We start from the raw sequence: 115,343 nt of genomic DNA on the forward strand, positions 1-115,343 counted from the left end.
TACTTTATATACTAGCAAATTATGTTTAAACCTTTAGCCCTTTATATTGGCTTACGCTACACCCGAGCAAGGAAGAAAAACCATTTTGTTTCCTTTATTTCTTTAAGTTCAATGCTTGGTATTGGGATTGGGGTTATGGTTTTAATTACGGTTCTTTCAGTAATGAATGGTTTTGATGAACAGATCCATAATCGTTTTTTTGGTATGGCGCCAGAAATTACAATAACCAGCCCCAATAATAAGATAAGTAATTGGCAAGCATTAGAAACGCAATTAGCTAATTTCCCTTCTGTAAAAGCCATTGCACCTTTTATAGGGGTACAAGGCTTAGTAACGCATGATGGACAGGTTCTACCCATTGTACTAACCGGCGTGTTACCGGATAAAGAACAGCAAGTTTCCCATCTTAAAGATAAGTTATTAGCAGGTGATATCTCTAATTTACAGCACTTTGGCATTATTATTGGCCGGGGGCTTGCCGATAATTTAGGATTAATGATGGGTGATAAGGTCTCCATCATGATTCCCCAAGCAACAGTAACACCCGCAGGGATGATACCTCGATTTAAGCGTTTTACCGTCGTTGGCGTTTTTTCAGCCGGAAGCGGCTTTAATTTTGATACGTCTATTGGCTTTGTAAACATAAGTGATGCCCAAAAATTATTGCAAATGGGAAATGATGTTACTGGCTTAAAAATGAAAATTGACAATGTTTATCAAGCACCTGAAATGACTAAACAACTTAGTGATAAATTAGGCGAGCAATATCAAGTAGCTAATTGGACTAACCAGTTTGGCGCTTTTTTTGAAGCAGTAAAAATGGAAAAAACAATGATGTTCCTTATTTTGCTGTTAATCATAGCTGTAGCTGCTTTTAATCTTGTTTCTTCATTGGTTATGGTTGTTAATGATAAACAGTCTGAGATTGCTATTTTACGGACTGTGGGCGCAACGCCTAGTACCATTCTTTGGACATTTATTGTTCAAGGGATGGTTGTTGGAGCCGTCGGTACTTTGATTGGATTAGTAGGTGGATTGATTCTAGCAAGTAATGCAACAGCTATAGTGAATGGGTTGCAGTCTCTTTTTCATGTTCAAGTTCTATCTTCAAGTATTTATTTTGTCGATTATTTACCCTCAAAAATTATGATTAAAGATCTAGTTCAGGTATGTTTATTGGCTTTATTAATGAGTTTTATTGCCACTATCTATCCAGCATGGCGTGCCTCTAAAACTGTGATCGCGGAGGCATTACATTATGAATAAAGCCATTTTAAATTGTGTTAATCTAAGCAAAACTTACCATGATGGTGTAAATACCGTTGAGGTTTTAAAAGAGATTAATTTAACTATTAATCAAGGTGATAGATTAGCTATTATTGGCCCTTCAGGCTCGGGAAAAAGTACTCTTCTGCATTTGCTTGGTGGTCTTGATAATCCTAGTAGTGGCAAAGTTTTAATTCAAGATTCCACTTGGCAAGAATTAAGTGAAAAAGAGCGATGCAAACTGCGTAATAAACAGCTAGGTTTTATTTATCAATTTCATCATCTACTACCTGAATTTACTGCAATTGAAAATGTAGCTATGTCATTACTTTTAGGGGATGCCAGTATTGACAGTGCTCGAGAGCAGGCTATTACAATTTTAAATCAAGTAGGGCTTAGTCATCGACTAGATCATAAACCAGCACAATTATCAGGTGGAGAGCGACAACGGGTTGCAATAGCTCGTGCTTTGGTGCATAAGCCTTCTTGTGTTCTAGCCGATGAGCCTACCGGCAATTTAGATCAAACAACAGCGCATAAAGTGTTTGAATTGATGTTAAATTTGAATAAAAATTTAAACACTGCTTTAGTGATTGTAACGCATGATCAAGAATTAGCGTCGAAAATGGATAAGGTATTAACTATTAAAGAAGGTATTTTAACTTAAGTTACCAGTCTTTATCACCGAAGGGCTGCATTTGGCGCATCTTGCTCTTACATTCGAATGTTCACCCAGTTTCAGTATATTTCTCTAAACACCTATATTTAGAGAAATATTAAAAAATATAAAAGTTTTAGATAAATGATTTTCCGTAAAACAGAAAACCATTTATTAAGTATATTGATTAGCGCCTAAATTTAATAATCGGCATGACCTGGAGTTCGCGGAAATGGAATAGCATCTCGTACATTAGCGATCCCTGTTACATAAGTAATTAAGCGTTCAAAACCTAGGCCAAAACCTGCATGAGGAACAGAACCATAACGACGTAAATCCCGATACCATTGGTAAAGGTCTTTATCTATGTGGCATTCATCCATGCGTTGATCTAATATGGGAAGGCGCTCTTCACGTTGACTGCCGCCAATAATTTCTCCAATACCTGGCGCTAATACATCCATGGCAGCTACGGTACGTCCATCTTCATTTAGACGCATATAAAAGCTCTTAATATCTTTGGGGTAATTGGTAATGATGACCGGTTTTTTACATAACTCTTCAGCAAGATAACGCTCATGCTCTGATTGTAAATCCAATCCCCAACGCACCGGGTATTCAAAAGGTTTCTTTGCCTTTTCTAATTGAGTAATGGCATCGGTGTAGGTCATTACTTCAAATTCTGATTCAATTATATTTTCTAAGCGTTCAATACAGCCTGGGGCCACAAATTGATTAAAAAAGGCCATATCATCTTGGCGTTCTTCTAAGACAGTTTTACTTAAAAAGCGCAGCATCTCCTGGCTTAAATTACAGATTGTTTGTAAATCAGCAAAAGCAACCTCCGGCTCAATCATCCAAAATTCTGCTAAATGACGACTAGTATTTGAATTTTCAGCACGAAAAGTTGGTCCAAAAGTATACACTTTAGACATAGCTAGGCAATAAGCTTCCACGTTTAATTGACCTGAAACTGTTAAAAAGGTTTCTCGGCCAAAGAAATCTTTAGCAAAATCAATATTACCCTGTTCATTTTTAGGTAGGTTAACTAAATCTAAGGTACTGACCCGAAATAATTCACCGGCGCCTTCACAGTCGCTTGCTGTGATGATAGGTGTATGAATCCAAAAAAATCCACGTTCATGAAAGAAGCGGTGAATCGCTTGAGCAAGTGTATGTCTTATACGTGTTACTGCACTGATGGTATTGGTTCTTGGGCGTAAATGAGCTACTTCTCGTAGAAATTCTAGAGTGTGCTTTTTTGCTTGAATGGGGTAGTGTTCTGGATCATCAACCCAACCAATGACCTCAAGTGATTCTACTTGGATTTCAAAAGCTTGACCTTTACCATGGGAGGCAACTAATTTACCGGTTGCTTTCACTGAGCAGCCAGTAGTTATCTTTAACACGTCTTCTTGATAGTTTGGTAACTGTGCAGGAACAACCAATTGAATGGGTGAAAAACATGAGCCATCATGTAAGTTAATAAAAGATAATCCAGCCTTTGAATCACGTCTTGTTTTTACCCATCCTTGAACTGTTACTGTTTCATCAACGCTTATTTCCCCATCCAAACATTGTTTTACTGTATAGACATCTGTCATTATGTACTCCGAAATCAAATAGAGAGTAGTATAGCGCCTTGTCTAAATCTTAGTGGGCGACGCTATAGAATTACTGTGAGTTTATTTAAAACAGCACAACGGCTCTCAACGACAAAAAACTTTTACCTACCTCGTAATTTTAAACTGTAAAAAAGTGTTTTTGCCATGAAGTAGAAATAATACACTAAATAAAATCCAGAGGGGAACCTATATAGGCTTAGGTATTAAGGATTTTATAATATTTTGGGATTTAATTTGATTTGTAATGGCTTTCATTAATATTTTTATAGATTAATTAAGAAACGCTTTTAGTTAACTAATTTAGAAGTTGGCCTTCCTAATTATAAAAATCGTAAATTTTTGGTGGAAATTAAAATAAACTGGTGCTATAACTTTTAAATCTGTTCAAAAATTAAACAAATTTCTAGGATTTATAGGGTTATTCTATGTCTTCCAATCAGACCCTCATTGATATAGTAAATTTGAGTGTAGAAAAAGAGGCAAGTAAAGAGCAGTATATTTATCTTGATAACAATTTAAATATTACTAATGTAGCTACAAATCAAGCGCTCGTAGAAAATGTACAAGCAGTAGCCGCCTGTTTACAACAACATAATCTTAAAAAAGCAACCGGGCGTTACTTATTTATGAGCCTGGTTTGGATTTTATATACTCATTTTTAGGATGTCTTTATTTAGGTGTAATTGCCGTACCTTGCTATCCTCCTATGAATAAACGTTTAATTAATAAATTAAGCTCGGTTATTCAAAATTCAAGTCCTAAATGTATTCTTTCCTCTAGAACAATCGTTAAAAAAATCAATCAATTGAAATTTATTAAGTCTTGTAGCAATTTAACTTTTTTAAATTTTTTGTTAGAAAAGATAACTCCTCATACGCTTGAGTTATTGGCATGGGAATTTGAAAAATTTTCCTGGATTATTACTGATGAAATTAGTTCATCCATAGCTAAAGAATTTAAACCAGTCTTACTTAACGAAGATGATATTGCTTTTTTGCAGTATACCTCTGGCTCAACATCGCTGCCTAAAGGGGTGGTGGTAACGCATAAGAACTTATTAAGCAATATTAGCCTTATTTCTAAAAGCATAGGAATTAATAAAGATGACAAAGCTGTCTCTTGGCTCCCTCCTTATCATGACATGGGGTTAATTGGCTCTTTGTTAACATCCTTTGTAAATCAAATACCTTTATATATGTTATCGCCCATAGATTTTATTAAAAACCCTTATAATTGGTTAAAAGCTATCACTTTATTTAAAGGGACGATGAGTGCTGCGCCCAACTTTGCCTACTCCTTATGCAATCGTAAAATAACTGATGAACAAATCAGCAAGTTAGATCTTTCTTCATGGCGTGCCGCACTAAATGGTGCTGAGCCTATTAATATTGCTGTTTTAAATGAATTTGAAAAACGATTTACATTGTGTGGTTTTAATAAGGCGGTCTTTTTTCCTTGTTATGGTTTAGCGGAATCTACTTTATTTGTTACAGGGAGATATGGAATCGAAACACAAAATATCAAGTTACATGATGGAAAATTTAAGGCAACTGAGATAGTTAGTAGTGGTTATTTAAATCAAGATGTAGTTGTTAAAATTATGGATTATAACAGCAAAAAAGAAATGCCTAATGGTGAAATTGGCGAAATTTGTATTACTGGCGATTCGGTTACTAAGGGGTATTGGAATTCTGATTTAGTACATGATATCTGGGCAACTATTATAGATAGAGGAAAAGCGTCAAAATTTCTTAAAACTGGTGATTTAGGATTTATTTTAAATAATCAATTATTTATTACAGGTCGAATTAAAGATCTTATTATCATCAGAGGTGTTAATTACTATCCGCAGGATATTGAAAATTCCATCACTTCCACATTTAAAAAAATAAAATACGGTGCCTGTGTTGCATTTTCATTTGAATCGGCTCGTGAAGAAAGCCTTGGGATTATGTTTGAAGTTACCCAGATTGAAGGTCAAGAAACAATACAAATGTTGTTTGAAAAAATAAAACAGTTAGTAATGAATGAATATCAACTAAATGTAAAAGCGATTTATAACATTCAGCCGAAAGCAATTATGAAAACTACTAGTGGGAAAATAGAGCGAGTTGCTAATAAAAAAGCCCTTTTAGATAATAAGTTACCTGTAATTTATGATGCTAGGTACTAGCGAATAACGATTAAAGTTGTAATGGAAAGGAAGTAGGGAACGAAGCATATATGAATCATAATATAGATAAAGTAGAGGCATCAATTATTTCTGTTTTAAATAAAATCCCTGAGGTCTCTAATATTGAAATTAAGGGGGATACAAGTTTATTAGACTTAAATTTAGATTCATTAAATGCGATGTTATTTATTTCGGATTTAGAAAAAGAACTCCACATACCTTTATCTATAAATTTAGAGCCTAACACTATTTTAATGTATCCCACTGTTAAAGAATTAGCTACCTATATCCATCATGCTTGGAGTAATGTCCAATGATTAAAAAAGGCGATATTTTTAGCAAATGTTATGATGATAAATCAGGGTTCTTCTCTAATGTTAAAGCACTTTTATCCCAATATCAGCAATTACCGGAGTTAAGCGGCTCTATTGGCGCGCATATGCTTTGCAATGGAAAAGAGGTAATAAATTGGTCCTCTAATGATTATTTAGGGCTTACAAATCATCCCTCTAATAGAGCTATAGAGCGCCAAGTAATTAATGAAGGTCCTGCAAATTTACCTATGGGCTCTCGATTTTTAACTAACAATAGTGCTTTTAAAGAATTTGAGGCTAAATTTGCTTCATTTATACACTGTCAATCATCAATGGTTTTTTCTACAGGCTATTTAGCTGCTATAGGGGTCATACCGGCACTTTCGGGGCCAGGAGATATCATTTTAATTGATGCAGAAGCTCATTCATGTTTATTTGATGCGGTAAAATTAGCAATTTCTAATGGCGCGCTTTATAAAGTATTTAGACATAATGATATGGAAAGTCTAGAAGCATTTTTAAAGCTTGCGAGAGAGAAGGCAGAAGCAGGTATTATGATTATCTGCGATGGTGTGTACAGCATGAAAGGAGATTTAGCAAAATTAAAAGAAATTATAACGTTAAAGGAAAAATATGGCGCACGATTATTTTTAGATGATTCCCATGGTGGAGGAGTAATGGGATTACATGGCAGAGGAACAGCACATCATTTTAACGTAGCGAATGAGGTTGATTTAGTACTGCATACCTTTTCTAAGGCTTTTGGAGCTGTTGGCGGCTGTATTTCAGGAAACAAAGAGATTATTGATTATCTAAGAAGGAGTGCTAAAACTTATATTTTTTCGCATAGTATGCAGCTTATATTTATGAAAAAAATACTAAACTCTCTAGAATTGATATTAGCTAATTCTGACTTTTTAAGGTCGTTATGGAGAAATACTGAATTATTGCAATTTGGCCTTCAAAATGCAGGATTTAATATAGGCGACACACAATCTCCCATCACACCTGTTACTATGCAAGTAATAGAGCAAAAGACTTCCATGCGTTATTTATTTCATTTTGTTTCTATATTAAGAGAAGAGCATCAAATTTATGTTTCAGCTGTAACTTATCCAGCAGTACCAAGTAACAAGGCCTTAATTAGATTAATTCCTACAGCGGGGCATTCTATCCAAGATATAGAGAAGACTATTAAAGCTTTTGTAGAAGTAAGGCATAAATTAGGAAGCTATCCTCTGAGTTAATTATTATGTTTTTATCAATAGTCTGTTTTTGATCTTCTCATCTTCCTTGCATTCGACTAACCTGTTAAATTTTCAGCAATTCATTAAACAACGTATTATTGATAATTATATAAATTTACCATAAAAGAATAGAGGGCTCTATGCGAGTAAAGGTGACATTGTTTTTTATCTTATTTTTTATATCTCAAAGTTATGCAGATACCGAGATCAAATTGTATAGGCCCTTTGGGGATACTGTAGCGCAAGAGCCCTTAGTTGTAAAAGAAACATATTCAGGTGACTGCTGGCAGCAATCACAGCGAATAAAACGTGAAGATGCTTGGCGATGTAAAGTTCAAAATAAAATATATGATCCTTGTTTTGTCAACCAATTTAGCGCTCATAAGCAAGCTATTTGCCCTCAATCACCGTGGAATGGTGTAAGTGTACTTCTCAATTTATCCACAGCAGTTAATAATAGCCAGCATACGATTTTAGATGTATCTAAAGCTTATCCTTGGGCCATTGAATTAAATACAGGTGAGAAGTGTGAGGCTTTAGATAGGGAAGAAGTTTATGATAATATGCCAATACGTTACCATTGTAATAATCAAACGGCGCTTATAGGTCATCTCCAACGTTGTAAATCAACTTGGACTATATTACAACGTAATAAAAATAACCAAATTGAGAAGGCTGTTGTTACAAAAGCTTGGTTTTAGCACCTATTGATCTAACACTTTTCAGTGGAAATTAAATTAATTCAGTGCAGATTAGCGTTTATGGCGTTAAAATACCTTAATGCAAGATAGCATTGTTGCGTAGATATAAATGTCTTGCCCGCGCAGGCAGGAATCCATATAAAATTAACCTCTATGCTAAGTAGTGGATAGATCCCCGCCTGCGCGGGGATGACATAAGATTTGTGGGATAACATAAGATTTGTGGGATAACATAAGATCATTTTAGTTATGACGAACTCTCAAATTTATTCATGCAACATGACATAGAGGATTGACATGGGCAATAGTTAAGTGGCTTTTTGATTTCCATCTAGTCAATGACAATTATAATAGTAGCTAACTTACTAAATTATTTCACTGAAAGGAGCTCTTTTGGACCAGTTAATTGCAAATACTCATCCAGAGTGGCATAAGATTTTAAAGAAAGCCCTGGCGTGTATGGATCAAACTTATCTAGAGCAAATACAAGTCCAAACGGACTGGCTGCCTGGGTTAGATAAGTTATTTGCTGCATTTAAATGGCCTTTATCTAATATTCGCTATATTTTGTTAGGTGAGTCACCTTATCCACGTGCCCAATCTGCTAATGGATATGCTTTTTGGGATAATGCCGTTCAATCGCTTTGGAGCGCTAAAGGGTTAAGCAGAGAAGTTAATCGAGCAACTTCTTTACGTAACTTCATCAAAATGCTGCTTCTGGCGCGTGGTGATTTAAAAGAGGATGATTTATCACAAAGTGCTATTGCTAGGCTTAACAAATCATTTTATTGTCAAACTGCAGAGCAATTATTCTTAAATATGCTTAATAAAGGCTTTCTGTTATTAAATGCCACTTTAGTACTTAGCCAACCTGTACGACTACATGCAAAGCAATGGCGTCCTTTTATGGCGAGCATATTAGAGCAATTAGCTGCTTATAATCCTTCAATACAATTAATCTTATTCGGCTATTTTGCAGCACAAGTACCGGAAACAGCACTATTTAAAGGTCTTACCTCAGAACATCCCTATAATATAAGTTTTATTACCAATCCTGATGTAGTAGATTTTTTTCAACCTTTGGATTTATTAAGTTGCCATGAATAATCAAGATCAGTCTTCAATAAATGAACATGAAATAGCTAAGTTTGCAAAACTCTCCCTACAATGGTGGAACACCGAGGGTGATTTAAAAACACTACACGATATTAATCCTACTCGCTTAGCTTTTATTAAGGATTACACCAAGCTTGCTAAAAAAAATATCTTAGATCTTGGTTGTGGCGGAGGTATTTTAAGTGAAGCACTAGCGCGCGAAGGTGCATTAGTGACCGGCATTGACGCTGAATATCAAGCCATTGAAGTTGCGAAAGAACATGCAAGTATGAATCATTTAGATATTAATTATATCTGTATGCCTATTGAAGAGTATGAAGCAACCCCATTTGATGTAATTACATGCATGGAAATGCTTGAGCATGTTTCGGAGCCATACCAGGTTATTAAACATTGTGCCCGTTTATTAAAACCCGGAGGGCTGTTATTTTTATCTACCATTAATCGAACGTTTAAAGCCTATGCTACAGCGATTATTGCAGCAGAATACCTATTAGGTTTACTACCTAAGCAGACGCATGACTATGAAAAATTCATTAAACCAGCTGAATTAGCCGCTATGCTTAGATGCGAAGGGTTTGAAGTCGTCACGATAAAAGGTATGAATTATAATCCTCTAACCCGTAGCGCAAGCTTACAAAATTCAGTAAGTGTTAACTATTTAATGTATTGCAGAAAGCTTTAACATGTATAGGAATAATTTTTTTATAAAGTATATTTTTACTCTTTTACTTTAGCCTGGGCATTATTCTTTTCTACATAGCGCTGTTGATAACGTTGATGAGCATATTTAGCCTGTTCGCTTGTTACTATATCAACTTCATTACCATATAGGTCAACTCGAGCACTGTTTGCTTTTTGACAGTTTAAATAAGCAGGCGATGAGCTATAGTAACTTAATGCCTCTCTTAATGCTTTTTTACTAAAAGGTGGAGAATCTAACCTGTCGTAAAATTCAACAATTTCATCAAATATACCAATTTGGAGTGGTTTAACTTGTTGGCCTTTTTTAAAAAAAGCATTAGGAAAATGCTCGATAAGCCAGTTGATAATCAGTTGTTTATCTTTCTTTACGCCTTCATGTTGATTCATAACGTTACTCTAAGTAATAGTTAATAGTGATATTAGCTTCTAAGAGCTACCACGTTCATTAATGTAAAGCAGTATACAAGTTTATGTTAAATTATAAACTACCTTAATTAAAATGTTTCACAAATTTTTAATTAAAAGCCTTCTTTTAAATAGGCATTGATAACCGCTATCGGGAAGAGGCTATTTCTAAAAAGGCTAGTTTGTAAATAAAATTAACTTAGCTAAGAGGCCTTTTTCTACTTGATCTGCCATAAATGGAATTAGTAAAGTTCTTAAAGTAACCCAAGAAATATCTCAATAGAGTGTAAGATAGTTAATATAATTTGACTAAGATTATTTTTAATTTTATCTTAAGTATTTGATTAATAAATAATTTATTTAGACTATGGTTGTTAAACTTATCATTTGTTTAATTTTTTGAGCTTGCTGTATAGTGATTTGGCTGCTAATTTTAAAGCATGACTTCATAAGGAATTGAAGTCTACAGATGGATCTGGAATCATATGGATAATGATACTCAGGGATAGAGAACAGAACAGGATGTTCTGGTTGGAAGACTGCGAAAAGCCAGGGAAATCCCTGGCTTTGTTTTTTTAAACTAATACAAATCCTGAATGAGATAAATAATATTTATCTGGGTAATAAGCAAAAACAACTGAACCACCTTTAAGGGTATTAATAACTGGCTTAGCTAACGTTTTTGCGATAGATGGACAGCCCCAGCTGCGACCCGCTTGACCTGCTTTTTTGATAAAAGATGGTTCTACATACCAAGCTCCATGGATAACTACACGGCGATTATAAGCATTATCATTAATTCCCTTTTCTAATCCTTGTAGATTTAAAGATAACCCCTTGGAACCTATATAAGTATCGCGGGTAACATAAGTTCCTAAGCTTGTTTCTTTACTAGACATTTTATTAGAAAAATGATGGGGAACAGTGGCGCCTGAATTTTTACCATGTGCTACATAAGTATTATATAAAAGCTTAGCTTGCTGTAAGTCAAAAACCCACATTCTTTGTTTAGAAGAAGGTAAAGAATAATCAATCACGGTTAATACAGGTTTTTTTACATTGGCACTATTAGAAGCTTTTTGGTAAGCTGTTAAAGCTAATCTTAAAACTTTTTTGTTTAGTTCAGGTGCTTTTTGACTTAACTGTTGAACTTGCTGGTTAATATCTGTAATGTTTTTAACTGCTACTGCGGTTTGGATGATGGGTTTGCTGACTTCGGAGGGCGTTGTAGGAGGTAGACTTGTTGTTGAAACGCTCGAAGAAAAAAAAGCGGCAGACAGTAGGCTCAATATCGTATTCATAATTCCTCGTTTCTTTCTGATAAACCCAAAATCATGAGATGTAGCTCCTTAGTTATTTGTGATTAAAAATGACTCGCTGCGAGGCATGTTAGCATTGTTAATAGAACCATTTTTAACTCGGCTAACTTATAAGACAAACATCTGCAACTGCAGGGTTAAAAAGTTAAAACCAGAACCAAAAAAAGTGGTAAAACTTACCACCGAGAGTGGTGATTATATTGGCAATTGAATCAAATGTAAATTGATAAGGCATGTGATTAATCATTTATATAATTTTTTAATCAATTCAAGGACTTAAATTAAGATGATTTTAATGGGTGTTTTATTTTATAACAAGTTGATTTAAATTTAAACTAAATTGGCTTGTTTTTTTAAAATATTTAGGTTAAATTAAAATCTAATTGTACATATTTAGATCTAATTTTTTTCTTTTTTCTCAGAAAAATAGACCAGAATATAAATAGGCTATGGTATTTTTTTGATAAATTTGATTTCATTTAAATATTTTCTGAATTATCATCCCACCATATATTTTGGCCAATTTATTGGAGAAAACTATGTTGGAAAGGTCTAATGGACATCTTCCTCAAGGTATTCGTGCTCACATTAATAAAGCTTACCGAGCCGATGAGCAAGCTTTAGTTCGTGAACTAATTGATAAAGCAATTCTTTCACCAGAAACTGTAAAAGCAATTCAAAATGATGCCATAGATCTAGTAGAAAAAGTTAGATCTGAGCGGAAAAAAAGTACGGGTATTGATTCTTTTCTTACTGAATATGCTTTATCAAGTGAAGAAGGGATTGCGCTTATGTGTCTGGCTGAAGCATTATTGCGCGTACCTGATAATGCCACTATTGATAGCTTAATTAAAGATAAGTTGGCCACTGCTGATTGGAAATCACATCGAGGCCAGAGTGATTCGTTTTTTGTGAATGCTACGACTTGGGCATTGATGCTCACAGGTAAAGTATTAACCCCTGAACGAGCTGACTCCCTTTTAAGTAAAGCCTTACTAACTTTGCTTAATCGAAGCGGTGAAGGCGTCGTACGTAAAGCTGTAGAAAAAGCTATGCGTATTATGAGTAAGCAATTTGTTATGGGTAGAACTATTACAGAGGCCCTGTCTAGAGCTAAGAAAAAAGAGGCTGTGGGCTATCGTTATTCTTATGATATGTTAGGAGAAGCTGCACTTACGCGACATGATGCGGCTCGTTACTTTACCGCTTATAATAACGCCATTGAGGCTATTGGTAGTCGAGTTGATAGAAATTCTACTATTTATGAGCGCCCAGGTATTTCAATAAAATTATCAGCACTGCATCCGCGCTATAATGAAGCTCAACGTGAGAGAGTATTAGATGAGCTGTCACCTAAGCTTTTAACACTGGCTCAAGCTGCTTATAAATATGATATTGCATTGACTATTGATGCTGAAGAATCAGAAAGATTAGACTTATCACTTGATGTAATAGAAAGTGTATTTAGTAATCCCAGCCTGGATGGTTGGCAAGGTTTTGGTATCGCTGTACAGTCTTATCAAAAACGCGCTTTTTACTTATTAGATTGGATAGCAGAATTAGCTAGAAAAAATTACCGCCGGATTATGGTAAGGCTCATTAAGGGTGCTTATTGGGACAGTGAAATTAAAAAAACGCAAATGCAAGGTTTTACTGATTACCCAGTATTTACACGCAAAGTGTTTACTGATGTTTCGTTTCAGGCTTGTGCAAAAAAGATATTAACCATGACGGATGCTATTTATCCGCAATTTGCAACGCATAATGCTTACTCAGTAGCAATGATTTTAAAGATTGCTGGTGATTATCAAGATTTTGAATTTCAATGTTTGCACGGTATGGGAAAAGAGCTTTATGAACAAATTGTACCGGCTAATCAATTAGGAATTCCGTGCCGAATTTATGCGCCTGTAGGCAGTCACGAAGATTTATTGCCTTATCTTGTACGTCGTTTGTTAGAAAACGGGGCCAATTCTTCTTTTGTAAACCGGATTGTTGATGAAAAAGCGCCTATCGTTTCATTAGTTGAAGATCCAGTTGAAAGAGCTAATTTATTAATTAATAAACCTAATCCGAATATCCCTTCACCTAATAATTTATTCATGCCCGAGCGCCAAAATTCAGTAGGATTTGATTTCAGTGATAGAGAAGCTGTAAATCAATTAAAATTATTATATGAGCGAATGGACTTTAATCATTGGGAAGCCGGGCCGTTATTAGCTGATAAAATAGATAAGCAAGTTGAATATAGTGTGACCTCGCCTCAAAACCAAAAAAAACCTATAGGCCGAACGTCAGATGCTACTTTAAATGATATTCAAGCTGCCTTAAGCAGCGCTGAAAAAGCATTTAAACATTGGAACATAAAACCAGTACAAGAGCGTGCTGCTATTTTATTACGTATTGCTGATTTATTTGAAGAAAATAAGCCATTGCTGATGGCAATGCTTTGTAAAGAAGCAGGTAAAACTTGGAATGATAGTATAGCGGAAATTCGCGAAGCCATTGATTTTTGTCGATATTATGCAACAGAGGCTACTAAATTAATGGCTAAGCCTCAGCAATTACTAGGTTATACTGGCGAGTTAAATGAGCTTTCATTGCATGGCCGTGGAACAGCTTTATGTATAAGCCCTTGGAATTTTCCATTAGCAATTTTTACAGGGCAAATCGTTGCAGCTCTTGTAACAGGGAATACTGTTATTGCTAAACCTGCTGAGCAAACACCGCTTATTGCAGCTTACGCCATTAAACTCATGCATCAAGCAGGTATTCCTAATGATGTTTTACAATTATTACCAGGACCTGGCGAAGTAATAGGTTCTGCCTTAGTCAATGACTTGCGTATCAAAGCAATTTTGTTTACAGGTTCAAACCAAACAGCAGATATTATAAATAAAACCTTAGCTTCTCGTGGCGGTGAAATTATTCCTTTTATTGCAGAAACGGGTGGGCAAAATGCCATGATTGTGGATTCATCAGCCTTATTAGAGCAAGTTGTGGTTGATACAATTAATTCTGCCTTTGGTAGTGCTGGCCAACGTTGTTCGGCTTTACGTGTTTTGTATGTGCAAGATGAGATTTACCCGCGTTTGATTACTTTATTAAAAGGCGCAATGGCAGAACTCAAAATCGGTGATCCGCAATGGCTTGTTACAGATATTGGTCCAGTTATTGATCGAGAAGCGCTCTTAGCTTTAAAAAATCATGTGCACAGTATGAAACAACAATATGAAATTATTTATCAATGCATCTTGCCCGAAGAGTGCGCTGACGGCTATTTTATGCCACCAACGGCTATCGCTATTGATTCTATTAAAGCATTAAAAAAAGAAGTATTTGGACCAGTCTTGCATGTCGTGCGTTACAAGCGCAAAGAGTTGGATAACGTTATTCAAGACATTAACAATACGGGATTTGGATTAACCTTAGGCATTCATAGTCGTATAAATCAACAGGTTGAATATATTCGCAACCGTATTCGTGCAGGTAACTGTTATGTTAACCGCAATATGATAGGGGCTGTGGTTGGTTTACAACCTTTTGGTGGGGAAGGTTTATCAGGCACAGGGCCTAAAGCAGGGGGTCCATATTATTTATTGCGTTTATGTCATGAACGTACTTATACGGTAGATACCACGGCTGCTGGTGGTAATGCTAGCTTGATGTCTTTGCCGGAAAATTAATAAATTGAAGTTAGTTATAATAAAATTTAGCAAATATTAGAGCATATCTTAATTCTTAGTTAAAGTTAATTATGTGATGTTAAATCAATTTTAATGACATCACATACTACTTTTAACTAAGATGTACTCCATTATTTATACTTGTTAACTTAAGTATAAATTCTATTCTTACACCCTATATTGCTTATATTTCAGTTAATTAAACTAGCTATTTTATAGGTTATGTAACGATACATACTTTAATTTAATTTTATCTGCTATAAGGCTTTTTTGCCCACCACCATGGAATGGCAACAAACATAACAAGGCCAATAATTAAAAATGCTTCAAAGAAAGCCACGTTGCCAATGGGAATTTGTGTTGGTGGAACAAATCCAATTAGCATGGCTAAAATGCAACACAGTATGCCAGTTAAAGAAATTACCCACATCAATACATTACCACCTGGAACTTTATAAACGCGAGGTAAATCAGGTTGACTATAACGTAGCTTTATAGCAGCAGCGAACATAAAAATATAAACTAACAAAGCCATTTGGGCACATAAATCACTAAGTAGCCAATAGGCAGCATTAATTGAGTCAAATAAGATGAATACACTTGTTAATAAGGTAAAGATGATGCCTTGAATAATTAGAATAGGAGCAGGCGAGCCATATTTATTAACTCTAGCAAATACCGGTGGTAGTGAGCCATCACGCGCTGCAATTAAAAGCCCTTTAGTTGGACCAATAATCCAGGCAGAAACGCCACTTAAACCTCCAAGGATTATTAACAAGGCAATAATAAAGGTCATCCATGTCATATTATAATTACTAAAGAAGATAGCAAATGCGTCAATTAAACCAGACACGACGCTAAGTTTAGCATTAGGAACGACCACGACTATAGCAAGCGAGCTTAAAACAAGCGTTAAAAATATAATGCAAATCGAATAAAGAATGGCTCTTGGATAATCTCGTTGTGGGTTTTTAACTTCTTCTGCATGGACTGCAGACATTTCAACCCCAATTAAACCAAATAAAACAGCCGCAAAAAGAGATAAATTACCTAAATTGCTAAAGTCTGGTAACCATGAACTAGACCAATCAACTGCACTAGGGCGGCCTTGCGCTAACCAGATAATACCGAGCCCAATAATAAGGAGCATAGGTAATATGGTTCCAAAGATAGCGCCTATAGTACTTACCCAGCTGGATAAGCGCATGCCGAAACAATTTAAAAACGTAAATAACCAAAATAGGCTTATTGTCGTAGTTAAGAGATACATTTTGTTATTAGCAAGTTCAGGCGCAAAAAGATAAGAAAAGGTAGCAGCAATAAAGGCTAAAATAGTGGGATACCACACAACATTATAAATCCATTGCAGCCAAATCGTAATGAATCCAGCACGCTGGCCAAATGCCTCTCGTACCCATACATAAATCCCACCTGTTCTGGGGTAAGCAGTTGCTAACTCAGCGGCAACTAAAGCAATAGGAATAAAAAAGGTTATTGCAGCAACGATATAATAAGTAATTAAAGGTAAACCTAGTTTTGCACTCATCGGTAGTGTACGTAGGCTATCAACAGCAATAACGTTAATCATGACTAATGAAAAAACAGAGAGTACTTTTTTGGAAGCGTGCATGCAAAATCCTTGGGTACAACTAATATTAATCGGTCTTTACAAAAATAATTTACAAGCTTTCGTTCAAAAGCCTACTACAGCAATAATTTAAAGGCAGGGTAATATATGTTCCGCATATCTTTAATATGCAGTGGCTCTATATTTTCATGCTAATTGCAGTAGAGAATTTGAAGAACACCTATTATTTATTCACAGTTAATGGCTACAAGCCAAGGACTTGACTTGGCTTGTAGCTGCGCAGGCGCAACTTTAATACAGATTAAACAAACAGTACAGTAATTAACGTAAGTTCGATATAAAAGAGATAACGTCTCTTTTATATCGCTAAACAAACGTTATCCCGTAAAATGCAAAGCATTTATACGGGATTCGGATTTAATAAACTCGACATAAAAATATAATATTTCTTATGTCGGATTCACTTTAATTAACTTAAATTACGTAATACATATTGTAATATTCCACCATGGCGATAATACTCAAGCTCATTAGCCGTATCAATACGACATAACACTGGTACAGCGTCTTCTTGACCATTGTGTCGCTTAATTAACATTGTTAATTGTGCACCCGGTTGCAAGGTATCATCGACTTCAATACTAATCTGTTCTGCACCAGTTAATTCTAATGTTTTACGCGTAGTGCCGTCTAAAAATTGCAAGGGTAGAACGCCCATGCCAATAAGATTTGAACGATGAATACGCTCAAAACTCTCAGTAATCACTGCTTTAACCCCTAAAAGATTAGTTCCTTTTGCTGCCCAGTCGCGAGAAGAGCCTGTGCCATATTCTTTACCTGCAATAATCACTAATTGCTGATTTTTTGCTTGATACAACATAGCTGCATCATAAATAGATAAAGTACTGTCTGATGGGATATGACGAGTAAATCCACCTTCAACACCTGGGACCATTTCATTGCGGATGCGAATATTAGCAAACGTTCCACGCATCATAACTTCGTGATTACCTCGTCTTGAACCATAAGAATTAAAGTCAGCTTCTTCTACCCCTTTAGATTTTAAATATAAGCCAGCAGGCGAATTAGCTTTAATAGATCCTGCTGGAGAAATATGGTCAGTGGTAATAGAATCGCCTAATAAGGCTAGAATAAATGCATCTGCAATGGGTTTAATAGGTTCTGGCTTAGAGGAGAGGTTTTCAAAAAAAGGTGGGTGTTGAATATAAGTAGAATTTGCATCCCACTCATAGGTAATACCACTATTTACTTTAATGGCTTGCCACTGTTCATCACCCTCAAATACTTCAGCATATTCTTTTCTAAACATGGTACCGTTTAATTTAGCTACTTCATCAGCAACTTCTTGATTGGTAGGCCAAATATCTTTTAAGAAAATGTCTTTACCTGAACTATCTTGACCAATAGGTTCTTTACTTAAATCTTTGGTAGTTGTACCGCATAAAGCGTAAGCGACTACTAGTGGCGGAGAAGCTAGCCAGTTAGCTCGCACTTGCGGATGAACACGGCCTTCAAAATTACGATTACCGGAAAGAACAGCACTTACCACTAAATCATGACTATTAATAGTTTCTGCAATAGGTTCATCTAAGGGACCAGAATTGCCGATACATGTTGTACAACCATAGCCGACTAAGTTAAATCCCAATTCATCAAGGTAAGTTTGTAGATTAGCCTGTCTTAAATAATCGGTGACCACTTTAGAGCCTGGCGCTAAGGAAGATTTAACCCAAGACTTACGCTTTAAACCTTTTTCTACAGCTTTTTTAGCAACAAGCCCGGCGGCCATCATAACACTAGGATTAGATGTATTAGTACAACTGGTAATGGCAGCAATCACGACATGGCCATGTTGTAATGAATAATCAGTCTCTTTAACTGGAAACTCAACATCTTTTTCAATTTCTTTACCAGATTCTTGTAAAAAGTGATTAAATTCTTGTGGTAGTATGGCTAAATTAACTTTGTCTTGTGGCCGTTTTGGCCCAGCTAATGAAGGCTCAACTGTTGCTAAATCAAGTTCCAAGGTATCTGTAAAAACAGGATCTTCTGCTTGCTCGCTATACCACATGCCTTGTTCTTTACAGTAAGCTTCAACAAGCGCAATAGTATTTTCATCACGCCCACTTAACTTAAGATAGTTTAATGTTTCTTGATCTACTGGGAAAAACCCACAAGTTGCGCCATATTCTGGTGCCATATTCGAAATAGTTGCTCGATCGGCAAGGGGTAGCGCTGCTAAGCCTGAGCCATAAAACTCAACAAATTTGCCAACCACACCTTTTTTACGCAACATTTGGGTCACAGTTAACACCAAATCAGTTGCTGTAATTCCTTCTTTTAATTTACCAATTAATTTAAATCCGATGACCTCTGGAATTAACATAGAAACAGGTTGGCCTAACATGGCAGCTTCAGCCTCAATACCGCCTACACCCCAGCCAAGAACACCTAGGCCATTAATCATAGTTGTATGTGAATCGGTACCCACTAACGTATCAGGATAAGCGTATAGTCGTCCATTATCTTCACTACTCCAAACTGTTTTGCCTAAATACTCTAGGTTAACCTGATGGCAAATGCCGGTACCGGGTGGTACAACTTGAAAATTAGCAAAGGATTGTTGACCCCAGCGTAGGAATTCATAACGTTCTTTGTTGCGTTTGATTTCAATTTCTGTGTTAACTTTTAAGGCGTCTTTACTTGCATAGCGATCAACCATAACAGAGTGATCAATCACTAAATCAACAGGTGATAAAGGTGATATTTTTGTAGCATCGCCACCTATTTTTTGCAGTGCAGAACGCATTGCAGCTAAGTCAACCACCGCTGGTACACCGGTAAAATCTTGCATTAATACCCGAGCAGGTCGATAAGCAATTTCATGTTGAGAGGTTTTAGTATTAATCCAATGAGCAAGTGCTTTGATATCATCCTTAGTAACAGTGTTATTATCCTCAAAGCGTAATAAATTTTCTAATAAAACTTTAAGGGAGTAGGGTAGACGATTTATACCAGGAAAGTGGCTTGCTTCAGCTTTTTTCAAGCTAAAGTAATAGTAAGTTTTATCATTAACTTGTAACTGAGATTGTGTTGATAGGCTATCATGACCTACTTTCATAAATCTGCTCCTGAATTAAAAAAGCTAATAATAGCTGAAAACTAACAAATTTTCATGTATGAAATATGTCAGTTTTTAAGCTATAGCGCTGTTTACTAATTTTTACACAAGGCGCACGTGAGTAAGGCGTAGAAGCATTGTAGAAACGTTTACAATGCTGCAATAAAATAAAAGACGCAGGCTATACAAAAACTCTAATAGGCCATAATTGCATGCTCTTCTTTAATATCTGCTTTGATATCTGTTAACTCTGATTGCGATAAATCAGTATGGACTGCTGCTTTAAAGAGGTCTATCTCCGCCTTAAGAGCTTGATTTTTCTTAGGTAATTTTTCAGATATTAGATAAAATAAACTAGGCATAAGTACCGTAATTGCAACGCTTATACCAATAATACCAAGAACAGGAAAACCCACGCTTAAAGCTATACTGCTTAAAACAAGGGCGCTTAAACTAAAAATAGTGCCACCAAGGGCAAGATTATTTACTTGGTTATCTATATAGTTGTCATTTTGATTAGGAAAATGGTTATCTAAGGAAATTAAGCGATAATCAGACGAGGTATAATATTTAAATAAGTGTTTAGCAGCATTTTTATTGTCAACAAGGCATGCTTCTAGCGTCTTGGAAAAGTGCCAATAAGAACGAATTAATTTGTTTCGTTTATTAACGTCATTGGTTGTATCAATTTCTCTTAAAAAAGTATTTCTTTTTTGTTTAATTAATTGCATTAACATCAATGTATTTTCAGAGCTAGTAAGGTCTTCTATCTCACTTAAAATTGTTTGAATTTTATTATTGGGAAGTTCGACACTAATAAATTTTTTCTCATTCATTTCAGCAAAAAAATTAAGTATAGGCATAAAAATTCCTGTTCAATTAAAATTGACGAGAATTGCCAGTGAGGCAACTATCAGTTTATTTATAATGATTATTAATCAATCAAAATTTAATAGCTTGCTATAGCAAAAGATAACATAATAGATTGATTAATTTTGATTATAAGAAATAGCGCTATTGTCTTAATTTAATCACGCTAATTAGACTAGCATTAGCAATTTAAAATTAAATAGGTTTTACATTTAAGAAATAAATTTTAACTTCTAAATAAACGAAGGATTTAAATTTTGAAAAGAAAAGTTACTGATGTATTTTGCCTAATTTTTTATACTAAACATATTAGTAAAGAGTGACAATTCAGTAACTTTTCTAATTAGAGTTTAATTATTAAAGTTAACTTAGTAACATCGTGTAGCACATATTAACCGATTCCATCGGTTAACAAAGCAACGTTTTTGACAGCCAACATAATAAGGGCCTGTATTTATAAAGCGATAACCTGGTCTATACCAACCTGGTCCATAACCCCAACCTGGTCCATAACCCCAACCTGGTCCATAACCACCACCCCAGCCTATAGGAGCAAAACCAAATCCACCACGTCTCCAACCATGACCCCAGCCGTATCCACCCCACCCATGACCACCATACCAAGCAAGTTGAGTCCCTTTTGCTGGAACATTAACCGTTGTGGCATTCGCTTCATTACTTACTGTTGCAGTGAATAAGAAGGATGAGATAATAAGACTTGGCAACGCACTCATTTGTTTAATTACTGAAGTAGCCATATTGTCGACCCTCCAATGGTTTTTTCAGTATAAATTATAGACAATTTATTTTAAATTAGTACACAACTAGCTCTTTATTTAATGATAAAAAATAGATAATTTTTAAACTGACTATTTTAATTAAAAATATTATTAATTGCTTTCAATAAGTTACGCAAAACTATAGGTGTAGGTGAATGATAAATTTTAAAACATTAGCGGTAAGTGACTTTTTACGTTCTTATTGGCAGAAAAAACCTTTGGTTTTAGAAAATGCGCTACCTAATTTTAACCAACCATTATCAGCTGATGAATTAGCAGGTTTAGCTATGGACGATGAAATTGAAAGTCGCTTAGTCCGCGAAACACCAAAAAAGCCCCCTTATTGGTTACTAAAACGTGGTCCTTTTACCGAACATGATTTTACCAGATTACCCAAATCGCATTGGACCTTACTTGTGCAAGGTGTTGATCGATTTATCCCCGAGGTAGCTGCCTTACTTGATAATTTTAATTTTTTACCTCAATGGCGTGTAGATGATGTCATGATTAGTTATGCTGTAGAGCATGGTAGTGTGGGGCCCCATTATGATAACTATGATGTTTTTTTATATCAGGCTCAGGGCTCTAGGAAGTGGCTACTAACTACACAAAATTGTCATGCTGAGAATTATATAGCAGATCTTGAACTGCGAATAATGAAACAGTTCAATATTGAGCAAGAAATTATTTTACATGAAGGAGATATGCTTTATCTTCCGCCTCATATAGGTCATTATGGTATAGCATTGTCAAACGATTGCATGACTTATTCTTTTGGATATCGAAGTTATACATCTTCTGAGATGTGGGACAACTTAAGTGAATACTTATTAGAGCATAAAAAAAATGATTTGTTATATAATGATCCTTCCTGGTCTAATTTAAAGGCGCCTGGAGAAATTCCTAAGCAGGCTTTTCAGCAAGCTCAAAAATTATTAAAAACAGTGCTTACAGACGATGTTTTGTTAGGCCAGTGGTTTGGTAGGTTTATTACTATGTTAGATAGCCATGCAGAATCACTATTACCTCTCATTAATAAAAAAAGAACGTTAAACCAGTTTCTTAATAAATTAAAAAAAGCTAAACAAATCACTCGCAATCCATTGTGTCGTTTTGCCTATATTAATGATGAAAATAGCGGGTTGCCCATTTTATATATTAATGGTGAGTATTGGGAAACAACGAGTATTACTCCAGATCTAATAAGGAGAATTGCAAATCACCGCTGTTTGACATTAAAGGAATTAGCCCCATTCGTCGATAAAAATGAAAACCAGAAATTTCTTTATAAATTATGGCAATTGCAGTGGATAGAATTTACAACTGTTTGATCTATTGTTAAAACTTTAATTTATGATAATACTATGTAAGTAGTTGCGATTTTTAGATTAAATCAGAGAAATAATAGACTTACTGGACAGAAGTCTAATCACTAATAGGGAAATTGCAATGTGCAAAATAAAACTAACCTTTACATTTTGGTTAAGTCTTTTTCTTCATTCTATTTGTTTAGGGCAGACTAAAGAGATCGCGATTACTATTGATGATTTACCGTTTGTCGGCTCAACACATAGTAAACCTGCTAACCTACAAAGGGAACATGATCGATTTTTACAAATATTGGAAGCTTTAATTAATCACAAAGTTCCAGCAACGGGTTTTATTATTGCAGGCTCGATAGAAAAAGATCAATGGCAATTACTAGAGTTATTTCGTGAAAAAGGATTCATTTTAGGTAATCACACTTACTCTCATAAAAGTTTAAATAATTTGCCTGCAGAAAAATATATTTCTGATGTTGATAAAGCTGATAAAATTATTGAGCCCCTTTTTAATGGGCCTAGATACTTTCGTTATCCTTATTTAGCTGAAAGCACAGGTGATAAGCGACAAAAAGTTCATGATTATTTAGCTGAGCATCATTATATAATTGCGCCAATCACTATTGATAGTAAAGATTATCAATTTAATGCAAAATTATTTGCCATCCCCTATCGATTACGACCACAAAATTTACCTCGTATTAAGAAACAATATTTAGATTATATTTGGAATCAAACTTTAAGAGCAGAAGCTCGTGCCGAAAGACAACACCAAGAAAATGCTAAGCAGATTTTATTAATTCACGCTAATTTATTAAATAGTCATTTTTTAGGCGATATTTTAGATATGTATGAAAAAAATGGTTATAAATTTATTAGCCTTGAGGAAGCATTGAAAGCACCAGCACCTATTATTAATACACCTATTCAACAAAATAGTCCTACAAAGGATGCCCCGATAATAGATACACCTGATGAAGAAAATGATAGGGCTATAATTAGCCTCTTAGATTCTAATTTTCTGAAAACTGTTTTAGTATCAAATAAGGAGAGAAATCTCGAAAATCATTTAATAATTGGTAAATAAAAATTACATTTATTTTGTATTAAGCAATTGTTTTAGGTAAAAGATTTTCAACTGTATGTCGAGGTAATAATAACCAATAGCGACCTTTATTTTTCATATTTCCAGCAATAAAGGTTGCTTTATCACCAGCGCCCCAAAATACGTCACCACGTACTACCCCACGTATTGCGCCACCAGTATCTTGAGCAATCATTAGACGTTGGAATTTTTTATGTTCGACTGATTGGAGATTAGGCCTGGTGGTATCCAGCCATAAAGGTGCACCTAAGGGAATCCATTTTCTATCGACGGCAAGTGAATAACCTGGTGTTAACGTAACGCCTTGGGCACCCAAAGCAGCTGTATCTTTTAAAATCCTAAAGAAAACAAATGATTTATTAAGGTTAATAAGTGGTTCAATTTCATTCGGATGTGCTTCTAGGTAGGCACGAATACCTTGCATAGAGGCATTATCTTTGGTCAAGATGCCACGGTCTATTAAAAATTTAGCAATGGGTCTATAAGGAGCGCCATTTTCACCAGCATAACCTAAGTAAAGATGTTTGCCATTCGGGAGCTCAACGATACCTGATCCTTGAATTTCTAAAAATAATCTATCTATATGGCTATCAACCCATACAAGAACAGAAGCCTTATCTTTTAAAGCTCCTTTATTAATTGCTTCACGATCATAAAAAGGTAAAACCTTATTATTTTCAATGCGCGCTACAATACGTTTTGAAGCAAGGTCTGAACTAAAGGCGCCTAAGTCGATAGTAACTAAATTTGAAGGTAAGCTATAAATAGGAACATTATATCTAGTTGTTTTAACTAAGCTACCATGTAGCAACGGTAAATAATAACCGGTAAACAGACCATGAACTGTTTTTTTCTCATAAAATTCTACCGGTTTAAACCATTTTTGAAAAAAGCTACGTGCTGTATTTTCATTAGCATTATTAAGTAATAAGGCTTCTCTACAAGCAGGGTACCAATCTTTAACTTTTAGAGGAATCTTTTGACTGCCTACTGCTCGATTAGGATTCTGCCGTAAGAAGGTCTTACAAGAAAGTTGAAAAGCGGAAAGTGATTTTGTAACATGCGCCTCATTCCAACCAGGCAACTTAGCAAAAGAGGATTCTTTAAGCGTCAGTGGTGCTGGTTTATGCATGATCCATATAGTAAACCCTGCAATAACAGTGAAAACAAGGATGAAGAAATAAAATAATTGTCTTTTCATAGCTGGGCAAATATTACACGAAATGAAATAAAATTCAATAGTTTCGCTAAAAAAAATATTTAATAAACAGCAAAAGTTTATTTTATTTATTTTTAAATTAAAGGTTAACTGTATGTTTAATCAATGAATTTAGATAAATTAATTAGTGAGAAAACAGCGATTGATTTGAAATACACTTAGAAAGCATAAGCAGCCAAAGGCCACTTATGCTTCTTTCATTATCTAATTGATCTAGACATATCACTTAAAGAAGAATGCCTCATTGAAGGAGTTCCTAATGAAGGCGTTCTCATTGAAGATTTAGAAGCTTGTTGTTTTCTTTTTTGTGAACTTCCATTTGACCTAGATCTACTAGATGAACTAGCCTGTCTCTTGGAACTACCATTTGATTTCGATTTGCCAGCGGAGCTAGCTTGTCTTTTTTGCATACTAGAACCGGATTTAGCTTTGCTAGCTGAACTAGCTTGTTTTTTCTGCGTGCTAGAACCAGATTTAGCTTTGCTAGTATCTGAACTAGTTTTTCTTTTTTGAGTGCTAGAACCGGACTTAGCTTTACTAGCTGAACTAGCTTGTCTTTTTTGCGTGCTAGAACCGGACTTAGCTTTGCTAGCTGAACTAGCTTGCCTTTTTTGCGTGCTAGAACCGGACTTAGCTTTACTAGCTGAACTAGCTTGTCTTTTTTGCGTGCTAGAACCGGACTTAGCTTTGCTAGCTGAACTAGCTTGCCTTTTTTGCGTGCTAGAACCGGATTTAGCTTTGCTAGCTGAACTAGCTTGTCTTTTTTGCGTGCTAGAACCGGATTTAGCTTTGCTAGCTGAACTAGCTTGTCTTTTTTGCGTGCTAGAACCAGATTTAGTTTTGCTAGCTGAACTAGCTTGTTTTTTTTGCGTGCTAGAACCGGATTTAGCTTTGCTAGTTGAACTAGCTTGTCTTTTCTGCGTACTAGAACCAGATTTAGACTTAGTTGTTGAACTAGTTTTTTTAGGTCTAGATTGACCCGACCTACTAGAGCGGCTAGAAGTAGCTTTAGTTAGCTCTTCCATAGGAATAATAGGATTAAAGGCTTCCCTTGCAGCATTCATCATAGGATTAGACATAGGATCAAAAACTGTTTGAGCCATATCCATCATCATATTAGAAGGATTTGCTGAAGCCCTGCCAACGCCCATATTACCGCCAGGGTAAGTCATATCAGCCATAGAATCGGTTGTTTCACGTAACTTGTCATTTGATGCAAAAACAGCCTCTTCAAATATTTCAAACGTTTTTTGCATATAATCAAGTGTTTTATGACCGTTTTCGATAGCTAAATTAACTTGTTTTTCAAATAACTCTTCTGGCTTAATACGAACTAACTCATCAGGTTTAAGGTAGCTTAAATTTCGCATTGTTTTTATATTTAATTCTGTTATTGCTTGTAAAGGCCGCTGCACATTCCTAATTATCTGAGTTAACCGCTGAAAATATTCTTGATTCATAGTTCTCTCCCTAGATGTTGCGATGCACAACAAAAGCTTAGTCCCTAATATTAAATTACGCAAATTTAATAACTTAAATAAAATTACTTACCCTTTTAAAGATAAAAACTTAAGCTAATCTTTACTGTCCACCATTTCAATGAAAGTAAAATATTAATTAATGATTGTTCTTTCATCTAATAGTATAGAAATAAAAAATTAAATATTATTTAAAAGATAGAACTGCTATGTAGATAGCTTTAGAAGGGCTTAAAATTAGTGTATTAAAAGTTACATCCTATATTCTTCGCGACAGGATTGAAGCGATTAAATCATGTTACTCGCTTTTAGAACTCTTAAATTTGATGCTTTCTTTTTGATCAAAAACAATCAAATGATTTAACCGATAAATTTCACTAATGTATAGTCTTTTAACTTCTTTAATTGCAATCACCACAATACCCACGCAGTAAAATTTATTTCCTTCTATAATCTTATTATTATGAAGGAGCCTTTATGAAAATTGCGAACTATATAGAGCAGTGTCAAACGAGGGTAAATAATGCGTTAAAATTGTATTTACCAAGCCCCAAAGATGAACCTCAACCATTACATGAAGCAATGTGTTACGCAGTACTTAACGGTGGAAAGCGTCTTCGCGCAAGCTTTATCTACAGCTTAGGTGATACTTTAGATGCTGATCCATTCGTTCTAGATAAAATCGCTTGTTGCATTGAAATTATTCATGCATTCACTCTAGTTCATGATGATTTACCAGATTTAGATAACGATGATTTAAGGCGAGGTTGTCCAACGTGCCATAAAGTTTTTGGCTCAGCTACAGCCATTCTTGCTGGAGATGCCTTGCAAAGCCTTGCTTTTGAGCTGCTTGCTTTTCAAGATTACCAAAGCACTATTCCAACAGACAATAAACTAAAAATGATTCATATACTAGCCAAGTCTATAGGTTCTTATGGGTTAGCTGCTGGTGAAGAGTTGGATTTAAAAAGTATGAATAAAAAAGTTACATTAGATGATTTAAATAGAATGTATCAATTGAAAACCGGTTGTTTGTTTGCTGCATCAATGCAGCTTGCAGCACTGGCTGCAAATTATGATGATCCCTCCTTTCTAAATCAGCTCAATGAACTTGGTAATGTCCTAGGTATTGTATATCAAATTCATGATGATGTTATTGGGATAGAATCGGATTCAAAAATTTTAGGCAAAACAAATGCTATTGATTTAATGAATAATAAACCAATATATACCTCTCTTATGGAAATAAAAGAGGCGAAGGTATATGAAGCTCAATATCTTGATCGGGCAATGGAATATATTAATAATTTTGAATTTGATTCTGTGCGGTTAAAAGAACTAGTCACTTTTATTATTCGCCGTGATCATTAGTTAACCTTGATAAGAGTAAGTTCGAAACAATATGCCTCATTTAATAAGGTTGATGCGACTTAATCAATGGTTAAAAATACCCTTTTTAACTTAAAAAAAGTTAGAGATTTTTACTTAAATTTATTAGTTGCGCAAGTAAAATTATGGAGTAAGCTCATCTTAAATATTAAAAAAATGCGCATATTTAGACCAAAATTCAATAGAAAGGAGACGATGTAAATCATTAGCTTATATTGGTAAATAATTAAAGTGACATTTATCTTAATCACTTGTGGGTAGTCTATACTTTGGATACTTAAATATCACTTTATATTGATAAATTAGATGAGCAAAAATTCACGAAAAAATAACATCATTTTCTTTGATTTCGATGGAACAATAGCTGATACAATGAAGCAATATATTTACCTTTATAATGAATTTGCCAAAAAAAATAAAAAACCTGTAATTAGCGTATATGACTACCTTAAATTAAGAAATAGTTCATTCAATGAAGTAAGAAAAAAACTAGGTTATAATCTTCTAGAGACTTTTTACATAGCTAAAAAGCTAAAAAAACAACTATATGCAGCCCCTTTTTCAATAAAGATAGTACCAGGAATTATCGACATTATTAATGAAATGCATAAAAGAAATTTTTTAATCTATATTGTTTCTTCGAATACTAAAAAAAATATCCAAAAAATATTAGTAGCGCATGGAATAAATCATATCGAAGAAATTATTTCTACATTTAGAGGTTTTAATAAAACTTATTTTATAAAAAAATATTTAAAAAAACATAAAGACTACCTTCATGCTTTTCTTATTTCAGATGAGTATAAAGACATTAGAGCGGCTAATAAACTTGATATCATTTCGCTCGCTGTAACCTGGGGAGCCAATAATTTCAACCAAATTCACGACGTTACTCCCAATTTTATAATAAATCATCCCAGTCAAATACTGACAGCCATCGAGCAATTAACATGAATAATGTTTTTCGTTTTAACAATATATCTAATATGGTCTATAGTAGATATACTAGTTTAAAAATTGAACAAAAATAATTGGCAAGCAATATGGAGATTAATTATTGAAAAGGTCTGTATGTCTAGTAAAAATATAGGTATCACTGCTGTTGGTTTACATTTTCCTTCCTTAGCAATGGAAGTTAAAGAATTAGCTAAATTACGCCGAATTGATCCGGAAAAATTTACTCTTGGCTTAGGTTGTAGAGAATTTTCACTATGCTCACAATATGAAAATATTGCAGATTTAGCTGTAAAAGCAGCACAAAAGGCTCTAGCTCATTGGCCTAAGTCACCTTATGACATAGGAATGGTCGTTGTTGGTACAGAAAGTAGTTTAGATATGAGCCGCCCAGTTAGTGCTTGGGTTGCTGAGCAGCTGCATCTCAGTGGTATGATTCGTTCTTACGAAGTAAAACATGCTTGCTATGGTGGAACCTTAGCGATAAAACAAGCTGTAGAATGGAAACTTTCAGGAGCAGGCGGTAAAAAGGCTGCTTTAGTTATTGCTGCTGATATCTCCCTTTACGAACCTCAAAGTAATGCTGAACCAACCCAAGGGGCTGGTGCAGTAGCATTTATCATTGATGAAGATCCTCAAATCGCTGAGATTGATTTGCTTTCTTATCCTTGGAGTAGACCCGTTTTTGATTTCTGGCGGCCTATTAATGAAAAATATCCTCAAGTGAATGGAGAACTTAGTTTAGAGTGTTACAAAGAAGCTGTTCTTAATTGTTTTAATCTCCTGATTAAAGATATAGGTATAAATGCGTTAGAGTTTGAATTTGATGCCCACTGTTTTCATGTTCCTTTCCCTAAAATGGTTAAAAAAGCGGTTTTTCATTTATTACAACACCAAGGATGGAATAATGAAAAAATTGAGCTCTATTTTAAAGAAAAAATAGAGTCCACTATGGAATGGAACCAATTAAGTGGAAATTGTTATACCGCAAGCCTTTGGTTGGCCGTAACGAAAGCCCTTTCTCAATTAAAACCGAAGCAAAAATTATCAGCATTCTCCTATGGTTCTGGCTATGGCGCAGAGTTATTAACACTTACAGCAGGCCCGCAAGTTAATTCCCCATATTGGATTGCTGAAACAGAAAAAATATTCCATGAAAGAAAAAAAGTTAGCGCTACGGAATATCAACTGCTTAGACAAAATGATTAATTATTAATATTAGGTAAGGATGGAAAGTATGGCTTTATATGATTTAGGTGCTTTTCCGGTACAATTTTATAAATTATCAGATAGCGAACAACAAAATAGTTTAATAAATTTAGGTATTTTTACTCCCGAGGAGCTAAAACTCTTAAGAAAAGAAACATCTTTAGACCACCAGCTAGCTTCTTCCTTAATTGAAAATACTGTCGGTTGTTACCCCTTACCACTAGGTTTAGCATTCAATTTTATTGTTGACAATCAACCATACATCATACCGATGGTCATAGAAGAAAGTTCTGTCATTGCTACAGCTAGCAAAACTGCTAAATGGATTAATCAAAACGGTACCATTACGACTGAGCAAATAGGTTGTTGCGGTATAGGTCAAATTCAAATACCTAAAACAAAAAATTTCGATTTATTATTTAAGAGGATTGAAAAACATAAAAAAGAATTAATCCATAAGGTCAATACAAGTCTTCTACGCTCTTTAATTAATAGAGGAGGGGGACTCAAAGAAATTACCATTAGAAAACTAGAGCGGGCAGATGGGTATACTATGGCTATTATTCATCTGTACATAGATTGTCAAGATGCAATGGGTGCCAATATTATTAATCAGACCTGCGAATATCTAAAACCCGATATCGAACGATTAACAAACGAAAAAGTTGGTTTATGTATTTTATCAAATTTACCGGATACAAAAATTACTAAAGCCAAAGTTATCATCCACAATATCGATCGAGAATTGGGAGAAAAAATAGTAGAAGCATCCTTATTTGCGCAACTAGATCCCTATCGTGCAGTTACTAATAATAAAGGTGTAATGAATGGTATTGATTCTGTTTCAATTGCAACAGGTAATGATTGGCGTGCAGTTGAGTCAGGTATACATGCTTATGCAGCACGTCATGGGACTTATACTTCGATTACTCAATGGCAAATGCAAGGTGATGATCTGCATGGAATTATAGAAGCTCCGATTCAAGTTGGTATAGTTGGAGGAGTGACCAAATTACACCCTATTGCACGAATATGCTTAAAAATTATGAAAATACACTCTGCCGATGAATTAGCAAGAGTTATGGCGGCAGTGGGTATTGTACAAAACTTAGGGGCATTGAGGGCATTGGTTTCAGAAGGAATTATTAAAGGCCATATGCGTCTACATATTAATAATCTTGCTATTGCTGCAGGTGCGACTATAACAGAACTTCCCTCTATTCGACAGTTTTTGGAGCAACGTTTAAAGGGGCAAAAAGGAATTACTGAAAGTGATGCCAGAGAAGCTATTCAATTGACGCGCAAAAAAGTTAATAAGTTTAAATAGTAAAATAATAATTGGTACTTTAAGAAATAATGCTTCCTAAAGTCTATTCTATATATATGTCGTCAAAAAAAATGTTTAGATTAAGTGGTTCCCTTAATACAGTAAGTCTATTAAGAATGGCATTTATAGACTAATAACCGTTGCATTTATTTAAAGCAGGATAACTAGCTAGTTGAAGGAACCATAAATAAGTTTTTCAGGACTAGAAAGTAAAATATTATTAATCGAAGGGGGGCAAACCGTGCTCAACTCAAGACAACGTGATTGAAAAGGAAGCATCCTGATATGCTTATTGACTATCTAAATAGTACGATAAATCTAGTCCATCTTAAAGTGAGCGATTACTAACGGATGAAAGAGAAAGCTTTTGGGTAAATAATAACCAAAAAGGGCATACTGAAACCTTAAGTTCTGGGGGAGTTAATACAATGAAGTATCCTTCTCATTTAGCTATAATTATGGATGGAAATAGGCGCTGGGCTAAAAAGCGTTGTTTGCCCGCAATTACAGGTTATATTATGGGCGCTAAAGTAGCATGGAAAGTACTTTGTAATTGTTTGGATTTAAACATCCAATACCTTACTTTATTTGCTTTCAGTACAGAAAATTGGCAAAGAGCACAAAAAAAACAATCCTCCCATCTTGTTAAATTTATGACTTATTACTTAGCTCATCACGTGGAGCGTTTTCATCAGAAAGGTATTAAGATACAACTAATTGGCTCTAGGGCCAATTTAGATGAAAAAATGCTTAGGTTATTGGCTGAAGTTGAGCAAAAAACGGCAAAAAATAATCAATTAAATTTGTTGATTGCTTTAGATTACGGTGGAAAATGGGATATTGTCAATGCCGCTAGACAACTCGTTTTGCAAGTGGTTAATCATAAGATTGAAATTGATGATATTGATGAACCTACCTTCGCTAAATTTTTAACGACTCATCAATCACCAGATCCAGAGCTTGTCATTAGAACTGGCGGAGAGATTAGGCTAAGTAATTTTTTGTTATGGCAAATTGCCTATTCAGAAATTTATTTTACACCTGTTTTTTGGCCAGACTTTGATGAAAACGAATTAATGAAAGCCTTTGACTCATTTAATGAACGCCAACAGAGCTTTGGTAAATAAACTTGGATTGGGTTTGGTGCAGTGAGAAAAGCTTTACATTTGAATTACAGATAAAATCCTTTATGCTATTTGCCCTGACGACTATTGTTTTCAAAACTAAAGGTTAATTAACATCATCCTAATATCAAAAATTTTTAGATTTTTTAGCTTAAGAAATAATAAAGAGCTCTAAATGCTTAACATCATAAATCAAGCTTTACTAAATAAACTACTAGTAAAAATTGATGCTAGTTGATGTGGGCGAGTCCTCAATTCAAATTAAGCCAATTAAAAGAAGAAGCAATAAAAACCATAGCCAATATTACGGACTAACTTTTCAAACCAGCTAGCCATGCCACGAAACTGTTTAAGTTTTGCAAGTAAATTTTCAACTAAGAGTGCAATTTTACGTCTAGATGAGTTTTTTCTCATCAAATCTAGTTCCTCTGGCATATTCAAAGGATAGCGTAGAGTTGCTCTTATTATGGTTAGGGCCTTCACTCTAAGTCTTTGACGATGTACGCTTCTCGGTTTTTAGAAAAAAATTTTTCTGTATAAATAGTGTAACCGCTCGTCTTACTTGAATTAATTCTGTTGCAGAGGTTTCTGATTTTCAGGATTAAGGAAAATCAGAGCATCTTACGTTCTCCATATAAATCCAGAATATACAAAATAATTTAAAAGGGATGTAATAAATACGATTACTAATAAAAGTAAGTTTTCTTTCACCGGACCAGAACCGAAATATGTAACGCCTAATTGTAAAGTACTACTTTGAAATAAAATCATGAAAATGGAATAAATTAAAAAATGAAAGCCGTATTTTAGTTTTAATTGAAACGATAAGTTTTCAGAATTTGATGTTTTAAATGTATATTTTCCATGCAAAATGTAGTTGTGTATTAAAGCTGCTGTAACTGCTAACTGAGAGGCGTAAAAAGGACTAAGGTATAATTTAAAAATATTGAAAGCCACAAACTGGAGAATTAAGCCGAAAAATCCGACACTAATCATTTTGAAGTATTTCTCCATCTCTTTTAATCGCAATATTGTAATCACTCTTACAAAGTCGCGGATGCTATGAGGGGGCAGCTTGGACTTCCCTTTTTCTCGGTCAATAAAATCAATAGGTAACTCATAGATTTTCATTTTGTTTTGATGCAGCCGCCAAAATAACTCTAATTTGTAGGCATATTGATTTGATATAAATTTTTCCGGTAATGAATTCTCTAGAGCTTTAGATTTAGTTCCACGAAAGCCACTCGTAAAATCTCTGTATTTTCTTGTTAATATTATTCTAGCTATCCAGTTCGAGGATATTGACAGTAATTTTCGATACCATGGCCAATTACTAGGAATGCTGCCTCCTTTTACATATCTGCTGCCAATAACACAATCATTTTCTTGCAAATGTTGAACCATCTCTGGAATATATTTAGGCTGATGAGATAAATCCGCATCAAACTCAAAGATAACATTAGCGTGTAACTCATTCAGTGCGTATTTCATTGCCTGATGATAAGCAGAACCTAGCCCCGTTTTTTTAGGCTCAGACAGTAAGATTAATCGGGGATACTCTTGTTGTAATTGTTTAACAATAGGTATGGTTTTATCCGCTGAATTACTGTCAAAAATTATGATATAATTTTCATATAAAGACATTGACTGAAGCATAGAAGATATTCTATGGATGGTTTCTTCAATACAATCGCCTTCGTTATAGGTCGGTATAATGATAGCAAGTTTTTCTTTGGTTTCTAGTTGCATTTGAGCGATCCAATTTCTAGTTTAGACACATCAATATGTAATATAATTAAACAATATGGTAAATTATAGTACATAAATACTCAGTGTGGTCTCTAGTTAGTTTCATAAAAATCATATTTTATAAGCGCAGCTTATCGATATATGGTTGTTTTTTGGACTAAACTTGATAACAACTATTAGATTAGAGGGAGGGCCTGGCTCAAGATTATGGCCTTTATCCTATCAATACTATCCTAAACAATTTTTGCAGTTGTATGGTTCCTAAAGTTTATTTCAGCATACGCCAGGAAGAATTAGGAGTGATATGGGCGTGTCTTCAATTTGAGGTATACAGTTTGGGTTAAATTTGTAAAATTCCCTTGCAGTAAGCAACGGAGAAAAGTCAATGGCGTGACAAGTTATTGCAGGGGATATAGATTAAATTAGAAATGACATTAAGTTGAAAATTCATTTGCAAAACTTAAACAGTTTCATAGCATGGCTAGCTGGTTTAAAAAGTTACTCCGTAATTTTAGGGCTATGATTTTTATTATTTGTTCCTTTAGTTAGCTTAATTGAAATGAAGACTCGCCTATAAAGGATTTATTTATCTGGTAACATCAATTTTTTAAAATGATTGCTATTTAAAGCAATCTCTAAGGCTTGAAACAACCATGGTGTAAATAACTCCGGTTTTGTCTTTATCTTTTCAATAAGTGTAGCAATATCTATCCAACAATAACTCATTACTTCGCTAGGATTAGGACAAATCTCCTGCTCATTCCACGAGCCTATTAAGACATGATCAACTTCATGTTCAAACATTTCATTATCTAACTTAGTAAAATAGCGAAAACTGTTGATTTCGATGAGCTTTATATTTATACCCATTTCTTCATATAAACGAGCAGTTGCCTGGTTTATTAATTCTTTTTCCGCTACAGGATGACTACAACAAGTATTTGTCCATAAACCTTTACTATGATATTTTTCTTTACTTCGTTGTTGTAGTAATAATTCAACTTTATTATTGTTTTTTCTGAATACAAATATGGAATATGCTCGATGTAGTAACCCTTGTTTATGAGCAGTGAGTTTATCAATAATTTTAATGAATTTATCTTGGTCATTTACTAAAAGCACATTGGACTTTAATATATTTATAGCCATTATTTATTCTAACCTACGTTATTATCATGCGCTGTTAAAACTATATTTCGATTATTACTACTTTTATATTCTTACTTATTTGCAAATTTTTAAGAAAGAATGGATAAAATTTTAAGCAACGTCTTAAATAATATTTTCAACAGTTAATTTTGCAATAATAGATTTAAAAATGCGCATATTTTTTAATTTTAATAGCGCCCCTGAATTTTGGTAGTTCACATAAATGTATGTTCTTAAATGTATTAGATAATTTATTAAATTTTCAAGAACAAAATGTTATGAGATTAATTTTACAAATTATCATTTACCTCTAATTTTCTCACTCATAGGCGTTGAAATTTTGGGGATGAGTCTTGAGTAAACAAATCTCGTATTATGCAAACGATATTTTCATTTAAACTTTCCTATACAAAATATTGATTTTAATTAACAGATAAAACACTTTTTAGCGTGATATTTGTAGTTTAGTTCAAACTAAATATATGTACAACAAATAATCTAATTGATAAATTATAAAACCGGTAGAGTTTTTTTGAGCTAATATAAATAAATAACATACAGTATTTTATTGATGCTTGGATAAGTTGCTTAATGAAAATAATATTATTTACTACGCGTTGTATGTAGGCTAAACATGAGTAATGAAAAATCTATTATCTCTTCTGTAAGTTTTTATCTTCCTACGTTAGTAGGGCTATTTAAAGAGCTCGCTAAATTAAGAGATATTAATCTTGATAAGTATTTAACAAGATTTAAATGTAAGAAAATTATTCTCTGTTTTGATAGCTATAGTGTTATTAATTCAATGATAGGGTTAAAAAGTAACTTCCAGGTTCAAACAGTAGTACTTAGGTATTGAGCTTTTAGTTATTGATTGTAAAGACAGTACTAATATAAATCATGTTTCAGTACTGTTTTAGCTAAACGATTAACTTGTTAAAAGTTGCTTGCTTCTAAATAAAAGCATATATATTACGGAGGCCAAATGTCTTTTAATATTGAAATACCTGCTAAATGTATTTTGGCAGGGGAGCATTCTATTTTGGAAAGAGGATTTGCACTAGTAGTGCCGTTTAATAAATTTAAGCTTAGTTTAAATTATTATCCTGATGAGATGAAGACTATGCATACTATTTCAGCAGAAGGTAATAATTCACTGGGAATTATATTATGGCCTGTACTGAGCAAAGCATGCCAGCTGCTTAATAAAGACCCTCATAAATTAACTGGTTTTTTTCAAATGGAATCAACCATTCCTCCTTGTAGTGGACTTGGCTTTTCTGCTGCTCTTTGTGTTGCTGTTGCAGAATGGGTAATACAGCAAGGTTATTTGACCCGTGCAAACTTATTTGATTTTGCTATAGAATTAGAAAATATGTTTCACAAAAAAAGTAGTGGTGTTGATATCGCAGGCGTGACATCTAACCACATCATACAATATTCTTTTAATAAAGAAGTGGCAAAAATTAGTCCATGCTGGGAGCCAGAGCTTTATATTTCTGGCTCTGAAGAGAAGAGTATTACACGTTTATGTGTTGAGAAAGTGAGGGAGTTGAAGAAATCGGATCCAAAAAAAGCAAAAGAAATATATGAAAAAATGGCTTTAGCAGTAGAATTGATTAAATTTTCTTTAGAATCTGATGATAAAGAGACTCAATTAAGTTATATAACTCAGGGCTTGACTCTAGGAAATCAATGTTTTTATGATTGGGGGCTTACCTCTCAAGCTTTAACTCAACACATCAAACAATTAGAAACCTATAATACCTTAGCATGTAAAGTTATAGGGGCAGGGGTAGGTGGCTATGTATTAAGTTTATGGAAAGAAACTCCTCCACAAAATTTACCTTTTAAGTTACATCGTTTAAATTTATAAAGATTATAATATGAGAAAATGTTTATAATTACACATCAATATCACTAAGTTTGATTGACTAGTTACTTTAAGCAGTATTGGCTACATTATTTCAAATAATTTTTCACCGTCATAAAGTTCCTCACTGGTTGCAAGGACTAACCAATCTTTTTTTAAAGTATTAACTATAGATACTAATTTATCACGAGCTACAATAAGCAGTAAGATATCCATACCTAAAGCACCACAACCTTTTACAGTTAAAATATTGGGATCGGCTTTAAAAAATTTAAGTAATTCTAACGTTGTTGGGGCAACTAAATTTAATGCTATAAGTTCTTGTTGATAAGAATTAATTACAGTAATCAATTTGTGGCTGTCACCTTGTTGAAAAACTAATTGTGCATTTTCAACAATTGATTTAAGGGAGGTAAGTCTACTAGGTAGTTTTACTTCTTGTAAATGACAGTGAGTGGCTACTTTACTACCCGTGTGTAATAGAATAAAAGAAATATCTTTAAATACCCAATCATAACAATGGATCGTTTTAGTTAGTCGGTCAATGTAAACACAACCTCTTTGTGCCTGGGCAATAATATCATATCCGCTAGGTTTAACACCTTGCCCGTTCCAAGCATGTTCATAATAAGCATTTAATAAATCATGCCCATCTAGTGGTTTATTCTCTAAATAGCATAAAGCAAGGTAGGCTCCAATAAACTGAGCACTAGATGCGCCCAAACCACCACATCCTTTATATGGGTCAAACCAGTGAAGTTGATTTAGTGATTTTTTATATTTAAGCCAAAACAGTCCTGCAGGGGAGGCTGGATGAACTAAAGAATGCTCCTTTATTTCTAAAGTTAACTCAAAACAAGGTTTAGTTGTTAGTATAATAGCAGGTGCTTGTATAAGTGCTGCATACTCACCTACCAAAAATGTTTTTGCGGGTATTTGCCATTTCATTTTGTGTTATTATTAGCTTAACGTAAAGCGGTTAAAAAATCGTTTGTATTAAATCATGTTAACATGCTAATTACTCAAAAGTTAGCGTTGCGATTATTTAATACTGATGTCTTATGAGATATCAGAAAACAAGAAAGCTGACCTGGAGTAAATTAAGTCCTTTTCTCATGTTTAATTTTATTTGAAATAGTTGAGTATTACTAAGGACTGTTGACATTTCATATAGGTAATCATAAAAAAAGCGTATGCCATAGGCACTCCAGAAACATAATTGCGCTTTAATTTATCAAATTTTGTGGCAACAACTTGAACATGTTTTATTCTTGCGAACAAATTCTCAACTAAATACCAATATTTATACAAACATCAAATCTATATCTACGTTGCCAAATTTAGAATTACTTTTTCTCAGACTGACAGGCTTAGAAGATTTTCTGCGAATGCTCTCTTAAACTTCCTTACTATCATAGCCTTTATCAGCAATGATATGTTCTGTAGGCGGTAGATTTTCAATAAATTATGATGCGAGGTTACAGTCCTGAAATTCACCACTTGTTATTGAGCTAATCCATACCCATCAACAGCCATATGAATTTTGATAGTATTTTAACATCCAAATGCTGCAGGTAGGTCGTGCCAGAGACAGCCAATTCTCATGCGATAAAACATACCTTCTACCCTATTAATTAAATTGGGCTAACGCACGCTTATACTTAGCATCGACTAAAGCTCCTGAGTGAGCATTAGACGTAGCATAGCAAAATCATTTTGTTCTTGTGTAGAACCTGAATTTTTCGAGTTTGCTCTTATTTCTCCAGGGCTGCATTATTAAATGTGAAGAGCCCCTAATAATTTTTCTCATTGCAAAGCTGACAAGGAGCATAATAATAAAATAAGTAATGAGAGTTTAAAATTTGGAAATATGCTAGGGCAACAAATATTTTTTATTATACAATTTTTTCATTTTTATAGCAGGGATATACCTTAAATTAATTTCCTTATATCCATTCAACTATTTGTAACACAGTTACTCTAAGTAACATTTTCATCTTGTGAACTTGGTAGCCTCTCTATTTGTTGATACAACTCAGAAACCTTATCATAGATATTAATAAATTTGTCTTCTGCATAATACTGACTACGTAATTTGTTATATAATCTTTTATCATAAATCTTCCAGAATTCATCCCTAGAACAAAAACACTGCCCCCAGAAACATTTTCTTCCATTATGATGATAAAGATACTCTTCAAATTTACGATTAACTTCTAAAAATCCTTGTGGATTAGTCAGAGGGCCCCATATGCCAAAATCTACAAATGCATAGTCAATGTTAACGGGTAATGAAAAAAGTTTAGCTGATTTGGGAGAGATAATAGGAATTAGCCACAGCGGATAAATATGGGTTAGATTATCAATAAGATAAAAAAATTCATTCATACTGCTTATTGGAACCCCAAGATCTTGTAGCATACTATTTTTATCCCGCTGTATTAACTCTTTTGCATAGAAATGTTTATAAAGGTTTTTACATTCTAAATGCCTCCCATACTTAATACGATTAAATAGGGTATGCTTAAACTTTAAGCCCGTCCAAAATGCCCCGCGGTCCCAACGAAAAAGATAATCCTTAAAGGGAATATATTCATAAGCATTCGATTGATTTGATTTATCTAACAAATGGCAATAATACCAGGGGCTAAAAGAATGTTTTAAAGAGCAAGAGTTAAAAAGCCAATCACCATAACTCATAGAATTCGTCTTATAACCCATTGCAATACGAAAATCATCTTTAGCCACCGCAATGCACTCAATAAAATCTAAGTTATTAATTTGTTTAATAGAATTTTCAAAAACTTTATATACTTCATCAATATTATTTACTTTTTTATACTGAATACGAACATATTTGGCAGCATTAATTAGCCTTAACTTAATTTTTGTAACAACGCCTAAACTCCCATATGATCCCGGTAATGCATTAAATAAGTCTAAATTTTGCTCTCTATTTATAGTAATTACGGAGCCATCTCCTAAAATTAACTCATATTCGATTACACTATCATCAATTAAGCCATACTTAAATGAAGAACTTTCTCCACCTAAACCTTGAATTGCTCCGCCAAGAGTCATGTGTTTAAATTCAGTGATCACAGGTGGAATCATGCCATAAAAAAGTGTTGCATCAGCTAACTCTTCCATAGTAATTAGCGGTTCTACTATAATAAAATTATCTTCAATATTAATTTCGATAACCTGATTAAGCATTGAGATATCAATAAGAATTTTACCCTTTTTGTACTCAAAACTACGTGAACAACAAGAAGAATCACGCTTTAAAGCTATTTTTCCTTTAGAATTTCTTATTTGTTCTGAAATAGCTTTAATATCTTTTAAATGTTGCTCATAAGACTTAACTTTCTTGATAGAATCCATTTACTTCCTTAGAAATTATCAATATTAAATTAAGTATAGTTGCTTCGGCGCTAAAATATAGGGCTACCCAAAATTCTGTTGCCAGAAATTCATGACTCTAGGGACTGCTGATATTTCATAATGCGGGCATTGAGAAATAAGAGCAAACTCGTAGAATTCAGGTTCTGACACAAAAACAAAATGAGTTTGCTATGCTACGTCTAATGCTCACTCAGGAGCTTTAGTCGATGCTAAGTATAAGCGTGCGTTAGCCCAATTTAATTAATAGGGTAGAAGGTATGTTTTATCGCATGAGAATTGGCTGTCTCTGGCACGACCTACCTGCAGCATTTGGATGTTAAAATACTATCAAAATTCATATGGCTGTTGATGGGTATGGATTAGCTCAATAACAAGTGGCGAATTTCAGGACTGTAACCTCGCATCATAATTTATTGAAAATCTACCGCCTACAGCGCATATTATTCTTGATAAAGGCTATGATAGTAAGGAAGTTTAAGAGAGGCGCTTGACAAGTAATACCTTGATTCAAGCTTTTTTGGGCTGCAAAATTCTGCCTGATCCTTTTTGAAAGGGCTTGTGCATTAAATATAGTCAACGTAATTTTCAATTTTTCCTAGAATTTAAAGAATGTGGCATAATTGTGAATTTATTTGGAAATCAAGCAGTGAAAGACTTTAACTATTTACCCTTAATTAACATCCTTTATGCCTTAGGCAGCTTAGGAATTGGCTATTTAATTGCCAAAAAGATTAGTAATCTGGTACAAAGAGCAGTCGATAAACATTTCTCAAAACATCAAGCGATGCTTGCTCAGCGCTTAATTTTTCATATCTTGTTAGGACTATTTTTTATCAATGCTTTTCAAGAACTAGGATTTAACCTAAAAATTTTATTAGGTACGGCTGGTATTATTACTGTCGCTTTAGGGTTTGCATCTCAAACAGCCGCCTCAAATCTAATCAGTGGGTTATTTTTGCTATTTGAGCATCCTTTTCGTGTAGGTGACACCATTGATGTGAAAGGCATTATTGGTATTGTTGTCTCTATTGATCTTTTATCAACCAAACTTCGTTCTTCAGATGGTAAATTAGTACGTATACCAAATGAAACATTAATTAAATCTGAAATAACTAATCTAAGCTATTTCCCAACTCGCTGTGCTGAGATTATTATCAATATATCTTATAGTTGTGATATTACTTTAGTTAAAAAAATACTGCTTGAGATTGCTAATCAATGTGAGGAAGTTCTAAAGGATCCTGAACCTAAAGTAGTTATTAACAATTTTACAGCCTCAGCAGTAGAACTTAAGCTACAAGCATGGGTAAAAAATGATATGTTAAGTTCTACAAAGGATTATTTACAAGAATTAATAAAAGCTAGATTTGATCAAGAGGGAATTGAAATACCTTACCCTCAACTAATGATCCATCAGAATTAAGCGATGAGCATAGATCAGGATATATCGTGAGCTGGTGAATTAATGATAAATTTAGAAGATAATTAATTTAATTAAAAAAGGCTCTATTTTAGTTTATGAATTACTAAAATAGAGCCATTTATATCTTAGCGACGTATAAAAGAGGCTAAAATAAAACCTACGCCAGCAGCTATAAGTAAAGTAGTCATGGGCTTAGCGTGAACTTGTTTGATTAACTCATCAGAATAAATACGGATTGAATCTTGCATTTCATTTACACGGTGTCGGCCTTCTTCATATAATTCATTAGCTACTTTTTTACCATCATTTAAAAGATCACTAGCAGCTGAACTTAAATTGCTATTTCTAAGAGTTGTATCACCTAAAGTACCTCTATTAGAACCAGCACCCATATTTTGAAAGTTTTGAGTAGTACCTGTAGTCCTTCCTGTGACATCCATTGTTCTCTCCTTGTTGCTATAAATTATTTACTGTAAAAAACGATTTCTAATTTTGATCTCGCTTATAGATTTCTTACAAAGCCTTTTAAAAAAAGGCTCTTAAGGGTCATAAGATTTCTAAATAAATCAAAATTTACAGTTTGACAAGAAATCTCATGTTAAGCATAGACAAGATTTTAAAAATAATAAATTTTTTTTATAAACTGCTATAATTTACGTGGGTGATAATACAAGGAGTTGACATGAGTCTAATTGGTCTCTTAATTCTAATTCTAATTTTAGCAGCAGTATTACCTGCTTGGCCATATAGTAGTGGTTGGGGTTATGGTCCATCAGGAATTGTAGGATTATTAGTTTTAATTTTGGTGATACTTCTAATCTTGAGAATCTTACCTATTTAAATTTTAGAGGAATTAACTTTTTATATTGTTAATTCCTCTTTAATATCTAAAATTTAGATGACATTTAATCTATTTTTATATTAGTAGCACCGTATTGTTTAAGAACATCCATGACTTCTTCAATTTGATTTTCATTAGTAATATTAACCCAAATAACAAAACCACCTTGATTTGCCTGCGTACGATGGGCTTTTTCACGACGATGCGTAATCAATCGCGATATAATATAACCTACCGCGCCACCGATTATCGCGCCTATCAGCCCAAAAATTAAATTATCAGTAAAGTTATCACGCAGATCACCACCAATAAAAAGGCCAATGACAAGTCCTATAAACATAGGTATAGAAAAGGTAAAGCCTTTAAGCCAACCAAAATCGTCAGCAAGATAAGGCTCTTTTTTAGGTGCGTCTTTGCTTTCCTGTACTCTGTCAGGTTCTAAATATTGTGTACCAAATTTATCAGCTAGGTCGCTAGGATTACCTTGAATTGTAATATCATGTCTAGCAACTGTTGTTTGTGTTAACTTATTAAAAACTCGCTCTACTCGATGCTCACTACTTAAAATTGCACTAATTTTCCGCGTAGAAACATTATCCATCATACTTCTCCTAATACAACTTGGTTTTAAAAAGCGCTAATCTTATTAACATGAAATCAGCACTTAATCTTGAACTATTATTGCTAATCTCTTTAACATAATCTATCTTTCTTTAATAAATTGATAATATTGAAAAATTCAATGTATTTAGACTAGAATAATTGTTAATGTTAAAAAGTTATTTGTCAAAACCATTAAACTATTGACTAATTAACTAAATATTCATAAAAATGTATATTTTCAGCCATATCGACTTATTAAATGGATAAAGGATGTTTGGGTTTAGGTCGGTATATTACATATAACCTGCATAAGCAGTAATTGGGAAGGAGAGGACTATGCTTATTACGCGGGAACCTGCTACTGAAAAAAAGACCCAATTTCGCATCCGTATGAGTGAAGCAGTTTATAATGAAATTACTGCTTATTGCGAGTGGGCTGGTATACGTTATAAAGACTTTTTTATCGAGCATGCTTGCCGTTACATTTTTACTCACGATGATGAGTGGATAGCTTATAAACAAAATAATTCAATACAACAATCAGCAAATAGTGATTCTAAATAAAAGGATTTATCAGTCTTACTAAGTTTTATATATATCAAATTAGATAGCTTTATGCCAATCATCTATGGCTGTATTAACAAGGGAGTGTTAACTATGAGTAATAGAAGTGTAGTCAAAGCTAGTGAGGTCACTGGAGTCGATGTCAAAAGCGTAGCAAGAGAAAGTCTTGGTACAGTCAATGATATAGTAATTGATAAGGTGTTTGGCAAGGTGAACTATGTTGTACTCGATTTTGGTGGTTTTTTAGGTTTTGGCAATAAATTCTTTGCTCTCCCCTGGCATTTGTTTACTTATGATCCTGCCGAAGATTGCTTTATTATCAATATTGATAAAGAAAGACTCAAAACCGCTCCTGGTTTTGATAAAGATAATTGGCCTAATTTCGCTGATACTCATTTTACATCCTCAATTGATGATTACTATCGATAAGCAAAATCGTTAAATTTAAATGGGTTTTAGAAAAGATTCACATGTGCTTTTAAGTTTATGTCTTATAAATATTGACAGATTTGGCATTATGAACTAACTTAAAGTGGTCACACAGTTTGAGTTATGTGTTGTGACGAATGGTTGGTATTGAAAAATTGAGTTGTCACTTTAATTAAACTCTTTAAAAATAAGAATAATAAAGGAGAGATTCATGTTAAAGAAAAGCTTACTCTGTAGTGCACTAGCTATTATAGCAGCTGTTAGCCAGCTAGAAGCTTTCGCGGCATCTCAAACCAATACTTCTACTACATCAACACAAGGTAATACTACCGTAACGACGCCAACCACTACGTCAACACAAGGTGATACCACATCAACCACACCTACTACAACGACAAGTACCCAAAGTGCAGTAAATGATACAGCTATAGTAGATCAGGTTAAAGCGCTTTATCAAAAAAACTCCTTGTTGAAGGATAAAAATATTAAAATTATTGCTACTAACCACCGAGTAATGCTAAGTGGTAAAGTAGATACTGATATGGAATATGAACAAGCTATTTCACTTGCAGAATCAGTTCAGGGCGTCGCTGATGTAGACGCTGATAACTTATTAGTAAAAGATAGTAAATCTCCTTTAGCAGATACTTTTATTACTGCTAAAGTAAAGGGTAACTTAATGAAAGAAAAGTTATTTGGTGAGAAAGATATAGCATATTGGCCAGTTAATGTTGAAACTAAAAACGGGGTAGTATATTTAGCTGGTAATGTAGATAGCAATGAGCAACGTAATAATATTGAAAATTTAGTTAAAAGAGTAAGTGGCGTAAAATCTGTTAAATCATCTTTGACAGTAAATCAAAATGCTAATAGTACGAATAACAACAGTGACGCCGCAACAAACAATAATCAAGATAATTACGAAAATGACGATAATAATCCGGAATAAAGTCTAAACTTTAACTAGATTGATTTGTATGGATTTTATTGATTTTAATGTTTGGTAAAGGTCCTTAAGTGAATTTATTAATTTTACTTAAGTAATTTAGTGTCTTTAATATAGAGGATAGAATTATGGCTAATGATAAAAATAACGGGCAAGACAATTTAAGAAATGCAAAAGCTTCTGCAAGCAATATGTATGAAGAAGGTAAAGCAGGCGCAAGCAAGATGTATGAAGAAGGTAAAGCAAGCGCAAGCAACATGTATGATGAAGGTAAAGACCGAGTCAACCAAGTTTATGAGCAAGGTAAAGAAAAAGCTGAAGAGATTTACAAGCAAACTAAAGAAAAAGCGAGTGAAATCTATGAAGAAAGTATGAAAAAGGTTTCTGAAGCGCAGGAAAATTTAAAAGAGTATTCAGATGAGCTCGTTAAAACTGTTAAGGAAAAACCACTGACTTCATTACTAATTGCAGGTGGTATTGGTTTTATTATTTCTGCTTTGCTTAAAAAATAATGAAATTTTTAGAACATTTAGAAGGGCTTATTTCCAGCAAAATAGAGGTTGCCAAAAACCTTTGGTCTCTATTTAAGCTGGAAGCAAAGCTAGCGGGATTAAATATTTATCCCTTATTCATCAATATAGTTCTATTACCAGTTTTGTTACTAACCATTTGGTTTTCTGTAATGACTTTGGTAGGTTATATCGTAGCAGTGTTAAGTGGTTATGTTTGGCTCGGTATAGTAGCTGTATTACTTCTTAATGCTGTTATTTTAGGTATTGTTGTTAAACGTTTAATTACGAATGTACGTCAAATGAGTTTTGAAAAAACACGGGCTTGCTTTGCAAGTCATAAAGTGAGGGACGCTAATGAGCTCCAAGAAAGAACTGCTAGCGCTGATAACCAGCACGAGCTTGAAAATTCGCAACAACCAAGTTCAATTAGCACAACATAAGCTGTACTTTGACAAATTTGCTAATAATCATAAATTAGCAATAGTTGCTCTGCTTGTTCCTTCTTTTATTGCAGGCTGGGAAGGTGGTAAAAGAATGAATCTTAAGCAGTTGTTACGGCAAATGTCTAGGGTAGGGCTTTCTACAGCAGTAACTAGCATGAGAAAACTTTATCTAGGCATTTAAAAGTTTTAATAACAAGGAGATAATAATGATTAAATACTTACTTGCTTGGCTTTTAGGGGTGCCATTAAGTATATTAGTTTTAATCTGGCTCGTATCACATATTTTTTAATTGTAGTATTTAAGATAAGACTAAGGAAGGTATCATGACAAATGAACATAAGGTTACGGATCCTATGCACACTCACCACACTCATATGCATGATGAGCCAATGATAGGCAGATATCCAGCATGGAGACGTATTTCTTGGAGTGCCATTTTTGTAGGTGCTCTTGTAGGTGTAGGCTTAGGATTTCTTTTAAACCTCTTTGGGCTGGCTATTGGATTAACAGCTTTTAGTGTAAATAGTAGTACAGGTGCTACTGCAGTAGCGATTGGTGGTTTAATTGGCATGTTAATTGGCATCATCGCTTCCATGCTTGCAGCTGGATATACAGCAGGCTATTTAGGCAGACATTATTGCCCTAGAAAAAATGTTGGGGTAATTTATGGCTTTGCTACTTGGACACTTGCTCTCCTACTAAGTGCTATCGTTACATCTCACATGGGAAACTATGTAGCCAGCTATACTAGTAATATGGCTCGCACAGGCGCAACAGCTAAGAACGATACTATGGCTACTGCGGCAAATACGTTAACTCCTACAAATACTCAGGCTGGTTCTGCTAATAAAACAAATGCTGTAGCAGCTTCGCCAGAGAGCTTGGCCGCGAGCGCGTTTATTGTCTTTGTCTTATTTTTCCTTGGCGCACTCGCTTGCTGCTTTGGGGCAGTATGGGGTATGAATTGTAGAAGAGATGATGATTAATAAGAGGTAATGCACCGCAAAGCTGTGAAGCTTTGCGGTTTTGATTAGTAAAAGGATATAAGATGCCTGAATATATCTATAAAGGGTTTAAGGTTGTTTATGATATTGATACTGATAAAAGCAACAATAAATTATATAAGGCAGATGGATATGTCCAATGTCTTTTAGATGAGAATAACCATCCACCAAAAAAATTTCATACCGAGTATAATACTTTAGCCGGTGTACAAGAAGAAATTAAAAAAATGCTTGAAGATTATATTGATTTTGAATGGAATGAATTTAATAAAATGCATGATTAAAGATTTCTTATATAGTTGACTATAGCATTATCCACTAAGTTTTAGATAAGTGATTAAAGCAAAAACATGGGTAATAATCCATAATTGCAGTCATAGATACTGTAAAACAATATAAAGCTTAGTGGGTAACGCTATATTTTGCCGCAAACTCAATTGGTTAAATAAGTATATGGAGTACCGTTTGTTACTTTAACTAAGGAGGTTTATATGAGTAAGGGAGATAAATCAAAATACACAGATAAGCAAAAACGCCAAGCTGAACATATAGAAAAGGGCTACGAAAAGAAAGGTGTTTCTAAAAAAGAGGCTGAAAAACGAGCGTGGGCTACGGTAAACGATCGTAGTGGTGGTGGAAAGAAATCTGGGTCAGGACGTAAAAAGTCAGATTAATAATAGCTTAGATAGCTATCTTGAAACTTATGAAAAGTTTGGATTTGAGTGCAGTTTGAACGTAAATCGCTCTGAAAAAAGGAACTGTAGCCTTTTACATGATCATTCTCATCTATATAGGTCGGTTCTGGAGCATCATTTTCGTTCAAAATATGCCATATATGGCTATTTGTTGGCAGGGAATGAGCGGTTAAGCTTAATACTAAGCGCCTTACCTTAATAGTAAGGAAAATAATCAAATTATTTATGCTTTACTGCTTTGCCAATTTTCTTAATTATCGGCGAAGGTGAAATAGGCGTCATATTTCCACGTTTATCCGGAATTAATAAAACATCCACTTCCATTAATTTAGCTAAAAAATTCCATTCTGTAACAGTCAAGCCTTGATTAATAATAGTATCGACATTAAGAATCTTAGTAGCGAGACCAACAAAGGAGGTAATAACAGTAACTTCATTTTCTGTGAAGTTAATTTTAACCTTTTCCATACTATTCCTTAATGATAAGACTTATGACTCTCTTGTAAGTATGACATGAGTTTTGAATTTAGTCTGTAATTAAAATGATTTAATCTATTTAAACTAAAATAGCTGTAACTTTTTTTACTTCTCTATCTATCAGATTGAAAAGATAAGCTACCATAGTATTTTTTTATTAATATTCTATACTACAATTCTCTTCTAGCCAGTACAGAAGTAGTTCATCTTCACTAAGTGTTTTAATTTTTTTATCATGTTTTTGCAGCCACATAGAAAAACGGTTTTCTTTCCACCAATCAATGATTTCCGCATAAATATAACTTTTTTGGCAGATTGCTGGAGTATGCCCTAAAAGTTCAGCAACTTCTCCAATAACGCCTTTGAGTAAAGATGGTTCAGAGCAATCTAAAGAAATTAGGCGATTTAAAGTCTCACGGCATGCAGCCCAGGTTCGAAAATCTTTGGCGGTAAAGCTTTGTCCTGTAAGAGTTTGTAAGTAAGCATTAATATCTTGTGAGCTAATCACATTTAATTGTTGGTTCTCATCATAATATTTAAACAGTTCATAACCAGGAATGGCTTCACATTTTTTTAATACTCGAATTATTTTTTTATCTCGCAATATAACATGCCAAGGTTTAGCATTTTTACCTATAAACTCCAAAATAGCTTTATTGTATTCTAAAGTTAAATGCTTTTTGCGCAGAGTTGTAAGGCCATAGGATTTATTTTCCTTAGCATAAATAGCATTACCAATACGAATAAAAAAACTATCCATTAGATAAATAATCGAACAAATAACTTGTTCTTTGGTTAGCTTAAGGGCTTTATCTAGCTCTTGATTGATATGTCTACGAAGCATAGGAAGAGCACGCCCAAACTCAATCATCATGTGAAACTTCTTTTGTTGGCGTTCTTGTTGCCATAATTTATGGTAACGGTACTGCTTTCTATTTTTAGAATCACGTCCTGTTGCTTGAATGTGACCATTAGCATAAGGACAAATCCAAACTTGAGTATAGGCTGGAGGAATGGCAAGCGCTTTAATACGTTCTAATTCTTTAGTGTCAGTGATTTTTTCACCTGTTGGATAATAATAGACAAAATTTTTACCAACTTTTTTTCGTGTGATACCGGGCGAGGTATCTCTTACGTAGCGCAATGAAGCGGCTTTGGCGATACGTTCACATTCTTCGGTGGAATATAGCGAAATTTCCATTAAGTTTCTTCACCCTCTTAAAATTTAATCTGACAATGGTTCAGGTTTTTCTATTGGCTCTGGTTCAGGCGAATTAATAGGTTCAGGTTCAGGAGTATTTTCAGGTGATGGTTCATATGGATTGGGGTTTTCAAGCGATATAAATTGAAATTCTCTGCGTAATCCACTTAATAAATAATGTCTTAACATAATATTTTCCTATTAACATAAATAATTATCTGAATATAAAGAAAAAAGCTATTATTAAATTCATAAATATATAAAAATTATATGGTTTAGTTAAATCACTTGTTACAACTAACAGGATAACTGTTTTATTTTTTAATAATACATAATGATACTGATTTTTTTCCTTTCATCCTATTAACTAAATTTTAGATGCTTTTAGTAAAAGCAGCTATAATAATTATAAATAATCGATTAACAAATAAGGATATTTTATGAAAATTTTAAATGGTCTAGATGTTGTGGCACTTATTATTTTAATTATTGGGGGTATCAATTGGGGGCTTGTTGGTATCGCAGGTTTTGATTTAGTAGCTTTTCTTTTTGGCCCTATGAGTGTTCTTTCACGAATTGTTTATATTTTAGTTGGATTAAGTGCTCTTTATACCTTATATTTACTGTTTAAATTTTTAAAAAGGTAGCTTTATTTAGGGCAGCTCAGTATGTATAGTAAGTTTAATTTTAACTGAAAACTTAGAACGAGATGTTTTCTTATAAATGCTTTTAAGCTTACTTTTCATTGCATCTTTATAAAAGATAGTCGTTCGGTATTTCTTTATAAGCATGACTTATTGCGAGCTTTTATATTTATAGTAATACTGTCTTAGTATAGGATGAGTAAATAAGCAAATCGCTATTTTAACCCCTTTACTAAGGCCATGTATGATAATTGCCCATTTATATGATAATCATTTTAAACCAGAAATTATTAATGCCCAAAATTTATCTCTTGTAAATGATGCTGTGTGGATTGATTTAATTACACCAACCAAGGAAGAAGAAGATTGGATAGAAAAAGCGTTGGCAGTAGGCATTCCGACTCAAGAAGAGATGCGAGAAATTGAGTTAACAAGCCGTCTATATATGGAAAATAATGTTTTATTCATGACAGCGCTTATGATTGCCCAATCATCAACGTTAAATCCTAAATGTGATCCTGTTACCTTTGCATTAACGGCTAATCAATTAATTACAATTCGCTATATAGAACCGCAGTCGTTTCAAATGTTAACTAATAGCCTTGCCAAAAATAATAAAAAATATCGCCCATCAGATATTTTAATTGCTCTTTTAGAGGCAACTGTTGATAGACTTGCAGATGCCTTAGAGTATATAGGTCAGCATTTAGATGAATATTCGAGTTATGTCTTTCAAGCAGATTATGATGGTGGAAATAAACCGAAACCGGATTATCAAAGAGTTATGCAAAATATTGGCAGTAAGAGTAACTTAACAGCGAAAGTCAGAGAAAGCTTAATTAACTTTAATCGATTAATCGTTTTTTTTAGACAGTCAACAGATAGTCAAATAGATAAAGAAAGCAAAGTAAGATTAATTAATATAATGAAAGATTTAGAATCGTTAAGTGACTATGCCAATTTCATTTCTAATAAAATTAATTTCTTATTGGATGCCACGTTAGGCATGATAAGTATTGAGCAAAGTGCTATTATTAAAATCTTTTCTGTTGCGGCTGTTATTTTCTTACCACCAACGCTTATTGCTAGTATCTATGGCATGAATTTCAAGTTTATGCCTGAATTATCCTTTAAGTGGGGCTATGAATTAGCTATCTTATTGATGCTGATTTCTGCTTGGATCCCTTATAAATATTTCAAACACAAGGGTTGGCTATAAATAATGGATCAAATTATAGGATTTAGCAAAGTACTCAATTATGAACTCTACCTGCGTAGTATCATTATTACTTTTTACGCTTTAGTGTTATTTAGAACTACTTCTGTGCGTTTAATTGGTGAGTACTCCACCTTTGATTTCATTATTTCTATTGTTCTTGGTGCAATTTTAGGTGAAGCAGTAGTTGAAAATTTACCGTTATTACCGGCCATGATTGCTTGTGCCATTATTGTTACGGTACATCGCTTACTAGCTTATTTAACATATAGAAGCCGTTCTATGGGTAAATATATCAAGGGCGAGAAAATTATTATTTTTCAAGATGGGCATTATAATCGAGAAAATTTACATAGTTGCCATATTACTGAGAATGATATCTTACAGTCCTTAAGAACACAGCATAGTACTGATGATATGAATGCAGTTTATAAAGCAATTTTAGAGCGTAATGGCGAAATTTCTTTTCTTTTTAAGGACGTTTAAAATAAAATCTTGTAAATGAAATTAAAGTACCGAAGCTAATCGATACTTTTAAAAGAAAATCTTAATAATTAATATTTTATTAGCTTTCAGTAATTTCAATCATTTTCTGTAATGCTTTTTTAGCATTTTCAATAACCCATTGTTGATCTTTTACTTCTAGGCGCTGGCGAACACCTGTAAACTCATTAACCATATCACCCGCTTTTACTTCATTGTAAGGCATTGTCTTACCTTGGCGTAGTAAATCAATAAGGGCAACTAAATGAGGTGGATCATTGCGCGACATAGTAGCACAACCGCATCCTAGCGTTTTTTCATTTTCATTTAAGGGCGCTTCGGCCAGGTTAACAACATTAATCCCTAAGGCTTGACAGTATTGTTTTACATTTTCAACCATATGGTTTTCGGTGCCAATGGCATAATGCTTAGTACCCGCCCGATCATTAACTACTAAATCCCAAATAAAAGCAGTAGAGCCTGCATGTTGGGCAACACGAATAACATCATTACGACATTCAGGGTGCACAACTGTCGTATAACCTAGCGCATGCCAGTAATCGCACATAGTTGGTGTGTAGTGAGTATGCACTGCACAATGGCTGGCAAATAAGATAAGCTCTGCTTTATCAAATTGATCTAAGGTATCTTTATCTTGATTAAGTAGGGAATATTGAGCCCCAGCGGTGCCGCCAGGCCAATAAGCAATATTCTTAATACCTAACCAATAAGCGACATTTTCGCCCATATGTTGATCGGGGATAAAAAGAATTTTTTTATTTTGTTCTCTTGCCCAACGAAATATCTTTTTAACATTAGAGCTTGTGCATACGGCACCACCTTGCGCGCCAGTCATGGCTTTAACGCGGCCAGAAGTATTCATATAACAAACAGGTAAAATATTGTCTTTACCATAACGTTCATTTAAATCCATGAAGGCAGGCTCGACCATAAAATCTTTAGCAAGCATTTCCATGGTGCAACCAGATTTGGGGTTAGTGATATAAACGTGTTGATGTTCATTAGCTAAAATACTAATAGATTCAGCCATAAAATGTACCGCTGACTCGATAATAACTGATTTTTGTGGATTGTTTGCAGCCATGAGAGCTAATTGATAAGAGTCACCTATTTGGCCACCAAATTGTTCTATGAGCCGAACTATTTCGCCACCCATATAATAGTGCGCTAACAACAATAGTTTCTCACCAAAATGATCTTGTGCCTTCTTCATATAAGGCGTCATCCAAGCTAATACGGTTGTCAATTTACGATCTGGTAGCGCTTGGTATTCTTCAGCATAAGGCACAAATTCAGGCTGATACCAATCTAGAGGATAATCACTTTGACAAATTTGCATATCATTAGTGATGTGCATTAATGTTCTTTCAGGTTGATAAATCTTAGGGTTATTAAACATAAGTTAATACCTTTAAATAAATGGATTAAGAGGCAAATTAAGCCTAGAAATACTTTCTCTAGCTTGCGCGCTTTTTTCTGGAAAATCCTCACGGTAATGACCGCCGCGTGATTCACGACGTGCAAGAGCTGCGCGAACAATAAGTTCTGCGTTTAAAATAATATTGCGTAATTCAATAAAATCTCGTGTAATCGAGTGTTTCCAGTAATATTCCTCAATAATTTGTTGCCGTTTCATAATTAATTGTAGTAAATCCTGTAGTCCTGCTTCGGTACGTACAATACCAGCATAGGAAGTCATTTCCCCACGTAAACCACGCCAATGTGCATTAATTTGACTTGCACGACGGTTATTGACCTCACTAGTTGAATTCCAATTGTCAATGTTATTTAAGCTCTTAAATGGGTCATTAATATCCTTTAAGCTATGTTGTGCAGCACTACTCGCCATAACAATGGCTTCCAGTAAAGAATTACTTGCTAGGCGGTTGGCACCATGCAGCCCTGTAAAAGCAACTTCGCCGATAGCATACAATCTTTTTAAATCTGTTTGTCCATGAAGGTTAGTTAAAACTCCACCACATTGATAGTGAGCTGCCGGTACAACAGGAATCCAATCTTGGCTAATATCAATGCCAATGGTTAAAAGTGTACTATAAATATGGGGAAAACGTTTCTTTAAAAATTCTTTTGATTGATGGGTAATATCTAAATAAACAAAACCACTTTGACTTTGCTCTATTTCAGTAAAAATAGCACGTGCAACTACATCGCGTGTAGCTAATTCAAGTTGCTCTGGGGCGTAACGGTGCATGAAGCGCTCACCTGTTTCTGCATTTTTTAAGAAAGCGCCTTCACCACGCACGGCTTCTGATATTAAGAAATTATTTAATGTATGGTGATGTAATAGGGTAGGATGAAATTGATAAAATTCCATATTACCCACTCTGGCACCTGCTCGATAAGCCATAGCTACCCCATCACCTGTAGCGACCATAGGATTTGTGGTGTATCTGTATGTTTTACCAGCGCCGCCTGTAGCTAAAATAACACATCGGGCAAGAAAAGTATGGATAACATTTTTCTCACAATCTAGGATATACGCGCCTAGCACTTCACCTTGATTTTCAATGGAATGGGGCTCATAGTGTGTAATGAGATTAACAGCCACATGATCTTCAAAACAATGAATTTGAGGATGGCGCGCAATAGCAGCAAGTAAGGTTTGTGTAACAATCAAGCCTGTTTGATCGCCACTATTAAAAATACGTCTATAGGAATGTCCGCCTTCTTGAGCCAGAACATATTCGCCAGCTTGTTTAATAAATTGAATAGGATAATCTAGGAGCTCTTGGATAGCTCGAGGTCCATTGTCAATAATAAATTCGACTGCAGGCGTATAGCATAGTCCATCGCCTGCTTTTAGGGTGTCTTGGATATGTGCTTCAATAGAGTCTTCACCTGATACAGCAGCAGCAATTCCACCTTGCGCATATTTACTATTACATTCATTTAAAGAAGCTTTACTAATTAAGGCAATACGTAAAGCAGGTTGTAGTTTTAATAATTGCAAGCAATAGTGCAAACCAGCTAAGCCTGAACCTAACACTAAAACATCAAATTCGTGGTTAGTACCTTGCTGGGAACTGTAACTCATGTGAACGCCTTGACCAATTGAGCAGCAAGCCCTGTATATTTTTCAGGTGTTAAATTGAGTAATTGCTCCTTCGCTGTTTTAGGAATATCTAATGAATCAATAAACTCTTTTAAAGTATTTTTATCAATACCACCTTGCCCTCGCGTTAGGGCCTTTAATTGCTCATAAGCATTAGGGATTTGATAACGACGCATGACAGTTTGAATAGGTTCTGCTAATACTTCCCAATTAGCATCTAAATCTTCCTGCAGGGCACGACGGTTGATTTGTAATTTATCATTACCCTTAGCAATGGCTTGATAAGCAATTAAAGTATATGCGAAAGCTGAGCCTAAATTACGAAGGACTGTTGAATCTGATAAATCACGTTGCATACGCGACTGAGTTAATTTACTAGCGAAATGACAAAATAAGGCGTTGGCTAAACCTAAATTACCCTCCGCATTTTCAAAATCAATTGGATTAATTTTATGGGGCATGGTTGAGGAGCCAACTTCACTTGCTACCGCTTTCTGCGTAAAGTAATTTAAAGAAATATACATCCAAATATCTTTAGTATAATCAAGCAAGATATTATTTATACGCATCATAATGTGACAAACTTCAGCGATGCCATCATGAGGTTCGATTTGTGTAGTATAAGCACTGAACGATAACCCTAACGAAGTTACAAAATTTGCACAATGTTTGCGCCAATCAACTTCGGGATAAGCAATAATATGAGCATTGTAATTACCAACAGCACCATTACATTTAGCAGGAATAAGTACTTCCGCTAATTGTTGTTGAGGACGTTTGAGTCTAGCTACAAAATTAACTAATTCTTTGCCAACGGTAGTTGGTGTTGCAGGTTGGCCGTGAGTACGACCAAGCATCGCTGCATCACCATGTTGTTTACCTAACATAGTAATGCCACCAATAATTTCAGCTAAAGTTGGTTGAATAATCTGAGCGAGTGCTTCTTTTACCATCAAAGCATAAGCTAGATTATTAATATCTTCTGAAGTACAAGCAAAATGAATAAAGGGAGCATATTTAGTTAGATTTTTATGCTCACTTAGTTTTTCCTTCATATAGTATTCAATCGCTTTCACATCATGATTAGTTTGTTTTTCAAAAAATTTAACTTTTTCAGCTTCAGACTCATTAAATTGACTAATAATCTCAGCCAAAAAAGCCTTAGAATCGGCATCAAGGTTCGGTACTTCTTTAATATCAGGATTTGCTGCCAGCGACTTTAGCCATTCCACTTCAACCATTAAACGATAGTAGATAAGTGCAAATTCACTAAAATAGGGGCTTAACGCACTAGATTTTTTTTGATAACGGCCATCAATAGGAGAAATAGCATTTAAAGTAGATAAAATCATGTATATAAATTACTTAAAACCAGGTTGCTTGTTAGTATATAAGATAATCATAAAAAAAGCATGAAAACTATAGATGAGGTATAGGATATGAGGCAGTTTAAATAATTCTAAGAATGAATTACATATTAAAAAATAAAAACGAGTAAATGAAAAGATTTAGATAAGAGGCTTTTAGATGCATTTCGGTAATATAAGTCATAAAAATCGAAGTTTTTTGATGCAATGGATGCAATTTATAGGCATCTTTGGGTTGCCTAAAGGATAGTATGAAAAAATTTTGGAGAGGCGCTGCGTATGTTGTTCTTAGTATCCACATTGTATTTACTTTTTTTATAGTTCTCACACCTTTCACTATCTTAATAGGTAAATGGCAATTATGGCCCTGGACACAAAATCAACTCTTTCGCTACATTCATCTATTGCTATTAACCTATGTAATCATTGAAGTACTTTTTTCAATCCCTTGCTTTCTAACTACGATAGAAATTAACTGTCGAAAAAAATCTAACATGCCTCTTTATAGCACAGGATTCTTTGATTACTGGGTAGAAAATTTATGTGCTATTACGTACCGTAATTGGATATTTATTACTATTTTCACTCTAATTTCTATTTTTTCTTTCGTGTTATACTTCGCCATTCCACCCTTAGACTCTTGAAGCCTTATTAACTCCTATTTTAAAACTCTTCCAAAGTGCTCTGCCAAATATCTTCACCTGGTATATCGATTCCATAAAAGAAGACTTAGCATCATTATCACGGCCGCTGTAGAGGTGATTAAGATGGGGTTGAATCTTTATATCGGGAATATAAATTAGCATCGATTTTAATAACTCTACCATCAAACTTTTAGCGAGTGACTTACCTAAGCAGATTCGTTTGCCGGCGCCAAACACCAGTCCTTCAAAAGGATGTTTTAAACCGGGCTCTAACCAAGATTGAGGATTAAATAGAGGGCTCTGAATGAACTGATCAAGAATCATAATAACTTGCGTGCCGGCTAAAACATTTTTACCGTTAATTATCATATCAGTTAAAAGCTCTCGTTCCAGAATAGGGAAAGGATGTTTTAGCCGAATAGATTCCATAAGCAGCGCTAATAAAAAAGTATCATCGCCTTCTGCTACCTTTTTACGAGTAACTTCATATAATTTTGGGTCTTCTCGTAGGAATGAAAAAACAGAGACCATAATATCGCTAACATTAATTTGTGGTGACAAAATAAAGGGTTGCGCAAATATAGACAACCACAAAGTTGGATCTTTAATATTATCATCTATAAGACCCACCCCATACCTTGAATCTCTAATAATCTCAGTTAAACGTTGGCAAAATGCTTGCTTTACTTGAAGATCTCCAGAACCTTTTAAAGCAATTTCTTTTCGCCACTCAATAGACGCATTATAAAAAAGTATTTCATCTTTTAACTCCATCTTTTTTTCAAAAAGAATTTCATATAAAACCCTCAGTACAATACGTGATACTTGCTCTGCATCAATAACCAGTGATGGGTTAAGGTGCATGTCACTTGCAAGCATTTGAATATGTGAATTCACCTGCAAGGGAATATTTTCCTTCCATCGTAATGTACGAAATACTTGACAGCAATTCATTGAAAGTTCTTTCCAACGCATCCCATCTTCAGATTCTATAGAATAAATTGGCTGCCATGCGGGAATTGCAAAAAGGTGCTCAACAAAAGTCCCCTTTATATCAGAGCATGCTAAAATTTTTGTACAAAGAACAGGATCGCTATCTAAAATTAAGACTGGTTTTCTCTGTAACCAAGCACAAAGTTTAATAAAATATTTTCGTACTTGAGATGACCCGTTACCATAACGAACAAGAGAAACACCATCCATAAAACCTACCGCAAAATAGAGTATAGTAACATTACCAGACAGATTTCTCGGAGTTAAATTTGTTATTTATTAAATTTGGCTTATAAAAAGGGAAGTGATTACACGCTTTTTCTAAAGTCTTTTCTTACCCTTTGCCATAAGCTCATTCACATTAATTAGTAATTTAAGTAGAATGACGAAAATTAAAGGCGCTTAAGGTATCTATAATTATGTCGAGCAAGCATACGATTGAGTTTAACTATTTAGGGATGAAAGATCTAGAACAAGTAGGCGGTAAGAATGCCTCTCTTGGTGAAATGATTAGCCATTTAACTCAATTAGGTGTATCAGTGCCGCATGGCTTTGCAACCACAGCTGACGCGTTTCGAGAATTTTTATCTACAAATGGTTTAGATAAAAAAATCTATAACATGTTAGATTCTTTAAATACAGATAATATTGATGATCTCATTGCCGTAGGTAAAAAGATTCGTGAACTTATTATTCAAACACCTTTTTCTGCTGACTTTGAGGAGTCTATTAGCGCGGCTTATCAAAAGCTTACTCAGACAATTAATCAAAATGATTTCAGTGTAGCAGTTCGTTCTTCAGCGACAGCAGAAGATTTACCGGACGCATCCTTTGCAGGACAGCAAGAGACTATTTTAAATGTTCGCAGTTTGGATGGCGTATTAACTGCTATCAAACAAGTCTTTGCTTCATTGTTTAATGATCGGGCTATTGCCTATCGTGTGCATCATGGTTTTGAGCATAAAGAGGTCGCTTTATCAGCGGGAATTCAGCAAATGGTACGCAGTGATTTAGCAGCCAGCGGTGTTATGTTTACCATGGATACAGAGTCTGGTTTTAATGAGGTTGTTTTTATTACATCAGCTTATGGTTTAGGCGAAATGGTGGTACAAGGTGCCGTAAACCCCGATGAATTTTATGTATATAAACAAGGACTATGTGCCGGTCGGCCCGCTGTAATACGGCGGAATTTAGGTAGTAAGGCCAGTAAGATGATTTATTGTACAGAGCAAATTGAAGGACGCACTGTAAAAACAGTTGAAGTAGAGCAAGAAGCGCGCCTTAAATTTTCTTTAACCAATTATGAGGCTGAAGAGTTAGCTCGCCAGGCATTAATTATTGAAAAACACTATGGTCGGCCCATGGACATTGAATGGGCTAAAGATGGGCAAGATGGACGTCTTTATATTTTGCAAGCAAGACCTGAAACAGTAAAAAGTCGTACGTCTGAGCAAAAGCTTGAACGTTATACCTTGCAAAGTAAAGGGTCAATTCTTGTTGAAGGGCGAAGTATTGGACAGCGAATTGGTCAAGGCAAAGCGAAAGTTATTAAAGATATTAGTGAAATAAATCGAGTAGAGCCAGGTGATGTTTTAATTTCTGATATGACTGATCCCGACTGGGAGCCTGTTATGAAACGTGCAGCCGCAATTGTAACCAATCGTGGTGGGCGGACCTGTCATGCAGCTATTATTGCTCGTGAATTGGGTATACCTGCTGTGGTTGGTTGCGGTGATGCAACAAAAGTAATTACCAATGGTGCATCTGTCACTGTTAGTTGTGCTGAAGGTGATAATGGTTATGTTTATGAAGGTTTATTGCCCTTTGAGCGTGTCACATTGGACGTTGAGAATATGCCCGAATTACCTTTAAAAGTAATGTTAAATGTGGGTAATCCTGAGCGAGCTTTTGCATTTCAAGCTATTCCTAACGAAGGTGTTGGCTTAGCTAGGTTAGAATTTTTAATTTCCAATACAATAGGGATTCATCCCAAAGCCCTCATTCAATATGATCATTTAGAAGATAAAGAATTAATCGCTTTAATTGATGAAAAAACGGCTGCTTACGATTCACCCATTAACTTTTATATTGATCGTTTAAGTGAAGGAGTGGCTACCATTGCAGCAGCTTTTTATCCTAAACCTGTTATTGTACGTTTGTCTGATTTTAAATCAAATGAATATGCTAATTTAGCTGGTGGTAAATACTATGAGCCCTTAGAAGAAAATCCAATGTTAGGTTTTCGCGGGGCTTCACGCTATGTTTCTCCTAATTTTGCTGACTGCTTTGCTTTAGAGTGCCAAGCTATTAAAAAAGTACGTGAAGAAATGGGTTTTAAAAATGTTGAGGTGATGATTCCCTTTGTCAGAACAGTTTCAGAAGCCGAGCAAGTGATTCAGGTACTAAAACAAAATGGCTTAGAAAGAGGCAAAGATGAATTGCGTGTTATTATGATGTGTGAACTCCCTTCTAATGCGTTGTTAGCAGATAAGTTCCTACATTATTTTGATGGTTTTTCAATTGGGTCTAATGATTTGACTCAGTTAACATTAGGACTTGATAGAGATTCAGGACTGGTTGCAGCGCAATTTGATGAGCGGGATGAAGCCGTTAAAGCATTACTACATATGGCTATAGCAACTTGTAAAGCAAAAGGTAAATATGTAGGAATTTGTGGCCAGGGGCCATCTGATCACCAAGATTTTGCTCGTTGGTTAATGCAAGAAGGAATTGATAGCGTTTCTTTAAATCCAGATTCTGTTTTGGAAACATGTCTCTTTCTTGCAAAATGTAAATAAAATGCTAAATAAAATTTATTTTTTTTGCTTACTCTTGATGTCTCCTGCTATCGTATTTGCGAGCGATATGGAGGCCCATGATCCGATTGCTAATGTTATCTTATGGGTTACATTATTCTTTTCCTTTGCTATTTTAGGCCGTTATTTTGCTAAGCTTTTAAATCAACCCGGGGTGCTGGGCGAGCTTTTAATGGGTGTTATAATCGGTAATATCTGCTATTTTTTCGGATCACAATTAATAGTTGTATTGCGAGAGGGCGCTGTAATTTATTCTATTATGAAAGATTTATTAATAGGAAATCCTCTTGTCCAAGCTGTTGCTCAACATGTTCCAAACCCTTTTTATGCAGCGCAAGTGACACAAGCTTTAAGTAGTCCTGCAGGTATTGAGTTTATAAAGATAGGTTATGTGCTTGACGTCTTTTCTCGTTATGGTGTTATTTTTCTTCTCTTTAAAGTAGGCTTAGAAAGTTCTATTCAAGAATTAAAGCATACAGGCATTGAATCAATAAAAGTTGCTGTGATTGGGGTCGTTGCGCCCATTATTTTAGGATTTTTAGTTGCTTATATTATTGTGCCTGAAGCTTCTTATAAGGTTAATCTCTTTGTAGCTGCAACACTTACAGCAACAAGCATAGGAATTACTGCACGTGTACTTTCAGAAATGAATAAATTAAAAACACGTGAAGCAAGAACAATTCTTGGTGCCGCCATGCTTGATGATATTTTAGGACTTATTATTCTTGCTGTAGTTAGCAGTATTGTGATCCAAGGTCATGTTGATTTGTTCATGATAGGGCAAGTTATTATCGCAACTATTTTGTTTTTTATGGTAGCGATTCTCTTAGGTCCTTGGTTATTAAATAAATCAATTAAGTATTTTCACTTTCTAGATTTATGGGAAGAAAAATTATTTATTTCATTTATCTTTGTGATGTTTTTTGCCTGGCTTGCAACAGTTGTAAAACTTGCAGCCATTATCGGCGCTTTTGCTGCGGGCTTAATTATTAATGATAGTTTTTTTGAAAATAAAAAAAATTTACGCCAGCATAGTTTAAAAATTAACGATTTAATTTCACCGATTGAATCATTACTAGCTCCTTTATTTTTTATGTTAATTGGCTTGCAGGTTAAGTTAGAGGCTTTTATGCATTGGCAAGTCATTATTATGGCTAGTGGTTTGATTGCTGCTGCTATTATAGGAAAGTTACTTAGTGGGCTAGGTGGAAGTAAAAAAGATGATCGGATGCTAATAGGTATTGGTATGCTGCCTCGAGGAGAAGTAGGATTAGTTTTTGCTTCGATTGGTAGAACCTTAGGAGTCATTTCCGATCAACTTTTTTCTGCCATTATTTTAATGGTTATTATTACCACAGTGATTGCACCACCGTGGTTAAAGAACCGTTATGCTAAACAAAAAGGTGAAGCTTTAAATGATTAATTTATCTTGGGTATTAAACGATGTCAGACGAGCATTAGAAGAAGATCTTGGTAATGGTGATGTCAGTGCTGCTCTACTTGAAGAACATGTATATGCCGAAGCAGAAATTATTTCACGAGAGCCCATGATATTTTGTGGCAAACCTTGGGTTGAAACCACTTTTCGAGAAGTAAATTCGTCTATAGAACTGAATTGGTTAGCTAAAGAAGGCGATTGGTTATCGAAAGCAACGACGTTATGCCTCATTAAAGGTTTGGCTAAAGATATATTAACGGCTGAGCGTTGTGCTTTAAATTTCTTACAAACATTATCAGCAACAGCAACACAAACTCATTATTATGTAAAGGAATTAGAAGGGACTAAAACACGGTTATTAGATACAAGGAAAACATTACCTGGCCTTCGTTATGCGCAAAAATATGCTGTTGTTTGTGGTGGAGGAGTGAATCATCGTATGGGTTTGTATGATGCATTCTTAATAAAAGAAAATCATATTAAAGCCTGCGGTTCAATTACCAATGCTATCAAGCGGGCACGAGAGACTAATACTAATCTGTTAGTAGAAGTTGAAGTTGAAACAATTGAAGAATTACAAGAGGCCTTACAAGCTCAGCCTGATCGCATTTTACTTGATAATTTTACGCAAGCCATGCTTATAGAAGCCGTAAGCTTAAATACACCACATCAATGCAATTTAGAAGCGTCTGGGGGAATAAATCTAGACAATATTAAAGCAGTTGCTCAAACAGGCGTAGATTATATTTCAGTAGGTAATATCACTAAATCAATTCAAGCGATTGATTTAAGTTTGTTAATTAGAGCTTGTTAATGAATCAGGAAGAAATATGAAGCCAAAAATTGTTTTTACAGGTGGCGGCACTGCAGGACATGTGACACCCAATTTAGCTTTAATTGAAGCAGTAAAACAAGAAGATTGGCAAGTTAATTATATAGGCTCAAAAAATAGCGTAGAAGAAAGTATAATTAATAGCGTTGGTCATCTTCCTTTCTATGCGATAAGCTCAGGTAAGTTGCGGCGCTATTTTAGTTGGCAAAATTTTTTTGATCCATTTCGAATTTTAATAGGAATTATCCAATCTTATCATTTGCTACGAAAGCTTAAAGCGAATGTCGTTTTCTCTAAAGGTGGCTTTGTTGCGTTTCCAGTTGTACTGGGTGCTTGGTTAAATCGAATACCAGTTGTTATCCATGAATCGGATATGACACCTGGATTAGCAAATAAGTTAAGTTTTCCTTTTGCTGATAAAATTTGTGTTAATTTTGAGCTAGCAAAAAAACATTTTAAGCAAAACAGATCAGTTGAAGTAACAGGTACGCCAATTAGACCCCAATTGTTTTCAGGCTCGCGCTTACGAGGCTTAGAATATTGCCACTTCACTACTGAGAAACCTTGTTTATTAGTAATGGGTGGTAGTCAAGGCGCTAGAAGTTTGAATGTAATTATTCATCAATCACTAAGTGAGTTGACAAAAAAATTTCAAGTTATTCATTTATGTGGCAAAGGAAAGAAAGATATGTCTATAAATCAACAAGGTTATTGCCAATTTGAATTTATAGATAAAGAGCTACCTGATTTATTTGCTGCCGCTGATTTGGTAGTATCACGTGCTGGTGCTAACTCACTTTGCGAATTGTTAGCATTACAAAAACCACACGTCTTAGTTCCGTTATCTTTGCAAGCAAGTCGAGGTGATCAAATTCAAAATGCCCATTACTTTAGTCAGTTGGGGGTTAGTACCGTACTTGATAATGATACTTTAACAAGCCAAGCCTTAATTCAGGCTGTTAAGCAAACTTATCATAATAAAGATGAGATCATTGCTAAAATTAAAGCGCTGCAAATCGAACCTGCCACAACTAAAATTTTAACTATTATTAAGGAGCAATTGCATGCTGAATCCCGAAATTTTGTATAAATTTATTGCTGAAGAATGGGATAATGCAATTTTACCTAGTCTATGTGATTACATAAAAATACCTAATAAATCGCCTCATTTTGATCCTGATTGGGAAAAAAACGGTTATATGGAGCAGGCTGTGTGTCATATAGCGCATTGGTGTAGATTATATGCACCTAAGGGCACAAATTTAGAAGTAATTCGCCTTCCAGGTCGTACGCCTTTGTTGTTTTTAGATATTCCTGGTGCAATCAATGATACCGTGCTTTTATATGGCCATCTTGATAAGCAACCAGAAATGGTAGGTTGGCAAGAGGGTTTAGGCCCTTGGGAGCCAGTATTACGCGAAGATCGGCTCTATGGCCGCGGTGGCGCTGATGATGGCTACGCTGCCTATGCTTCTTTAACCGCCATTCGGGCTTTGCAAGATCAAGAAGTGCCACATGCACGTTGTGTGTTAATTATAGAGGCGTGTGAAGAAAGTGGCAGTTATGATTTGCCTTTCTACATGGAAATTCTTAAAGAAAAAATAGGCACACCTTCTTTAGTCATTTGCCTTGATTCTGGGGCAGGAAATTATGAACAGTTATGGATGACAACCTCTTTGCGGGGTAATGTTGTTGGTGAATTAAAAGTAGAGCTTTTAACAGAAGGTGTTCATTCAGGTAATGGTAGTGGAATTGTTGCTGACAGCTTTAGAATTGCTCGTCAGTTACTCAGTCGCATTGAAAATGAGATGACTGGAGAAATTACTCTACCAGAACTTTATTGTGATATTCCTGAACAACGAAAGGAACAGGCTATTGATTGTGCTAATGCTTTAAAGGAAGAGATTTATAAATCATTTCCCCTGCATCATGATGTTGAACCTGTTAATAAAGATGAGGTTGAATTAATTCTAAATCGAACTTGGCGCCCTGCTTTAACTATTACTGGTGCTGATGGTTTACCTACTATTGCAAATGCTGGCAATGTGCTTAGACCAACAACAGCACTAAAGTTATCCATGCGCTTGCCTCCGCTAACAGAACCAAAACAAGCGGCGGTAGCAATGCAAAACGTGTTAACAGAAAATCCACCTTATCAAGCGCATGTATCTTTTAATATTCAAGATAGCGCTCGTGGCTGGCATGCGCCATTAGTAGCAGATTGGTTTGCACGAGCGGTCAATGACGCGTCCATGACTTTTTATAATAAACCTGCGGTATATATGGGTGAGGGAGGTACTATTCCTTTTATGGGTATGTTAGGTGAATTATTCCCAGCAGCTCAATTTATGATTACTGGTGTGCTCGGGCCTCATTCTAATGCACATGGTCCTAATGAATTTTTACATCTTAATATGGCAAAGAAATTAACGGCTTGCGTTTCCTTTGTATTAGAACAACATGTTAAGCGAAGTACTTAAATTTGATAGTCTAAATGTAGCAACGGTTTTTATAGTCTGTTAATAATTATTCTACGAAATCATAGATTTAGTTTGTAGCCTGGGCGAAACGCAGTGAAACCCGGGTTTCAGCTCGGCCTACTTACACCCAAGCTACTTAGTCATTTTGTAAATCAAATATTTGAAATAAATTATTTATAAATCATAAAATTATATTTTTTTCACTCGACAATTCTTAAAATTGCTGACATACTTCGCCTACTTCAGTGACGGAACATTACTGAAGTGAGATTAGTTTATCTCATAGTCCAATCAATACGGAGAAAATAATGAAAATTAGACATTTAGTCAGTGCGGTATATTTTTTTGTTTTACCTTCCTTTTCTTATGCCGTTCCCCCAGCTCATTCATCGTCAATTTCAATAACTGATAAGCAAATTAACTTAAATACAGCTGATATTAAACTGTTAACTAAATCAGTTAAAGGCATTGGTACAAAGCGAGCTGAATCGATTATTAAATATCGCCAAGAACATGGGAACTTTAAAGCAGTGAACGATTTAGCCCAAGTTCCAGGTTTTGGTCAAAAATTTATAAATAGTCACTTAGAAGAATTAGAGCGAGTCTTTACAGTGAAATAGTCTAACAGGTGGTTTTATTACCACCTAAATAAAATAATTTTAAAAGTTCAGAGTATTTAATCTAAAAAAGATTTTAAGGCATTAAGTTTAATTTTAAATATACAAGCTAATATTTCTATTAATTTTTTACTATTGAGATTTAAAAAAGCTTACCCCTACTTTAGTATGGGCAATTTCTTCGCCTTTTCTCAATTCATCTTCAGTTATAGTTTTGTCTTCAATTCCCGCATCTAAAAGATCTTGCGCTTTGTGCTGAATCTGATTAACGAGGGAACGCAAGGTAGTTTGGCCAAAAAATTTTGTTTCAGCATGTAAATGTTTTAAATTATTTTTATCTTGTAAAATGATTAATAAATGATATAAACCAGAAAGAGAAGCATCTTTAATTAATTCTTCAATACCAACTTATGTATCCTGTAATTTGGTTTCTGTAGATAACATACTTGTGCTTGCTCGTCTTTCCATACCTTTAACTACCGTGTCTATTTTTTATTTCTAGACTCTCCTTTCTCTACGCTGCATTATGACTCTAAGTTCAGGGTGAATTTTAAGTTTAGAGTTAATATTATTAACTATATTTGAATAACCCATCATATTAAATGATGTAAAATTACGATAAATATTATCTTTATCTGGATCTTTTGCTGCTGTATTCCACTTTGTCTGAAAGGTATCCCAGGTTAATTTAGGTTCAAATAGTTTTTTTATAAGCGCTTTTTTTATATTACTAATAGCAATAGTCTGAGGAAAGTCTATTAGAAAGGTTCTAAAATCACCACCTTGTTAGTCTGCAGCTTTTTGAAGAAAGGTCTTAATTTTATTTAAGGAAGTGGTATTTAAATTCCCTAATGTTTTAAGAACCTCTTGCATAATAACTTACCTAGATCTCAATGAATTTAAATTTATAGACATTTTAAAATAAATCTATTTATTTGGTATTTTCCCTCAGGTATTGTATTTAATTATTAGATAAATTTGATGGCTATAATTACAAAACATAGCAAACAGCTGTCGATTTTTAGGCAAATTTAGGATACAGTACTCTCCCAAAAAAGTGTGAGAGTGATGTAGTCTATGTTAAGGAAATTAAGGGGTGTTTTTTCCAATGACTTATCTATTGATTTAGGTACTGCCAATACCTTAATTTATGTTAGGGACAAAGGAATTGTTTTAAACGAACCTTCAGTTGTGGCTTTAAGAAGCGAGTCAGGACAAAAACGAGTTGCCGCAGTTGGCTTAGAAGCAAAGCGCATGTTAGGCCGGACCCCGGGCAATATCAATGCGATTCGCCCAATGAAGGATGGAGTGATAGCAGACTTTTTTGTTACCGAGAAAATGCTGCAGCATTTTATTCACAAAGTGCATGAAAATCGTTTTCTAAGGCCAAGCCCGCGTGTTCTTGTATGCGTACCTTGTGGGTCAACACAAGTCGAGAGACGTGCGATTAGAGAATCAGCAATGGGCGCAGGTGCTCGAGAAGTATTTCTTATTGAAGAACCCATGGCAGCTGCTTTAGGCTCAGGTATGCCTGTTGAAGAGGCAAGCGGCTCTATGGTAGTAGATATTGGTGGTGGTACAACCGAAGTAGCTATCATTTCTTTAAGTGGAATTGTTTATCATCAATCTGTCCGCATAGGTGGAGACAAATTTGATGATGCGATTGTTTCTTATGTTAGACGTAATTACGGTACCTTAATTGGTGAAACAACGGCAGAGCGTATTAAACATGAAATTGGCTCAGCTTTCCCAAGTCGTGATCTTTTTGAAATAGAGGTAAGAGGAAGAAACTTAGCGGAAGGTGTGCCACGTAGTTTTACTTTAACGAGTGCTGAAATTTTAGAAGCATTACAAGAGCCACTTTCAGGTATAGTAGGTGCAGTGAGAGCCGCACTTGAATTAGCACCGCCAGAATTAGCAGCAGATATTGCTGAGCGCGGAATGGTGTTAACAGGTGGTGGTGCTCTATTAAAGAACATGGACACCCTTTTAATGGAAGAAACAGGGCTACCCGTTTTAGTCGCAGAAGATCCTTTAACTTGCGTCGCTCGGGGTGGTGGTAAGGCACTTGAAACAATGGATTTACGTGGCGGTGATTTCCTCTCAACCGAATAATTATAAAAATAGGTTATTTTCACGTGGCAAACATCATTTTTTAGGTTATTTGTTTGCCTGTGTTCTATCTATTGGACTGATGTTTTCCGATTATCATTATCACTACTTAAATAGTGTTCGTCATGCTTTTTCTTTTATTGTAGCGCCTTTGCAATATGTCGTTGACTACCCGGTCCGTATTATGGGGTGGGTACACTCCTTAGTAAGTACAAAGACATCGCTGATTAATGAAAATATGCAACTACGTTACCAACAAACGCTTCTAGAAGCAGAGTTACAAAAGTTATTGATAATTAAAGAAGAAAATTCACAATTAAGAGAGTTACTTTTAACCTCTTCAAAAGCTAAGATGAAAGCCATGGCAGCTCAAATTTTAGCTGTAGATACTACCATTGCACGACAAATTGTGATTTTAAATAAAGGTAAACGTGATGGAGTTTATGTCGGTCAGCCTGTTTTAGATGCGAAAGGCGTTATGGGGCAGGTGATTGATGCTGGTTATATGACAAGTACAGTTCTACTCATTTCTGATGCTAAAAGTGCGGTGCCAGTAAGAAATAATCGTACTGGGGAGCGTGCTATTTTAATAGGTTTAAATAGTATTAGTCAGCTGTCATTAATTAATTTACCTAGAACTTCTTCCATAGCTAAGGGCGATTTATTAGTCACTTCGGGTTTAGGCCGTCTTTACCCAGAAGGCTACCCAGTTGGTAAGGTAGAAACTGTTAAAAGCGTCCCAGGTGAAGCATTTATTAAAGTAGACGTAAGCCCTATTGCCTTATTAAATAGAAATCGTTTAGTGCTTTTAATATGGCCAGACAAAGAGCAAGCAGAATTAACTGCTCAAATTAACGAGCGTATGAATATTATTGAGACTTCATAAGGTTCACCACTATGCGTTTATTTCTAGCTTTTATTGTTGCCCTTTGCTTAACAATTTGTCCTATGCCTAGTTTATTAATGGGGATTAAGCCATCCTGGATATTGCTATTTATTTTATATATGCAGTTTTATTTACCAGAACGTTTTAACTTATTTACCTTAATTATACTTGGGCTTATTTTAGATGCATTATTATCAACTGTTATTGGTGAGCATGTACTGGCTTTATCATTAACAACTTGGATTGCTAATAGTAAGGCTAGACGTTTTTATTTCTTTTCTATAGGCCAACAGATGGCTTTAGTAGGCTTTTTCTGCTTTTTATATCAGCTTATTATAGTTGTAACGGATGCCTTTTTAGGATTTCATATTAATTTAGTTTTAGTCTTGGTCAACACATTAATAAGTGTTTTAATATGGCCATGGTTACGACTTATTGCTGATGATGTAATACGTAACAAAATTAAAGCCTGCCGCACTTAAAAGGGTTTCGATAGTGGAAGTAAACGGTATTCCCCTGGTAATAGGTCATCTAAGGACCAATTAGCTATCCGATGTCGAATAAGTCTTAAAGTTGGGAAGCCTATGGCGGCTGTCATTTTACGAATTTGATGGTTTTTTCCTTCACGAAGGGTTATCTCTAACCAGGTTGTAGGAATTGATTTTCTAAAGCGGACGGGGGGTATTCTTTCCCAGAGCTTTGGTTCATTAATACACTTAACCTCGGCTGGTAGAAAATGGTTTTCTTTAAGCTTCAAACCATCTCTAATCGGTTGTAAATCCTTTTCAGTGGGACTACCCTCGACTTGAACCCAATAATACTTGCTTTTATTGTAGGTGGGATGACTTAATTTATGCTGGAGTTTACCGTTATCGGTTAAAAGGAGTAAACCTTCACTATTTTTATCTAATCGGCCTGCGGCATAAAAATTTGGTATAAGAATAAATTCAGCTAGTGTTTTTTCACCTATACTGCCAGTAAATTGACTAAGCACGCCGTAAGGCTTATTAAAGAGTATAATATTAGCCATTCTGTTAACTACTCTATATAAAATTATAATTATGGCGTTATTCCTTCTTGGGGCAAGTGTTTTCGCATGATATGATGTTTATCTTTAAAAGTAGGGGATATCGATGACATTCGAGAAAATTCATATACCAGAGCAGGGACAAGCAATTACTTGTACTAATGGACGGTTAAATGTACCTGATTTTCCAATTATTCCGTTTATTGAGGGTGATGGTATCGGGGTAGATGTAACACCTGCAATGCGTAGTGTTGTTGATGCTGCTGTTGCTAAAGCTTATGGCGATAAGAAAAAAATTGCCTGGATGGAAATTTATGCTGGTGAAAAAGCGACCCAAGTTTATGGGGGCGATCAGTGGCTACCAGCGGAAACATTAGAAGCTATTAAGCAATTTGTCATTGCCATTAAAGGGCCATTAACTACACCGGTGGGTGGTGGGATTCGTTCATTAAACGTAGCTATTCGCCAAGAGCTTGATTTATTTACTTGTTTACGTCCTATTAAATATTTTTCTGGCACACCAAGCCCCTTAAAAGAGCCTTGGAAAACTGACATGGTAATCTTTAGGGAAAACTCTGAAGATATTTATGCAGGTATTGAATGGCAGGCAAATAGTGAAAATGCTAACAAAGTCATTAATTTTTTAACCCATGAAATGGGCGTTACTAAAATTCGTTTTCCAGAAAATTGTGGTATAGGTATTAAGCCTGTTTCAGAGCAAGGAACAGCGCGGTTGGTAAGAGCAGCTATCCAATATGCTATTGATAACGATCGAGATTCTGTTACTTTAGTGCACAAAGGTAATATCATGAAATTTACTGAAGGTGCTTTTAAAGAATGGGGTTATCAAGTAGCACGTGATGAGTTTGGGGCTGAATTGTATGAAGGTGGTCCTTGGATGAAATTGACTAATCCTAAGACTGGCAAACCCATTATTATAAAAGATGTGATAGCCGACGCTTTTCTACAACAAATCTTATTACGCCCGGAAGATTATAGTGTTATTGCTACGCTAAATTTAAATGGTGACTATATTTCGGATGCTTTGGCTGCCCAAGTAGGTGGTATTGGTATTGCGCCAGGTGCTAATTTAAGTAATGAAATTGCAGTATTTGAGGCAACTCACGGCACAGCACCTAGATACGCAGGGCAAGATAAAGTAAATCCAGGCTCGCTCATTTTATCCGCTGAAATGATGTTACGCCACTTAGGTTGGATAGAAGCTGCTAATTTAATTATTCAATCTATGGCAGATACCATTGAGTCAAAAACAGTAACATATGATTTTGCTCGTATGATGGATGATGCAAATTGTGTTAGCTGTTCAGGCTTTGCAAAAGCAATGATTGCAAATATGTAAGTGCTATACTACGAACCTGTCTTTAAAGTTTACTAAGGTCTATAGGATTGATTCCTGCGGTACTTGGAAGTCAACCCCTTTCATCTCACTTTAGCGATGTTGGAGACAGGTTCAAGCTTAATTAGGTTTCTTTTAAATTTAGCAGAGTGAAAGAGAATAAATAATTTTCTTTAAGCTTTGCATAATATTCAATAAAAGAGACTATAATTAACTTAAAATAAGTTAATTATATTCCCTAATGGAAAGCAGTTTAATAAGCATATTTACACTGGTTTCCCTAAAATGACTAATAAACCTTAATAAATTAACTTCAGCATTTAGGTCAAACTAATTAAATTCAAGCTAAAGATTTAATTAATTTGGGATAGCTATGGCAATTATCCCAGGTATCTTAGTGTTGAATTTACGGTAAAAAAGAACGTTTTTTGATGACATTATTATATAGAAAAAAGAAATTAGAAATTTAATATAAAGTCGATATATGTCCTATTTAAGAATGTCAAAATGGGTTCTATCTAATCACCGTGATGTACATTGTCACAAAGTTTGATTTTTTAGAGTAATAAAATCATTTTTTTACTGGCCAAATGCTCGTTGAAAGTCTATAAAATTAGTAAAGGGTATAAAGAATGAGTGGCCGGTATTTAGAAGAATATATTGAACATGAGAGCGCAGAGGCAGAGGTTCTCCCTGCAGTCAAAGTTCCGAAGAAATATAAAGTAGTTTTATTGAATGATGACTATACACCAATGGATTTTGTAGTAGATGTATTAAAGCGTTTTTTTCGACTAAATGAAGAACTGGCAACCCAAATTATGTTACAGATTCATATATTGGGAAAAGGGGTGTGTGGTATTTATACCAGGGATATAGCAGAGACCAAAGTTGCTCAAGTAAATGATTATGCCAGAAACCATGAGCACCCTCTACTATGTACGATGGAGCCGGAATAATGCAGGTGGGTGAAGAGGAGCAATGCCAATGTTAAACAAAGAACTTGAATTCACCTTAAATCTTGCTTTTAAGGAAGCTAAAGAAAAACGTCATGAGTTTATGACAGTTGAACATCTACTGTTGTCTTTACTTGATAATCCCGCTGCAGGTAATGTTCTTCAGGCTTGTGATGCAAATATTGAAGCACTAAGGCGAGATCTAATTGAATTTATTGATGAAACAACGCCTCGAATTCCTGAAGGAGAGCATGATAGGGAAACACAACCTACTTTAGGATTTCAACGTGTTTTGCAGCGTGCTGTTTTTCATGTGCAATCAGCTGGTAAAACTGAAGTAACAGGCGCCAATGTCTTAGCAGCTATTTTTAGTGAGCAAGAGAGTCAAGCAGTTTATTTTCTCCGACGCGAAAATATTACTCGCTTAGATGTTATTAATTATATTTCTCATGGTGTATCTAAATATCATAATAATGATGCCAGTGAGCATCTTAATTCTGCAATGGATGAAGATGCTATGGCTGGGGAAGGTAGTGAATCGCCTCTTGAAAGCTATTGTTTAAATCTTAATAGACGTGCTCGCTTGGGCAAAATTGATCCGCTTATTGGTCGGCATGAAGAAATTCAACGAACTATTCAAGTATTATGTCGTCGTCGTAAAAATAATCCCTTATTGGTTGGCGAGGCAGGCGTTGGTAAAACAGCGATTGCTGAAGGATTAGCTAAACGTATTGTAGATGGTGAAGTGCCAGAATCAATTAATAATTGTGTAGTTTATGCGTTGGATTTAGGCGCTTTATTAGCTGGTACAAAATATAGAGGTGATTTTGAAAAACGTTTAAAAGCGGTATTAAAGCAGTTAGGTCAGCAAGACGGCGCTGTATTATTTATTGATGAAATTCATACCATCATTGGCGCAGGCGCTGCCTCAGGTGGCGTTATGGATGCCTCAAATTTAATAAAGCCTTTACTTGCTAATGGGGAATTAAAATGCATAGGTTCAACGACATATCAAGAATATCGAGGTATTTTTGAAAAAGACAGAGCGCTTGCTCGCCGCTTTCAAAAAATTGATATCAGTGAGCCTACTATTGAAGAAACGTTTGAAATTCTTAAAGGATTAAGACAAAAGCTAGAAGAGCATCATAGTGTTAAATTCTCTATTCCTGCATTAAAAGCTGCCGCTGAATTATCAGCTAAATATATCAATGATAGATTTCTCCCTGATAAAGCGATTGATGTGGTTGATGAAGCAGGTGCTTATCAAAACTTATTGACCGCTAATAAACGTCGTAAGGTCATCAATGTCACTGAAATTGAAAACGTAGTTGCGAAAATTGCCAGAATTCCTCTTAAAAAGGTCTCGGCTAGGGATAAGGATACATTACGCAACTTAGAGCGTGATCTGAAATTGCTAGTTTATGGACAAGATAATGCTATTACAGCCTTGGCTTCAGCTATTAAACTTGCTCGCTCTGGATTACGAGATCAACAAAAACCGGTTGGTTGCTTTTTATTTGCAGGCCCAACAGGTGTGGGTAAAACAGAAGTTACTCGCCAATTGGCCAATGTTTTAGGTATTGAACTTTTAAGGTTTGATATGTCTGAGTACATGGAAAAACATACTGTGTCTCGCTTAATTGGTGCCCCCCCAGGTTATGTTGGCTATGATCAAGGTGGATTATTAACTGAAGCGGTAACAAAAAATCCACATTCAGTTTTATTATTGGATGAAATTGAAAAAGCGCATCCTGATGTATTTAATTTGTTACTCCAAATTATGGATCATGGTACGTTAACTGATACAAATGGTCGCCAAGCTGATTTCAGACATGTCATTTTGGTCATGACAAGTAACGCTGGCGCGGCTGAGATTACTCGCAACTCTATTGGCTTCTCATTTCAAGATAATAGCAGTGATGGGCTAGAGGTAATTAAAAAACAATTTAGTCCTGAGTTTAGAAATCGATTAGATGCAATTATTAACTTTGCTTCTCTTGATACTGATACTGTAGGACTCATTGTTGATAAATTTATTATGGAGTTGGATGAACAACTAAGTAATAAAGGCGTTACCTTTAAAGTGGATAAAGCAGCTCGTGATTGGTTAATTGAACATGGCTATGATCGAACCATGGGCGCTCGTCCAATGGCTCGTTTAATTCAAGAACAAATTAAAAAGCCTTTAGCAGATGAATTATTATTTGGAAAATTGATGAAAGGTGGCCATGTAGTTATTAGAGTAAAAGATGGTAAGCTTCATTTTGACAGCCATGATCATCGTGAAGGTGTCATTTAATATAACTCACCTATATATACCGTGTATTCCGCCTATAACAGGCGGATTTTTTTTATCTTTAAATAGATTTGACGTTTAAATGCATTTGCTTGAATTCATACTCCTAGCTACAATTACAAAATTCTATGTAAATTAATAAATTAGGTTTTTTAGGTTACTTTATGCTAAGCGTAATTATTATCTGTAAAAATGAGGAAGCTAATATTAAACGCTGCCTAGAATCGGTTAGCTGGGCAGATGAAATTATTGTGCTCGATTCAGGAAGTACTGATAATACAATTGCTATTGCGCAGGAGTACACAGATAATGTTTATAAAAGTGAAGATTGGCATGGTTATGGTATTCAAAAACAACGTGCGCTCAATCTTGCTACAGGCGACTGGGTTTTAAACATTGATGCTGATGAGTCAATTACAGACGATCTGCGTACTACTATCGAAGAGGCTATTAAATCTGATGAAGTAGATGCTTATCGCATTCCCATCTGTATGAATTTCTATGATAAGCCTCTACGTTATTCTTCAAGTCCTAAAAGGCATATACGTTTATTTAAACGAGAAGGTGCGCAATACAGTGATGATATTGTGCATGAAAAGATTATCTTACCGCCAGAAACAAGAATTGGAAAAATAGTGCTCCCAATTATGCACCATTCATTTCGGGATGTAAGTCACGCATTATATAAAATTAATCGCTATACATCCTATAGCGCTAAAATAAGGTCTCAAAAAGCTGAGCCACCCGGAATTATGAGCATTCTGTCTAGCACAGTTTGGATGTTTTTTCGCTGCTTTTTTCTACAGCGTGGTTTTATGGATGGAGCAGCAGGTTTTTTATTAGCTGTTTTTAATGCCCAGGGTACTTTTTATAGGGGTATTAAGCAACTCTATCCTGATTTTAAATATAGTGCTTCATTAGCGCCTGCTAAACAAGAGGTACAAGAGGTGGCAGATTTACCATCTGGCCAAATACCAGCGGATCATAACAATCAAGTTCAAAAACAAAAGCAAAAGGTTGAGGAAGATATACCTGAACTAGCCATCCACTCCTTGCAGCAAGAAAGCGAACAAGAGCAATTAGCTGAAGAAATGATTGAGAAAGATGAGTTAATTCCAGAGGTGACCGCGCCAGATGAGAAAATTATAGAAGAGCAGCATGAAATTAATCATCAAGATAGGCTTATTGAGCCAGAAAAATCCTTAGATGATAGTGTGCCTTTCTATCCCTTTCAGCAGGAGAGCGAACAAGAGCAATTAGCTGAAGAAATGATTGAGAAAGATGAGTTAATTCCAGAGGTGACTGCGCCTGAGAAAATCATAGAAGAGCAGCATGAAATTAATCATGAAGACACGCTTATTGAGCCAGAAAAGTCCTTAGATGATAGTGCGCCTTTCTATCCCTTTCAGCAGGAGAGTGAACAAGAGCAATTAGCTGAAGAAATGATTGAGAAAGATGAGTTAATTCCAGAAGTGACTGCGCCTGATGAGAGAATCATAGAAGAGCAGCATGAAATTAATCATCAAGATACGCTTATTGAGCCAGAAAAATCCTTAGATGATAATGCGCCTTTAAAAAAGAAAAAGAAAAAATAGCTTATGAATTAATCTAATTACAAAGATCTGCTGACTTGTTCTATAGTAAACATTAAGTGCTTGTACCCATTACTACAAGATTTTGATTTAGCTCTATAAACAAGTTCTCTGTATTACTTAAATAATTCAGGATATTTAAAATAACAGATGTGCTTCCAAATAACCAATGTCATTCCCGCGTAGGCGGGAATCTATCTCAAAATTACCCTCACTGCTGATTTATAAATAGATCCCCGCCTGCACGGGGATAACACATGGCGCAGAGAAGACACATCGTTGGTGCTCGAAGATGACATCTGATTAAGTAGGAATGACATATGACTAACAAGAGTCTTTCTGTTTAAAATAAATGTTAACTATAATTTAGCTGGCTTGTTTACTCGATTTCATAAGCTAAAACGCTAACTTTAGCTGTTGCCAGTATTGATTGTATAAATTAAGTGTTTCTTCACCAACATCACGCTGGAAAACGCCTTTCATTAATATTTCTGTAGAGGGGTAAACAACAGAGTTGTCTCGAATTATACTGGGGAGTAAGGCACGACCTGATCTATTAGTAATTGCTTGCCCAGTAATTATGGCAACCTGAGAAGCAATATCGGGTCTTAACAAAAAATTAATAAACATTAGAGCCTCTTGCGGATGTGGCGCATTTTGAGGAATAGCTAGGCAATCGACCCAAATAATAAAACCGTCTTTAGGATAGATAAAATGAACATTATTATTTTCTTTAGATGCTTTATAAACATCAGCATTCCAAGCAGAGCCCAAAGAGGCATCTTCATCAATTAAGATTGCTTGAACGCTATCACTGGCAAACATTCTAATATTGGGCACAAGTTTAACAAGTTCATTATAAGCTGTTTTAATAAGGTTTGGATCTTTAGTATTAGGGTCAAAGCCTAAACTAAGTAATGCAATGGCAAATACTTCACGTGAATCATCGAGCATCATTAATTGGTTAAGCCAACGTTTATCCCATAAGGCTCGCCAAGTTGAAGGTGGTGTTGTAATGTTAGTACTATTAAAAAAAATTCCGGTACTGCCCCAAATAAAGGGGATACTGAAGTTATTGCCACTATCATAGTCATTTTGAGTAAATTTCTGATCAAGGTTGGTGATATTAGTTAACTGCCGATGATCAATTTTAGCTAGCATATGCTGATTTCGCATTCGTTCTACAAAGTAAGCGGATGGCAAAATAACGTCATAAATGCCCTGGCTACTTGCTTTTAATTTAGCATACATTGTTTCGTTGCTATCATAAGTAGAAAAATTAACAATAATGCCCGTTTCTTTCTCAAATTGTTGTACTACCTCTTTGGGAATTTCTCCACCCCAAACATAAACATTAACTACTGATTTAGCGTATATAGTTGAGCAAAAAAGAGTGATTAGTAATAAGCTCAATCGCATCATAATGTTTTACCTGATAGCCGATAAGATAAAGTAACTAAAATCATTGAAAGTAAAAAAGTGATAGTACATAGCGCATTAAGCTCAGGGGTCACTCCCGTACGTACTAGCGAGTAAATTGTTAGCGGTAAAATATTAAAATCAGGGCCCGCAACAAAATAACTAATCATAACGTCATCGAAAGAGAGAGTGAAACTTAAAAGGAATGCACTCAATACACCAGGCCATAATAAAGGCAATAGAATTTTATAAAGGGCTATATAGCGACTTGCACCTAAATCAAGGGCACTAAAATAAATATTTGGATCTAAAGTATTTATACGTGACTTAATCGTTAAAATGACAAAAGGAAGACAAAACGTAATATGAGCGATTAGTAAGCTAAAAAACCCCAGGGGTATGTGAGTTACATTAAAGAAAATAAGTAAAGCAACGCCTAATACTAGATCAGGAATAATAATAAGTAATAAGAGTAAAATATAGAATGCTTTTTGTTTTTTAGCACGGAAAAGAAACAAGTTAACACTTGCTAATAAACCTAATAGAGTGGCGATAAAGGAGGCACAAAAACCTAAGAAAATAGAATTAAAAAAGGCTGACCAAAGTCCTCTATCTTGAAAAAGCTCATAATACCATTGCCAGGTAAAACCCTGCCATTGGAGTGAAAATCTCGCATCGTTAACGGAATAAAGGATTAGAATAAAAATAGGTATATAAAGTAAAGCAAAAACAAATACTAAAAAACTGCGTTGAACAAGCGCTTTCATTGAATGACCTCACTGCTTTTTCGACGATAAAAAGCTAATAAAAGCAGCAATAGAAGCGTTAAAATTACACTGGTTGCTGAGCCTTGTGGCCAATTTTCTATAACTAGAAACTGATTTTGAATTAAATTACCTAATAAAATAGAACGGGCGCCCCCTAAAATATTGGGTATATAAAATAAAGTCATTGCAGGAAGTAGTACAAGTAAACAACCGGAAAGGATACCTGATGCTGTATTAGGTAAAAAAACGCGCGTGAAGATAGCCCATTTTCCTGCGCCTAAATCTTTTGCTGCTTCAATTAAACGAAAATCAAAACGTTCCATATTGGTAAAAATGGGTAATACCATAAATGGGAATAAGTTATAAACTAAGCCAGTAATCACAGCGAAATTAGAATAAAGTAAATTTAAAGGTGTATGAATTAGGTGAAATTTAAGTAGTAGGGCATTAAGAACACCTTTATATTTAAGAATGGCAATAAGCGAATAAGTCCTAATTAAAGAGCTTGTCCAGAAAGGAATTATAATTAATAGTAAAAGTACAGATTGATACTTTGATTTGATTAATAAATAGCTAAAAGGATAGGCTAATAATAAACAAAAACCCGTTGCCACAAGTGCAATGATTAATGATCTAAAAAATATTTTTGCAAAAACAGGCGTTAATAAAGCTGTATAATTAGTAAATGTTAAAGGTAGAGATACTAAATTAGTACTATCATTAGATAAGAAACTAGCTAATAAAACAAGTAATAGGGGAACAAAGCTAAATATAATTAACCAGATATAAAGTATATAAAGGGAGACAGATTTAACCTTCATAAGGCAGTAGAACCTCCCAACCAGGTAACCATTCAACCCAAACAGATTCATTAGGTGAATATTCTAATTTATCATCATCTTCATCAAAAAATTCAGAAGCATTAATAATCATACCTGATGCTAATTCTACTTTTAGATCAACAGTTGAGCCCTTATAAACAATTTCTACGATTCGTCCTGGTAACATCTTACTCGTATCATCTACTTCAGAGAGGCTCCAGACTCGAATATCTTCTGGGCGAATGACTAGATGAAGTTGATCCCCTGGCTGATAATTGCCAGTATTTTTACAAGTTAACTCTACATTCTCAATAATTGTTGTTAATTGCTGATTATCACTTTTTAAAACTTCAATATTAAAAATATTGGTCTCACCTATAAACTTAGCTACCTGTAAATTTGCCGGATTTTCATAAACTGCTCTGGGTGTGCCTATTTGTTCAATATGTCCATGATTAAAGACCACGATTCTATCGGACATTGATAAAGCTTCTTCCTGATCATGGGTCACAAAAATAAAAGTCATATTTAATTTTTTTTGTAATTGTTTTAATTCCGATTGCATGGCTTTACGTAAACGGTAATCAAGAGAGCTTAAAGGTTCATCAAGTAATAAGACCTGGGGGCGATTGATAATAGCACGTGCAATAGCTACTCGTTGTTGTTGTCCGCCGCTAAGATGTTTAATATTGCGGTCAGCTAATGATTCTAATTGTACTAGTTGTAAGGCTTCTTTAACTCGCTGACTAATTTCTTGACGGTTAATTTTTTTGCACTGTAAAGCAAAGGCAACATTATCAAAAACGGATAAATGAGGGAAAAGTGCATAGCTTTGAAATACCGTATGAACATCCCGTTTTTGGGGTGGTAAAGCATTAACACATTGACCGTTAATAAAAATCTCACCCTCACTGGGCTGTTCAAAGCCAGAAATAAGGCGAAGTAAAGTGGTTTTACCGCAACCTGAAGGACCTAATAAGGTTAAGAATTCTCCATCAAAAACAGACAGTGAAATATTATTAAGGATTAAGGCACTGCCATAAGATTTATAGACTTGCCGAATTTCAATTAGCGGTACCGTCATGATAAGTTCAAAACAAAAGCACAATTATGAGTGTTGATATATAAATTGTCCAGTCACAATCTCATTATACTTTTCTTTTAATGAAAATTTATGGGCTAAATGTACCATTAATATTACAGTTATTAGCACCTGCATTGCCATGTGCGGAACAGAGTTCAGAAATACCACCATTATTACAGATAACTAGGCCTCCTTCATCAACAGTCAAAACGCCACCTTGCCATAAACAACAACCTTGTACATTTTGTAAATCCATAATGGCATGACGCGTACAATAACAAGACGAATAATAGCCATTTTTACAAACTAAGCGCCCTGCAGAAGAATCACAATAACTAACACCACCCATCTTCTCACAACATTGACCAGGGCAGTGCTTCGGACAATCATCGCCTTGGCAATCGCCACAGCGTCCTGCATAAGCTTGTGTAAAACAAATAGCAAATACCCAAACTGCAAACACACGAGCAATAAATTGCATAATGATTCCCACGATTTTTATTAAGAAGAATAACATAGGTCATTAAGCGAAAGAAATAAGGAATCTAAAAGGAATAATCTATTATTTGAGCAATAAAAATCTTTGTTAATTGTTAGTGCGAATAAGTTGCTTGCTTAAGTAAAAGTAGAAAATTTGGTTTATTTTATTGGGTAAACTATATTTACTTAACAAAGAGCCACTTGTGAAGAATTTATGCTAAAAAATTATCTTAATTATCACATTTAGCTTTTTACTCTTAGTTACCTTAGCTATTAGATTGCCTCCACAGCTTGTGACGCCTCTTACTTATAAATGTGACTTATTATCCTGCCTTTGCCAATAATTATATATCTATATGTCGCCAAAGAGAGGTACGGATTACTATTCTACTTTACCTGCAGGCGGCTACATTGAAGCATTCAATAGTACTGCAAACGAATTTTTATGGTCAGTGCAAATTTATAAAACAAGTTATTCGCTTAATATGGAAGGGGATGTGCAAGATGTTTATATTAAAGATTTAGCTTTGCAAAATGGTAAAATTATAATTACTGATGAGAGAAATAGGGTCTACTTATTATACTCTGTCTCTAAAAGAGTAAAGCTAATAAAAAGTGAACCCAAAGTAAAAAACCAGTAATTTTTAAACCTAATATACAAAGTATACCAGCACCAGACTAATTAATTTTTAAATAATAAATCAATGCTTTTATTCTTCATTAGATTTTGTACCTAATCTTTAAGCGCAGCTCGTGCTGTGGTTAAAAAGCCGTTAAAATATCAAGGGTATTTGGTCATTAAAAGCATAAATAATTTTAAAAATAATATTAAAAAAATGAAGAGAAAATGAATGGGCGTGTTCATAAGATATATTTGTTTTTAAAGTAATCAATTTAACATTTTCATTTAATAATTAGAGCTCAATAACGCAGCTAAATTTAAATTTATAGTAATGCATAAAATGCATTACTATAAATGCGTAAATGATTTTAATTATAAAATTGTTTAACTTTTAGTCTTATATTTTTTTCAGGATGAAACAATGATAATAAAAAAACAATTTTTCTCGCTCGCTTTATTGCTCCCTCTTCCCCTTGCAGCAGCAAATTTTGATATTCATGGCGGTGGAGGAATCGCAAAATTCCATACATCTAACTCAAGCATGATGGTAAGTCAAAGCGAAATTGATACGTTAGGTGATCCAAACAATGGATGGGATAATGGCATCTATCAGCTAGGTTTTAGCTTTTTCCCAGGTAGCGCTATCCCTGAGCCTGGCGCGTTTAACCTTCTACATACGATGTCTTTCCAAGTCAATGCTTATCATATAGCTGAAGATAATTTCTCAGGCCCTGTTTACCGTTTTGGTGATCATACGCTTCATGATTATAACTATAAAATGAACTTACGTAGTACCCGGGTCATGGCAGATGCAGTTTTTAATGCCTTTAGTTTTAATAATCTAGGTATTTATGGCAAGTTGGGTGTTGGCGAAGCGTGGAATCGAGTTGACTATTCAGATTATCCTATCGATGGTAGTGATTCTAGCTCAATTTCAATCCATCGTAAAACTAGAAGCGGCGTAGCTGTTGAAGCAGGTGCTGGCGTTCAATATAACTTTACCAATGGTTTAGGTATATCATTCGAATACCTGTATGTTGACATGGATAGAGTTAGATTAGGTCATGCTAGTTCTAATTCATGCTTAGATGGTATTGTTTCGCCAACATTAAGTTTAGAAAGTAGTGCCTTTTTATTAAATCTACATTGGATGTTTGCTTAATATTGTAAACCTAGGGGAATTTAAATGTTAAAAAAGATTAGCTATGGAATAGCTTTATGTAGTTTGATGTTGCCTCTTATGAGCCAGGCGAAAAGTGAAGAGCTAGCTTGTGAGAAAAATGCTAGTTTAGTTCAAGATGTTACTTTTACTCAGGTGCCTACGTTTAACCCAGTAATGACAACCTTTACCGTACAAACAGGTGTTTATACCCTTCGTAATAATACTAGGGCGACAATCGGTTTACGTGATATTTCTGTCGTGCCTGTTGCTGGCGATACTTTACCACCAGGAACTGCATTTATTGATTCCACAGTACCTAATGCATGTGGCGCTTTTTTAGCACCTTTTGCTAGTTGTAATATACGAGTTGTGGTGTACCCTGTGCTTCCGGGTTACTACAACCGCCTTTTACATGTAGGAATTAATTCGCGTCAATGCAGTCTCAATAGTCCAATTTCTACTGTAGCGGTTACTCCCATTGTTGAGCCTGTCTTACCAGGCATTGCATTTATTCAACCTTATTACACCTGCCTGATTAATGCGCAAGCGGCGGTAAGTAGCGCTAATGAGGGAGGGCCAAGTGTAGTCAGTGGTGCCGTATGTAGTAATGCGGAAGTAAATGGATTTCCTATAGGTGTAGCAGCACAAGTGAATGAAGGAGCACCTATTGCATCTGCTGATTTAGAGAATGCAGCGCTTGCTAATACGTTTTTACGTGGTTTATGCCCAGAATTCCCAATAGCGGGACCAATTACTGGTGTCTTTACTCCAGGTGTTTATTGCCTTAGTAGTAGTGAGTTGTCAGGTCAAGTTGTTTTAAGTGGTCCAGGCTCTTATTTCTTTGTTACCGAAGCTGGACTTGCTACTGCCGATGGGTCACAGATTGTTCTAGTGAATGGGGCAATAGCAAACAATATATTTTTCTCTACAAGTGGGCAAACCACACTTGGAAATAATAGTCTTTTTCAAGGTAATTTAATTAATGAGCAATCTAATCTAAGGATTGGTACAGGTGTAACCATTGTTGGTTCGGTGAAAAACCTAGGGGCTAATTTAACCATTAGGCGAGTAACAGCAATTGCGCCTTAATACTTTACCTACTAATAAAGGGGATCAATTCGATCCCTTTTATTTATTCTAAAAATGTAAATAGTTCAAATATAGCCAGTTCAATTATCTATTAAATAATTCATTTCAATAAAAATATAAAGCAATATACTTTTATTAACCTATATAAAATGTTTAATCTTATTAATTTAAGAATTTAAATTTGCTTCGGGAGGTAATATTTACTCGTATCCTTCCTGTCATTCAGCTACAACGACCTTTCATGTTCAGTTAGGTATCTATACAATTCATACTAACATGTGTGCACCAATAGGGTTACGAGATATTAGTTTAATACCCAAAGTAGGCGACTCTCTACCTACATAAGCTGCTTTTATTAATAATACTGTACCAAATACGTGTTGTGTTATAGCTCTAAACAATTGTATAAGTAAGCACTGCTAAACTATTATTTCCGCAGCATTATTTATATGGCTATACCTATTTAATACGAGTAATAATGAAGAATTAAAACGCACTATTCTTCATGCACCAGCAAATCAACAGCTTCAATTTTTTGAAATTGTTGGGTTATTTTTTTCGCTGAAATACTGACTTCACCTACATCTTGATGAGCTAAATCAATATGCTTTGATAACTTATCCATCCTTTTTTCAAAGCGATGAAAATCTTGCGCAAGGGCTTGCAGGTGTTGTTGAATAATATGGACTTGCTTACGCGTAGCATCATCTTTAAGAACCGCACGTGCCGTCGTTAAAACGGCCATTAAAGTACTAGGGGAGACTAGCCATACTTTAAGACGTTGTGATAAGGCAATGATCTCAGGATAGCCGGCATGAATCTCTGCAAAAATAGCTTCAGCTGGAATGAACATGACAGCGCCGTCCGTTGTTTCATTAGGAATAATGTATTTTTCAGCTATGTCTTTAATATGTTTTTGAATGTCTTGTCTAAATTGCTGATGTAGGAGTTTTCTTTCTACAGAGCTTACATCAGTAGACATTAATTTTTGATAAGTTTCTAAGGGAAATTTTGCATCAATAACAACATGCCCTGTAGGCTCAGGTAAAAATAAAATGCAATCAGCACGTTTTTGATTACTTAGTGTATATTGCATTCGATAGTGTGAACTAGGAATCATATTGGCAATAAGTGTTGCCAGTTGCACCTCACCAAAAGCGCCTCGTGCGCGTTTATCTACTAAAATATCTTGCAGACTAACAACATGTGATGAAAGCTCTGTTATTTTTTTCTGCGCTTCATCAATGATAGTAAGTCGTCTCACTATATCCGTAAACGTGGTTGATGTTTTTTCAAAGCCTTCAGCTAACTTATGATTAACTTGTTGAGTTAAATTATTTAAATGACTACGTATCTCATCAGTTAAGCTTTGTAAATGAGAGGTTAACGAATGAGCGTGCTGCATAAAACTATGATTAATTTGCTCTCGCACATCTGTCATAGATTGCTGAATGGTTTGGTTGATAAGTTGATGATTAGTTAATTGCCCTTGATTAATCTGCTCTAAAATACGTTGTTGGTTAATTTGGTGGTGATCTTGTAGGTCAAGTTGCAGTTGATGTAACTCATCTACGATGAGCTGTTGTAATTTGCTAAATTGGTCATCAGTATGCTGCTGAATTCCGATTAACCGTCGACAAAAGAAGAAAATAAAACAACATTGAAAGGCTAATAGCGCTATTATTCCCTGTGTCAGTGTAAACTGAGACCATCCAATCATATTAACCTAAATGAGAAATATCGATAGGCGAATTGTGTTCATACACGGGTTTAAGTTGGCCATAATCGATGAGTTGAATCGATCCCAAATAATACGGTGAATGTTCTTTTTTATCAATCTTATGTTTAAACGAGATTATTAAAGTAGAATAACCTGGCGCTATCCAATGGGCTGTTTGAGCAATTTCTATTGCATTCTTTCTGCCTTGTAGATCTCCTTTAAAAAGAACAGCTTGAAGCATATAACGACTGCCTGTAGCGACGTTAATAGTTGCAACAAATCTTAACGAAGAAGGGAGTCTTGTAATTTGCGTCACTTGTGCTGAGGGAATAGCGTAAGAGAAAGCTGTATGCGCATGTCGATTGATAGTTTGATCGCCAACTTTAGCATTTACATCCGTTTCAACATACCAGTTTTGACCAGGAAAATTTTTTTCATTATTTAATTTTATTTTACCGCGATAAAGGGTTGGCTCAATTTCCTCTAAAGTAATTGGTAAGTGTTCACCATCTGGGCTTAGCAGGCTTGCTTTAATAGAATTAACAAGAGTTCGCTGCTTGTCTTTTGTTAAAAAAACAGTGGTAATAAGTTCATCTCCATATTGGTAATAAGGCTGATTCGTTTCTACATGAAGATAGGAGGTTGAGGCCTTATCAAATATCCGTATTTGAAAACGCTCTGTTGCTAAAATAGTAAAGTCAGTTAATGACAATATGAATTGCCCACTACCGAGTTCAGGTTTTAATTCAATAACTTTGTCTAAATTACTTAAGGATGAATCTAATGATTTATTTTCCGATAAAGTGGATGCTTCCAAAAAGGAAAGCTTTATGTTTGGGCCTTTAGCTAGATAAAGTACTGAATCGTGTAAAACTATTTTCTTATTGTTAGGAACGATACGAATGATAGCTTGTGGCGCTAATGTATAAATAGGCACGCCTTGCTGGAGCTCTGAGGCAGTTACTTCTAAATGATATTTAGAACTTTTTTGTTTGGTAAGATTAGGTTTAAAAAGTTTATCATGAATAGGCCAAGAGGTACTTAAAGGAACATGTGAAAGGGAGTCGCAATGAGCGCATTCATATTCTTTTAATTGTTGATTAGGTAGGGTTATTGCCCAAACTTGACTCAAATACCCGGCAGTTAAAAAAAAAGAGAATAATTTATCCATTAAGCCGCTCCATTTGCTAAATCTTTACTTAATATTGCGTCAAGCCCAAAACAACTATGACGACTTTGATTATGGCTTAATGCATTATTATGTTCTGTTTTTTGAATATCATAAAACCAAATTGAGCCAACAGCGCGTTGTGATATACATTCTAAAAAGCCATCCGCGCATTTATCTAAATAAAGTTTGGTTACTTTAAGACCTGCATTGTAACTATACCCATTACAGTAACTTGCTCGATTAAAAGGGGAGGCTGTGACATCAGTACCAATGATGGTTCGAAAAGGAATAGAGAGTGATGGCTGACCTACACTACCATATAGTAGTTCATTATTATAAATTGCCATATCAGTAATGCGTTGCTGCCGAACAGCATCATTGAGATAGCCAATTAACCAACTCACTGAGGATTCAAATAAGTTACCCTCAACAACTTCTTCAGCAAGTGGGGTGCCACCGCTAGATGGAGAAAGGGCAATAACCTCAATTATCTTTTTAGATAGTAAAAAATACCGCTCATCATAGGTTGGGTTAGATAAAATCCAGCGAATAACGTTGGCGCCGTTTGAATGCGCATAAACTTTTAATTTACTAATATGTTTATTGTTGATAAATGATAATAATTGATCTGCTGTACAGCCAGCAGCATCTTCATGCCACATATACTGACTATAGTCGCAGCCAACCACAATATAATTTTCTGAATTAGGTAAAGTTGATCTTAAAGAGTCAATTAATTCTCTTTTCCAATAGCCACCTTCTGCATCAGCGCGATGATCATTATTGCCATGGATGAAAGCGATACCATAATGTTTATCAAGTGTTTGCGTATGACTTATAGAAGTAAATGAAAAAAATAAGATAAAAGATATAAAGAGCAAACGTGGCAGGTCCATACATTTAAGCCGTGTTTAAAGCGTTGGTTCATTCTATACCATAATTTTAAAACTCTCGGCAAGTGTTTAAAAACAACTTATATAATTTTAATTAAGATAAATAATTGTATTGATGCAACTCGATGAACTGTTCATACTTATCTTTTTTCAATTTAATTGTTTTAGGTTGGCGGATAATGAGTTTGGATAAAAATTTAGAAAGGATAGAGGCGTTACGCCAACAAATTAGATTATATGATTATCATTATTATGCTCTTGATGAACCCTTGGTCCCCGATATCGAATATGATCGTTGTTTTCGCGAATTGCAAGCGTTAGAAAATCAGTATCCACAATATGTTAGTAGTGATTCACCTACCCAGCGCGTAGGCGTACAGCCTGTCACAGCTTTTGAGCCTGTGGCACATAGACAACCCATGCTTTCTTTAGGTAATGTTTTTACAACTGAAGATTTACATGCCTTTGTTAAGCGAGTCGCTGATCGTTTAAATTGTAAAGAAGATGATTTACTTTTTACCTGTGAGCCTAAGCTCGATGGATTGGCTGTTAATTTAACCTATGAAAATGGCTTGCTAATCCATGCTGCTACACGCGGTGATGGCGCTGTTGGTGAAAATATTACTTCAAATATTAAAACTATTTCTGCTGTTCCTCTTAAATTAATGATAAAAAATCCACCCGCTTTTATTGAAGTGAGGGGCGAAGTTTATATGCCTAAAGCAGGTTTTGAGGCACTGAATGAGCGTGCCCTAGAAGCAGGTGAAAAAACATTTGCTAATCCTCGTAATGCAGCAGCGGGAAGCTTGCGACAATTAAATCCACAAATAACAGCATCAAGACCCCTGGCTATTTATTATTATGGTATTGGTACTTATGAAGGTAGTTCGTTACCTAATAGTCACTTTGAACAATTACAACTACTGCATCATATGGGTTTTAGAATTTCTCCAGAAAATAAACAAGCAAAGGGTTTAGATGGTTGTTTAGCTTATTATGAGAGTATGGCTAATAAGCGACTCTCGCTACCTTATGAAATTGATGGCGTGGTTTATAAATTAGATAGTATTACGCAACAACAAGAATTAGGTTATGTTGCACGGGCGCCTCGTTTTGCATGCGCGCATAAATATCCAGCTTTAGAAGAAATGACTGAAATTATTGCTGTTGATTTTCAAGTAGGTCGTACTGGTGCCTTAACGCCGGTGGCAAGGCTTAAGCCTGTTAATGTAGCAGGTGTTACAGTTAGTAATGCTACACTACATAATATGGATGAAATTACTCGTAAAGATATTTTAATTGGTGATACAGTGATTATTCGTCGTGCTGGTGATGTTATTCCTGAAGTAGTTTCCGTCGTTAAAGAGAAGCGACCAGAACATACAACACCTATTACCCTTCCAAAAATATGTCCTGTATGTGGTGCAGATGTCGTACGTGAAGAAGGAGAAGCGGTTGCTCGCTGTACAGGCGGTTTATTTTGCGCAACACAACTTAAACGTACTATTTGGCATTTTGCGTCACGTAAAGCCATGTTTGTTGATGGTCTAGGACAGGCTATTGTTGATCTTCTAGTTGATACAAAATTGGTAAAAGATGTTGCCGATCTTTATCAGTTAAAATTAGAAAATTTAATTGATTTGCCAAGGATGGGTAAAAAGTCGGCAGAAAACTTATTGGAAGCGATAGAAAAAAGTAAACAGACAACCTTTAAGCGATTCCTTTATTCTTTAGGAATACGAGAAGTTGGAGAAGTAGGTGCCAGTGTTCTGGCATCCCATTATGCTTCCATAGACTCGTTAAAGACAGCTACAGTAGATGAATTAATGATGCTTAAAGATATAGGGCCAGTGGTTGCGCAACATATTGTTGATTTTTTTGCTCAAGCGCACAATATTGAAGTGATTGATAAATTAATTGCTTTTGGTGTGCAATGGCCAGATACGCCTAAGCAAGAATTTAATAAAGAACATCCTTTGTATGGTAAAACAGTTGTACTTACCGGCACGCTTGCAAGCATGGGCCGTGATGAAGCCAAGGCTAAATTAGCAGCAGCAGGCGCTAAAGTAACCGGTAGTGTTTCAGCTAAAACCCATTTTGTCATTGCTGGCAGTGATGCTGGCTCTAAATTAGATAAAGCGAATCAGTTAGGGGTGCCAGTATTAAACGAAGAGGATTTATTGCAGTATTTGAACTAATTTTAATGTAATCTTGACCTTAAGCGTTCTAACGTGTAAAGAGGAGCATTTTTTTCTTTCTATCTCAGGTTGAATGTTATTGTTAAGTCAATAAAAATATTTGATAGTAAAGAACGATTAAGTAGCCTGGGTGTAACGAAGTGAAACCCGGGTTCCGGCCTAAAGGCTTACACTCATGCTACTTATTTTGTAAAATCGTTTAAATTTATAGTTTTCTAAATAATTCAGTTAAATTATTGAGTCCTTACAGGAAAAAAATTATATTTTTTTCTTGTAAAGAATTTCTTTCAGAAGCGCCCCGTTTTCATAAAATTCTTCTAGCTTTGTTATAGTCGTATTTTCAAACCCTAATGCTTCATAAAAGTGGCAGGCTTGATGGTTATCAGAGAGTACCCAAACATAGGCATATTGATAATTCATCTTAGCTAATTCAGAGAAAGCAGCTTGACAAAGCTTAGTTCCTAATCCTAAACGCCAATAAGTAGGATGTAAATAAAGAGCACTTATTTCGCCATTTAATGGGCTGGGATAAATATCTCGAAGCATACACATACTGACAAACCCAGCTATATTTTGTTCAACCTCAACAATTAATACTTTTACCTCTTGATTCATTAAATCTTGCCATTGCTTAGTCCTTTCTTTTACAGAAAGAGCTTGCAATATACTCTTTGGGATAAAAGCTTTATAGCTAGCTTGCCATGATAATATATGAACTTTAGCAATAGCTTTAGCATCATCTAAGGTGGCAAATCGAATGACTGGTTTTACGTTTTTAATCATTGTAAAAAAATAGTTGTATCAATCTATCAATGTAACATATTCAAATCTGTTAATAAAATCTGTGTAAACAATCCTGCATTTATTAATTTAAATAACCAATTGCTAATTAATAATTAAGTAATCTTATTGTAATTTTTTTGATCTTAGAAATTATAAACACACCTAAATGTTAAAACTATGTACTTTAATATCAAAGTACGTATAATCTGCTTCTTTTATTAAAAAATATTATGACGTATAAGAGTTTTAAAGATTTTAGTAATATTAAGCTTAAGTTTGGATCGCCCGAACAAGGATTTAATTACGGGTATACAGCTTTGCCTAATTTCGCTTGTAAAGATAGCGCCTTTTTTGATAATGAATTTTTTATTTTGTATCGACGTAGCGAATATGCAGCTCAGGTCGAATTAGCATGCGCCAAGATATTTCAGCAATTAATGGGCTATGGCTTGGAAATGGAAATTTTAGAGGAGAATAATCAATTTTTTATTGCTAGCCGTAAAATAAAAAATTTTTCTGAAGGATGTTATGGTTTAACAGAACAAGATTTTTTAAAGGTTAAAGGGCTTATATCAATCTTTATCATTTGGTACTTTATCGGTCAAATAGACACTCATTCGGGCAATTATGGTTTAGCAGATTTAGACAATAAATGTTTAGCCTTTGGTCTTGATATGGCTGAAGCGCTTGATTTTGAAATGTTAAAAGAACCCTTAAAGTTATCTGCCTTAAAAAAAATTCCTTATATTGTAGAAGAAAATTATGAAGGTGTATCTGAACTTATTTTACCAAAGAATTTTGTAGCTTCTAAATCTTTTCAAGATGAGAAATTTGCAATGATAACGTTAATTGCTGACACGCCTTTTACAGTATTTGAATCTATTATTAGAGAGACAATCACATCTTCTTTGTCAGTTCATCGAAGGATAATGTTAGAAAAAAGTTTGGTTCATGTGGAGGATGAATCTACCAGAGAGCTTATTCAGGCTAGCCTTAATCAAAGTGATCCTGAAGATTATTCTGTTGATGCTCTTATTCGTTATTTAAAATCTCGCTATGAGAAATGGAAATTACTAGTTAAAGAAAATTTAGAGCAGGATTTTGCGCAAGATTTTTCGTTAGCTGATGCAACTTTATTTTTAAAAGAATCAGAAAAATATCATAACGATGATTTAAGTGACGATAATAGTTTAGAAAGTGAAGTTGAGAATTTAGAAAGTAAAACTATAGTAGGAAATAATTATGCATTGCGATTTTTTAACCCAGAAAGTCAAGAAAATATTACGAATGCTGTTATAAATATAGAAAATAGCATTACCTAAAATTTGAAAATAAATGTGCTTATAACGAGTTAAGTAGACTACTTGATTAGCTTTATTTCTATGTAATGTAATTTCTATCATTCTTTGATATTTAAATGTTATTACCGTTGTCCTACGTACCGCGACTTGTTCGCGGTATCCAGGAAGATGTTCATGAGTGGTAAATATGCATATAAATACTAAGAGCACTGAGAAATTTAATTCCACATGTCAAACTGTTTTGTACTTAAATTAAAATTCTTACGCAGGACTACTTCTTTTAAATCAATTTTTGATTAACTGTTATTTATCTGCTTTCTTTTTAGCTTGCTCCCAAAGCTCCATTAGCTGGTTAAAAGAATAGCTGTTTAAATTTGTCTCGCCGCGACTTATTGCCAATTCTTTAACGGCATGAAGCCTACGTTCAAATTTAAGTAACGTTAAGTTTAACGTTGCCTTCGGATCAAATTGACAAAATACACAAAGAGAAAAAACAGCATGTAATAGATCGCCAATTTCTTCTTGCAAACTCTTGTTTAGAGAATTTTTAGCCAAGTTAGGTAGATGCTCATTTACTTCAAGATATTCGCTTTCAATTTGCGCCATTATTTGCTTGGCATTTTCCCAACGAAAACCAAATTGAGCAGCCTCTTTTTCTAAAAAGACAATTTTTTCTAATAGATCCATCACTATACTCGCTTTAGGATAAAGTGGAAAAGTATAATAATTTACTGCATAAGATGACAATTTATCATAGTACTTATTTTGATTTATGAGAATTAAAACTAAATAATTTTAGGGTGTTTAAAAATGTTTTGATCGTCTATTTTATTTCTCTGTATTCTTTGTTGCCATGAATTATTAGAGCTCTCTGAAGAAAATAATAAATTAAGTGCTTGATTATTAGTGTTTGAATAAGTTGAAAAAGATCTTTTCTTGTTTAAGGAATTAATGCAGTAATTTTCAATTAGTGCATATACTTGGGCTCCCTTTGGATATTTTTTTAAACTCTCGGATAAAAGAGGTTGAAGAAGGGGTGTTGCTTTCTTAAATTGAAAAGCTATATTTAATACTTTTATAATATCAATCTTATTTTCTATTAACATTTTTTCTAAAGTGCTAATATAGTTATCATCTTTTTTTGCTAAAAGAATTGCTATTATTGCTGGTCCAGCTATGTGTTTTTCTAAAACATCTAAAATTTTTTGTAAATATTCTGGACAGAAATAGTCAACCAACTCCCAGCCATTCCAATGCTCCTCCATTTCTCTAATTAAAGCTTCAGCAACTAAATTCGCAATATCAGCATCTACTTTTGTAACCTTTAATATGCTTTTAAGATGATAAGGTGTGTAGCTTATAATCTGATGAAAACCGAATCCTTCTAGTAGGAGTTTTAATATTCTAGAAGATGTCATGTTAACCTTGGGTAAAGAGATAGAATTGTTTTTAATTGAAGCAAGCTCGATAACTAGGTCTGAGCCTTGTATGTCAAAAACATTATCAATTAATTCTTCTATACTGTCGAATTCTTCATGAATTTCTTCTGGATCATCAAGCTCAGCAGAGGGATCATATAATAGTCATTTTCCATCTTTTTTTAATCCGAATTGAATAGTGTGATCAAATGAATGAATTAAACCTATATTATCACTTAAGCCTTTGCTATTATCTAAAATGATTCTAAAAAATTCTTTTGAAAAATGCCCAGCCAAAACTTCTCTATGTTTTAGTCTACTAATTTCATTATTTTGCAGTATTTCAAAAAAAATATTGTCAGGTGATAAAAAGTTAACTTGTTCGCTAACAAGCCAAGGTAGGCTACTACAATTAACATCTGCCTGGTTAAAGACAATATAATTTAACAAGCGCGTGAAAAGTTCATTTAAAGTAATGGGTTGATTAGCTTGCGGTAGGACAATTTTTCTTTTTAATAGATCAGGAGTAATGTCTTTTGGATCTAATGCAAGTATTGTTTTAAGAGCAGCTTTCCACCATGGCAAAAAACCTGTCGCGTACATGGCACCATAAGCTACAGCAAAGCCGAAGCATAAGCCTTCATCTTACAGTATTTTGCTTAATTTTTCTATAAAAGAATGATCAATACCTGGATAAATTTCTTTTAATATTTTAAGAAATTGATTTAAGTTAATTAAGATAATTTCCTGGTGATTCATAAATTCATTAGCAAAATATAATTAAATAATTAAAATATTTATTAAAAAAATAATCTATATTATAAGCTTATTAATATCGAAAAGATAATTAAAAAAGAGGAATAATTTAAAATTAAAAAGCACTAATAGTTAAAATTAAAAATTCGATAAAAGTTACTTAAAATATTTTATAAAAAATAGAATAATTCTAAAATTTATCATAATATGTTTATGAACTAGCAGTAGAAAATTTTTTCTGTTCACTTTAAGATTAAAAAAGCTTAGTATAATAATTTATTTCTTAGGATTACGATTTTGGCAAAACGTTATACAAAAAGGATTTTTGTTTTAGTTTTGCTGTTAATTTGGTTACCTGGGTATGCATTCAATTGGATACTTAATAATCCTTATCCTCACAGTGAGTCAAATAAAAAGATTTACTACTCTTCATTTAGCGAGCAGCCTAAAACCTTAGATCCAGCGCGCTCATATTCTAGTAATGAATATCAATTTATCTCTCAAATTTATGAACCACTTCTTCAATATGATTACTTTATTAGACCTTACCAACTTGTGCCTTTAGTCGCTAAAGCAATACCTACCATACGATATTTAAATGCACAATTAAAACCCGTTATGGCTGATGCTACAGATATTGCCTATACAACTTATACTTTGCAGATAAAACCAGGAATTTTATACCAACCGCATCCAGCTTTTGCCAAAGATAAAACAGGGCAATATCGTTACTTAAATTTAACCGCGGCTTATTTAGATGAAAATGATATTAGCGAATTAGCAGATTTTCCTTATACAGGAACTAGAGAGTTAATAGTTGATGATTATATTTACCAAATTAAACGCTTAGCAAATCCTGTTATAAATTCACCCATTTATGGTTTGATGAATGAGAAAATTATGGGGTTTCAAGAGTTTGCAAAAGTCTTACCAACCTCAGGATTTATTGATCTTCGCAAATATTCTTTAAGCGGAGTACGTAAGATAGATAATTATACATTCGAAATTACCCTTATAGGCCAATATCCGCAATTTATATTTTGGTTAGCCATGCCATTTTTTGCGCCTATACCGTGGGAAGTTGATCAATTTTATAGTCAAGCTGGAATGGATGATAAAAATTTAAGTTTTGCTTGGTATCCTGTTGGCACTGGCGCTTTCATGCTCAGTGAAAATAATCCTAATAAACGTATGATTCTTGATAAGAATCCCAACTTTCATGAAGAATATTTCCCTACCAATGCAAGTAAAGAGGATAAGCAACTTGGTTATGCGCATCATTTAGGGGAACGATTACCACTTATTAACCAAGCTATTTATACACTTGAAAAAGAGGCAATTCCTAGATGGAATAAATTTCTGCAGGGCTATTATGATTCATCAGGAATCAGTACGGACAGTTACGCACAAGCTATACAAATTAATTCGCAAGGAAAACCTATTTTAAGTCCAGAGATGCAAGCTAAAAAAATGCATTTAACAACTACTGTTGATCCTAGTATTTATTATATGGGCTTTAATATGTTAGATCCTATTGTCGGTGGTAATAGTGAACGAGCACGTAAGCTTAGACTTGCAATTTCTATTGCGGTGAATTATGAAGAGAATATTGCTATTTTTTTTAATGGTCGAGGGATTGCAGCTCAAGGGCCAATCCCACCAGGAATTTTTGGTTACAAGCTAGGGAAGGCTAGCATTAATCCTTATGTTTACCGCTGGAATGGAAATAGCATTGAAAGGCGTTCTATCCAAGATGCCAAAGAGTTACTAAGGCAAGCAGGTTACCCTAATGGTCGTGATAAAAGTACTGGAAGGGCATTAATTTTACATTATGATGTACCTATAACAGGCGGGCCTGATGATAAATCACAATTAGAATGGATGCGTAAACAATTTGCTAATATTGGAATTGATTTAAACATACGTGCAACACAATACAATCGTTTTCAAGAAAAAATGCGCAATGGTAATGCACAAATTTTTAGTTGGGGCTGGAATGCTGATTATCCTGATCCTGAAAATTTTCTTTTTATGCTTTATGGTAGTAATGGCAAAGTTCGGCATGGTGGTGAGAATGCCGCGAATTATGATAACCAAGAATATAATAAATTATTTAATTTAATGAAAAATCGTCCTAATGATATGGAACGTCAAGCAATAATTGACAGGATGGTTGAAATAGTAAGGCACGATGCACCTTGGGTTTGGGGAATAAATACAGAGACTTTTATTCTAACTCAACAATGGCTGTCTTTAACAAAACCTAACACAATTAGTTTAAATTCCTTAAAGTATATAAGCATTGATGTTTCATTGCGCAATAAATTTAGGCTTTTATGGAATAACCCTATTTTATGGCCGCTACTAGTGATTATATTGCTTTTATTTCTTCTTTTAATATTACCTATTTTTTTAGTTTATCGACGAACTCAAAGGCAATTAGCTAGGCGAATTAAATTATGATTTATTATTTTATTAGACGTATACTTTATGCTGTTCCTATTTTAATTGGTATTAATCTTCTTACCTTTGCTTTATTTTTTATGGTTAATTCACCTGATGATATGGCACGTATGCAACTTGGCCAAAAACATATAAAACCGGAGGCTATTGCCCAATGGAAAGCGCAGCATGGATACGATTTGCCTCTATTTTACAATGACACTAAGACTGGATTACAAACCTTAACCCAAACATTATTCTTTCAAAAATCATTAAAATTATTTATTTTTGATTTTGGTATGTCAGATGCCGGACGAGATATTAGCTTTGATATTTCTCACCGTATGTGGCCAAGTTTAGCAATTGCTATACCTATTTTGATTTTGGGAATGTTAGTGAATATTATTTTTGCAATGGGAATGGGTTTTTTCCGCTCTACTTTTCTGGATTTAAGTGGGGTGGTTATTTGTATTATTTTAATGTCAATCTCAAGCCTGTTTTATATTATAGGCGGGCAATATGTTTTCGGTAAATTACTTCGGTGGGTACCTATTTCCGGTTATGATGATGGATTAAATAGTGTAAAATTTATTGTTCTACCGGTATTGGTTGCTGTATTAAGTGGTATCGGTGCAGGTTCCAGATGGTATCGCACTTTATTTCTAGAAGAAATGAATAAAGAATATGTAAAAACTGCTCGTGCAAAAGGCCTATCTGAATCACGGGTATTGTTTAAACATATTTTAAAAAATGCTATGTTGCCTATTTTAACCGGCGTTGTCGTAATTATTCCTTCCTTATTTATGGGAAGTTTAATTTTAGAATCTTTTTTTGGCGTGCCAGGTTTAGGTAGTTACATTATTGATGCAATTGGGCAACAAGATTTTGCTATTGTAAGAGCAATGGTCTTTTTAGGTTCCGTATTATATATCATCGGTTTGATGTTAACGGATCTTTCTTATCTTTGGGCAGATCCTCGTGTAAGGCTAAATTAATGGAATTATTGTGGACTGATCAATGGTTTTTACTTTTAATTATCGTTAGCTTTATAGCGTTAATAGTTAGCTTAAACAAAAAACCCGTTAGACGTTCATTTCGTTATTTACTTAATAATCCTATTGCAGTAAGTGCAGGCATTATTCTCGTTTTTTTTCTTATCATAGGTGTTTTAGATTCAATTCATTTCCGTGCGAGTAATGAACAAGAAAGTAGCAATTTAGTTTCTCTGTTAGATAAGCTCTTAGCGCCAGCGGGTCAGATTTATGAAAAAACTTATTCTGCTCCTCTAGCTTTAAATCTATATACTCTGGAAACAACTATTGTAAACGGACAAGCACAGCAAGTTTACCCACGTTTAAAGTATCCACCAGCAGAGATTAAAACAACAGAGCAAAAACAAAAGCTCATCCTTTTTCTGCTTAAGAAATCGTTGATGCAAAGTTTGATTGCCTTTGTTTTATTTTTAATTATAGGTGGGGCAATATATTTTTCTTTAACAAATAAAATTATCATAAGTTCTAGTTTGATTTGCGGCCTAATTACTTTCTTTTTATGTTTACTTTTTATATTTGCTAGTTATTGGTTATCACGCAATTTTCACCCGTTTGGGACAGGAAAAATTGGTCAGGATATTTTTTATTACACCATTAAAAGTATTCGTACAGGGCTTATCATTGGTACACTTACAACATTATTTATGTTGCCTTTAGCTATTATCTTTGGCATTGCTGCAGGATATTTTGGTGGCTTAATCGATGATATTATTCAGTACATCTACACAACGTTAAGCTCTATTCCAGGTGTATTACTGATTACTGCATCAGTTTTATCCATGCAAACATACATTGCTAATCACCCTAATGATTTTCCTACTTTAGAGGAAAGTGCGGATGCCCGTCTTTTGGCGCTATGTTTAATTCTAGGTATTACAAGCTGGACTAGTTTATGTCGAATTTTACGCGCAGAGGCTCTTAAGTTGCGAGAAATTGATTTTGTCCTCGCAGCGAAAGCATTAGGTAGTAGTGCTTGGCGAATTCTTTATAAACATTTATTACCTAATATGATGCCAATCGTATTAATTAATCTCGTGCTTGATTTTAGTTTTTTAGTCTTAGCTGAAGCTGTTTTATCGTATGTGGGCGTTGGCGTTTCGCCTATGACCATTAGCTGGGGAAATATGATTAATAGTGCTCGGCTTGAGCTTGCGCGAGAACCTGTTGTTTGGTGGCCAATGATGGCAGCTTTCCTTTTTATGTTTACACTGGTTCTTGCCAGTAATCTTTTCGCAGATGCTATTCGTGAAGCCTTTGATCCGCATCGTATTAAGCGATAAACAATCTTTAGCAAACTCGCATTCATTCCCTCATTTTCATGTTAATATGATGGTACTTAATTTAGATAAGGTTATTTTATGCGTACAATTTTTTCCTTACTGATGATTACCTTGCTTTCTTTTGGTTTAGTAGTTAATGAAGCGGCTGCGAAACGTTATGGTGGGGGGCGCGCAATAGGTTTCCCTCGCTCAACCTCTTCCTACAGTAAAACGGCGCCAAAACAATCCTATGCAAATAACCGTCCCGGTAGTCGATGGAGAAGCGGTTTAGCAGGTTTTATCATGGGAGGTTTATTAGCTAGTCTATTTTTCGGACATGGCTTTGGTAGTGCTTTATTTTCTTGGTTAATTATCGCAGGCTTAATATTTATTATTTTTCGTTTATTTCGCAGACCGCATAATCGAACACGTGATAGAGACTGGCACTGAGATAGTGCCTTGTTTGATTTTAAGTAATGTGTAAATAAGCTAAAAAGCTCAGTTAGTTAATGAAATAAAGCTTAAGGAGAAGCTTAATGGATGCCCTTATTCTTACAGGATTTATTGGCTGCATTGCCGCAATTTTAGTAGGAATAGGGGAGTTTTTTTTACAAAATACCATTGAAAAAAATGCGCTTGACGTTTCATCATCTATCTTAAACAAGCCTAAAAATTATTTAAAAGGTGGTTACTTTATTGTTGTACTTATCGCACCTTTTTATAGCTTAGGTTTTTGGCATCTATACAAAATGTTAGCTCCCAATACAATAATTATGCCTGCCGTTATTGTATTTTTAGCAGTGTATAGTTTTATTGTGCAATTAGCATGGAGTAGTTTAAAGACAGTTTTTAGTTTAATCTTGCAAGTGCAAATAGCAACGAAGGATTTAAGCCGGGTGATACGCGTATACCAATCCTATGATAAAGCTTTTTTAGCAATTACGCGATTTATTTTACAAGTATTATCTGTTTTTTTCATTTATTTAGTCTGGCATGGAAATACTTATTACCCTAAGTGGATGGTAATTTTTAATCCCGTTGTAATCTTAATAGGTATTTTTACACTGTATGTTATTTTACCTAAAGTTGGTAAATATCTTATACCTATTGCGCTTCACGTTATGTATGCTATTTTTTTCGCAATTTCAACTTATTTGTCATTCGTAAGCTGATAAGCATGTATTAAATTGATGCTTAATTTATAGTATGGGCATATAAATTGATACCTATTTCACATTTAATAAAGTTAACTCGCTTTCCATATGAAAATAAGATTTCTTAATGTGGTTAATAAGAATAATGTCATCTACTCAAGCCAAAATAGTTTAATAAATTTTAATTAAATTACTAAAATATGTATTAGGTCATGTTAAATTTAGCACATTACATTAATATTTTAATTTATTAATTAAAATATTAAGAAAGTCTGGAAACCTTTAAATCTTAAACTAAGTGAAAAATTGGTAAATGAAGAATCAACTAACACGGTAGCAGCAATTCAGGCCTATATTCAAAGTGCATCGTGTCATAATGGTACCATTTACCTCCCCAGATAAAGCCATATTTTTCAAAAATAGGTACAATTTCCCAAGGAATATTATTATGGTAAGTTAAAGGTGTCGTTTCATTAATGGGTTTACCTTTGGTTTTTAAATCCCATTGCCAGTAATCCGCGTTAGTTGAATTTATATCGATAGTCATGCCAAAACTATGATTACTAAGACGATTTGTATTGGCAATAAGTCGCCAATTAAACGTACCACCTGGATTACTTAAAAAAGGGATATATTCGGGATGTTTAGTAACGAGGTTCTCCAACTCTTGCGATATTTTTTGTAATTTTTGATTAACTTGATTAACGGTTGTGACTCGAAGCGGATATTTATTGCCAAATTGGTTGGGCATCCAATAAATGGTTACTAAATGTGTTTTTACTTCCTCTTTAGAATTTCCATACATTTTACGAAAAAAAGGCTCATATCGTATTCGGCCTGGATCAGCTTTAGGCCGGAAAGCTTTAGGATCTGCAGGTATGCCAAGCTCATAACAAACATTTTTAATTTGGTCAGTTAAAGAAGGAAAATCTAATTTTTCTTGAGGCGTTTTATTGGTTCGTTTATCTTTAGTTGCCATGTGGGTGCCATCTGCCCAAACAATATAATCTTTAGAAATAGATTTTATGTACTCTGGGTAAGCTTGTTGCAATCGGTGTAAATCAGTTAAGTCTGCATAAACATTCGTATTAAGGCTTAAAAGCCCTAAAATAAATAACTTATTTCTTAAAAATTTCAAAGGTATTATCTCCTTTATTTTTAAACAGAAAACTTTGGTAATGATTTATCAGTTGATTATCATCAGTCTTTTTACTATAAGCAGTTACAAATAAATCAATTAAACCGTTTTGTTGAGTATCGGTAATAGCCATAGAAATAGGGATGAGGTTTTTATCAATTTCAATATTAAGCTTTTTAATATTGAAAATACCTTGCCTGTTTTCATAAAAATAAAATCCGTCATTTTGAGCTACAAATAAATCAGGAAAATCATCATTATTTACATCAACCGCTATAACACAGTGAGTAATATTAGAAGAATCTCTTAAACCAACTTGATTAGAAACATCAATTAGACGCTCATTTTTAATTAAATATAATTTATTTGGTTTGTTATAACCACCAGCAAAGAGATATTGTTCTCCTTGCGAACGTAGATTAATAAGAGCCGTATTCATGTAATAAGGGTAATTAAAGTCCTCTGTTTTATTACTTATATTAATAGGCTTAGTTTCTGCATGAATATCATGCTTTGAAGAAGTAATCTTTCTAACTAGGAGCGCCTCTAAGATAATAATAATTAAAGCAATCACAGCTTCTATCATAAATAGGCCCTTAGTTTAAGTTAGTGATCAATGCTACTGTTGCTAAACATTAAGATTAATTTCTTTTTTCTTTATAATCTAGTTTGGTAAAACTTCTAGTATAAAAATAGCAAAATTTTTTTAAATTAATCATTGTAAAAATTGATGTAAAGGGTACCCATAAACAAAAGTATTAATTACAATAGAATTTAGGCATTGCTTAAATACTCACGTTAGGATTACTTCTCTTATGCGCTCGCAGTTTGTTCATCTACGTTTACATACTGAATTCTCTTTAGTTGATGGATTAGTTCGTATTAAACCTTTAATGAAAGCAGTCATTGAGCGAGGAATGAATACTGTTGCTATTACCGATTTTTGTAATTTATTTGCCGCAGTCAAAGTATTTAAAGCAGCTGTTGATAATGGTGTGAAGCCTATTCTTGGTAGTGATTTGCCTTGTTGTTTTCAAGATCAACCTAATATTTATTCATCCTTATTATTCCTTTGTCAAAACAATATAGGCTATCGCAATTTAACTTGTTTAATTTCTAAGGCATATTTAGAAGGACAATTTCAAGGTCAACCACGCGTGCAATACGAATGGTTAGAAGAGTTTGCTGAAGGCTTAATTGTTTTATCAGGTGGGTTTAAAGGTGTTATAGGTAAAGCCTTATTGGCAGATGATTTACCGCAAGCCTATGAATTGAGTCGTCATTTCGCCAAGCTGTTTCCAAATCGTTTTTATTTAGAGATGCAAAGAACAGGAAGGCCGGAAGAAACACTTTATAACGAACGCATAGTAGAAATTGCAGAAGAACTAAATCTACCTATTGTGGCTACCAATGATGTTCGTTTTTTAAAAAAAGATGATTTTGATGCCCATGAAGCACGGGTATGCATTCATCAAGGTTGCACATTAGCTGATCCAAGACGTACGCAAGAATATAGTTCGCAGCAATATCTTCGTTCAGCAGAAGAAATGGGGGCTTTATTTAAAGATTTACCACAAGCAATACAAAATACGGTAGAAATTAGTCAGCGTTGTACGGTTAAATTAGATTTAGGTAACAACTTTTTACCTACTTTTCCTATTCCTGCTAATTTTACTGTTGAAAGTTATTTATCCCAATTAGCAAAAAAAGGTCTAGAAGAACGATTAACAATAATTTTTCGTAACCAATCATCTGAAGAAATTGCAGTTAAGCGGGTTCCTTATGATAAACGTTTACAGATAGAGCTTGATGTTATTAATAACATGGGATTTCCCGGGTATTTTTTAATAGTTGCTGATTTTATTCAATGGGCAAAACAAAATGGAGTACCTGTTGGACCTGGCCGGGGTTCGGGCGCAGGCTCTTTAGTCGCTTATGCACTTAAGATAACGGATCTTGACCCTTTACTCTATGAGTTGCTTTTCGAGCGATTTCTAAATCCTGAACGCGTATCTATGCCGGATTTTGATATCGATTTTTGTATGGAAGGGCGAGATAGGGTCATTGACTATGTTGCTGAAAAATATGGCAGACAAAGCGTTTCTCAGATTATCACCTTTGGTACGATGACAGCTAAAGCTGTGGTACGTGATGTAGGTCGTGTCTTAGGACATCCGTATGGCTTTGTGGATAAAATTGCTAAATTAATCCCCTTTGAAATTGGTATTACTCTTGAAAAAGCCTTGCAGGATGAAGAAGAATTGCGCGTGCGTTATCAAGAGGAAGAAGAGGTCAAAGAACTTATTGATCTTGCTTTAAAATTAGAAGGTGTGACGCGTAATGCGGGTAAACATGCAGGTGGTGTTGTTATTGCGCCGTCTAGACTTACCGATTTTACTGCGATCTATTGTGAAGAAGGCTCACAGCAAATAGTAAGTCAGTTTGATAAAGATGATGTTGAAGCGGTAGGCTTAGTTAAATTTGACTTTTTAGGTTTACGTACCTTAACAATTATTGACTGGGCGCTTAAAATTGTTAATCAGCAAAAACGGAATAAGCAAGAAGAACAAATTGATATTGCTTTAATTCCGACAGATGATAATGCTACCTTTAATTTGCTTAAAGCTTGTCAAACTACAGCGGTATTTCAGTTAGAATCTCGCGGTATGAAAGAGCTTATTAATCGCTTACAGCCAGATTGTTTTGAAGATATTATTGCACTTGTTGCGCTTTTTCGACCTGGCCCTTTGCAGTCAGGCATGGTAGATGACTTTATCGATCGTAAACATGGACGAGCAAAAGTTGAATACCCTCATCCTGATCTTGAGTCTATTTTAAAGCCTACTTATGGTGTCATTCTGTATCAAGAACAAGTCATGCAGATTGCTCAAGTACTAGCAAATTATACCTTAGGCGCTGCGGATTTATTAAGACGGGCAATGGGAAAGAAAAAACCCGAGGAAATGGCTAAACAACGAGCTATTTTTACTGAGGGCGCAGTAGCACGAGGTGTTGAAAAAGATACAGCAACTTACATTTTTGATTTAATGGAAAAATTTGCAGGCTATGGTTTTAATAAATCGCATTCAGCAGCTTATGCACTTGTAGCTTATCAAACAGCATGGTTAAAAGCGCATTATCCAGCTGCATTTATGGCTGCAGTATTATCTTCAGACATGGATAATACAGATAAAGTAGTTAATTTTATTAATGAAAGTAAGCAGATGAGTTTAAAAGTTTTACCGCCCTCAGTTAATTTATCTAACTTTTCTTTCACAGTTACCGAAGAGCAAACTATTTTATACGGTCTAGGTGCAATAAAAGGCGTTGGTGAATCAGCGATTTCTTGTATTGTCAATGAAAGACAGCAACATGGCCCTTATAAAGGTTTATTTGATTTTTGCCAACGTCTTGATTTACGCAAAGTTAATCGTCGTGTGCTAGAGGCATTAATTAAAAGTGGCGCTATGGATGATTGGCAGATAGAACGCTCCGCTCTTTTTGAATCGCTTGAAAAAGCGTTAAAGTTGGCAGATAAAGCACAACATAATTTAACAACAGGGCAAGCAGATTTATTTTCTTTATTTGAAGAAGCAGGAAATGAGGAAGAAGAGTACTTTCAATGCAAACCTTGGCCTGCTATAAAACGCCTTGATGGCGAAAAAGAAACACTAGGATTTTACTTAACAGGTCATCCAGCTGCACAATATATGGATGAATTTAAAGCATTTACTACACCAATTATTCGTTTAAATACTGCTTTAGTTAAAAAAGCTTGTTTGTGTGGCTTAATAACGTCATTAAAGCGAATCATTACTAAGCGAGGTAAGAAATTAGTCATTGCTAATTTAGAAGATGCGACAGGCAAAATAGATGTTGTTATTTTTTCAGAAATCTATGAGGCATTAGCTATACCTTTACAGGTAGGTCAGATGATTTTTTCTGAAGGAGAAGTGTCTCATGATGAGTTTAGTGGAAATGCTAGAATGGCAGCGACCCAACTTTTCTCCATTAGTGAAGCAAGAACCCGTTTTGCCAACTCATTAATTCTTACTTTAAATGAGACAAGTGATAATACTTTGATTACTAGAATAAGAACTATTTTATCTTCTAGTTCTGGTAAATGTGCTGTACAAATAAAATATTGTAATGAAAAAGCACAAGGCCTTTTAAGTTTACCGCAACAATGGTGGATAACGCCAAGTGATGAAGTCATAAACTCACTTAAAGATCTCTTGGGTGTAGAAAATATTGTTTTAAATTATTAAAACTTAATATTATTTTAAAGGAAATTCTTTTTTTGTTTATTGCCATCAGCTACGATGAGTAATTAAATAGGTTGAAAAATAACGTTGGATTTACGTTTATAAGGATTTTTAGATTGTGAAAAAACATGTTTACTATAAAAGCTTCCTTTGTATTTTATCTCTATTGCTAATGCAAAGTGTTTATGCAATTCAGCGTTCACAACTCTTTTATCGTAATTTTTGGCAACCTTATTATCATGGCGAGCGCTTAGATTATTGTATGGTCGGTGGTGTTAATTGTGGTGTACCAGTAGCTAATCGATATTGTCAAATGATGGGATATGCACGTGCTGATCAGCAACGCATTGCTCATAATGTAGGTTTAACTAATTACATTTCTTGTCCTAAACGATGTAAGGGGTGGCGATGTAATGGATTTAAAACAATTCGGTGTGTAGGCTATCAATTACATAAACCGCCAAAAGCTTATCATTATCGTTACCGCCGCTTTGTTTATCCACGCTATAATGATTACCGTGTTGCTTGGTGCTATGATGGTGTGCGAGGATGTGGGCGTCGAGCTGCATATTCCTTTTGCCGTCGTATGGGCTATCTAAAGGTAAGTAGTTTCTCTATTCAAAGGCATGTTGCAGCTACGAAAGCAATAGGCAATCAAAAGCTTTGTTTTGGCAAAGAATGTTGTCATGCCTTTACCCAAATTACTTGTTTTCGCTAAAGTTATGTGAATAACTCTATACGTGTGATTTATGCCTTAGTTTAAAGAGTCAAATTTATTGGCAAGAATTATATTTGTGTCATTTATTTGACAGGTTGAGTTCGTTAACTAATACTCAAAGAATAACAATATGCCACTTTCTCAAGGATAGGTTATGCATATCAATGAGGAAATACTAATCATTGATGAAAATCAACAACGTCGCGATAAACTTATCACCATAATGGAATTTTTGGAAAAGCCAAACTTCTGGACTGATAGCGAAATTCCTTTTGAGCTTGATGCCAAAAATACCCGAATTATTATTGTAGGCGCTCCTACTTCGTTTGAAGCAACAATTGATGTTTTACAAAAGTTAAAAACAACAATGCCGAAATTGCCAGTTGTATTGATAGGACCTCCATCATTTACGGTACCAGCCGATTGTAGCAATGTCATTGCTATTCTTCATTTCCCTTTTACTTATACACAAATACTTGAAGCGCTACATAAATGTCAAATTGCTCTAGAAAGTATTAATTACCTTGCCGCTTATGAAAATCGTACGCCTTTGTTTCGAAGCTTAGTGGGTAACAGTGAAGCAATTCGCCAAGTAAGAAAATTAATTGGTCAAGTCGCTAAGACAGAAGCAAGCGTTTTAGTTCTAGGTGAGTCTGGCACAGGTAAGGAAGTTATTGCACGTAATATTCATGCATTATCAGCGCGAGCTAATCAACCTTTTGTGCCTATAAATTGCGGGGCAATTCCTGCAGAGCTGCTAGAAAGTGAATTGTTTGGTCATGAAAAAGGTGCTTTTACAGGTGCAATTACCTCAAGACAAGGTCGTTTTGAGTTGGCACATGGTGGCACATTATTCCTTGATGAGATTGGTGATATGCCTTTAGCGATGCAAGTAAAGTTATTACGTGTTTTGCAAGAACGATGTTTTGAGCGGGTTGGCAGTAATAAAAGTATCGCAGTCGATGTGCGAATTATTGCTGCTACACACCGTAATTTAGAACAAGCTATAAAAGAAGGAAAATTTAGAGAAGATCTTTTTTATCGTTTAAATGTTTTTCCTATCGAAGTGCCGCCACTGCGTGCGCGTAAAGAAGATTTACATTTATTATTCAATGATTTAGTCTCAAAAATTGAAGGCGAGCATCGTCCTGGCGTCAGATTGCTACCAGTGGCTCTTAATGCATTAGCACAGTATGATTGGCCGGGAAATGTAAGGGAATTAGCTAATTTAGTTGAACGTTTAACAATATTATACCCTAATGACATTGTTGATGTTGATGATTTGCCACGTCGTTTTCGGCCTGACGAAGGTAATCCAGCTGATACAGGGGTTTTAAATAGTGAGCGTGAAACATTATTGCAGAAAGCTAATCAAGGGGCATATGCTGATAAAATTAATTTAAAAGAACACTTAGTGAAAACGGAGTTGGCATTAATTAGTCAAGCATTGGAAGAAACAGATTGGGTAGTAGCGCACGCTGCTAATTACTTAAACATGCGCCGCACTACCTTAGTTGAAAAAATGCGTAAATACGGCTTAACGCGTCCCGAGAGAGCCTAAGTTATAGGCTGTTGTATGATTTATAATACATCATCTTTTAGAGGTTTTTGTTCATCAACATGATGATCTATTTCTACATTAGTTGAATTTGCCCCAGTAGACGACTTATTTGTCTCCTTAGTGGATAATTTATCTTCCATAGGCGTTGTTTTTGGCTTACGCTTAGTTGTCTTCTTCTGTGTAGGTTGATAACCCACACCAGCATCTGTTGGTGTAAGTTCATCAAGCGGTTCTACTGTTTGAGCTTCTACTGTACTCTTAAGTGGTTGCGTTGAGTTTGTTGAAGTAGAGCTTGTTGTAGTATGCGTATTTGGTTGATTAATAGTACCATGATGTACATCACCTGGCGTAGAAGTAGATGTTGTTGAACGCTTTGCAGCAACATCATTAGACGAAACCGTAGAGTTCGAATTGTCTGTGTTATTTGGTTGTTCATCGTCAGTTCGATTTTGCTTATATTCACCAATAATTTCTGAAATACTATTTTTCACGTCTTTAAATAGCTTACCTGCCATATGTGTAAGTTCCTGTAAGCTAGGTAATTTGGATTTAAAATCGCTCATAATTAACTCCATGCTATCTATTTCTTATTCTTAAAGTATACATAACTCTCAGAAAATTGCTTTAAAAATATAACTCTTCGTTATTTAACAAATTTTTAAAATTAATGTAAAAAACTGATTTGCCATTTTTAAAATCTTAAACTAAGGTTAATACACTACTTAAAAAAAGGAGATATATCATGGGAAGAGATAATATGAATCAACAAGGTCAGTCCGGTAGCCAAAAACAAGGTCAAAGTGGTCAACAAGGCGGTCAAGGCGGTCAAGGCGGTCAAAAATTCGGTCAGGGCGGTAACCAAGGTGGTCAAGGTGGAAGCCAAGGCGGTCAAGGTGGTCAACGCCGCTAGGAAATTTAAGGCGCCTAAGGCGCCTTTAGATTTTTCAAATCTATAAAATCTATGACCAAGGTTGTAGAACATTTAATGCAGGCTTAAACAATTTTTCTGTAATTGATGGCTTGCTAGGTCTATTAATTTTAAAGACATTAAAATCATTCATTTTTTCAATAATATAATCATCACTGGTCTTAAGATAATCAACTAATTTTAAATTATATGCATCAGTAGCTAGCCAATGCTCACCTGTTGATACTTGATCAATATCAAGTTGTTGACGATGAACAAATACATAGTCGCGAAAGGCATGATGAATTTTTTCTATTTCTTCTTGAAATTTTTTTCGTCCTTTTTCAGTATTCTCACCTAACATTGTTAAGGTACGCTTATATTCCCCAGCCGTAATTAATTCAACATCGATATTGTTTTTCTTAAGCCAACGATGAAAATTAGGTAATTGGGCAACCACACCAATTGAACCGATGATAGCAAAAGGAGCAGCAACAATCCGATTGGCAACGCATGACATCAAATAGCCGCCACTTGCAGCAACTTTATCAATACATACTGTAAGAGGTATTTGTCTATCGCGAATACGTTGAAGTTGAGAAGCGGCAAGCCCATAGCCATTAACTGAGCCACCAGGGCTTTCTAGACGTAAAACCACTTCATCATTTTTTTGGGCAATAGAAAGAATGGCAGTAATGACTTCGCGTAATTGCTCAACTTGAGACGCTTTAATATCACCATGAAAATCAAGAACATATAAAGAAGGCTTATCTTTTAGGGTTTTTTCCTTCTTCTTTTTTTTCTCCTTTTTTAATTTATGACCTTTTATTTCATGATACATACGATGTTTAAGTTCATTGTATTGCTTATTAAGTGGTGTAATCTCTAATTTAGGCTTATTTTTTTTACCTAAAGCTAATAGACCTGCAAAGAGTACAAGAATTGCAATAACACTTGTTAATGCTTTTAAAGCAAATAAACCATATTGTGCGAGAAAATCCATGGCCGCCCTTGATTAAAAAGGAAATAATTATCACAGCGACTGCTCTTTGGTGCAAGTGTTTTGCTATAATTGGCCATTATTTAAAAACTAAATTGATGAATAAATTATAAATTAATATTTGCAAGCTCTATTAAATGCATTATATAGTCTCATGGTTCTATTTAATATTACACTTTATGCTTGATATTTGTTCTATTTGCTTTGAATATGAAGAAAAGCCGCTGTTAAACGAGGTCCAATTAAGTATTGAATCTGGAATGCTATTGCATTTAAAGGGGCCTAACGGGGTGGGGAAAACAACCTTATTAAAAATAGTAGCTGGATTACTGCAACCCTTGCGTGGAGATATCTATTGGCGGGGGCAGTCAATCTATAGCAATTTAGCTAGTTATCAACAAAGCTTATGTTATGTGGGCCATAAACTAGGTTTAAGCAGCCAATTAACAGTTAGAGAAAATTGTCTTTTCGATTTACAATGGCAACAAAACATATCTGAATTATCAAACTTTCTTGAACTTCTTTCCTTACAGGATTTAATTGATAAACCGTGTTCGCAATTGTCAGCAGGGCAACTACGACGTGTAGCACTACTGCGTCTTTTGATGAATAAACTGCCTTTGTGGCTATTAGATGAACCATTAATTGCGCTAGATAATTCATCTATAGCAATTTTATCGGCTTGTTTTAGCGAACATCTTGATCGAGGTGGTTTAATTATTATGACGTCACATCAAGATTTACCTAAAAAATTTAAAAATTGTCAGGAATATCAATTATGTTAACGCCCGGGCAGTGTTTTAAAAGGCAATTTAAACGTGATTTACTATTAAATATGCGTCAGCCCCGCTTGCTAATGAATGCAATACTATTTTTTATAATGATTGTTGTTTTTTTCCCTTTAACTATTCCTCCTAATGTAGATATTCTAAAGCAAGTTATTCCTGGGATAATTTGGGTGGCTGTCTTATTGTCGATGTTGCTAGCTTCAGATCGATTATTTATGCAGGATTATGAAGAAGGAGTTATTGAGCAATGGCTTACTTCAGGCTACTCATTAACAATAATCGTTAGTGCTAAATTGGTAGTGCATTGGTTATTGACACTTTTGCCATTATTACTCTTTTGCCCTTTTTTAACATTATTCTTCCGCTTTTCTGGACTCCAATTAATAACTTTAGTCAGTAGCTTAATTGTTAGTACACCAGCCATTTTAACTTTATGCTCCTTAGCGGCTGCATTTAGCATCAAGTTACAACAAAAGGGTATTATGATGGCCTTAATTTTATTGCCATTAACATTGCCCATTATGATATTCGGTAGTAGTAGTTTAGAAATGTTTGAATATTCACAAATAACTGGCAATCTAGCTATTTTACTAGCCATTTCATTACTTTGTAGCTGTTTTCTTCCTTTTGCAATTGCAGCCATTATAAGAATCAGTTTAACAAGTTAACCAGCGTAGTAACTGTCTTGAATAAAAAATTTAAGACAGTTACTATGATAGCGATTAAGTAGCCTGGGTACAGGCCCATAGGGCTTAAACCCGAGTTTCACTTCGTTGCACCCAGGCTACATGTTTTATTTTTAATTTTAATGAATTTATGAAAATTTAAGCTTTCGTTAGGAGAGAGGCAGGTTTTTTTACATTAAATTTATATAAATTAAGTTCAAATTTTATTTTGTTTAGTAAGACTATAGTATGTCATGTCTAATACATGATAAAATTTGTCTTTTTTGAAGGCTTAAACTTTTGATGTGGAAATTTTTATATCAATTAGCATCACCTAAGTCTTTCTATTGCTTAACTGGACGTTGGTTACCAAAAATAGCTCTAGTCACGACGTTTTTATTGGTAATAGGTCTACTTTGGGGGCTAATATTTGCTCCTCCTGATTACCAACAAGGCGATGCCTTTCGTATTATTTACATTCATGTTCCAACAGCATTTATGTCTATGGCATTATATGCTGTAATGGCTTTTTGTGCTTTATTATTGCTAGTTTGGCAAATCAAGTTAGCTGGTATCATGTTAATGACCCTTGCGCAAACAGGAGCCATCATGGCTTTTCTTGCCCTTGTTACAGGCAGTATCTGGGGTAAACCTATGTGGGGCGCTTGGTGGGTTTGGGATGCGCGCTTAACTTCAGAGCTCATTTTGCTATTGCTTTATATCGCAATCTTAGCGATAGGTAGCGCGTTTAGTAATAGGGAACAAAGTGATAAAATTATTGCAATATTGGCTTTAGTTGGCGTCATTGATCTACCAATTATTCATTATTCTGTATATTGGTGGAATACCCTGCATCAAGGTTCAACTCTATCAGTTTTTGCTAAACCAAAAATAGCAGCGCCCATGCTTTACCCTTTATTATTAAGTATTTTAGGGTTTTGTTTTTATTGTCTAGGTGTGGTTTTATATAAAGCTAGAAATGAATTATTACTACGGGAGCGTCGACAACATTGGGTAAAGGATTTAGTTGAAAAGGAAAGTATATGAATAAACTGATAACTTGGTTAGCAATGAGCGGTTATTCAATTTATATTTGGCCGGCATATGGTTTAGTATGCATTGTGTTAGTCATGAATCTTTTAGGTATCAAAGTACATCAATTACAAACTAAAAAAAAGTTACAACAATGGTTTAAGAAACAATAATGAACTCTCTACGACGTCGCAAGTTGAGTATGATATTATTCATCTTGATTATAATAGCCCTGGCTCTCGCATTGGTTATGTATGCATTGCGGCAAAATATAAGTCTCTTCTATACGCCTACCCAAGTTAATCAGGGAATGGCACCACAAGGTAAATTAGTTCGTATTGGCGGTATGGTTGTTAAAAAAAGTGTAATACGTGAAAGTGATGGTTTATCCGTTCAGTTTAAATTAACTGATTTTAAGCAGACAGTCTCCGTAAGTTACCGTGGTATTTTACCTGATTTGTTTCGAGAAGGGCAGGGTATTGTAGCCTTCGGTACAGTGCTTGATAATGGACATTTTAAAGCTACTGAAGTATTGGCAAAGCACGATGCTAATTATATGCCGCCTGAAGTAAAAGATGCTTTAGGGAAATCTATAAAAGAAGTAGGTAGAGAAGGATGATTGCTGAGATTGGTTTATTTTCCCTAGTATTAGCCTTAATTTGCGCAAGCTCACTTGGCATAATACCTTTAATTGGTTTACTAAAAAATAAGTCAGAATGGGTCGCTGCAGCATCTATGTATGCGATGAGTCAATTCTTTTTTATTGCTTTGGCTTACTGTTGTTTAACCTATTGTTTTTTAACCAATGACTTTAGTGTTATTTATGTTCTAGCTAACTCCAGTACGCTGTTACCTTGGTTTTATAAGTTATGTGCTGTATGGGGTGGACATGAAGGTTCTATGTTACTTTGGGTAAGTATATTAAGCTTTTGGATGGTATCTGTTAGTTTTTTTAGTCGCTCGTTAGCTCAAGAATTTAAAGTTCGCGTTTTAATTATTTTAGGTTGGCTAAGTGTAGGTTTTATTCTTTTTCTTTTATGCACATCAAACCCTTTTGCTAGACAGTTTCAACTTTTAAATACCGAAGGCCGCGATTTAAACCCTTTATTGCAAGATCCTGGTTTTTTATTTCATCCACCCATGTTGTATATGGGATATGTAGGATTTTCAGTGGCTTTTGCTTTCGCTATTGCAGCACTCTGGCTAGGACGCCTTGAAGTGGCATGGGCTAAATGGACAAGACCATGGACTTTGGCTGCGTGGTGTTGCTTAACAGCTGGTATTACTTTAGGCAGTTGGTGGGCTTACCGAGAGCTAGGTTGGGGTGGTTGGTGGTTTTGGGATCCTGTTGAAAATGCCTCTTTTATGCCATGGTTAGTTGGTACAGCTTTATTACACTCCCTAGCGGTAAGTGAGCAGCGACAGCAATTTTTAGCTTGGACATTACTCTTAGCTATCACAGCCTTTTCCTTAAGTCTGGTTGGTACATTTTTAGTTCGCTCAGGTGTATTAACATCTGTACATGCTTTTGCTGTTGACCCACAACGAGGTATTTATATTCTAGGCTTTTTATTCATTGTAATTGGTGGATCCTTAAGTCTTTTTACATTTCGGGCGCAAACCTTACAAAGTCGTATTAGTCCTGGTCTTTTCTCTAAAGAAAGTGCTCTGCTTTTAAATAATGTTTTTTTAGTCGTTATTATGCTTACAGTCCTTATGGGAACAGTTTATCCATTGTTAATAGATAGCTTAGGTTTGGGCAAATTATCTGTAGGAGCGCCTTATTTTAATGCTGTTTTTGTACCTTTAATGATTCCTCTTTTACTGCTTATGGGTTTGGGTATTCATTTAAACTGGCAACAAGATAAACCACAACGACTTATCTCTCGGCTTGGTGTTATTGGCTTGATGAGCTTTTTAGTGCCTATGCTAGCGCTAATTTGCTTTGCAAATTCTATTAATTTTTCTACTTTATTAGGTTTGATTTTTGCAGCTTGGATTTTATTAAGTACGATAAAATTTGTTTATATAAGAGCTAATCAGAGAACTTGGTATACGTTAAATCAATCTTTTTGGGGAATGGTCTTAGCCCATTGTGGTGTAGCTTTTACCGTTATTGGTATTAGCGTGTCTACAGGCTATGGCATACAAGATGATATAAAAATGGCGCCAGGTGATAGTACGCACTTAAAAGGTTATACCATTACTTTCCTTAAAGAAAAGCAACTTAAAGGACCGAATTATCATGCTTATCAAGCTCGCTTTGAAATTCAGAGTGGCCAGCATATAAAAGTTATTTTCCCAGAAAAGCGTGTTTATGATGTAGGTAAAATGCCTATGACTGAATCAGCTATAGATGTAAATCCCATTCGCGATATTTATATTGCTTTAGGTGAGCCTTTAGATGATAAGGCTTGGTCTGTGCGAGTTTATTATAAACCGCTTATTCGTTTTATTTGGGGCGGTGGTTTTATGATCTTAGCAGGTGGCGTGCTTGCTATGACCGATAGACGTTATTATTTGAAACAAAAAAAGGCTGCTCTAAATAGCATAGGAGAAAGTCTATTATGAAAAAGTATGTTTTGCGTTTTATACCGCTTGTTTTATTCGCAACGCTAGTTATTTTCTTAGGCCGTGGGCTATTTTTAGAGCCACAGAAATTACCTTCAGTAAAGTTAGGGCAACAAGTACCAAATTTTAATTTACCCTTGCTTGATGGTGAAAATAAGACATTAACTGCTAATGATTTGCAGGGTGATGTCTCTTTATTAAATGTTTGGGCGAGTTGGTGCAGC

106 protein-coding genes and 2 pseudogenes (1 of these 108 running past the window's edge) are annotated in these 115,343 nt (G+C 34.7%); 67 read left to right on the forward strand and 41 right to left on the reverse strand.

All coding sequences use genetic code 11. The features are described from left to right. Nucleotides 1-21: 21 nt before the first annotated feature. Complete coding sequence (locus tag DYH30_RS04230) at nt 22-1,266, forward strand: lipoprotein-releasing ABC transporter permease subunit (RefSeq protein WP_115330453.1); 1,245 nt, start codon at nt 22-24, stop codon at nt 1,264-1,266. After that, nucleotides 1,259-1,933 carry a lipoprotein-releasing ABC transporter ATP-binding protein LolD gene (gene lolD / locus DYH30_RS04235; protein ID WP_115330454.1) on the forward strand — a complete coding sequence of 225 codons (675 nt, stop codon included), beginning with the start codon at nt 1,259-1,261 and terminating at the stop codon, nt 1,931-1,933. The genes DYH30_RS04230 and lolD overlap by 8 nt, the downstream gene beginning before the upstream one ends. Nucleotides 1,934-2,124: 191 nt before the next feature. On the opposite strand, the gene asnS is transcribed toward lolD, so the two are convergent. Further along, on the reverse strand, nt 2,125-3,528 hold the full coding sequence (gene asnS, locus DYH30_RS04240) for an asparagine--tRNA ligase (protein WP_115330455.1): 1,404 nt from the start codon (nt 3,526-3,528) through the stop codon (nt 2,125-2,127). A gap of 446 nt (nt 3,529-3,974) precedes the next feature. On the opposite strand from asnS, the gene DYH30_RS04245 reads away from it, so the two are divergent. The 7 genes from DYH30_RS04245 (at nt 3,975) to ubiG (ending at nt 9,785) form a co-directional block, all read left to right on the forward strand. Then, entirely contained in the window at nt 3,975-4,211 is a 237-nt protein-coding gene (locus DYH30_RS04245) for a hypothetical protein (RefSeq protein WP_115330456.1), read from the forward strand. After that, nucleotides 4,187-5,722, forward strand: coding sequence for a fatty acyl-AMP ligase (locus DYH30_RS04250; protein ID WP_160116150.1), 1,536 nt, complete (start codon nt 4,187-4,189; stop codon nt 5,720-5,722). The genes DYH30_RS04245 and DYH30_RS04250 overlap by 25 nt, the downstream gene beginning before the upstream one ends. A 50-nt stretch (nt 5,723-5,772) precedes the next feature. Then, nucleotides 5,773-6,039 (forward strand): phosphopantetheine-binding protein, encoded by a 267-nt coding sequence (locus DYH30_RS04255; protein WP_115330458.1) that lies wholly within the window; start codon nt 5,773-5,775, stop codon nt 6,037-6,039. Beyond that, a complete protein-coding gene (locus DYH30_RS04260) occupies nt 6,036-7,283 on the forward strand; it encodes an aminotransferase class I/II-fold pyridoxal phosphate-dependent enzyme (RefSeq protein ID WP_115330459.1) in 1,248 nt (415 codons plus the stop codon). Before DYH30_RS04255 ends, DYH30_RS04260 begins: the two co-directional genes overlap by 4 nt. A gap of 140 nt (nt 7,284-7,423) precedes the next feature. Then, nucleotides 7,424-7,984, forward strand: coding sequence for a hypothetical protein (locus tag DYH30_RS04265; RefSeq protein ID WP_115330460.1), 561 nt, complete (start codon nt 7,424-7,426; stop codon nt 7,982-7,984). Between the two features lie 393 nt (nt 7,985-8,377). Further along, the gene (locus DYH30_RS04270) at nt 8,378-9,091 is read left to right on the forward strand and encodes a uracil-DNA glycosylase family protein (RefSeq protein WP_115330461.1); all 714 of its coding nucleotides are present in this window, start codon (nt 8,378-8,380) and stop codon (nt 9,089-9,091) included. Further along, the gene (gene ubiG, locus DYH30_RS04275; RefSeq protein ID WP_115330462.1) at nt 9,084-9,785 is read left to right on the forward strand and encodes a bifunctional 2-polyprenyl-6-hydroxyphenol methylase/3-demethylubiquinol 3-O-methyltransferase UbiG; all 702 of its coding nucleotides are present in this window, start codon (nt 9,084-9,086) and stop codon (nt 9,783-9,785) included. Before DYH30_RS04270 ends, ubiG begins: the two co-directional genes overlap by 8 nt. A gap of 35 nt (nt 9,786-9,820) precedes the next feature. Here the strand turns inward: ubiG and DYH30_RS04280 are convergent, their stop codons facing one another. Both DYH30_RS04280 and DYH30_RS04285 read right to left on the reverse strand, forming a co-directional pair. Next, entirely contained in the window at nt 9,821-10,192 is a 372-nt protein-coding gene (locus DYH30_RS04280; protein WP_115330463.1) for a ProQ/FINO family protein, read from the reverse strand. 593 nt (nt 10,193-10,785) lie between these two features. Then, on the reverse strand, nt 10,786-11,511 hold the full coding sequence (locus tag DYH30_RS04285) for a murein L,D-transpeptidase catalytic domain family protein (RefSeq protein ID WP_115330464.1): 726 nt from the start codon (nt 11,509-11,511) through the stop codon (nt 10,786-10,788). Between the two features lie 557 nt (nt 11,512-12,068). Between DYH30_RS04285 and putA the strand changes: the two genes are divergently transcribed. Then, the gene (gene putA, locus DYH30_RS04290; protein WP_115330465.1) at nt 12,069-15,215 is read left to right on the forward strand and encodes a bifunctional proline dehydrogenase/L-glutamate gamma-semialdehyde dehydrogenase PutA; all 3,147 of its coding nucleotides are present in this window, start codon (nt 12,069-12,071) and stop codon (nt 15,213-15,215) included. Nucleotides 15,216-15,465: 250 nt separating this feature from the next. Here putA and DYH30_RS04295 read toward each other — a convergent pair whose 3' ends face one another. The 4 genes from DYH30_RS04295 to DYH30_RS04310 all read right to left on the reverse strand — a co-directional run bounded on the left by DYH30_RS04295 (nt 15,466) and on the right by DYH30_RS04310 (nt 21,573). Then, a complete protein-coding gene (locus tag DYH30_RS04295; RefSeq protein ID WP_115330466.1) occupies nt 15,466-16,845 on the reverse strand; it encodes an APC family permease in 1,380 nt (459 codons plus the stop codon). A gap of 427 nt (nt 16,846-17,272) precedes the next feature. Further along, complete coding sequence (gene acnA, locus DYH30_RS04300; protein WP_115330467.1) at nt 17,273-19,945, reverse strand: aconitate hydratase AcnA; 2,673 nt, start codon at nt 19,943-19,945, stop codon at nt 17,273-17,275. Between the two features lie 194 nt (nt 19,946-20,139). After that, entirely contained in the window at nt 20,140-20,808 is a 669-nt protein-coding gene (locus DYH30_RS04305; RefSeq protein WP_115330468.1) for a lpg1689 family Dot/Icm T4SS effector, read from the reverse strand. Between the two features lie 375 nt (nt 20,809-21,183). Next, on the reverse strand, nt 21,184-21,573 hold the full coding sequence (locus tag DYH30_RS04310; RefSeq protein WP_115330469.1) for a hypothetical protein: 390 nt from the start codon (nt 21,571-21,573) through the stop codon (nt 21,184-21,186). 176 nt (nt 21,574-21,749) lie between these two features. Here DYH30_RS04310 and DYH30_RS04315 point away from each other — a divergent pair, with 176 nt between their 5' ends. Further along, complete coding sequence (locus tag DYH30_RS04315; protein ID WP_115330470.1) at nt 21,750-22,925, forward strand: JmjC domain-containing protein; 1,176 nt, start codon at nt 21,750-21,752, stop codon at nt 22,923-22,925. Nucleotides 22,926-23,043: 118 nt separating this feature from the next. Further along, nucleotides 23,044-24,003: a polysaccharide deacetylase family protein gene (locus DYH30_RS04320; protein WP_115330471.1), complete on the forward strand. Its 960-nt coding sequence runs from the start codon at nt 23,044-23,046 to the stop codon at nt 24,001-24,003. Between the two features lie 19 nt (nt 24,004-24,022). Here the strand turns inward: DYH30_RS04320 and mltA are convergent, their stop codons facing one another. Beyond that, complete coding sequence (gene mltA, locus DYH30_RS04325) at nt 24,023-25,222, reverse strand: murein transglycosylase A (RefSeq protein ID WP_115330472.1); 1,200 nt, start codon at nt 25,220-25,222, stop codon at nt 24,023-24,025. A 218-nt stretch (nt 25,223-25,440) separates the two neighbouring features. Continuing rightward, complete coding sequence (locus tag DYH30_RS18270; protein ID WP_242604756.1) at nt 25,441-26,700, reverse strand: hypothetical protein; 1,260 nt, start codon at nt 26,698-26,700, stop codon at nt 25,441-25,443. A 495-nt stretch (nt 26,701-27,195) separates the two neighbouring features. Here DYH30_RS18270 and DYH30_RS04335 point away from each other — a divergent pair, with 495 nt between their 5' ends. The 5 genes from DYH30_RS04335 (at nt 27,196) to uppS (ending at nt 32,724) form a co-directional block, all read left to right on the forward strand. Continuing rightward, the gene (locus DYH30_RS04335) at nt 27,196-28,089 is read left to right on the forward strand and encodes a polyprenyl synthetase family protein (RefSeq protein WP_115330473.1); all 894 of its coding nucleotides are present in this window, start codon (nt 27,196-27,198) and stop codon (nt 28,087-28,089) included. Between the two features lie 324 nt (nt 28,090-28,413). After that, the gene (locus tag DYH30_RS04340) at nt 28,414-29,061 is read left to right on the forward strand and encodes an HAD hydrolase-like protein (protein ID WP_115330474.1); all 648 of its coding nucleotides are present in this window, start codon (nt 28,414-28,416) and stop codon (nt 29,059-29,061) included. Nucleotides 29,062-29,178: 117 nt separating this feature from the next. Then, complete coding sequence (locus DYH30_RS04345) at nt 29,179-30,270, forward strand: hydroxymethylglutaryl-CoA synthase family protein (protein WP_115330475.1); 1,092 nt, start codon at nt 29,179-29,181, stop codon at nt 30,268-30,270. 28 nt (nt 30,271-30,298) lie between these two features. Next, nucleotides 30,299-31,597 carry a hydroxymethylglutaryl-CoA reductase, degradative gene (locus DYH30_RS04350; protein WP_115330476.1) on the forward strand — a complete coding sequence of 433 codons (1,299 nt, stop codon included), beginning with the start codon at nt 30,299-30,301 and terminating at the stop codon, nt 31,595-31,597. 428 nt (nt 31,598-32,025) lie between these two features. Beyond that, a complete protein-coding gene (uppS, locus tag DYH30_RS04355; protein WP_115330477.1) occupies nt 32,026-32,724 on the forward strand; it encodes a polyprenyl diphosphate synthase in 699 nt (232 codons plus the stop codon). A 267-nt stretch (nt 32,725-32,991) separates the two neighbouring features. Here uppS and DYH30_RS17905 read toward each other — a convergent pair whose 3' ends face one another. Continuing rightward, nucleotides 32,992-33,135: a hypothetical protein gene (locus DYH30_RS17905; RefSeq protein ID WP_160116151.1), complete on the reverse strand. Its 144-nt coding sequence runs from the start codon at nt 33,133-33,135 to the stop codon at nt 32,992-32,994. Nucleotides 33,136-33,342: 207 nt separating this feature from the next. After that, nucleotides 33,343-34,470: a glycosyltransferase family 2 protein gene (locus DYH30_RS04360; RefSeq protein WP_115330478.1), complete on the reverse strand. Its 1,128-nt coding sequence runs from the start codon at nt 34,468-34,470 to the stop codon at nt 33,343-33,345. Between the two features lie 163 nt (nt 34,471-34,633). Between DYH30_RS04360 and DYH30_RS04365 the strand changes: the two genes are divergently transcribed. Further along, on the forward strand, nt 34,634-34,735 hold the full coding sequence (locus DYH30_RS04365) for a sugar phosphate nucleotidyltransferase (protein WP_242604755.1): 102 nt from the start codon (nt 34,634-34,636) through the stop codon (nt 34,733-34,735). 317 nt (nt 34,736-35,052) lie between these two features. On the opposite strand, the gene idi is transcribed toward DYH30_RS04365, so the two are convergent. After that, on the reverse strand, nt 35,053-35,619 hold the full coding sequence (idi, locus tag DYH30_RS04370; protein WP_115330479.1) for an isopentenyl-diphosphate Delta-isomerase: 567 nt from the start codon (nt 35,617-35,619) through the stop codon (nt 35,053-35,055). 985 nt (nt 35,620-36,604) lie between these two features. On the opposite strand from idi, the gene DYH30_RS04380 reads away from it, so the two are divergent. Beyond that, complete coding sequence (locus tag DYH30_RS04380) at nt 36,605-37,495, forward strand: mevalonate kinase family protein (RefSeq protein WP_115330481.1); 891 nt, start codon at nt 36,605-36,607, stop codon at nt 37,493-37,495. Nucleotides 37,496-37,576: 81 nt separating this feature from the next. Here the strand turns inward: DYH30_RS04380 and DYH30_RS04385 are convergent, their stop codons facing one another. From DYH30_RS04385 to DYH30_RS04395, 3 genes and pseudogenes are all read right to left on the reverse strand, one after another. After that, nucleotides 37,577-38,440, reverse strand: coding sequence for a hypothetical protein (locus DYH30_RS04385; RefSeq protein WP_115330482.1), 864 nt, complete (start codon nt 38,438-38,440; stop codon nt 37,577-37,579). A gap of 177 nt (nt 38,441-38,617) precedes the next feature. Continuing rightward, nucleotides 38,618-39,136 (reverse strand): annotated as a pseudogene (locus DYH30_RS18120) (transposase); the annotation flags it as partial. Between the two features lie 336 nt (nt 39,137-39,472). Beyond that, nucleotides 39,473-40,876: an FAD-binding oxidoreductase gene (locus DYH30_RS04395; protein WP_115330483.1), complete on the reverse strand. Its 1,404-nt coding sequence runs from the start codon at nt 40,874-40,876 to the stop codon at nt 39,473-39,475. A 643-nt stretch (nt 40,877-41,519) separates the two neighbouring features. Between DYH30_RS04395 and DYH30_RS04405 the strand changes: the two genes are divergently transcribed. Then, nucleotides 41,520-42,320, forward strand: a complete 801-nt coding sequence (locus tag DYH30_RS04405; protein WP_242604754.1) for a mechanosensitive ion channel family protein — start codon at nt 41,520-41,522, stop codon at nt 42,318-42,320. A 125-nt stretch (nt 42,321-42,445) separates the two neighbouring features. Here DYH30_RS04405 and DYH30_RS04410 read toward each other — a convergent pair whose 3' ends face one another. Continuing rightward, the gene (locus DYH30_RS04410; RefSeq protein WP_242604753.1) at nt 42,446-42,760 is read right to left on the reverse strand and encodes a hypothetical protein; all 315 of its coding nucleotides are present in this window, start codon (nt 42,758-42,760) and stop codon (nt 42,446-42,448) included. Between the two features lie 242 nt (nt 42,761-43,002). On the opposite strand from DYH30_RS04410, the gene DYH30_RS04415 reads away from it, so the two are divergent. Next, nucleotides 43,003-43,161, forward strand: coding sequence for a DUF3309 family protein (locus DYH30_RS04415; protein ID WP_115330484.1), 159 nt, complete (start codon nt 43,003-43,005; stop codon nt 43,159-43,161). Between the two features lie 64 nt (nt 43,162-43,225). Here the strand turns inward: DYH30_RS04415 and DYH30_RS04420 are convergent, their stop codons facing one another. Next, complete coding sequence (locus DYH30_RS04420) at nt 43,226-43,765, reverse strand: SoxR reducing system RseC family protein (protein ID WP_131740706.1); 540 nt, start codon at nt 43,763-43,765, stop codon at nt 43,226-43,228. 335 nt (nt 43,766-44,100) lie between these two features. Between DYH30_RS04420 and DYH30_RS04425 the strand changes: the two genes are divergently transcribed. From DYH30_RS04425 to DYH30_RS04465, 8 genes are all read left to right on the forward strand, one after another. Beyond that, the gene (locus tag DYH30_RS04425; RefSeq protein ID WP_115330486.1) at nt 44,101-44,328 is read left to right on the forward strand and encodes a hypothetical protein; all 228 of its coding nucleotides are present in this window, start codon (nt 44,101-44,103) and stop codon (nt 44,326-44,328) included. 93 nt (nt 44,329-44,421) lie between these two features. Next, nucleotides 44,422-44,757: a PRC-barrel domain-containing protein gene (locus tag DYH30_RS04430; protein ID WP_115330487.1), complete on the forward strand. Its 336-nt coding sequence runs from the start codon at nt 44,422-44,424 to the stop codon at nt 44,755-44,757. Between the two features lie 211 nt (nt 44,758-44,968). Next, on the forward strand, nt 44,969-45,706 hold the full coding sequence (locus DYH30_RS04435) for a BON domain-containing protein (protein WP_115330488.1): 738 nt from the start codon (nt 44,969-44,971) through the stop codon (nt 45,704-45,706). A gap of 125 nt (nt 45,707-45,831) precedes the next feature. Continuing rightward, nucleotides 45,832-46,215, forward strand: a complete 384-nt coding sequence (locus DYH30_RS04440) for an ElaB/YgaM/YqjD family protein (RefSeq protein ID WP_242604752.1) — start codon at nt 45,832-45,834, stop codon at nt 46,213-46,215. Next, nucleotides 46,215-46,655: a hypothetical protein gene (locus tag DYH30_RS04445; RefSeq protein ID WP_176579737.1), complete on the forward strand. Its 441-nt coding sequence runs from the start codon at nt 46,215-46,217 to the stop codon at nt 46,653-46,655. Before DYH30_RS04440 ends, DYH30_RS04445 begins: the two co-directional genes overlap by 1 nt. A 327-nt stretch (nt 46,656-46,982) precedes the next feature. Next, the gene (locus DYH30_RS04455) at nt 46,983-47,645 is read left to right on the forward strand and encodes a hypothetical protein (protein WP_242604751.1); all 663 of its coding nucleotides are present in this window, start codon (nt 46,983-46,985) and stop codon (nt 47,643-47,645) included. Nucleotides 47,646-47,707: 62 nt separating this feature from the next. Beyond that, nucleotides 47,708-47,947, forward strand: coding sequence for a hypothetical protein (locus DYH30_RS04460; RefSeq protein ID WP_115330490.1), 240 nt, complete (start codon nt 47,708-47,710; stop codon nt 47,945-47,947). Between the two features lie 207 nt (nt 47,948-48,154). Continuing rightward, nucleotides 48,155-48,337: a hypothetical protein gene (locus DYH30_RS04465; protein ID WP_115330491.1), complete on the forward strand. Its 183-nt coding sequence runs from the start codon at nt 48,155-48,157 to the stop codon at nt 48,335-48,337. 240 nt (nt 48,338-48,577) lie between these two features. Here the strand turns inward: DYH30_RS04465 and DYH30_RS04475 are convergent, their stop codons facing one another. The 3 genes from DYH30_RS04475 to DYH30_RS17910 all read right to left on the reverse strand — a co-directional run bounded on the left by DYH30_RS04475 (nt 48,578) and on the right by DYH30_RS17910 (nt 50,225). Further along, complete coding sequence (locus DYH30_RS04475) at nt 48,578-48,826, reverse strand: hypothetical protein (RefSeq protein ID WP_115330493.1); 249 nt, start codon at nt 48,824-48,826, stop codon at nt 48,578-48,580. A gap of 166 nt (nt 48,827-48,992) precedes the next feature. Continuing rightward, nucleotides 48,993-50,036 (reverse strand): DNA topoisomerase IB, encoded by a 1,044-nt coding sequence (locus DYH30_RS04480; RefSeq protein WP_115330494.1) that lies wholly within the window; start codon nt 50,034-50,036, stop codon nt 48,993-48,995. Nucleotides 50,037-50,060: 24 nt separating this feature from the next. After that, nucleotides 50,061-50,225 carry a hypothetical protein gene (locus DYH30_RS17910; protein WP_160116152.1) on the reverse strand — a complete coding sequence of 55 codons (165 nt, stop codon included), beginning with the start codon at nt 50,223-50,225 and terminating at the stop codon, nt 50,061-50,063. A 251-nt stretch (nt 50,226-50,476) separates the two neighbouring features. On the opposite strand from DYH30_RS17910, the gene DYH30_RS04485 reads away from it, so the two are divergent. From DYH30_RS04485 to DYH30_RS04495, 3 genes are all read left to right on the forward strand, one after another. Continuing rightward, the gene (locus DYH30_RS04485; RefSeq protein WP_115330495.1) at nt 50,477-50,683 is read left to right on the forward strand and encodes a DUF378 domain-containing protein; all 207 of its coding nucleotides are present in this window, start codon (nt 50,477-50,479) and stop codon (nt 50,681-50,683) included. Between the two features lie 241 nt (nt 50,684-50,924). Continuing rightward, on the forward strand, nt 50,925-51,899 hold the full coding sequence (locus DYH30_RS04490; RefSeq protein WP_115330496.1) for a magnesium transporter CorA family protein: 975 nt from the start codon (nt 50,925-50,927) through the stop codon (nt 51,897-51,899). A 3-nt stretch (nt 51,900-51,902) separates the two neighbouring features. Next, nucleotides 51,903-52,382, forward strand: a complete 480-nt coding sequence (locus DYH30_RS04495; RefSeq protein WP_115330497.1) for a DUF421 domain-containing protein — start codon at nt 51,903-51,905, stop codon at nt 52,380-52,382. A 79-nt stretch (nt 52,383-52,461) separates the two neighbouring features. On the opposite strand, the gene nadA is transcribed toward DYH30_RS04495, so the two are convergent. Genes nadA through purB form a run of 3 tightly spaced genes read right to left on the reverse strand, consistent with a single transcriptional unit; the run spans nt 52,462 to nt 56,825 of the window. After that, nucleotides 52,462-53,799, reverse strand: a complete 1,338-nt coding sequence (nadA, locus tag DYH30_RS04500) for a quinolinate synthase NadA (protein ID WP_115330498.1) — start codon at nt 53,797-53,799, stop codon at nt 52,462-52,464. Between the two features lie 12 nt (nt 53,800-53,811). Beyond that, nucleotides 53,812-55,455 carry an L-aspartate oxidase gene (gene nadB / locus DYH30_RS04505; RefSeq protein WP_115330499.1) on the reverse strand — a complete coding sequence of 548 codons (1,644 nt, stop codon included), beginning with the start codon at nt 55,453-55,455 and terminating at the stop codon, nt 53,812-53,814. Further along, entirely contained in the window at nt 55,452-56,825 is a 1,374-nt protein-coding gene (gene purB, locus DYH30_RS04510; RefSeq protein ID WP_115330500.1) for an adenylosuccinate lyase, read from the reverse strand. The genes nadB and purB overlap by 4 nt, the downstream gene beginning before the upstream one ends. 266 nt (nt 56,826-57,091) lie before the next feature. Here purB and DYH30_RS04515 point away from each other — a divergent pair, with 266 nt between their 5' ends. Next, the gene (locus DYH30_RS04515; RefSeq protein ID WP_115330501.1) at nt 57,092-57,484 is read left to right on the forward strand and encodes a DUF2784 family protein; all 393 of its coding nucleotides are present in this window, start codon (nt 57,092-57,094) and stop codon (nt 57,482-57,484) included. Here the strand turns inward: DYH30_RS04515 and DYH30_RS04520 are convergent. After that, nucleotides 57,473-58,687 (reverse strand): cytochrome P450, encoded by a 1,215-nt coding sequence (locus DYH30_RS04520; RefSeq protein WP_115330502.1) that lies wholly within the window; start codon nt 58,685-58,687, stop codon nt 57,473-57,475. The genes DYH30_RS04515 and DYH30_RS04520 overlap by 12 nt on opposite strands. Before the next feature lie 209 nt (nt 58,688-58,896). Here DYH30_RS04520 and ppsA point away from each other — a divergent pair, with 209 nt between their 5' ends. The 9 genes from ppsA to mreD all read left to right on the forward strand — a co-directional run bounded on the left by ppsA (nt 58,897) and on the right by mreD (nt 70,140). Then, nucleotides 58,897-61,275, forward strand: coding sequence for a phosphoenolpyruvate synthase (ppsA, locus tag DYH30_RS04525; protein WP_165482169.1), 2,379 nt, complete (start codon nt 58,897-58,899; stop codon nt 61,273-61,275). A 1-nt stretch (nt 61,276) separates the two neighbouring features. Next, a complete protein-coding gene (locus DYH30_RS04530; protein ID WP_115332501.1) occupies nt 61,277-62,716 on the forward strand; it encodes a cation:proton antiporter in 1,440 nt (479 codons plus the stop codon). Continuing rightward, nucleotides 62,709-63,545, forward strand: a complete 837-nt coding sequence (nadC, locus tag DYH30_RS04535; RefSeq protein WP_115330504.1) for a carboxylating nicotinate-nucleotide diphosphorylase — start codon at nt 62,709-62,711, stop codon at nt 63,543-63,545. Before DYH30_RS04530 ends, nadC begins: the two co-directional genes overlap by 8 nt. Nucleotides 63,546-63,561: 16 nt before the next feature. After that, a complete protein-coding gene (locus tag DYH30_RS04540; RefSeq protein WP_115330505.1) occupies nt 63,562-64,653 on the forward strand; it encodes an undecaprenyldiphospho-muramoylpentapeptide beta-N-acetylglucosaminyltransferase in 1,092 nt (363 codons plus the stop codon). After that, nucleotides 64,628-66,043 carry a M20 family metallopeptidase gene (locus DYH30_RS04545; RefSeq protein ID WP_115330506.1) on the forward strand — a complete coding sequence of 472 codons (1,416 nt, stop codon included), beginning with the start codon at nt 64,628-64,630 and terminating at the stop codon, nt 66,041-66,043. The genes DYH30_RS04540 and DYH30_RS04545 overlap by 26 nt, the downstream gene beginning before the upstream one ends. A gap of 308 nt (nt 66,044-66,351) precedes the next feature. Beyond that, entirely contained in the window at nt 66,352-66,663 is a 312-nt protein-coding gene (locus DYH30_RS04550; protein WP_115330507.1) for a ComEA family DNA-binding protein, read from the forward strand. A 1,074-nt stretch (nt 66,664-67,737) separates the two neighbouring features. Beyond that, nucleotides 67,738-68,775, forward strand: a complete 1,038-nt coding sequence (locus DYH30_RS04555) for a rod shape-determining protein (protein WP_115302113.1) — start codon at nt 67,738-67,740, stop codon at nt 68,773-68,775. Further along, on the forward strand, nt 68,753-69,658 hold the full coding sequence (gene mreC / locus DYH30_RS04560; RefSeq protein ID WP_115330508.1) for a rod shape-determining protein MreC: 906 nt from the start codon (nt 68,753-68,755) through the stop codon (nt 69,656-69,658). Before DYH30_RS04555 ends, mreC begins: the two co-directional genes overlap by 23 nt. A gap of 11 nt (nt 69,659-69,669) precedes the next feature. Next, nucleotides 69,670-70,140 carry a rod shape-determining protein MreD gene (gene mreD, locus DYH30_RS04565; RefSeq protein ID WP_115330509.1) on the forward strand — a complete coding sequence of 157 codons (471 nt, stop codon included), beginning with the start codon at nt 69,670-69,672 and terminating at the stop codon, nt 70,138-70,140. On the opposite strand, the gene DYH30_RS04570 is transcribed toward mreD, so the two are convergent. After that, entirely contained in the window at nt 70,137-70,688 is a 552-nt protein-coding gene (locus DYH30_RS04570; RefSeq protein ID WP_115330510.1) for a pseudouridine synthase, read from the reverse strand. The genes mreD and DYH30_RS04570 overlap by 4 nt on opposite strands. Before the next feature lie 103 nt (nt 70,689-70,791). Between DYH30_RS04570 and icd the strand changes: the two genes are divergently transcribed. The 4 genes and pseudogenes from icd to DYH30_RS18635 all read left to right on the forward strand — a co-directional run. After that, a complete protein-coding gene (icd, locus tag DYH30_RS04575; RefSeq protein WP_115330511.1) occupies nt 70,792-72,045 on the forward strand; it encodes an NADP-dependent isocitrate dehydrogenase in 1,254 nt (417 codons plus the stop codon). A gap of 629 nt (nt 72,046-72,674) precedes the next feature. Beyond that, nucleotides 72,675-72,998 (forward strand): ATP-dependent Clp protease adapter ClpS, encoded by a 324-nt coding sequence (gene clpS / locus DYH30_RS04580; RefSeq protein ID WP_115330512.1) that lies wholly within the window; start codon nt 72,675-72,677, stop codon nt 72,996-72,998. Nucleotides 72,999-73,026: 28 nt separating this feature from the next. Next, complete coding sequence (gene clpA, locus DYH30_RS04585) at nt 73,027-75,294, forward strand: ATP-dependent Clp protease ATP-binding subunit ClpA (protein WP_165482167.1); 2,268 nt, start codon at nt 73,027-73,029, stop codon at nt 75,292-75,294. Nucleotides 75,295-75,455: 161 nt separating this feature from the next. Next, a pseudogene (locus DYH30_RS18635) lies at nt 75,456-76,190 on the forward strand (glycosyltransferase family 2 protein); the annotation flags it as partial. A gap of 1,089 nt (nt 76,191-77,279) precedes the next feature. Here DYH30_RS18635 and DYH30_RS04595 read toward each other — a convergent pair. From DYH30_RS04595 to DYH30_RS04615, 5 genes are all read right to left on the reverse strand, one after another. After that, complete coding sequence (locus DYH30_RS04595; protein WP_242604749.1) at nt 77,280-78,305, reverse strand: ABC transporter substrate-binding protein; 1,026 nt, start codon at nt 78,303-78,305, stop codon at nt 77,280-77,282. Beyond that, a complete protein-coding gene (locus DYH30_RS04600) occupies nt 78,302-79,069 on the reverse strand; it encodes an ABC transporter permease subunit (RefSeq protein ID WP_115330515.1) in 768 nt (255 codons plus the stop codon). The genes DYH30_RS04595 and DYH30_RS04600 overlap by 4 nt, the downstream gene beginning before the upstream one ends. Next, complete coding sequence (locus DYH30_RS04605) at nt 79,066-79,890, reverse strand: ABC transporter permease (RefSeq protein WP_115330516.1); 825 nt, start codon at nt 79,888-79,890, stop codon at nt 79,066-79,068. Before DYH30_RS04605 ends, DYH30_RS04600 begins: the two co-directional genes overlap by 4 nt. After that, nucleotides 79,880-80,974, reverse strand: a complete 1,095-nt coding sequence (gene potA, locus DYH30_RS04610; RefSeq protein WP_115330517.1) for a spermidine/putrescine ABC transporter ATP-binding protein PotA — start codon at nt 80,972-80,974, stop codon at nt 79,880-79,882. Before potA ends, DYH30_RS04605 begins: the two co-directional genes overlap by 11 nt. An 88-nt stretch (nt 80,975-81,062) precedes the next feature. Further along, nucleotides 81,063-81,455, reverse strand: a complete 393-nt coding sequence (locus tag DYH30_RS04615) for a hypothetical protein (protein WP_115330518.1) — start codon at nt 81,453-81,455, stop codon at nt 81,063-81,065. Nucleotides 81,456-81,810: 355 nt separating this feature from the next. On the opposite strand from DYH30_RS04615, the gene DYH30_RS04620 reads away from it, so the two are divergent. From DYH30_RS04620 to DYH30_RS04630, 3 genes are all read left to right on the forward strand, one after another. After that, on the forward strand, nt 81,811-82,095 hold the full coding sequence (locus DYH30_RS04620) for a hypothetical protein (protein ID WP_115330519.1): 285 nt from the start codon (nt 81,811-81,813) through the stop codon (nt 82,093-82,095). Between the two features lie 402 nt (nt 82,096-82,497). After that, complete coding sequence (locus DYH30_RS04625) at nt 82,498-83,238, forward strand: outer membrane protein (protein WP_115330520.1); 741 nt, start codon at nt 82,498-82,500, stop codon at nt 83,236-83,238. Nucleotides 83,239-83,262: 24 nt separating this feature from the next. Further along, nucleotides 83,263-84,327, forward strand: a complete 1,065-nt coding sequence (locus DYH30_RS04630) for an ice-binding family protein (protein WP_115330521.1) — start codon at nt 83,263-83,265, stop codon at nt 84,325-84,327. 496 nt (nt 84,328-84,823) lie between these two features. Here the strand turns inward: DYH30_RS04630 and DYH30_RS04635 are convergent, their stop codons facing one another. The 3 genes from DYH30_RS04635 to DYH30_RS04645 are packed head-to-tail and all read right to left on the reverse strand — an operon-like array spanning nt 84,824 to nt 88,114. Then, complete coding sequence (locus tag DYH30_RS04635; protein ID WP_115330522.1) at nt 84,824-86,047, reverse strand: DNA recombination protein RmuC; 1,224 nt, start codon at nt 86,045-86,047, stop codon at nt 84,824-84,826. A 1-nt stretch (nt 86,048) separates the two neighbouring features. Continuing rightward, nucleotides 86,049-87,218 (reverse strand): DUF4785 domain-containing protein, encoded by a 1,170-nt coding sequence (locus DYH30_RS04640; RefSeq protein WP_115330523.1) that lies wholly within the window; start codon nt 87,216-87,218, stop codon nt 86,049-86,051. Further along, the gene (locus tag DYH30_RS04645; protein ID WP_115330524.1) at nt 87,218-88,114 is read right to left on the reverse strand and encodes a hypothetical protein; all 897 of its coding nucleotides are present in this window, start codon (nt 88,112-88,114) and stop codon (nt 87,218-87,220) included. The genes DYH30_RS04640 and DYH30_RS04645 overlap by 1 nt, the downstream gene beginning before the upstream one ends. Nucleotides 88,115-88,290: 176 nt before the next feature. On the opposite strand from DYH30_RS04645, the gene ligA reads away from it, so the two are divergent. Then, on the forward strand, nt 88,291-90,309 hold the full coding sequence (ligA, locus tag DYH30_RS04650; protein ID WP_115330525.1) for an NAD-dependent DNA ligase LigA: 2,019 nt from the start codon (nt 88,291-88,293) through the stop codon (nt 90,307-90,309). A gap of 258 nt (nt 90,310-90,567) precedes the next feature. Here the strand turns inward: ligA and DYH30_RS04655 are convergent, their stop codons facing one another. Next, nucleotides 90,568-91,092 carry a GNAT family N-acetyltransferase gene (locus tag DYH30_RS04655; protein WP_115330526.1) on the reverse strand — a complete coding sequence of 175 codons (525 nt, stop codon included), beginning with the start codon at nt 91,090-91,092 and terminating at the stop codon, nt 90,568-90,570. 230 nt (nt 91,093-91,322) lie between these two features. Here DYH30_RS04655 and DYH30_RS04660 point away from each other — a divergent pair, with 230 nt between their 5' ends. After that, nucleotides 91,323-92,414: a hypothetical protein gene (locus DYH30_RS04660; protein ID WP_115330527.1), complete on the forward strand. Its 1,092-nt coding sequence runs from the start codon at nt 91,323-91,325 to the stop codon at nt 92,412-92,414. A 282-nt stretch (nt 92,415-92,696) separates the two neighbouring features. On the opposite strand, the gene DYH30_RS04665 is transcribed toward DYH30_RS04660, so the two are convergent. From DYH30_RS04665 to DYH30_RS04675, 3 genes are all read right to left on the reverse strand, one after another. After that, on the reverse strand, nt 92,697-93,080 hold the full coding sequence (locus DYH30_RS04665) for a nucleoside triphosphate pyrophosphohydrolase family protein (protein WP_115330528.1): 384 nt from the start codon (nt 93,078-93,080) through the stop codon (nt 92,697-92,699). Nucleotides 93,081-93,178: 98 nt separating this feature from the next. Continuing rightward, nucleotides 93,179-93,811, reverse strand: a complete 633-nt coding sequence (locus DYH30_RS04670; RefSeq protein WP_115330529.1) for a hypothetical protein — start codon at nt 93,809-93,811, stop codon at nt 93,179-93,181. A 165-nt stretch (nt 93,812-93,976) separates the two neighbouring features. Then, on the reverse strand, nt 93,977-94,414 hold the full coding sequence (locus DYH30_RS04675; RefSeq protein ID WP_115330530.1) for a hypothetical protein: 438 nt from the start codon (nt 94,412-94,414) through the stop codon (nt 93,977-93,979). A 492-nt stretch (nt 94,415-94,906) separates the two neighbouring features. On the opposite strand from DYH30_RS04675, the gene DYH30_RS04680 reads away from it, so the two are divergent. The 5 genes from DYH30_RS04680 to DYH30_RS04700 all read left to right on the forward strand — a co-directional run bounded on the left by DYH30_RS04680 (nt 94,907) and on the right by DYH30_RS04700 (nt 100,492). Further along, nucleotides 94,907-97,030: an ABC transporter substrate-binding protein gene (locus tag DYH30_RS04680; protein WP_423202841.1), complete on the forward strand. Its 2,124-nt coding sequence runs from the start codon at nt 94,907-94,909 to the stop codon at nt 97,028-97,030. Then, complete coding sequence (locus DYH30_RS04685) at nt 97,027-98,004, forward strand: ABC transporter permease (RefSeq protein ID WP_115330531.1); 978 nt, start codon at nt 97,027-97,029, stop codon at nt 98,002-98,004. The genes DYH30_RS04680 and DYH30_RS04685 overlap by 4 nt, the downstream gene beginning before the upstream one ends. Further along, nucleotides 98,004-99,341, forward strand: coding sequence for an ABC transporter permease (locus DYH30_RS04690; RefSeq protein ID WP_115330532.1), 1,338 nt, complete (start codon nt 98,004-98,006; stop codon nt 99,339-99,341). Before DYH30_RS04685 ends, DYH30_RS04690 begins: the two co-directional genes overlap by 1 nt. A 78-nt stretch (nt 99,342-99,419) precedes the next feature. Beyond that, nucleotides 99,420-99,770 carry a DUF1517 domain-containing protein gene (locus DYH30_RS04695; RefSeq protein WP_115330533.1) on the forward strand — a complete coding sequence of 117 codons (351 nt, stop codon included), beginning with the start codon at nt 99,420-99,422 and terminating at the stop codon, nt 99,768-99,770. Between the two features lie 86 nt (nt 99,771-99,856). Continuing rightward, a complete protein-coding gene (locus DYH30_RS04700; protein WP_115330534.1) occupies nt 99,857-100,492 on the forward strand; it encodes a DUF6796 family protein in 636 nt (211 codons plus the stop codon). A 307-nt stretch (nt 100,493-100,799) separates the two neighbouring features. Here the strand turns inward: DYH30_RS04700 and DYH30_RS04705 are convergent, their stop codons facing one another. Together DYH30_RS04705 and DYH30_RS04710 are read right to left on the reverse strand one after the other, a co-directional pair. Further along, on the reverse strand, nt 100,800-101,612 hold the full coding sequence (locus DYH30_RS04705; protein WP_207385796.1) for a M15 family metallopeptidase: 813 nt from the start codon (nt 101,610-101,612) through the stop codon (nt 100,800-100,802). Beyond that, on the reverse strand, nt 101,593-102,198 hold the full coding sequence (locus DYH30_RS04710) for an FG-GAP repeat domain-containing protein (RefSeq protein WP_115330536.1): 606 nt from the start codon (nt 102,196-102,198) through the stop codon (nt 101,593-101,595). Before DYH30_RS04710 ends, DYH30_RS04705 begins: the two co-directional genes overlap by 20 nt. Before the next feature lie 229 nt (nt 102,199-102,427). Here DYH30_RS04710 and dnaE point away from each other — a divergent pair, with 229 nt between their 5' ends. From dnaE to DYH30_RS04725, 3 genes are all read left to right on the forward strand, one after another. Further along, entirely contained in the window at nt 102,428-105,880 is a 3,453-nt protein-coding gene (dnaE, locus tag DYH30_RS04715) for a DNA polymerase III subunit alpha (protein WP_115330537.1), read from the forward strand. 169 nt (nt 105,881-106,049) lie between these two features. Beyond that, nucleotides 106,050-106,595, forward strand: coding sequence for a hypothetical protein (locus DYH30_RS04720; RefSeq protein WP_423202840.1), 546 nt, complete (start codon nt 106,050-106,052; stop codon nt 106,593-106,595). A 154-nt stretch (nt 106,596-106,749) separates the two neighbouring features. Beyond that, the gene (locus DYH30_RS04725) at nt 106,750-108,156 is read left to right on the forward strand and encodes a sigma-54 dependent transcriptional regulator (protein WP_115330539.1); all 1,407 of its coding nucleotides are present in this window, start codon (nt 106,750-106,752) and stop codon (nt 108,154-108,156) included. A 20-nt stretch (nt 108,157-108,176) separates the two neighbouring features. Here DYH30_RS04725 and DYH30_RS04730 read toward each other — a convergent pair whose 3' ends face one another. Beyond that, nucleotides 108,177-108,719, reverse strand: coding sequence for a hypothetical protein (locus tag DYH30_RS04730; protein WP_115330540.1), 543 nt, complete (start codon nt 108,717-108,719; stop codon nt 108,177-108,179). A gap of 179 nt (nt 108,720-108,898) precedes the next feature. Between DYH30_RS04730 and DYH30_RS17825 the strand changes: the two genes are divergently transcribed. Then, nucleotides 108,899-109,066 (forward strand): hypothetical protein, encoded by a 168-nt coding sequence (locus DYH30_RS17825; RefSeq protein WP_176579738.1) that lies wholly within the window; start codon nt 108,899-108,901, stop codon nt 109,064-109,066. A gap of 49 nt (nt 109,067-109,115) precedes the next feature. On the opposite strand, the gene sohB is transcribed toward DYH30_RS17825, so the two are convergent. Next, a complete protein-coding gene (sohB, locus tag DYH30_RS04735; RefSeq protein WP_115330541.1) occupies nt 109,116-110,066 on the reverse strand; it encodes a protease SohB in 951 nt (316 codons plus the stop codon). Nucleotides 110,067-110,242: 176 nt separating this feature from the next. On the opposite strand from sohB, the gene ccmA reads away from it, so the two are divergent. From ccmA to DYH30_RS04770, 7 genes are all read left to right on the forward strand, one after another. Further along, nucleotides 110,243-110,848 (forward strand): cytochrome c biogenesis heme-transporting ATPase CcmA, encoded by a 606-nt coding sequence (ccmA, locus tag DYH30_RS04740; RefSeq protein WP_115330542.1) that lies wholly within the window; start codon nt 110,243-110,245, stop codon nt 110,846-110,848. Beyond that, nucleotides 110,842-111,519 carry a heme exporter protein CcmB gene (gene ccmB / locus DYH30_RS04745; protein ID WP_115330543.1) on the forward strand — a complete coding sequence of 226 codons (678 nt, stop codon included), beginning with the start codon at nt 110,842-110,844 and terminating at the stop codon, nt 111,517-111,519. The genes ccmA and ccmB overlap by 7 nt, the downstream gene beginning before the upstream one ends. 300 nt (nt 111,520-111,819) lie before the next feature. Continuing rightward, nucleotides 111,820-112,563, forward strand: coding sequence for a heme ABC transporter permease CcmC (ccmC, locus tag DYH30_RS04750; protein ID WP_115330544.1), 744 nt, complete (start codon nt 111,820-111,822; stop codon nt 112,561-112,563). Continuing rightward, nucleotides 112,560-112,721, forward strand: a complete 162-nt coding sequence (ccmD, locus tag DYH30_RS04755) for a heme exporter protein CcmD (protein WP_115330545.1) — start codon at nt 112,560-112,562, stop codon at nt 112,719-112,721. Before ccmC ends, ccmD begins: the two co-directional genes overlap by 4 nt. Next, nucleotides 112,721-113,167, forward strand: coding sequence for a cytochrome c maturation protein CcmE (gene ccmE / locus DYH30_RS04760; RefSeq protein ID WP_115330546.1), 447 nt, complete (start codon nt 112,721-112,723; stop codon nt 113,165-113,167). The genes ccmD and ccmE overlap by 1 nt, the downstream gene beginning before the upstream one ends. Continuing rightward, on the forward strand, nt 113,164-115,119 hold the full coding sequence (locus tag DYH30_RS04765; protein ID WP_115330547.1) for a heme lyase CcmF/NrfE family subunit: 1,956 nt from the start codon (nt 113,164-113,166) through the stop codon (nt 115,117-115,119). The genes ccmE and DYH30_RS04765 overlap by 4 nt, the downstream gene beginning before the upstream one ends. Next, a protein-coding gene (locus tag DYH30_RS04770) for a DsbE family thiol:disulfide interchange protein (RefSeq protein ID WP_115330548.1) crosses the window boundary here: on the forward strand, nt 115,116-115,343 show its start. The gene runs 309 nt beyond the window's last position; the window shows 228 of its 537 coding nt (coding positions 1-228); it begins with the start codon at nt 115,116-115,118; its stop codon lies off the right edge, out of view. Before DYH30_RS04765 ends, DYH30_RS04770 begins: the two co-directional genes overlap by 4 nt.

Source organism: Legionella busanensis (assembly GCF_900461525.1).
In the GTDB taxonomy this organism is placed as follows: domain Bacteria; phylum Pseudomonadota; class Gammaproteobacteria; order Legionellales; family Legionellaceae; genus Legionella_C; species Legionella_C busanensis.

Excerpts from the sequence above, each read along its gene's own strand:
- DYH30_RS04230 (WP_115330453.1), top strand. The coding sequence starts at position 22 with ATGTTTAAACCTTTAGCCCTTTATATTGGCTTACGCTACACCCGAGCA.
- lolD (WP_115330454.1), top strand. The coding sequence starts at position 1,259 with ATGAATAAAGCCATTTTAAATTGTGTTAATCTAAGCAAAACTTACCAT.
- asnS (WP_115330455.1), bottom strand. The coding sequence starts at position 3,528 with ATGACAGATGTCTATACAGTAAAACAATGTTTGGATGGGGAAATAAGC.
- DYH30_RS04245 (WP_115330456.1), top strand. The coding sequence starts at position 3,975 with ATGTCTTCCAATCAGACCCTCATTGATATAGTAAATTTGAGTGTAGAA.
- DYH30_RS04255 (WP_115330458.1), top strand. The coding sequence starts at position 5,773 with ATGAATCATAATATAGATAAAGTAGAGGCATCAATTATTTCTGTTTTA.
- DYH30_RS04260 (WP_115330459.1), top strand. The coding sequence starts at position 6,036 with ATGATTAAAAAAGGCGATATTTTTAGCAAATGTTATGATGATAAATCA.
- DYH30_RS04265 (WP_115330460.1), top strand. The coding sequence starts at position 7,424 with ATGCGAGTAAAGGTGACATTGTTTTTTATCTTATTTTTTATATCTCAA.
- ubiG (WP_115330462.1), top strand. The coding sequence starts at position 9,084 with ATGAATAATCAAGATCAGTCTTCAATAAATGAACATGAAATAGCTAAG.
- DYH30_RS04280 (WP_115330463.1), bottom strand. The coding sequence starts at position 10,192 with ATGAATCAACATGAAGGCGTAAAGAAAGATAAACAACTGATTATCAAC.
- DYH30_RS04285 (WP_115330464.1), bottom strand. The coding sequence starts at position 11,511 with ATGAATACGATATTGAGCCTACTGTCTGCCGCTTTTTTTTCTTCGAGC.
- putA (WP_115330465.1), top strand. The coding sequence starts at position 12,069 with ATGTTGGAAAGGTCTAATGGACATCTTCCTCAAGGTATTCGTGCTCAC.
- DYH30_RS04295 (WP_115330466.1), bottom strand. The coding sequence starts at position 16,845 with ATGCACGCTTCCAAAAAAGTACTCTCTGTTTTTTCATTAGTCATGATT.
- acnA (WP_115330467.1), bottom strand. The coding sequence starts at position 19,945 with ATGAAAGTAGGTCATGATAGCCTATCAACACAATCTCAGTTACAAGTT.
- DYH30_RS04305 (WP_115330468.1), bottom strand. The coding sequence starts at position 20,808 with ATGCCTATACTTAATTTTTTTGCTGAAATGAATGAGAAAAAATTTATT.
- DYH30_RS04310 (WP_115330469.1), bottom strand. The coding sequence starts at position 21,573 with ATGGCTACTTCAGTAATTAAACAAATGAGTGCGTTGCCAAGTCTTATT.
- DYH30_RS04315 (WP_115330470.1), top strand. The coding sequence starts at position 21,750 with ATGATAAATTTTAAAACATTAGCGGTAAGTGACTTTTTACGTTCTTAT.
- DYH30_RS04320 (WP_115330471.1), top strand. The coding sequence starts at position 23,044 with ATGTGCAAAATAAAACTAACCTTTACATTTTGGTTAAGTCTTTTTCTT.
- mltA (WP_115330472.1), bottom strand. The coding sequence starts at position 25,222 with ATGAAAAGACAATTATTTTATTTCTTCATCCTTGTTTTCACTGTTATT.
- DYH30_RS18270 (WP_242604756.1), bottom strand. The coding sequence starts at position 26,700 with ATGAATCAAGAATATTTTCAGCGGTTAACTCAGATAATTAGGAATGTG.
- DYH30_RS04335 (WP_115330473.1), top strand. The coding sequence starts at position 27,196 with ATGAAAATTGCGAACTATATAGAGCAGTGTCAAACGAGGGTAAATAAT.
- DYH30_RS04340 (WP_115330474.1), top strand. The coding sequence starts at position 28,414 with ATGAGCAAAAATTCACGAAAAAATAACATCATTTTCTTTGATTTCGAT.
- DYH30_RS04345 (WP_115330475.1), top strand. The coding sequence starts at position 29,179 with ATGTCTAGTAAAAATATAGGTATCACTGCTGTTGGTTTACATTTTCCT.
- DYH30_RS04350 (WP_115330476.1), top strand. The coding sequence starts at position 30,299 with ATGGCTTTATATGATTTAGGTGCTTTTCCGGTACAATTTTATAAATTA.
- uppS (WP_115330477.1), top strand. The coding sequence starts at position 32,026 with ATGAAGTATCCTTCTCATTTAGCTATAATTATGGATGGAAATAGGCGC.
- DYH30_RS17905 (WP_160116151.1), bottom strand. The coding sequence starts at position 33,135 with ATGAGAAAAAACTCATCTAGACGTAAAATTGCACTCTTAGTTGAAAAT.
- DYH30_RS04360 (WP_115330478.1), bottom strand. The coding sequence starts at position 34,470 with ATGCAACTAGAAACCAAAGAAAAACTTGCTATCATTATACCGACCTAT.
- idi (WP_115330479.1), bottom strand. The coding sequence starts at position 35,619 with ATGGCTATAAATATATTAAAGTCCAATGTGCTTTTAGTAAATGACCAA.
- DYH30_RS04380 (WP_115330481.1), top strand. The coding sequence starts at position 36,605 with ATGTCTTTTAATATTGAAATACCTGCTAAATGTATTTTGGCAGGGGAG.
- DYH30_RS04385 (WP_115330482.1), bottom strand. The coding sequence starts at position 38,440 with ATGAAATGGCAAATACCCGCAAAAACATTTTTGGTAGGTGAGTATGCA.
- DYH30_RS04395 (WP_115330483.1), bottom strand. The coding sequence starts at position 40,876 with ATGGATTCTATCAAGAAAGTTAAGTCTTATGAGCAACATTTAAAAGAT.
- DYH30_RS04410 (WP_242604753.1), bottom strand. The coding sequence starts at position 42,760 with ATGGATGTCACAGGAAGGACTACAGGTACTACTCAAAACTTTCAAAAT.
- DYH30_RS04415 (WP_115330484.1), top strand. The coding sequence starts at position 43,003 with ATGAGTCTAATTGGTCTCTTAATTCTAATTCTAATTTTAGCAGCAGTA.
- DYH30_RS04420 (WP_131740706.1), bottom strand. The coding sequence starts at position 43,765 with ATGATGGATAATGTTTCTACGCGGAAAATTAGTGCAATTTTAAGTAGT.
- DYH30_RS04425 (WP_115330486.1), top strand. The coding sequence starts at position 44,101 with ATGCTTATTACGCGGGAACCTGCTACTGAAAAAAAGACCCAATTTCGC.
- DYH30_RS04430 (WP_115330487.1), top strand. The coding sequence starts at position 44,422 with ATGAGTAATAGAAGTGTAGTCAAAGCTAGTGAGGTCACTGGAGTCGAT.
- DYH30_RS04435 (WP_115330488.1), top strand. The coding sequence starts at position 44,969 with ATGTTAAAGAAAAGCTTACTCTGTAGTGCACTAGCTATTATAGCAGCT.
- DYH30_RS04440 (WP_242604752.1), top strand. The coding sequence starts at position 45,832 with ATGGCTAATGATAAAAATAACGGGCAAGACAATTTAAGAAATGCAAAA.
- DYH30_RS04445 (WP_176579737.1), top strand. The coding sequence starts at position 46,215 with ATGAAATTTTTAGAACATTTAGAAGGGCTTATTTCCAGCAAAATAGAG.
- DYH30_RS04455 (WP_242604751.1), top strand. The coding sequence starts at position 46,983 with ATGACAAATGAACATAAGGTTACGGATCCTATGCACACTCACCACACT.
- DYH30_RS04460 (WP_115330490.1), top strand. The coding sequence starts at position 47,708 with ATGCCTGAATATATCTATAAAGGGTTTAAGGTTGTTTATGATATTGAT.
- DYH30_RS04465 (WP_115330491.1), top strand. The coding sequence starts at position 48,155 with ATGAGTAAGGGAGATAAATCAAAATACACAGATAAGCAAAAACGCCAA.
- DYH30_RS04475 (WP_115330493.1), bottom strand. The coding sequence starts at position 48,826 with ATGGAAAAGGTTAAAATTAACTTCACAGAAAATGAAGTTACTGTTATT.
- DYH30_RS04480 (WP_115330494.1), bottom strand. The coding sequence starts at position 50,036 with ATGGAAATTTCGCTATATTCCACCGAAGAATGTGAACGTATCGCCAAA.
- DYH30_RS17910 (WP_160116152.1), bottom strand. The coding sequence starts at position 50,225 with ATGTTAAGACATTATTTATTAAGTGGATTACGCAGAGAATTTCAATTT.
- DYH30_RS04485 (WP_115330495.1), top strand. The coding sequence starts at position 50,477 with ATGAAAATTTTAAATGGTCTAGATGTTGTGGCACTTATTATTTTAATT.
- DYH30_RS04490 (WP_115330496.1), top strand. The coding sequence starts at position 50,925 with ATGATAATTGCCCATTTATATGATAATCATTTTAAACCAGAAATTATT.
- DYH30_RS04495 (WP_115330497.1), top strand. The coding sequence starts at position 51,903 with ATGGATCAAATTATAGGATTTAGCAAAGTACTCAATTATGAACTCTAC.
- nadA (WP_115330498.1), bottom strand. The coding sequence starts at position 53,799 with ATGTTTAATAACCCTAAGATTTATCAACCTGAAAGAACATTAATGCAC.
- nadB (WP_115330499.1), bottom strand. The coding sequence starts at position 55,455 with ATGAGTTACAGTTCCCAGCAAGGTACTAACCACGAATTTGATGTTTTA.
- purB (WP_115330500.1), bottom strand. The coding sequence starts at position 56,825 with ATGATTTTATCTACTTTAAATGCTATTTCTCCTATTGATGGCCGTTAT.
- DYH30_RS04515 (WP_115330501.1), top strand. The coding sequence starts at position 57,092 with ATGAAAAAATTTTGGAGAGGCGCTGCGTATGTTGTTCTTAGTATCCAC.
- DYH30_RS04520 (WP_115330502.1), bottom strand. The coding sequence starts at position 58,687 with ATGGATGGTGTTTCTCTTGTTCGTTATGGTAACGGGTCATCTCAAGTA.
- ppsA (WP_165482169.1), top strand. The coding sequence starts at position 58,897 with ATGTCGAGCAAGCATACGATTGAGTTTAACTATTTAGGGATGAAAGAT.
- DYH30_RS04530 (WP_115332501.1), top strand. The coding sequence starts at position 61,277 with ATGCTAAATAAAATTTATTTTTTTTGCTTACTCTTGATGTCTCCTGCT.
- nadC (WP_115330504.1), top strand. The coding sequence starts at position 62,709 with ATGATTAATTTATCTTGGGTATTAAACGATGTCAGACGAGCATTAGAA.
- DYH30_RS04540 (WP_115330505.1), top strand. The coding sequence starts at position 63,562 with ATGAAGCCAAAAATTGTTTTTACAGGTGGCGGCACTGCAGGACATGTG.
- DYH30_RS04545 (WP_115330506.1), top strand. The coding sequence starts at position 64,628 with ATGCTGAATCCCGAAATTTTGTATAAATTTATTGCTGAAGAATGGGAT.
- DYH30_RS04550 (WP_115330507.1), top strand. The coding sequence starts at position 66,352 with ATGAAAATTAGACATTTAGTCAGTGCGGTATATTTTTTTGTTTTACCT.
- DYH30_RS04555 (WP_115302113.1), top strand. The coding sequence starts at position 67,738 with ATGTTAAGGAAATTAAGGGGTGTTTTTTCCAATGACTTATCTATTGAT.
- mreD (WP_115330509.1), top strand. The coding sequence starts at position 69,670 with ATGCGTTTATTTCTAGCTTTTATTGTTGCCCTTTGCTTAACAATTTGT.
- DYH30_RS04570 (WP_115330510.1), bottom strand. The coding sequence starts at position 70,688 with ATGGCTAATATTATACTCTTTAATAAGCCTTACGGCGTGCTTAGTCAA.
- icd (WP_115330511.1), top strand. The coding sequence starts at position 70,792 with ATGACATTCGAGAAAATTCATATACCAGAGCAGGGACAAGCAATTACT.
- clpS (WP_115330512.1), top strand. The coding sequence starts at position 72,675 with ATGAGTGGCCGGTATTTAGAAGAATATATTGAACATGAGAGCGCAGAG.
- clpA (WP_165482167.1), top strand. The coding sequence starts at position 73,027 with ATGTTAAACAAAGAACTTGAATTCACCTTAAATCTTGCTTTTAAGGAA.
- DYH30_RS04595 (WP_242604749.1), bottom strand. The coding sequence starts at position 78,305 with ATGATGCGATTGAGCTTATTACTAATCACTCTTTTTTGCTCAACTATA.
- DYH30_RS04600 (WP_115330515.1), bottom strand. The coding sequence starts at position 79,069 with ATGAAAGCGCTTGTTCAACGCAGTTTTTTAGTATTTGTTTTTGCTTTA.
- DYH30_RS04605 (WP_115330516.1), bottom strand. The coding sequence starts at position 79,890 with ATGAAGGTTAAATCTGTCTCCCTTTATATACTTTATATCTGGTTAATT.
- potA (WP_115330517.1), bottom strand. The coding sequence starts at position 80,974 with ATGACGGTACCGCTAATTGAAATTCGGCAAGTCTATAAATCTTATGGC.
- DYH30_RS04615 (WP_115330518.1), bottom strand. The coding sequence starts at position 81,455 with ATGCAATTTATTGCTCGTGTGTTTGCAGTTTGGGTATTTGCTATTTGT.
- DYH30_RS04620 (WP_115330519.1), top strand. The coding sequence starts at position 81,811 with ATGTCGCCAAAGAGAGGTACGGATTACTATTCTACTTTACCTGCAGGC.
- DYH30_RS04625 (WP_115330520.1), top strand. The coding sequence starts at position 82,498 with ATGATAATAAAAAAACAATTTTTCTCGCTCGCTTTATTGCTCCCTCTT.
- DYH30_RS04630 (WP_115330521.1), top strand. The coding sequence starts at position 83,263 with ATGTTAAAAAAGATTAGCTATGGAATAGCTTTATGTAGTTTGATGTTG.
- DYH30_RS04635 (WP_115330522.1), bottom strand. The coding sequence starts at position 86,047 with ATGATTGGATGGTCTCAGTTTACACTGACACAGGGAATAATAGCGCTA.
- DYH30_RS04640 (WP_115330523.1), bottom strand. The coding sequence starts at position 87,218 with ATGGATAAATTATTCTCTTTTTTTTTAACTGCCGGGTATTTGAGTCAA.
- DYH30_RS04645 (WP_115330524.1), bottom strand. The coding sequence starts at position 88,114 with ATGGACCTGCCACGTTTGCTCTTTATATCTTTTATCTTATTTTTTTCA.
- ligA (WP_115330525.1), top strand. The coding sequence starts at position 88,291 with ATGAGTTTGGATAAAAATTTAGAAAGGATAGAGGCGTTACGCCAACAA.
- DYH30_RS04655 (WP_115330526.1), bottom strand. The coding sequence starts at position 91,092 with ATGATTAAAAACGTAAAACCAGTCATTCGATTTGCCACCTTAGATGAT.
- DYH30_RS04660 (WP_115330527.1), top strand. The coding sequence starts at position 91,323 with ATGACGTATAAGAGTTTTAAAGATTTTAGTAATATTAAGCTTAAGTTT.
- DYH30_RS04665 (WP_115330528.1), bottom strand. The coding sequence starts at position 93,080 with ATGGATCTATTAGAAAAAATTGTCTTTTTAGAAAAAGAGGCTGCTCAA.
- DYH30_RS04670 (WP_115330529.1), bottom strand. The coding sequence starts at position 93,811 with ATGACATCTTCTAGAATATTAAAACTCCTACTAGAAGGATTCGGTTTT.
- DYH30_RS04675 (WP_115330530.1), bottom strand. The coding sequence starts at position 94,414 with ATGTACGCGACAGGTTTTTTGCCATGGTGGAAAGCTGCTCTTAAAACA.
- DYH30_RS04685 (WP_115330531.1), top strand. The coding sequence starts at position 97,027 with ATGATTTATTATTTTATTAGACGTATACTTTATGCTGTTCCTATTTTA.
- DYH30_RS04690 (WP_115330532.1), top strand. The coding sequence starts at position 98,004 with ATGGAATTATTGTGGACTGATCAATGGTTTTTACTTTTAATTATCGTT.
- DYH30_RS04695 (WP_115330533.1), top strand. The coding sequence starts at position 99,420 with ATGCGTACAATTTTTTCCTTACTGATGATTACCTTGCTTTCTTTTGGT.
- DYH30_RS04700 (WP_115330534.1), top strand. The coding sequence starts at position 99,857 with ATGGATGCCCTTATTCTTACAGGATTTATTGGCTGCATTGCCGCAATT.
- DYH30_RS04710 (WP_115330536.1), bottom strand. The coding sequence starts at position 102,198 with ATGATAGAAGCTGTGATTGCTTTAATTATTATTATCTTAGAGGCGCTC.
- dnaE (WP_115330537.1), top strand. The coding sequence starts at position 102,428 with ATGCGCTCGCAGTTTGTTCATCTACGTTTACATACTGAATTCTCTTTA.
- DYH30_RS04720 (WP_423202840.1), top strand. The coding sequence starts at position 106,050 with ATGCAAAGTGTTTATGCAATTCAGCGTTCACAACTCTTTTATCGTAAT.
- DYH30_RS04725 (WP_115330539.1), top strand. The coding sequence starts at position 106,750 with ATGCATATCAATGAGGAAATACTAATCATTGATGAAAATCAACAACGT.
- DYH30_RS04730 (WP_115330540.1), bottom strand. The coding sequence starts at position 108,719 with ATGAGCGATTTTAAATCCAAATTACCTAGCTTACAGGAACTTACACAT.
- DYH30_RS17825 (WP_176579738.1), top strand. The coding sequence starts at position 108,899 with ATGGGAAGAGATAATATGAATCAACAAGGTCAGTCCGGTAGCCAAAAA.
- sohB (WP_115330541.1), bottom strand. The coding sequence starts at position 110,066 with ATGGATTTTCTCGCACAATATGGTTTATTTGCTTTAAAAGCATTAACA.
- ccmA (WP_115330542.1), top strand. The coding sequence starts at position 110,243 with ATGCTTGATATTTGTTCTATTTGCTTTGAATATGAAGAAAAGCCGCTG.
- ccmB (WP_115330543.1), top strand. The coding sequence starts at position 110,842 with ATGTTAACGCCCGGGCAGTGTTTTAAAAGGCAATTTAAACGTGATTTA.
- ccmC (WP_115330544.1), top strand. The coding sequence starts at position 111,820 with ATGTGGAAATTTTTATATCAATTAGCATCACCTAAGTCTTTCTATTGC.
- ccmD (WP_115330545.1), top strand. The coding sequence starts at position 112,560 with ATGAATAAACTGATAACTTGGTTAGCAATGAGCGGTTATTCAATTTAT.
- ccmE (WP_115330546.1), top strand. The coding sequence starts at position 112,721 with ATGAACTCTCTACGACGTCGCAAGTTGAGTATGATATTATTCATCTTG.
- DYH30_RS04765 (WP_115330547.1), top strand. The coding sequence starts at position 113,164 with ATGATTGCTGAGATTGGTTTATTTTCCCTAGTATTAGCCTTAATTTGC.